Consider the following 112235-nt stretch of genomic DNA (forward strand, 5'->3'; position numbering starts at 1 on the left):
GGACCCGGCATCACGCCGGGTCCACCCCTCCGCCGTGGAGCCACCGATCAGAGCGACGTCATGACGTGCTTGATCCGGGTGTAGTCCTCGAAGCCGTACGCGGACAGGTCCTTGCCGTAGCCGGACTGCTTGAACCCGCCGTGCGGCATCTCGGCGACGAGCGCCATGTGGCTGTTGATCCACACACAGCCGAAGTCGAGCCGCTTCGACATCCGCATCGCCCGCGCGTGGTCCTTGGTCCACACCGAGGAGGCCAGCGCGTAGTCGACGCCGTTGGCGTACGCGACGGCCTGGTCCTCGTCCGTGAACGACTGGACGGTCATGACCGGGCCGAAGACCTCGTTCTGGATGATCTCGTCGTCCTGCTTCAGGCCGGAGACGACGGTCGGGGCGTAGAAGTAGCCCTTGTCCCCGACGCGGTGGCCGCCCGCCTCGACGCGCGCGTGCTCGGGCAGACGCTCGATGAAGCCGCTGACCTGGGCGAGCTGGCCCGCGTTGTTGAGCGGCCCGTACAGCACGTCCTCGTCGTCCGGCTCACCGGTCTTCGTCGCGGCCGCGGCCTCGGCGAGCGCGGAGACGAACGCGTCGTGGACCGACTCGTGGACCAGGACACGGGTCGCGGCCGTGCAGTCCTGACCGGCGTTGAAGAAGCCGCCGACCACCAGGTCCTCGACCGCCTTCGTCAGGTCGGCGTCCTCGAAGACCACGGCCGGAGCCTTGCCGCCCAGCTCCAGGTGGACCCGCTTGACGTCCTTGGCCGCGCTCTGGGCGACCTGGATGCCGGCGCGAACCGAGCCCGTGATGGAGGCCATCGCCGGGGTCGGGTGCTCCACCATCAGCCGGCCGGTCTCGCGGTCGCCGCAGACGACGTTGAAGATCCCCTTGGGCAGACCGAGCTCCTCCAGGACACCGCCGATGATCTCCGCGATCAGCACCGTGGAGGCGGGGGTGGTGTCCGAGGGCTTGAGGACCACCGCGTTGCCCGCCGCGAGCGCCGGGGCGAACTTCCACACCGCCATCAGCAGCGGGTAGTTCCACGGCGCCACCTGGGCGCACACGCCGACCGGCTCACGGCGGATGATCGAGGTCATGCCCTCCATGTACTCGCCGGCCGAGCGGCCCTCCAGCATCCGGGCCGCGCCCGCGAAGAAGCGGACCTGGTCGATCGCGGGGCCGAGTTCCTCGCTGAGGGTGAGGTGCAGCGGCTTGCCGGTGTCGCGGCTCTCCGCGGCGACCAGTTCGTCGGCGCGTGCCTCCATCGCGTCCGCGATCTTCAGCAGCGCGCGCTGCCGTACGGACGGCGTCGCGTCGCGCCAGACCGGGAACGCGGCGGCCGCGGCCGCCATCGCCGCGTCGACGTCGGCCGTCCCCGAGAGCGGGGAGGTCGCGTAGACGTCACCCGTGGTGGGGTCCACCACGTCGAGCGTCCGGCCGTCGACGGCATCCGCGAACGCGCCGTCGATGTAGTTGCGGAACGTGCTGCTCATGGAAACGTCTCTCCTGGTCAGGCGGCGGTACGGGGCGAAAGGTGCTCGTGTACGGCGAGCCAGGCGCCGTCCTCGGAGCGGGCGAAGACGATGGTCTCCCGCTCGAGCACCGTCTCCTCGCCGGTGTGGGTGGCGACCTGGGTCTCCACGTCGTGGCTGAAGACGGCGGTGTCGCCGAAGGGCTGGATCGACTGCGCGGACGAGGTGCAGCCGAGGACGCGGAAACCGTCCTGCTCCACCCACTGCCGCCACAGGGCGCGGTACTCGGCCGTGGAGTTCAGACGCTGCGGCGTGGTGTGGAAGACGAACGTCGCGTCCGGCGCGAAGGCCCCGAAGTAGTCGTCGAGGCGGCCCTCGGCGAAGGCGGCGACGAGCGCGTCCGCGGCGGCCCGGATCTCCTGCACGGTGGTGCTCATGCTCGGCTCCTGATCAGGGGCGCCCGGCGGTCAGGGCCGGGCGCCCAGTCTGTGATGGGTGGCTGTGGTGGGTCAGACGGCCGCGGCGGGCTCGGCCGGCTTCTCCTCGGCGCCACCGGTGATCGGCGTGATCTCGGCGTCGGTCGAGCCGACGAAGCGGGGGCCTTCGGGCCCGTACACGGCGCGCGGCTCGGGGAAGAGGGTGAGTGCGGCGAGGTAGAGCACGACCGCCAGACCGAGGCCGACCGGCAGCGAGATGTCCGCGCCGTCGGCGAGGTTGCCCAGCGGACCGACGAACTGGCCCGGCAGGTTGGTGAAGAGGAGGGCCACGACGGCGCTGACGATCCAGGTGCCCATGCCGCGCCAGTTCCAGCCGTGCGCGAACCAGTAGCGGCCACCGCGCTGACGGCGGTTGAAGACCTGGAGCGCCTCGGCGTCGTACCAGCCGCGCCGGGTGACGTAGCCGAGCGCCATGACGACCATCCACGGCGCGGTGCAGGTGATGATCAGCGTCGCGAAGGTGGAGATGGACTGCGTGAGGTTGAGCGCGAAGCGGCCCAGGAAGATGAAACCGATGGACAGGACGCCGATGAAGAAGGTGGCCTGGACCCGGTTGAAGCGCGGGAAGACGCTGGCGAAGTCCAGCCCTGTTCCGTAGAGGGAGGTCGTGCCGGTCGACAGGCCGCCGATCAGGGCGATCAGGCAGAGCGGCAGGAAGTACCAGCCGGGGGAGACGGCCAGCAGTCCGCCGACGTAGTTCGGGGCGGCCGGGTCGACGTACTTCGCGGCCTTCGTCGCGATGATCGACGCCGTGGCCAGACCGAAGACGAACGGCAGCAGCGTGGCGATCTGGGCGAGGAACGCGGCGCCCATCACCCGGCGGCGCGGGGTGTTCGCGGGGATGTAGCGGGACCAGTCACCGAGGAACGCGCCGAAGGAGACCGGGTTGGAGAGCACGATCAGCGCCGCGCCGATGAACGAGGGCCAGAACAGCGGGTCGGCACTCGAGGCGAAGGCGCCCGCGTATCCGGGGTCGAAGTCACCGGCGAAGGCGAAGGCGCCGAGCACGAAGAGGGCCGAGGCCGCCAGCACCGCGATCTTGTTCACGAGCAGCATGAAGCGGAAGCCGTAGATGCAGACGACGAGCACGAGTCCGCCGAAGATCGCGTACGCGATGCCGTAGGTGACGTCCGTCTCGGGGACGTGGACCAGCCGGTGCGCGCCGCCGACGAGGGCGTCGCCCGAGGACCACACCGAGATCGAGAAGAACGCGATCGCCGTCAGCAGCGAGAGGAACGAGCCGACGACCCGGCCGTGCACGCCCAGGTGCGCGGAGGAGGAGACGGCGTTGTTCGTGCCGTTGGCGGGGCCGAAGAGCGCCATCGGGGCCAGCAGGAGCGCACCCGCGACCAGGCCGAGGACGGTCGCCGCGAGCCCCTGCCAGAAGGAGAGCCCGAAGAGGATCGGGAAGGCGCCCAGCACGCAGGTCGCGAAGGTGTTGGCGCCGCCGAAGGCCAGCCGGAACAGGTCGATCGGCCGGGCCGTGCGGTCCTCGTCCGGGATTCGCTCGACGCCATATGTCTCGATTTCGGTGACCGAGGTCGTCACGGGCCCTCCAATGTCCGTTAGTGCACCGTTCAAACGGTGGCCTCCACAGTGTGAGGCCCCCGGTGACCTGCGACAATGGTGTCCATCACAGATGCGTACGATGTCATTTGTGGCCAGCGACAAACTCACCATCCAGGACCTGCTCTCCTCCCCGGCCCTCCAGCTCACGCTGAAGGCGGGCGGCGGTCTGGACCGGTCCGTCTCCTGGGCCCACGCCAGCGAGCTCGTGGATCCGACGCCCTGGCTCCTGGGAGCCGAGCTGATCATGACCGCGGGTCTGGCGATCCCCCGTACCGCGGCGGAACAGCGCGCCTATCTGGAGCGGCTGGACGACGCCGGGGCGTCCGGACTCGCGCTCTCGGCGCAGCTCCACATGCCCCCGCTGCACGACGCCTTCTTCCGGGCCGCGGAGGAGCGCGGCTTCCCGGTCCTCGAAGTGCCGCTCGCCGTCCCCTTCATCGCCGTCGCCCAGGAGGTCGCCGCCTCGGCCCAGGAGGAGGCGCGGCACCGGCTGGGCGCGCAGCTCCAGGTCTTCGGCGCGCTGCGCTGGCTGGTCACGGAGAACCTCGACACCCCGACACTCCTGCGCCGGCTCGAAGGCCTCTCGGGCTACGACGTCTGCCTCTGCACCCCCCAAGGGCGCCCCCTCCTGCCCGGCGTCCCGGTGCCGGACCCGGCCGTGCTGCCCACGTCCGTCGACGCCCCGCCGACGATCCCCGGCGGGTTCGTCCTCCCGGTGCCGGCACCCGGCGGCCCCGCCGGATTCCTCGTCGCCTACGAGCGAGAGGGCGCCCGTCCCGCGGGACTCGCCGTCGTCCAGCACATCGCCACCGTCGCCGCGCTGAGGCTGGCGATGGTGCGCAACGAACGGGAGACGCTGCGCCGCGAGGGAGCGGAGACGTTCGCCGAACTGCTCCAGGAGGTCCTCGACCCGGAGGCGGCCCGCCGCCGGCTCGCCCGGCACGCCATCGAGGGCGACACCGTGCTCCTCATCGTGCGCCGCACCACCGACGAGGCCCTGCTGCGCTGTCTGGAGGACCGGCCCCATCTGCTGCTCACGCGGGGCGAGGACCGCTATGTCCTCGGGGCGCCGGAACTGGCGGCCGCCGTCGGCGAGCTGTCCGGCGTGGCGGCCGGGGCCAGCCGCCCCTTCCTGCCGGGGGTCGCGCTGAAGGTCGCCCAGCGCGAGGCGCTGTGGGCGGTGTCCAAGGCGGTCGAGTCCGGCCGCGCCGTCGTCCACTACGGCGACGACGGGGCGGGCCGCTGGCTGCCGGACGATCCCGCGGTGCTGACGGCGCTGGTGGAGCACGTGCTCGGCGGAGTCCTGCGGTACGACGAGAGCCATGACTCGCGACTGCTGGTCTCCGCCCGCACCTGGATGGAGCGCGACCGCCGTACCGAGTCGGCGGCCGCCGCGCTGCACATCCACCCCAACACGCTCGCCTACCGGCTGCGCCGCTTCGGCGCGCTCACCGGCCGCGACCTGACGTCGACGGCGGCTCTGGCGGAGGTCTGGCTGGCGATCCAGGCGGCGGGCGCGCTGGGCCTCACCGACTGAGCGCGCCCGGCGCGGCCCACATCCGGTCCGGCCTGCGGGTCCGGGCCATGGGTGCCCTACGTGCCCGGGTCGCGCGCGCTTCGTGTGACCGGGCTACGGATCATTCCTCGCGTCGGGCGACCGCCTCGACCAGGCGGGTGATGTCGGCGAGATCGGCCTCGAACTCGGCGGTGAGGTCGAGGGGCAGATCCAGCCACGGCCCGAGCGTGCTGTGGCCGGGGAGTTCGCTGTCGTCGAGGCGGCCCCGGCTGCCGCGCGGGTCGTCGACGCCGGGAGTGAAGCGGCCCGAGGCCTCGGACGCGGCGAAGCCGATGACGAACGTACTGATCAGGCGCTCCAGCCGGGGCACCTGGGGCTCGGGGACCCCGGCCTCGATGAGCGCGGTGTAGATGATGTCCACCGCCCGCAGGCCGTCCGGGGTGACAGCGGGCCGCGAGAAGAGCAGATGCGCGGCCCACGGGTGCTCCTGCGTCACCTTCCGGGCCGCGCGCGCGAGGGCGCGGAGCCGCGCGTCCCAGGTGACGTGCTCGGCCGGATCCGCCGGCAGCAACGCGGTCAGCAGCCGCCCGACCATGCCGTCCAGCAGCGCCGACTTGTCCTTGACGTGCCGGTACAGCGCCATCGGCGTCACCCCGACGCGATCGGCCAGGGCGCGCATCGAGACGGCGTCGACCCCGTGCTCGTCGGCGATGGCCACGGCGGCGTCCAGGATCTCTTCCCGTCTCCCACTCATGGGTCTACAGTGTAGACGTATACGGTGTAGACGTGTACGGCGTAGACCTCATGAAGGACGGATGATGCTGATCGCAGAGGGACTGGTGAAGCGCTACGGCGCACACCACGCGCTCGACGGGTTCGACCTGACGGTCCCGGCCGGGGAGATCGTCGGCCTGATCGGCCACAACGGCGCGGGCAAGACGACGTTCGTCGAGATCGTCGCCGGGCTCGTACGCCCCGACGCGGGCCGCGTCACCATCGCGGCGCTCGACGCGCTGCGGGACGGCCGGGCCGCGCGGCACCGGCTCGGCCTGGCCCCGCAGGAACTGGCCCTGTACGGCGGCGCCACCGCGCGGGAGAACGTGCGGCTGTTCGCCGGTCTGGCGGGATTCCGTGGACGGCGCGGGGAGGCGGAGATCGCCCGGGTCCTGGACGAGCTGTGCCTGACGGCCGTGGCGGACCACCCCGTGGCCGCCCTCTCCGGAGGCCAGCGCCGCCGGGTCCAGGCGGCCACCGCCATGGTCGGCTCACCACCCCTCCTCCTGCTGGACGAACCGACCGCCGGAGCCGATCCGGAGACCCGTTCGGCCCTGCTGAGTGCGGTCAGGGCTCGGGCCGAAGCGGGCGCGGCCGTCGTCTACACGACCCACTACCTGCCGGAACTCGTCGACCTCGACGCCACGCTGGCCCTGGCGCGGTCCGGACGGATCATCGCGCGCGGCACACAGGAAGAGCTCACCCGCCACCTGCCGGGCGAGCTCAGGGTCACCTTCGCCGACCCCGGCGAACCCGAACTGCGCCGGCCGACCACGGACCCCGGCGCCGATCTGGCGGCCCTGCTCGCGTCCGGTCGTACGCCTGTGTCCGTCGACGTCCGCCGCCCCGGACTGGACGATCTCTACCGGTTCATGGAAGCCGCGCGGACCGCGACGCGGACGGAGGCCCTCGATGCCGCGTGAGTCCGCCGCCCGCCTGGCCGTGCTGGTCCGCCACAACGTGCTGCTGATGGCACGCGAACCCGGTCCGGTCCTGAGCCGGATGATCCTCCCGCTCGTCTTCATCACGCTGCTGCGTCCGCTCTATGTGACCGGGCAGGGCCGCACGGCCGGAACGGAACAAGCGGTCGTCGGCACGATGGTCACCTTCTCGCTGCTCGCCCTCAGCATCTGCGGCGGCGCGATCCTCACCGAACGGCTCGGGCGGACCTGGGACCGCCTGCGCGGAAGCGCCCTGCGTCCCGCCGAACTGCTCGTCGGCAAGGCCGCTCCGGCCTTCGTGGTGCTGCTCGCCCAGCAGTTCCTCGTCGTCGGCTTCGCCGCGTGCTTCCTCGGTCTGCGTGTCCCGCATCCGTTCCTGCTGCTGGGCGTCCTGCTCAGTTGGAGCTGCACGCTCCTGGGACTCGGCACCCTGCTCGGCGTGCTGGTCCGCAGTCTGGGCGCGCTCTCCGCCGCCTTCGACATCGGCGGCATGCTGCTGAGCAGCCTCGGAGGGGCGCTCGTCCCGCTCGCCGCGCTGCCGGCGTGGGTCGCGGACGTGGCTCCCGCCTCACCCGGCTACTGGGCCGCCCGCGGCCTGCGGGCCGCCCTGTCCGGCGACACCTGTGCCGTGGCGGAGTCCTGCGGCACGCTCCTCGCCGTGGCACTGGTCTGCGGCGCCGTGGCATCGGTCCGACTGGTGGGCCGCAGCGGCCGGTTGGTGGCGCTCTAGGCGGGCGGTCACGACTCCGCAGGCTTCGGCAGGCGGAGTCCGGCGACGAGGGTCTCGACCAGTCGTCGCGCGTCGTAGCGGGGGTCGTTGTGGGCGCCGATGCACAGGTTGCCGATGCCGCGCATCAGTTGATAGGCCGTCAGGTCCGCGCGGATCTCGCCGGCTTCGGCGGCGGCGTCGAGAAGCCGGGTGCACACGGGGAGCAGCCGGTCGAGGAAGTACCTGTGCAGCGCGTCGAACGCCGTGTTGTCGGGCTGCAGGACGGCGGCGAGCCCGTGCTTGGTGACGAGGAAGTCGACGAACAGGTCGGTCCACCGTGACAGCGCCGTGTACGGGGACGCGCAGTCGTCCAGCAGGGCCGGACCCGCCTCTGCGCAGGCCTCGACCTGGTGCCGGTAGACGGCGACGATGAGATCGGCCCGTGTCGGGAAGTGGCGGTAGATCGTGGCCGTACCGACGCCGGCCCTGGCCGCGATGTCGCGCACGGGGGCCTCCACGCCCGACGTGGCGAAGATCGCGGCGGCGGCGTCCAGCAGTGTCTCCTGGTTGCGCCGGGCGTCGGCCCGCCTGGGCCGGGTCGCCGCCTGCCCCGTGCTGTCCTCGCTGTCGCTCATCGCGCCCTTCCTCCTGCGGTCCGTCTAAACGGAACGGTGTTCCGTATCGCCTTGCTAAGTGGGACAGTGTTCCGTATCGTCAAACGGGACGGTGTTCCGTTTGTTCATGATGGCAGAACGGGGGCCGGGCGACCAGCCGCGCCGTCACCACGCTTCACCCGTATTCGAAGGCGTCACCCGTATCGAAGGAGTCAGGACATGCAGTACCGCACCTTGGGCCGCACCGGTGTGCAGGTCGGCTCGCTCGCGCTCGGCGCGATGAATTTCGGCAGGATCGGGCGCACCACCCAGGACGAGGCCACCGCCATCGTCGACGCCGCCCTGGAGGGCGGGATCAACCTCATCGACACCGCCGACATGTACGGCGACGGGGAGTCGGAGGAGATGGTCGGCAAGGCCATCGCCGGCCGCCGCGACGACATCGTGCTGGCCACGAAGGCGGGCATGCCGATGGGGGAGGAGCGCAACCACCGTGGCTCCTCGCGCCGTTGGCTGGTCACCGAGCTGGACGCCAGTCTGCGCAGGCTCGGTGTCGACCACGTCGACCTCTACCAGATCCACCGATGGGACCCGGCCACCGGCGACGAGGAGACGCTGTCCGCCCTGACCGACCTGCAACGCGCGGGCAAGATCCGCTACTTCGGTTCCTCGACCTTCCCCGCCCATCGCATCGTGCAGGCCCGCTGGGCCGCCCGCGAGCATCAGCTGAGGCCCTACGTCACCGAACAGCCCAGCTACTCCATCCTGCAGCGGGGCATCGAGGCCCATGTCCTGCCCGTGGCCGAGGAGTACGGGCTCGGAGTCCTGGCCTGGAGCCCGCTGGCCTCGGGCTGGCTGTCCGGCGCGGTCAGGAGGGGACGGGAGATCACCACCAGCCGTTCGGCGTTCCTGCCGCAGCGATTCGACCTCTCCATCCCCTCCAACCAGGCCCGGCTGGAGGCCGTGGAGCGCTTGGCGGTCATCGCTGAGGAGGCCGGGCTGACGCTGATCCAGCTCGCGCTCGGCTTCGTCACCGCGCATCCCGCCGTGACGAGCGCGCTGATCGGCCCCCGGACACCGGAGCACCTGCGCAGCCAGCTCGCCGCCGCGGACACCGTGCTCTCCGCGGACGTGCTCGACGCGATCGACGCCGTCGTGGCCCCGGGGACCGACCTGGCTCCGGACGAGAAGTTCGACACCCCGCCCGCCCTGCTCGACCCGGCACTGCGCCGCCGCTGACGGGCCCGGTGGAACGGGCCTGACGACCCCGCCCGGGTCAGAGTTCCGGAGCGGGGCCGCCAGGAGTCCGCCGGCCGAACGGGCGGTGCCGGCCCGTGTGTTCCCGATCAGTCGATGATCAGGCGGTGATCAGCCGTGGATCAGCCGCGGATCAGCGGTGGATCAGCCGGTGTAGGCCTCGATCTCGGACAACTGCCCTGCGGGCCAGCCGGTGTTGCCCGTGACGAGCACCCGCAGATGCCGGGTCGGGGTGCCCGACAGCGCGATCGTCACGGTGTTTCCGCTCGACGGATCGAAGGTGTACCCCGCCGACGGCTTCAGCGTGGTGAACGTGGTGCCGTCCGTGCTGCCCTGGATGCTCAGCGTCTGGGTGCGCGTGGCCCACGCCGTAGCCGGCGGCAGCTTGAGGACGACGCGCTTGACCGCCTTGGCGGCACCCAAGTCGACGGTGACGGACTGCGGGAAGGCGTTGTTGGCGCTCTCCCAGTAGCTGTTCGCGTTGCCGTCCACGGCGTTGGCGGCGGGATAGACGTCCGTGTGGCTCGACTCGGTGACCGGCCGGTTCTTGGCGAGGTTGACGGTCGGGTCCGTGGGCGGGTCGGTCGGCGGGTCCGTCGGAGGATCGGTGGGCGGGTCGGTCGGGGGCGTGGTGCCTCCGCCGGGTACGCCGCCGTTGGTCCACTGGGGAGCGGGCCAGTTGCCGGTGCAGGCCGGCGGGTCCGCGTACCAGCCGCTGTTGCCGGCGCCACGGGTGATCACGAAGCCGGGACCGACGCAGTTGTGGATCGGGTTGGACTGGGCGATGTGGGTCGCCGTCACGTTGGTGAAGGAGGCCGTGCCGGTCGCCTGGATCTGCAGGGCGTAGGTGCCCGCCCCGTCGATCCGTACGTTCTCGAAGTGCAGCCCCTTCGTCGCGCCCTCGATGTTCATGATGGCGGCGTAGGAGCTGTCGAGGATCTCGCTGTCCGTGATGTTGATCGTCGCGTCCAGGGCTTCGTTGAGGCCGCTGAACCAGACCGCGCCGACCCCGAACTGCCAGTTGTAGTCGTTGTTGCCGGTTCTGATCAGGGTGTTGCGTGCGGCCGTGGTGGTGCCCGAAACGGCCGTTCCCTGACCGGAGTTGACGCCGGGATAGCGGTTCGCGACGTGCAGGCCACCGCCGTTGGTGATGGTGTCCGCCATCACGTTGTCGGAGATGGTGATGTCCTTGCCGCCGTACGTGACGATGTTGTTGGCGAGGATCGGCAGGATCACCGTGTTGAAGGTGAACTTGTTCTTGACGTTCGGGACGCTCTCCGCCCACATCGCCAGACCGTCGTCACCCGTGTTCCGGACGAACGTGTTGGTGACCGTGGAGTTGGTGACGCCCATGTGGAAGTTCACGCCGTCCGCGGTCTGGTCCAGGATGCGGCTGTTCTTGATGGTGAAGTTGTCCATCGGGCCGTCCATCCAGGCCCCGCACTTGGTGTGCTGCATCCACACGTTGTCGACCGTGGAGTTGGACAGCGCGCCGCCGATGGCGTTCACCTGGTCGTCGTCGACGCGCTCGCGGATGTCGCCGATGATCGCGAAGTCCTTGAGGGTGACGTTCTTGCTGCCGCCCTGGTTCGCGTACTTCCCGTACACGCCCACGGCCTTCGACCGGTTCACCGGGTCACGGCCGGTGAGGACGCTGTACCAGGGACCCGCGCCGGCCAGCGTCACCTGGTCGACGACGATGTGGTCGCGCACCTGGAAGGTGCCCTGGGGGATGTAGACGGTCTTGCCCTGGGCCTTGCCCGCGTCCACGGCCGCCTGGATCTTGGCCGTCGAGTCGGCCGCGCCGGTCGGGTCGGCTCCGAAGTCGCCGACGACGTCGAGGGCTCCGGACGGCTTGCCGATGGGCGCGCCCACCTGCTCGAAGTCGGCGAGGTCGATGGTGAAGGACGGGGAGGCGCTCGTGGACGACACCTGGAGGCGCACCTTGGTCCCGGCCGGCAGCGTCGAGCCGAGCAGGGTGCGGGTCTCGTCGTAGAAGTGGTGGGGGTTGGTGTCCCCGGGGTTGTTGTTGAACGGATAACCGCCGTAGTACCAGCCGTACTTGGAGGTCACCGGCACCGACTTGAGCTGGGTGCCGTTGATCTTCAGGTCGAGGTCGGCGTCGCGGCCGGTGCCCGCCGCGTTGTCGGGCAGCGAGTAGCGGAACGACATCGCGTCGGCCGGGGCGGTCAGCGTGAACTCGACGTACTCGCCCGCCGCGTCCAGCGTCACGGCCTGGCGGCCGGACGCCTCGGAGGGGAGATGGCCGTAGAGCCGGTCCGGGCCGATGAGGGTGCCGTTCGTGGCGGCGTACTCGGCCTCCTGTTCCTTGAAGGGGACGGCCGCGCCCCGGCCGGAGATCCCGACGGGGGAAGGGGCGGGTACACCGGCGGCGACGGCGTGGGGGGCCACCGCGACCGCGACGACGGTGCCGGCCGCGGCGAGCGCCAGCGACAGCGACAACGCCGTGCCGCGGCGCGTGAATCTGCCTAGGGGAGAGGGAGTCACAGGCATGCGTCCTCAGGGCTCGTGGGGTGAGCGGACGCAAGAAGGCTAGGAGTGGAGGCAAGAGAAGTCCATGAAGCTGCGCAAGATTGATACAGACTCTCGCAATTATTCGACGGACGCGTCTTTGGAGCGGTCGTCACCGTCGGTCCCGGCCGTCTGCCCGCCCTTCGGCCCGGCTGTGAGTACCTTGGCCGCGGCACCCGCCCGGGGTGTCCCGTCGACCGCGACACAGATACCGAAGACACGGTCGTGCCCGGTCCAGCCGTTGACGTGCCCCCGGTTGTTGCTGATCTGCACCCGCCTCCGCGCGGGTTCGAGCGACGACACCAGATGCAGGTACACGGTGCCGGCGACCCGGGCGAGGACGATGTCACCGACCGTCAGCTTCGAGGCGTCGACGGGAGCGACGGTCACGAGCTGACGGCTGCGGATCAACGGGACCATCGAGGTGCCGCTCGGCCGGAACTCCACGGTCTGCCCACTGGCAACTCTGGCTGCCACACTGTCCAATGCGCCCATGCGAGGAGCGTGACAGCCTCGGCGGGCCCGGCCCACCGATTTTCGACCCGGGGCCGGGGCGGAACCGGGTCAGCCGGCCGCGGGTCGCCGGAGTTCGCGGCGTGTGGTGAGCCAGTGCCCGGTGACGAAGAGCAGACCGATCGTGGCGGCCACGGTGAAGAGGACGAACGAGGGGAACCCGTCGTCGCCGTCCGGGTAGCGGTCACCGCACAGCCGGGTCAGCCGAGGCTGCTCGCGGGCCGCCTCCAGACACACCCGAGTCCCCTTCGGCGGAAGGGGATAGCCGCCGTTCGGCACCTTGCGAACGGTGTAGCGCCGACCCGCCACGGTGTACGCGATCTCGTCGCTCTTCTCTCCCTTGCCGGTCGGGACCACCACGCGGATGACGACACCCGTGACCCGTATCCCGGTGTCGTCGAGCAGCTCGGCCTGTCGCCAGTCGTGCCGCATCACGCCTCCGCCGAGGGCGACGCAGACGGCGAAGACCGCTGCGGCCACCACATGCCTCCTCGCCCTGGGGGTCCGTATCCGCGGAGTCCTCAACGGCCGCTCACTCTCCTTCGCGTGGGCCGACGTCTGCCCCGGCCGCTCCTGTGGGCGGGCGAAGCGGTGCACGACCCCGCCCCTGTCGAACGCTGCGCCGATTCTGGCAGGCCGGCGTCCGACCGTAGGACCCCCGGTAACAGCCGATTCCGAAGGGCGAAGGGCGAAGGGCGAAGGGCGAAGGGCGAAGGGCGGAAAGCGGGAACGCGCATCTGGGCTCGATGTATCGCGGGTGTATCGAAAACTGCATACGCCCCCGCAACCGGCGGCCCCCTTCACTGGCAGCATGAGTCACAACGCATCCTCGCCGGCCTCGTCCCCCCGCACGCTCAGGTTTGTGCTTCTCGGGCTCGTCCTGCTCGCTCTGGCGAGTGGTCTGTTCGCCATCCGGCGGATGCTCCTGATGTCGGCCCCGCGGTGCATGGCCGGGCACTGGCACGGCTGCTACGACACGTTCAACGGTGTGGTGCTGATGACGCTGGTCGCGATACCGGCGGCCGTGCTCGTCACGTGGGCCCTCGCCCGCCGACGGCAGGCCGCAGGCCTCGCTTCGACCTGGGCCTGGCGCAGGTCGCTGGCCGAGGTGGGCATGGTCCACGGCACGGTCCCGTTCGTGTGGCTGACCATGATGCCGGGCCTCGCGCCCGGCGTCGCTCCCCGCCGGGTGAGCCTGGCGCCGCTGCGGGACCTGGTCACCATGGGGGCGGGCGGCATCGTCGGCAATCTGCTGGTCTTCGCGGCGCTGGGGTTCTTCGCCCCGATGCGGTTCGCGGCGCTCGCGTCCCTGCCGCGGATCCTGGCGCTCGGCGCGGGCTGCTCGGTCCTGGTCGAGATCGCCCAGTACGTCCTGTGGCTGGACCGGGTGTCCTCCGTGGACGACGTCCTGGTCAACACCACCGGCGCCCTGCTGGCCGGACTGGCCTCGCGCCGATGGTGGCGCACCACCGAGCGGGCACCGTCGGACCGGTCCCGCCCCGCCCCGGCTCCGGTGGGCTGAACCGTGGTCCGCCGTGCACACCTCATCGGGATACATCGGCGATACGGCGTGCTGTCTAGGCTTCCATCATGCGTGTACTGATCGTGGAGGACGAGCCCTACCTGGCCGAGGCCGTCCGTGACGGTCTGCGGCTGGAGGCGATCGCCGCCGACATCGCCGCCGACGGCGACTCCGCCCTGGAACTGCTCGGCGTCAACTCCTACGACCTCGCGGTCCTCGACCGCGACATCCCCGGCCCCTCGGGCGACGAGGTCGCCCGGCGCATCGTCGCCTCCGGCAGCGGCATCCCGATCCTCATGCTCACCGCCGCCGACCGGATCGAGGACAAGGCCTCCGGGTTCGGGCTCGGCGCCGACGACTACCTCACGAAACCGTTCGAGCTGCGCGAGCTCGTCATGCGGCTGAGGGCGCTCGACCGCAGGCGCGCCTACGCCCGGCCGCCGGTCCGCGAGATCGCGGGCCTGCGGCTGGACCCGTTCCGCCGGGAGGTCTTCCGCGACGGACGTCATGTCGCGCTCACCCGGAAGCAGTTCGCCGTGCTGGACGTCCTCGTCGCCGCCGAGGGCGGGGTCATCAGCTCCGAGGAACTGTTGGAGCGGGCCTGGGACGAGAACGCCAACCCGTTCACCAACGCCGTCCGCATCACCGTCTCCGCGCTGCGCAAGCGGCTCGGCGAACCGTGGATCATCGCCACGGTGCCCGGTGTCGGCTACCGCATCGATACCGGAGCGGACACCGGCGCGGACACGGGAGCGGACACCGGCGGTGACACCGGCGCGGACACCGGCGGGGACGACGCGCACCCCGGCGACGGCCATGGATAGAGCCACAGGGCGCAGCGCCCGGCTGAAGCTCACCCTCAGCTATGCCGGATTCCTCTTCGTCGCCGGCACGCTCCTGCTGGTCGTGATGTGGGTGTTCGTGCTGCGCTGGCTGCCCACGAACGACCCCCGGCTCATCCAGAAGACGTACGGCGCCGTGATCATCGTCGGTCCCAGCCGCGCCGACCTGCTGCGCGGCTTCGCCCCCGCCGCGGCCGTCTCCCTGGGCTTCCTGCTGGTGTTCGGCCTCCTCGGCGGGTGGATCCTCGCCGGGCGGATGCTCTCACCGCTCGCACGGATCACGGACGCGGTACGGACGGCCGGGAGCGGGTCGCTGTCCCACCGGATCCGCATGAAGGGCCGACAGGACGAATTCCGCGAGCTCTCCGACGCGTTCGACTCGATGCTCGAACAGCTCGAGTCCAAGGTCGCCGAGGAGCAGCGGTTCGCCGCGAACGCGTCCCACGAACTGCGCACCCCGCTGGCGATCTCACGCACCCTCCTGGACGTGGCCCGCAAGGACCCCACGCGGGACCGCGACGAACTCATCGACCGCCTGGACGCCGTCAACACGCGGGCGATCGACCTCACGGAGGCGCTCCTGCTCCTCAGCCGCAGCGACCGCGGGAACTTCCCCCGCGAGGACGTCGACCTCTCCCTCGTCGCCGAGGAGGCCGCCGAGACGTTGCTCCCGTTCGCCGAACAGAGCCGGATCACCCTCGACGTCACCGGCGGGACGGCCCGGACCAGCGGCTCGGCGGAGCTCCTGCTGCGGATGGCGACGAACCTCGTCCAGAACGCCGTCGTCCACAATCTCCCCGAGGGCGGCACCGTGACGGTCCACGCCGGCACGGACGGGGTCACGAGCGTGCTGAGGGTCGAGAACACGGGCCGCCCGCTCCCACCGGAACGGGTGTCGACCCTCACCGAACCGTTCCAGCGCGGAACGGAACGCGTACGTACCGACGAGCACGCGGGCGTCGGTCTCGGCCTGGCCATCGTGGCCGGCATCGTCCGTGCCCATGACGGCACCCTCGAACTCGTTCCCCGCTCCGAGGGTGGCCTAGTCGTCACTGTTCGGCTGCCCGGCGCGGGCTGAGCGGTGCGCTCCGGCGGGTTCACCGCAGGGTGACGACCCTTCAGCCGACTCAGCCGATGGTTCCGTAGGCGGCTCAGTCAGTCGTTCCGTACGCGGCCATGAACATGTCCACGAGGCCGTCGACCGCGGCGGCGTCGATGGGGCGGGTCGACAGCAGGCTGCGGTAGTACAGCGCACCGCACAACACCTCGGCCGCGAACTCCAGGTTGGCCTCGGCCTTCAGCTCGCCGGCTCGTTGGGCTCGGGTGATCCGGTCGAGCGTGCTCCGCTCGACGGTGGCCAGGAAGCGTTCGTGCAGTGTCGCCCGCAGCTCGGAGTCGCCTTGTGCCTCGGCGATGACCGCGCGGTAGACCGGGCCGATCGGCGGGCTGGAGAGGGCCGCTCCGGAACGGAAGAACTGCTCGCGCAGATCCTCCCGGACGCTGCCGGTGTCCCGGTAGTCCAGATCGCTGGTCCACACGCGGCTGAGCGCGTCGAGCAGCAGTGCCGCCTTGGAGGGCCAGCGCCGGTAGATCGTGTGTTTTCCGACTCCGGCCCGGCGGCCGACCGCCTCGATGCTCAGACCCGCGTACCCGACCTCCGCGGCCAGGTCGAGCGTCGCCTGGAGCAGCTCCTCGGTGCGTGCCGCGCCTCGACGCCTCGGTGTGGCGGGCGGTTCCGTCATGAGACCACTCTATCGGCACGTGCCGTGCCGTTGACAACGCGGGGATCGCGCGGAATATTCGGAACTCATCGGCACGATGCGTGCCGATGAGTTCCGGTGGCGGATCGTCACCGGCCCGCACAGGATTGCGGACGACGGATCATCGAGGGGGAGTTCTGCCATGAGCAGCACGGAAAGCGGTCGGCACGAGGGATTCACGGCCGAAGAGCGGGCCGCGATGAAGGACCACGCCAAGGAACTGAAGAAGGAGGCCCGCCGCGGTTCGCGCGCGGACAAGGCGGCCGAGGCGGAGCGGGACGTGGTCGCGAAGATCGCCGAGATGAGGGACTCCGACCGGATCATGGCCGAGCGGGTCCACGCCGTCGTCACCGCCGCGGCTCCGGTCCTCGCGCCGAAGCTCTGGTACGGCATGCCCGCCTATGCGCTGGACGGCAAGGTCGTCTGCTTCTTCCAGAGCGCGGAGAAGTTCAAGGCCCGCTACGCGACACTCGGTTTCAGCGATCAGGCGAAGCTGGACGACGGCCCGATGTGGTCCACCGCGTTCGCCCTGACCGAGCTGACCGCCGACGTCGAGGCGAGGATCGGCGCGCTCGTGAAGCAAGCGGTGAGCTGAGGCACCTCACGACGGCGCCCGCCGACAACCGGACGGTGTGTGCCTCGCCCGGCACTCGGGACGGTTGTGCCTCGCCCCCGCGCTTCCCGGACGAGGCACACACCGTCGGCACGGCACGGCGCAGCACAGGCAGCGGCACAGTACCGGCACGGCTCCGGCGCCCGTCCCGGCACAGCTCCGGCACCCGTTCCGGCCGCCTGGACGCCGGCGCCCTCCGAGGCGTGAACCTTTTCGTGGCCGGAGGACAAGTACCGGGTGAACGCTGCCCTTTCCTCCGACGACACGGACCACTCATGACTGATTCGCTGTGCCGCCCCCCAACGGGGGACGGCACGCCCGGCGACGCCGAGCAGCCCGAAGGCGCGCGGAGCGATGCCGCTCTGATCGCGGCCTCGCTCGACGAACCGGAGCAGTTCGCGGCGCTGTTCGACCGGCACGCGCCCACCATCCACCGGTACGTGGCCAGAAGACTCGGCGCCGACGCCGCCGACGACGTCACCGCGGAGACCTTCCTCACCGCCTTTCGGATACGGGGCCGTTACGACAGCGGCCGGGCCGGGGTGCGCCCCTGGTTGCACGGGATCGCGGCCAAGCTGATCAGCCGGCACCGCCGCGAGGAGGTCAGGGCGTTCAAGCTCCTCGCGCGCACCGGGCAGGACCGGATGGCCGAGACCTGGACGGACTCGGTCGACGACCGCGTCACCGCGCAGGCCGCCTCCAGATCCCTGGCGGGCGCGCTGGCCAAGCTCCCGCAGGGCGACCGGCACACCCTTCTGCTGTTCGCCTGGGCCGACTTCACCTATCAGGAGATCGCCGAAGCCCTCGACATCCCCGTGGGCACCGTCCGGTCCCGGCTCAACCGCGCCCGCAGAAAGCTCAGAGCGGCGACCGGCGAACGTGACCCGCTGACCGGCCCCCGCGAAGTGCCCGTACTCGAAGGTGATTCCGCATGAGCGAGCCGAACGAACTGACCGAGTTGCACGACCTGAAAGAGCTGCGGGCCCTGCGCGCCGACGCCCCGCTGCCCGACACCGACCGCCTCGCCCCGCAACGAGCCCTGCTCGCCGAGGAGTTCAGGTCGGGAGCCGAAAGGAGTCGACCCGCCTTCGCACGAGGGGGGCCGCCCCGGCGCAGGATGTTCCTGGCGGCCGCGGGGGCCGTCACGGCGCTGGCCGTGACAGGGGGCGCCGTCGTCCTCCTGTCCGACGACACCCCCGGCACGGACACCGCCGTCCCCTCCGGCCGGCGCCTGCTCTCGGCGCGGGGTTCCGCCGAAGCCCTCGAACTGGCGGCGGCCACGGTGGAGAAGCTCGGAGCGACGGAGCCCGGACCGAAACAGTGGGTCTACGAGAAGTCGACCTCTCTCGGCCAACAGGCGCCCCAGACCACGGAAGTGTGGACCCGCTGGGACGGGACCGGCTGGGCGCGCCTTCCCGGTATCCCTCCGGCCGGGCGCATCGACCACTTCGACCGGAACAAGCTCCAGGTCACCTACGGGCCCAACCAGGAGGAGAAATGGAAGAAGGAGGGTTACGACGACCGCTCGCAGCGGCAGTTCTACCGCTTCCTCGCCACCCTGCCGAGCGATCCCGGCCGGATGATGCGGCGCATCCGTGAGGAGCACGCCATCGGTGACATCAAGGGCGAGACCCCGGCCCAGCGCGACTGGCGGGAGATCCATGTCCTCTACCGCTCGGTGCTGATCCCGCCGAAGGTGCAGGCGGGCATGTTCAGGGCGCTCGCGAGGATTCCCGGAGCCCGTGTGGAGAAGGGGATCAAGGATCCGGTCGGACGTCCGGCGATCGGCGTGACGGTGACCTACGACAAGCCCACGGCCTCGGGCTATCAGGGCAAGCAGGAGATCTTCTTCGACACCGCCACGTACGCGTACCTCGGCGCGTCGGCCGACCTGCCCGGAGAGCAGGGCATTCACGGATCGTCGCCCGACCCCCGGAACGCGAGCCCGGCCGCCCGGAACGCGAGCCCGGCCTTCGGGAACGGGAGCCCGGCGATCATCACCGTCCGCAACGCCTGGGGCGTCGTCGACAAGCCGGGCGCGCGCCCCTGAGCTCACCCCCGAGGGAAATCCTCAGCGGCTCTTGCGTACCCGGGCGGCCGCGCGGGCTTCCGCGGCCTTCCGGGCGTCCGCGGCCTTGCGGGACTCCTTGGCGGGCCGTCCGGGACGCGTGCCCATGCCGCGGAAGGGTGCGTTGCCCGTCGGCTTCGGTCCGGTCGGCGGGCGCTTGGCCCCGGTGATGGCGGTGAGCGCCGCCTCGCCCGAGCGCACCTGGGTGACGGTCGGACGGACACCGGCCTCGGACATCAGACGGTTCACGTCACGCCGCTGGCCTGCGGTGACCAGAGTGACCACCTTGCCTGACTCCCCGGCGCGCGCGGTGCGCCCGCCGCGGTGCAGGTAGTCCTTGGCGTCGGCGGGCGGATCGACGTTGACGACGAGGTCGAGCGCGTCGATGTGGATGCCTCGGGCGGCGACGTTGGTGGCCACCAGCACGTTGATCTCCCCGTTCTTGAACTGGGCGAGCGTGTGCGTGCGCTGCGGCTGCGACTTCCCGCTGTGCAGGGCGGAGGCACGGATCCCGGCGGCCCGCAGATGACGGGTGAACTGGTCCACGCCCGCCTTGGTGTCCAGGAACATCAGCACCCGGCCGTCCCGCGCGGCGATCTCGGTCGCCGTCGCGTACTTGTCGGCGCCGTGGATGTTCAGCACGTGGTGTTCCATCGTGGTGACCGAGCCGGCCACCTGGTCGACGGAGGCGAGAACCGGGTCGTGGAGGTAGTTCCGTACGAGTTGGTCGACGTTGCGGTCGAGCGTGGCCGAGAACAGCAGCCGCTGACCGTCGGCGCCGACTTGGTCCATGAGGTCCGAGACCTGCGGCAGGAAGCCCAGGTCGCACATCTGGTCGGCCTCGTCCAGCACCGTGATCCGCACCTGGTTCAGGAGGCAGTCCCGGCGTGACACCAGGTCGGTCAGCCGGCCCGGCGTCGCGACGAGCACCTCGACGCCGGTCCGCAGCAGCGCCTGCTGCCGGTTGATGGACAGACCGCCGACCACCGTCCCGAGCCGTACGTTCAGGGTCCGCGCGTACGGTTCCAGCGCGTCGCTCACCTGCTGCGCGAGCTCCCGGGTCGGCACCAGGACCAGCGCCAGCGGCCGCTTCGCCTCGGCACGCTGGCCCGCGATCCGGGTGAGCAGGGCCAGCCCGAAGGCCAGCGTCTTGCCGGAGCCGGTCTTCGCCCGGCCGAGGACGTCGTGCCCGGCCAGCGCGTTCGGCAGGGTCGCGGCCTGGATCGGGAAGGGTTCCGTCACCCCGAGCCCGGTCATCTCGGCCACCAGTTCCGCGGGCAGGCCGAGGGCGGCGAAGGACGTGGCGGGAGGCAGGTCCGCCGAGCGGGACGAGGGTGCCGCGCCGTCGCCTCGCGGCGCCGGCCGGTCGGCGCCGGCGTCGGAGAGTCCAGGGGCCGGCGGCTTCGCGTTCATGGGGAACCTTCCTCAGTCTGACGCCCGGAACGCCCCGGGGCCCGTACCACTCGGCACGGGCCCCGGCGACTTCGAAGCGTGCTCCCCATTTTACCAGCGGGGACATGACCGCCGGGCCGGGCCGCCGGGCGGGCCAGCGGTCAGGCGCCGGGCCGGACCAGCGGGTGGGGCCGGCGGGTCCGGAAGCCGCCGCCCGATGCCTCGGGGTCCCCCGATGTGACCTTGTTCCTTGCCATCGACGGCCCGGTGTGGGAAGCATCTCCGCAACGAGTCTCCGAAGAACTGTTATCCGAGGTTCCGCGGGCGGTCTCCCAGGCAACGGCAGCATCGTTCGGAGTCGAGGACAGGGAAGTTTTCATGAGGAGACAGCACGCGGTGGAGCCGGCGGCACTGGTGACTGCCGCCCGGGCGGGCGACTCGGCGGCTCAGGACGCCCTGGTGAGCGCCTATCTCCCCTTGGTCTACAACATCGTCGGACGCGCGCTGAACGGCTCGGTCGACGTCGACGACGTCGTGCAGAACACCATGCTCCGCGCCCTGGACGGCCTGGACGGGCTGCGTGAGCCGGAGAACTTCCGCTCCTGGCTCGTGGCCATCGCGATGAACCAGGTCCGGGCGCACTGGCGGGACCGTCAGCTCGCCCCGGGCGGGGTGGAGGAGGCGGAGGATCTCGCCGACCCCGGCTCCGACTTCGTGGACCTGACCATGATGCGGCTCCAGCTCTCCGGCCAGCGCCGCGAGACCGCGCTGGCGACACGCTGGCTCGAACCGGACGACCGGGGCGTGCTCTCACTGTGGTGGCTGGAGTGCGCCGGTGAGGTGACCCGGACCGAGGTCGCCGAGGCCCTGGAGCTGTCGCCGCAGCACGCGGCGGTTCGGGTGCAGCGGATGAAGGCCCAGTTGGAGACGGCTCGTGTGGTGGTACGGGCGCTCGCCGCCCGCCCGCCGTGCGAGGAACTGCGGGGTGTTCTCGCCTCCTGGGACGGCCGGCCCTCGGCGCTGTGGCGCAAGCGGATCGCCCGGCACGCCCGCGACTGCGTGCGCTGCTCGGGTCTATGGAGCGGCCTGATGCCCGCGGAGGGACTGCTGGCCGGTCTGGCGCTGGTCGCCGTGTCGCCGGGGCTGGCCGCCGCGCTGAGCGACGCGTCCGGAGGGATGGCCGCCACGGGCTCGGCGTCCCGGAAGCCGGCCACCGACCACGGGGACGCGGGCGCTCCGGGAGCCGGGCATCGGGCGACGGGCACGAGGTCGACCGCGCGCGGCGAGGCCCGCCGGCGCCGACGCGTACGGCGCCGGGCACTGGGCGGCGCACTCGTGGCGGTCTGCGTGGCGGGCGGCGGCCTCTGGTACCTGGACACGGGACCCGGAACGAGCACCGACGGGGCGGCTCCCTCCCGTACCGCGGGCGACCCCGTCATGGACCTCTCGGCACCGGACGCCTCCCGCACCTCGCCCTCGGCGTCCGCCGGTGCCACGGCCTCGCCGTCGGCGTCCGCGTCGAAGAAGGCGAAGGCGTCCAAGTCGGCGCGTGCCGCCGAGCCGAGCAAGTCGGCCGGCGCCTCCTCGGCCGCGCCGACCCGGCGGGCGTCGAGCCTGGCCCGGGCGCAGTCGGCCCCGACGACGACCGTGGCGCAGGTGGTCGCGCTGGTGAACAAGGAGCGGGCGGCCGCCGGCTGCGGACCGCTCACGGAGGACCCGCAACTGGAGAACGCGGCCCAGGCCCACTCCGACGACATGGCCGCGCGCGGCTTCTTCGAGCACACCAACCCCGACGGCGTCGACCCCGGCAAGCGCATCACCGCCGCGGGCTACCAGTGGTCCACGTACGGCGAGAACATAGCCATGGGTCAGCAGACCCCCGAGTCGGTGATGGAGTCCTGGATGAACAGCCCGGGGCACCGCGCGAACATCCTCAACTGTTCGTTCAAGAACATCGGGGTGGGCGTGCACAAGGGGTCGGGTGGTCCGTGGTGGACCCAGGACTTCGGCGCGAAGCTGTGAGGCCCGGTACGGGGGCTGCTTCCCGGGCGTGAGGTTCACCGGTCGCGGACGTGCCGGACCCGGCATGGGGGGCGAGCCGGACAGGCCAAGGGGACGAGCCGGACCGGCATGGGGACGTGCCGGACCCGGCATGGACGGCGAACGTGCCTCAGGTGACGTGCCAGCCGGGTTCGAGACGGTCGAGGAGCGCGCGGAAGGCCGCGCCCGCCCGCTCCCGGCCGTCCTCGGTGAGGGAGGCGACGACCAGGCCGAAGGTCGCGTCGACCAGGAGGGCGGCCTCCGTCCGGGCGCGGACCTGCGTCATGCCGAGGCCCCGGAAGACGGACGTGAGCAGGTCCGTCCACTCGGTGAGCACGTCACGCAGCAGGGGCCCGTAGCGGTCCGGGTCGATCAGTCCCGCAGCCATGACCTCGAGGTAGAGGGGGAGGGCGGTACGCAGGTCGGGGGCGTTGAACCGCCGCCAGGTCTCCTCCATGAAGCTGCGGAGTCCCGCCGGGTCACGCGGGGCCTCCGCCGAGCCGAGCGTGTCCCGGGCGTGCAGGAGCGGTCTGCGCTCGTCCAGGGCGAGCGCCTCGGCGACCATGGCGTCCTTCGTCCCGAAGTAGTACAGGAGCATGCGGTCGCTGGTGCCCAGGGCTCGGGCGAGGGGGCGCAGGGACAGTCCGGCGAGGCCGTTGCGCACCAGGTACGCGCGGACCCGGTCGGCCAGCTCGCGTCGTTTGGCCTGGTCGGACGGTCGTGGCATGGGCGCTCCGGAGGTCGCGGCGCCGCCGTGACCGGGGTGGTGTGACACCGAACACGTTCCATATGTCCGGATCGGTACTCTTGGAAAGAATTTTTACCGTAGCAACCGCTACATGCATATTTGTTATCGTGACGGGCGTTACGTGAACGCGTGACCTGACACTTGTCCGGACCGGTCGACGACGGGTCCGTGCCGCTCCGGCGGTCTGGTTGCCAGCAGTGCGGAAGGGACTGATTTCCATGGCCCCGGGGGCCATCGACCTCAGCGCGGCACCACGCCGAGGGCGCTTCACCCGGCTCTACCGCAGGCCCGAGGAATCCGGGCGCGAGGGGGGCACGAGACGCGATCAGCAGAACGGGGCATCCGTGGAAGCAGCACCCACGTCGTGGCTCGCCAGGAACATGGCTCTCTGGGCGCGTGCGCTGCAACCCATACGCCCGTTCGACGCGCCCCGCGCCCGTGTCACCCCCTGGGAAGCCTCCTGGCCCCTGTCGCGGGAGCTGACCTCGGCCCGTCGGGCCCGCCGTCTGGTGACGGCCCAACTGGCCGAGTGGAACCTGGAGGAGCTGGCCGACACCGCGGAACTCCTGGTCAGCGAGCTCGTCACCAACGCCCTGTGTCACACGCGCGGCCCGCTGCGGCTCAACCTGTGTCTGCGCGACGACCGCCTCCTGTGCGAGGTCGAGGACACGGAGCCGCTGTGCCCCGTACGACGTGAGGCCGACCCCGACGCCGAGGGCGGCCGCGGCACCGAACTGCTCGACCTGCTCGCCGAGAGCTGGGGCAGCACCTGCACGCCCACCGGCAAGACCATGTGGTTCGAGGTGCCGACCCGGGACCCGTCGTAGGACCGGCCGGGAAGGACTCCGGCGAAGAGCCCTCGGCCCGGCGAGGCCCCGCTTTCAGGCGCGGGTGGCCACCTGGGTCGCCAGGAAGTCGAGGAGCGCGGCGTTGAAGCGGGCGGGCTGTTCCGCCCCGGGCAGGTGGCCGGCACCCTCGATGACGGTCAGGACCGCGTGCGGGACGAGCTCGCGGATCGCCTCGGCGTCGGCGACCGGGGTGTAGACGTCGTCGGCGCCGACCACGATCAGCACCGGGGACTGCACGGCGGCGAGCGTGTCCCGGTAGTCGAGGCGCTCGGCCCGGCCGCGCAGGGCCGCCGCGGCACCGCGGGGATCGGTGGCACGCATCATGCCCAGCACGTGTTCGGCGACGCGGGGCAGCGCTGTGACGTTGTAGTCGGCGAGCATCTTGCCGATGACCTCGTCGGCGTAGCCGTCCATCCCCTCCGCGAGGAGCCGGTCGGCCATGCGGTTGCGTACGGCCTTGCCCTCGTCCGTCTCGGCCGGCGCGGAGGTGTCCGAGAGGACGAGCGCGCGGACGCGGCGCGGGTGGGTGCGCTGCACCTCCATGGCGATCTGCCCGCCCATCGAGACGCCGCCCACCACGGCCCGGTCGATGTCCAGGTGGTCCAGGAGCGCGACGAGGTCGTCGGCGAAGTCGGAGAGATACACCGGGCCGGCGTCCACTCCGCTGGCCCCGTAGCCACGCAGGTCCGGGGTGATGACCCGGTGTCCGGCCGCGACGAGCGCTTCCGTCTGAGGGGCCCACAGCGTCCGGTTGAAGGGATGCCCGTGGATCAGCAGGACGGGCAGCCCGTCCGGGGAGCCGCTGTCGTCGTAGTGGAGCGTCGTCCCACGCAAGCCTATGGAGGTCATGCGAGGCACCCTAGCCTGAAGATCATCATCCTCAGGCTCCATCCGGCGGGCCGGAAAAACCAACCCGCCGGAAGCGAAGACCCAGCCCGTCTGCCGGCAGCGAAGACCCGGCCCGTCCGCCGGAAACGATGACCAAGCTCGTCCGCCGGATACGAAGCCGAGAACCGATACCGATACCGAGGCCGAGGCTGCGGGCGAAGCCGGACACCGCCGGCCGGCCGGCCACGGAGCCGGACGCCGGACACGGCCCGGCACGAGCGCGATGTGGATCGCGTCGGCCGGGCCGTCGACGGGGCAGGGGAGGAGTTACTCCGCCTCGTACCGGGCACCGTAGGGATCACCGGCGCCCGTCTCGCGGTACTGGGCTCGCTCGTCGGCGCCGGGCCGCTGAGGCGCCGCCGACGGCCAGTGGTCGGCCTGCGGGACGCTGTGGACCACCGGTGCCGGAGAGTCCTGGATGCCCGCCACCCGCACCGGCATGACGTTTCCGCGTGCGACGACCTTGGAGCGCTCCTTGACCCGCTTGTCCCGGCCGGAGTCGCCGAGGATCAGGACCGGGTCGAACATGACGACGGCCGCGGCGAGGATGAGGAAGATGATCGGGCCGAGCAGCATCGGCAGCAGGAGCGAGGAGCCCTCCTGGCCGGTGATGGTCGGGGCCGTGTCGATGCTGTTGTGGAGGTGGACGCTCAGGGCGGCCATGCCCGTGTAGTGCATGCCGGTGACGGCGAGACCCATGACGAGGCTGGCGCCGAGCGTGCGGATGAAGCCCTGCACGGAGACGGCGGCCCACAGGGCGGCGGTCGCCGCCACGAGGGCGATGATCACGGACAGGCTCACGGTGAACGCGTTGTAGCGCAGCTCTCCGTTGAGCTGCATCGCGAACATGCCCAGGTAGTGCATGGTCGCGACGCCGAGGCCGGTGATGGCGCCGCCCACGGTGAGGGCCGCTCGCGTGGCACCGCGGTGCCCCACGATGAAGACGCCCGCGGAGACCACCACGATCGCCACGGCGAGACTGAGCACGGTGAGAGGGACGTCGTAGGTGATGGGTGTCTCCGCCACGGAGAAGCCCGTCATCGCGATGAAGTGCATCGTCCAGATGCCGCAGCCCAGGGCGCTGGCCCCCAGGGCGAGCCAGCCGAGCCGCCACCCGGGTTCGTGGTGCACCGTGCGCACCACGCAACGCAGCCCCAGCGCCGAGCCCACACAGGCCATGACGTAGGCGGCCACCGGTGTGACCAGCCCGTAGCTGAAGCCGTCGATCGTGCCGTTCATCCGCTCCCTATCTCTTTACCGCTGACATACGAAGGACATTGAGCCCGTTTCCTGGTAGCGATAGCAAATCCTCGAGGGGAAGTTGGTTGAAACTTGCGCGATCGTTATCGATCTCGTAGGGGCGCGGGAATTTCGACCGGCCCTTTCGGCCTTGTGCAGTGCGGTGCCGCGTCCTCGCGAGGGCGGGGCGGACGGACCGCCGACGGCGCGCGGGAGCGCGCCTGTGCGAGTCTGACGAGGACTAGGAAGAAGGGGTGCGTGCGATGAGCCGGAACGAGGAGAAGGCGCTGCTGGCCGGTGGCTGCTTCTGGGGCATGCAGGATCTGATCAGGACGTTCCCGGGTGTTCTGGACACGCGGGTGGGATACAGCGGCGGCGACGTGGCCAATGCGACGTATCGCAACCACGGCACGCATGCCGAGGCGATCGAGATCACCTTCGATCCCACGAAGACCGACTACCGGACGATCCTGGAGTACTTCTTCCAGATCCACGACCCGTCGACGAAGAACCGCCAGGGCAACGACATCGGCCTCAGCTACCGGTCCGCCATCTTCTACGTCGACGACGAGCAGAAGCGGATCGCCGAGGAGACCATCGCGGACGTCGACGCCTCCGGACTGTGGCCCGGCAAGGTCGTGACCGAGGTCGCGCCCGCCGGTCCGTTCTGGCAGGCGGAGCCGGAGCACCAGGACTACCTGCAGCGCTACCCCGACGGTTACACCTGCCACTTCGTCCGCCCGAACTGGCGGCTGCCGAGGCGCGCGGAAGCCTGAGCGGGGAACTGAAGGCCCGCGGCCCTACGGGGTCGCGGGCCTTCAGCGCGCACGGCCTCGGCCCCGGGCCTCCGGGCCTCCGTGTCTTCGTGCTTCCGGGCCTCCGTGTCTCCGGGCCCCAGGTCGGCGGCGGGTCGGCGGCGGCCGGTCGTCAGGGGGCCGCGCGGCGCGTGGTCATGAATGCGGCCGCCACCGCCGTGGCGGCCAGGACCACCGACGTGGCCCCCAGCGCGTGCTGCGCCGCGGTGCGGGCGTCGCCGGCCGCGTCCAGGTAGATGCCGCCGACGACCGCGACACCGAGAGTGCCGCCGAGCTGCTGGACGGCGTTGAGCAGACCGGCCGCAGACCCCGTCTCCTGCGGTCCGACACCGCTCAGTGCCGAGCTGAAGAACGGCGGGGTGAACAGGCCCGTCCCCAGTCCGGCCACGGCAAGCGCGGCGGGCAGCAGGGCCGGATACGAGTCGGGGGCCGCGCCGCGATACGCGAGGACGGCGGCCGCCAGACCGACCGCGAGGACGGCCAGCCCGGTGTGCATGACGCGCGTGCCGTACCGCGTGACCAGATGCGTACCGGCGGCCCAGGACCCGGCCGCGAGTCCAGCGGACCACGGCAGCAGGGTGAGCCCCGCCCTGAGCGGGCCGTCGTGGAGGCCGAGTTCGAGGTGCAGCACGACGGTGATCATGACGCCGTTCATGACCGCGAAGAACAGGGTCGACGTGGCCAGGGCTGCGGGGAACGCGCGGCCCCGCAGCAGGGCCGGTTCGATCAGCGGCGCCCGGCCGCGGCGCCCGGCGCGGCGCTGGTGGACGACGAACACGCCCAGAACCACGGCCCCCACGGCGGCGACGGCCCACCCGGTGGGTCCGGTGCTCCCGGCCGCCAAGGGGCAGACGACGAGCGCGGTGCCGGCCATGGCGAGGACCGTGCCCGCCGGGTCGAGGCGGGGCCGCGTAGGCGCACGGTCCTCGGCCAGGAACACCGAGGCGGCCAGGACCGCGGCGGCGAGCGGCACATTGACGAGGAAGACCGCGCGCCAAGAGGAGCCGAACAGATCGGCGTGGGTCAGGACGCCGCCGAGAACCGGCCCGAGGACCGCGGACAGACCCATGACCGGGCCGATCATGCCGAGCGCCCGGGTCAGTTCACCGCCCTCGTACAGGGCGCGGATCAGCCCGAAGGTCTGCGGGACGATCGCGGCCGCCGCCGCACCCTGCACGGCACGCAGCGCGATCAGGATCCCGGCGCCCGGTGCGAGGGCGCAGGCCAGGGACGTGGCCGCGAACACGACGACGCCGACGCGGAAGACGCGCCTGCGGCCCGCGATGTCGCCGAGCCGCGCGCCGGTCAGCAGGCCGAGGGCGAACGCGAGGGTGTAGGCGGCGCTGAACCACGGGATCGTCGCCCGCGCACCGCCGAGGTCGGTGTGGATGACGGGGCCCGCGACCTGGACGATCGTCGCGTCGAGGAGGTTCATCGCCTCCGCGGTGAGCACCGCCGCCAGGGCGAGCCCGCGATGGCCCGGGTCGGGAGGGGCGACGGTGTCGGTCCGGCCGTGAGCGGCGGTGCGGATGGTGATGCGGGACATGGGTCTCCCCCCGGTGCCGTGCGGGTGTGTCGGGTCGGTGGTGGCCGGGCCCCGTGCGGAGCGGTCGCCGCCGCCCGGCCCGCGACCCGGGAACCACCGTGCCGCCCGGTCTCCCACCGCTTCCATCTCGTCGGCCGTATTCGGTGATTTCTTCCACGAGGGTCGGCTAATTTGGCGGACATGGTCGTACTGGACGAGCTGGACCGGGGTCTGATCCACGCCCTGCACGTGGACGCGCGGGCGCCGTTCACCCTCGTCGCCGAAGTCCTCGGCACCTCGACGCAGACGGTGGTCCGCCGCTATCGGCGGCTGTACGCGCGGGCGGGACTGCGCGTCGTCGCTCTGCCCACACCGCGAAGCTCCGGCACGCACCAGTGGTTCGTACGTCTGACCGCGGCGACCCGCACCGCGCACGACATCGCGGTGGCGCTCGCCCGGCGTCCCGACACCTCCTGGGTGCGCCTGACCTCCGGAGGAACGGAGATCGTCGCGATCATCCACACCGCGCCCGCCGGTCCCGACGCGCACACGCTGCTGCTGCGGGACATCCCCCGCACCGCCGGGATCACCGCGGTGTCGGCGCACTACCTCCTGCACACCTACCTGGGCGGCCCGACGGCGTGGCGCGGCCGGATCAACGCCCTGGACGCCGACCAGGAGGCCCGGCTGCGCGCGCAGTCGCCCCGCCCGCAGGCGTCGGGCGGGCCGGACGCCCCCGACGCGGCCCGTCTCCTCACGGACGCGGACCGCCTGCTGCTGTCCGCGCTGCGCGAGGACGCGCGCCTCAGCTACGCGGACCTGGCCGCTGCCACCGGCACCTCGGCGTCCACCGCGGCCCGCCGGCTGGCCGAACTGCGGGCGCGCGACGCGCTGTTCTTCGACCTCGACATCGATCCCGCGGTGCTGGGCGTGACGGCGTCCGCGCTCCTGTGGATGCAGGTGGCGCCCGCGCATCTGGACACGGTGGCGACGGCGCTGGCGGGCCACGACGAACTCGCGGTCGTCGCGGCGACGACCGGCCCGACGAACCTCTTCGCCCACGCGCTGTGCCGCGACGCGGAGGCCCTGCACCACTACCTGACGCGGCGGGTGGCCTGGGACGCCGTCACGCGGATCGAGACGGCCCCCGTGCTGCGTACGTACAAGGCGGCCACGACCCTCCGCCCGGGCTGACCCCGAACCGCCCGGCCGCTCAGACGTATTCGTTCCGCTTGAGCTCGATCACCCACGCCCGGCGCTCGCAGATCTTCCCGTCGCGCATACGGAAGACCTCGGCCATCGACATGCGCATCGGCTCTCCCGTCTCACGCGCCACCGTTCCGGTGAGTTCGGCCATGATCACGTCGTCCTCCTCGACCATGCGGACGACCTCCAGCCGGGGAGGCGGGACGAAGCCGGGGCCCTCGATCGCGGCGTCGTACGCCTCCTTGCCGGTCAGATGGAAACCGCCGAAAACCGTCCACTCGATGTCATCGGTGAGGCAACTGAGAATCTGGGCGTGATCGTTCTTCCGGAAGCCGTCCAAATAGGTCTCGACGGTCTGTTTGTTCCGCGACATGGCTCCTGCTTTCCATCGGAAGGTTGGCTGAAAGACGGCCGCGCCGTGTAGCGATGGCGCTGATCGGGACCGTGAACCGTCGAGGCACCTCCATAGCGCCGCCGCGCGCGGGAGGCAAGCCGGACTCACTCGAAGGTGTGGTGCTGTACGGCAGATAGAGTGGCGGTCCTCGAAAGGCGTAGTGTCATATGCCGGTTGCCCGGGGCAGGTGGGCAACTCGCAGGCGGGGGCCAGGGGAGAGGACGGCATCACGAGATGACGAGCACCGACTGGAGCGACCGAGGATTGTGCCGTACGGCCGATCCTGACGATCTGTTCGTCGAAGGCGCGGCGCAGAACCGGGCCAAAATGCTGTGCGTCGGCTGCCCGGTGCTCACGGAATGCCTCGCTTATGCGCTGGACCAGCGCATCGAGCACGGCGTCTGGGGAGGCATGACCGAGCGCGAGCGCCGGGCCCTGCTGCGCCGTCGGCCCACGGTGACCTCCTGGCTGAATCTCCTGGAAACGGCCCGAGTGGAGCACGAACGCTCGCAGGACACCGCTGCCGTCGCGCCCAGGGCGAGCTGACCTCCCGGCCCGTGCGTCGGTTCCGCGGGCGCGACCGCCGCCCGGCTCGTCGCGGGCGGGCGGGGCCCGCGGGGCGCCCGGTCGGCTCCGTGCGCCTGACGGGCGCCGATGTCGTGCTCGTCGGCTATTTCTCCGCCAAGGAGAAGAACTTCGTCGCGCTCATGGACGCGGCGGCGGAGGAACTGACGGCACGCGGTGCTCGGATCGTCGGACGGATCACGCAACGGCGTGGTGTCTCGGACGGCGGGGCCCGGAAGATGACCGTGCCCTATTCCTCACGCACGCTGCTGAGTTCCGGAAAGGTCCTCGAGGTGGCCGCCCGCTGCGAAGAGACCGAAGCCGACCTGGTGGTCTTCGCCACGGCTCTGACACACCGACAGCAACACGTACTGACAGAGATATTCGATCGACCCACAGTAAGTCTCGCCGCGATCACCGCCGACGGCTGAGCCGGAATTGCGTGTGCCCCGCAATTCACCGTTCGTGTGCCAGGTGGCGGCGGACGGTGAGCGAACTCGCCCTGCGGGGAACGACCGTGCTCTTGTCGCCCTCGGTGCGTCGGGCTTCCTCCGGAAGGGCGTCAGACCGGGGCTGCCTGTCTTGCCCGGGGCTGCCTGTCTCCGTCGTGGCCGACGCCATGACCTCGCGGTGTTCTCGCCGCCGCGCCCCGAATGGGAAGCATCGAAGCATCCATCGGCTTGGGACGCCCGACCGGACCAAACGAGGCCGGAGGCGACGCAATGAGACAGACAGCCGAAAAGGACTGAATACACAAAGGCTGTCATGTGTGCGTTCTTATCGGCCGCCGGTATCGATTAAATCGAGCCAGTTGTGTGGTCCGACATTGTGTACCGAGGAGTGAACTGTCACCGTCGTGCGCGGAACGGCAGCCCGATCATGACTTTCGAAAGCCGCAACTCCACTGCAGGGTAGGGGAGTTGACCGACAGATGTGTCGACCTGGCGAAAAGGCCAATTTCTCCTCCCTTTACCGGCTTCAAGGCGGAGGCGAGCGTCTGCCGGGCGGGCGAAACCTTCCATGAACGACCCACCACGGCAGTGTGCGGATTCGGCCCGGACGATCTCCGACGGCGGTCCGCGGACCCAGCGAAGGAGACGTTTCGCGGTCATGAAGACGAGTCCATTTCGTGTGCACGACGACAAAAGACCCAGCGAGCATCGAGGCGCCACGAGCGCGCTACCGGGACGGAGAGTCAGAGCCGGGGTGTTCGCCGCCACGACGGCGCTCCTCACGGTCGGCACCCTGATCGGTGCCGTGCCCGCGGCGGCGGCACCCACGGCGATCAGGCTGACCTCCTCCTCCTGTCCCGGCGTGATCCAGCAGGGCCAGACGAACGGCTGCGTCACGGAGTTGCAGAACCTGCTCAACGCCCATGGCGCCGGACTGCTCGTGGACGGCGTCTTCGGGGCGAACACCCTCTACGCGGTACGCGAGTACCAGGCCTCCACCGCGATCGCCGTGGACGGACTGGTCGGCCCCCAGACCAAGGCCAAGCTGTACGCGACCGGCGGCTCGGCCCCGTCGCCGATCAACCTCACGTCCTCCTCGTGCCCGGCGAACGTCGTCCAGGGCGACAAGGGCGGCTGCGTCACCGAACTCCAGCGGCTGCTCCGCCACTTCGGCCACTCGATCGACGTGGACGGCGATTTCGGGCCGGCGACATACAGTGCCGTCCGCAGCTTCCAGTCCGCGCACGGCCTGTCGGTCGACGGCCAGGTCGGCCCGAACACCAAGCGCGAGCTGTACGACACCGACGAGTCGGCGTCCACCGCCCTGGACCTGCGATCGGCCTCCTGTCCCTCGAACATCGTGGAGGGGCAGAGCGGCGGGTGTGTCGCCACGCTCCAGGCCCTGCTCAACGGCAAAGGGCGACACCTCGACGTGGACGGCGAGTTCGGGCCGCTGACCGTGGCCGCCGTGAGATCGTTCCAGTCCTCGGCGGGGCTCTCCGTCGACGGGCAGGTCGGTCCGAACACCAAGGCCGCCCTGTACGCGAACATCAGCACGGGCGGCGGCAGCGGCGCACCGGCCCCGATCAACCTGAACTCCGCCTCGTGCCCGGGCACCATCGTGAAGGGCGGGCGCAGCGGCTGCGTCACCGAACTGCAGAGCCTGCTCAACCACCACGGAGCGGATCTCGCCGTCGACGGCGAGTTCGGGCCGTTGACCGACAGCGCGGTGCGGGACTTCCAGGCGGAGAAGGGTCTGTCCGTCGACGGCCAGGTCGGCCCGAACACCAAGGCCGCTCTGTACGGCGCGGTCACGCCGCCCGCCTCGACCCCGCCCGGCGGCGGGTACGGCAAGATCCTCGCCGTGGCCGCGGCCGAGGTCGGCACCGTCGAGGGCAGCGCCCGGGCGAACAGCTACGGATCGGCCGTGGGCCTGTCGCTGTCCACCCGCAACTACGCCTGGTGCGCGACCTTCGTGAGCTGGGTGGCCAAGCAGACCGGGGCCAGCTCCTACCGCAACACCTATGTCTCGGGCTGGGTCAAGCAGGCCCGGGCCGGCAACTACCACCTCTCCGTGACGACGAACCCGCAGCCGGGCGACATCGTGGCCTTCGACTGGAACGGGGGCGACAACTACACCGGCGGGCAGGAACACATAGGCATCGTGCGAACGGTGAGCGGCGGCTCGGCCTTCACCACGGTGGAGGGCAACACCGGCAATCCCAACGGGGGTTCGGACGGGGTCTACATCAAGACCCGCAGCACGAACAGCGGCTACGACGTGACGTTCATCCGCGTCCGCTGACCGGCCGGCCGGCTCGCGGGCTGACCGGAACCCTCACCATGGCCGGGGCTTCCCGCTAGGCTCCGCCGAGCATGAGCCCGACGCGCCCCGTCACGCCGGAACATCGGCGACCGGCACCCTTGGCGGGTGCCGGTGGGGCGCCGACCCCTCACGTTCGTGTACCGACACCCCTCACAGAGGTCCGATGCCTACCCTCAGATTTGGCAAGTACCTGACATTAGCGGCAAGCGCCCTCCTGCTGCTGGCCACCGCTCCGGGGGCGGTCGCCGCCACCACGGATCCGGCGCACAGTGCGCGGGGAGCCACCACCGCCGCGGCGGCCGAGACATGGAAGGCGCCGCTCTCCACCCGCGGACGGTACATCGTGGACGCCGACGGCAACCGTTTCCGGCTGAAGTCGGCCAACTGGGACGGCGCACAAGGCTCCTGGACCGGCAGCGGCAGCAAGGACGACCCGGCCAACCAGCACGCCGGCCAGAACTCCTACGGCATCCCCCTCGGCCTGGACCGCGCGTCGCTGCCCCAACTGCTCGACGACTTCCACCGGCTGGGCATCAACAGCATCCGGCTGCCCTTCTCCAACGAGATGATCCATGCGACGGCCCCCGTGCCGGACGTGGCCGTCACGGCCAACCCGGGGCTGCGCGGCAGAACACCGCTCCAGGTCTACGACGCCGTGGTCGCCGCCCTGACCCAGAGCGGCTTCGCCGTCATCCTCAACAACCACACCAACACCTCGCGTTGGTGCTGCGGCGTCGACGGCAACGAGCGCTGGAACAGCAGTCAGTCCACCCAGCAGTGGGCGGACGACTGGGTCTTCATGGCCCGCCGCTACGCCGGTGACCCGCGCGTCGTGGGCGCCGACCTCTACAACGAGGTACGCCGCGACGTACTCGACGACCCCAACTGGGGCCTGGGCGACGCACACGACTGGTACGCGGCGGCCCAGCTCGCCGGGGACCGCATCCTCGCGGAGGCCAACCGCAACCTCCTCATCGTCATCGAGGGGATCAACTGGACCGGCATCCCGGTCGACGGCTTCGCGCACGGCCGTCCCACCCTCACCCCCGCGCGCAACCTCTCGCACACCCTCGTCGCGGCCCACAAGCTGGTGTACTCCGCGCACTTCTACGGATACACCGGTCCCAGCCACAGCGGGGCGACCGGCATCGGCGAGACCCACGACGCCCGCTACCAGGACCTCGGCCGTGACCAGCTCTACCAAGTCCTGAACGACCAGGCCTTCTTCGTCTCCTCCGAGGCGAACCAGCACTTCACCGCTCCCGTGTGGATCAGCGAGTTCGGCATCGGCGCCGGCGAGACGGGCGCGGCGGCCCGGACCTGGTTCGGCAACATCACCGACTACTTCGCCGACCACGACGTCGACTTCGCCTACTGGCCGCTCGTCGGCTGGGAGGGTCACGACGACTGGTCCCTGCTGCGCTACGACACCTCCGGCAACCGGTATGGAATCCTCGACCAGTCCGACTGGCGCGGCACCGCGTGGAACCGGCTCACGACCGCACCGACCCGCACCGGACCGGTGGACGCCGTCCCGAGTTGGCACATGCTCGCCACCGATCACGGCGACTATGTGCAGTCGCTGCGGGTGCGCGCGGGCGGCGACTGGAACTCCGGTGCGTCCAAGGCCGTCTGCCCCGACGGCGAACGGCTGATCGGACTCGGCCACAGCGGTGTCCGCGCGCTGTGCACCGACGTCTCCACCGGTGACCTCCGCTCCCCGGCCGACACCCAGACGGTCGTCACGGACGAGCGCCATGTGCCCTCGGGCGGCGACTGGGCCTCGGGGTACACCAAGTTGCAGTGCCCGTCGGGGAACTACCTCATCGGATACAGCCGCCGGGGCGGCCGTACCTCCGCCGCGCTCTGCGTGCCGGCTGCCGGCTCGTTGGCGGGCGCGGGGCGGACGGTGTGGTTCGACCGCTCCGACAACCGGCCCGCGGGCGCGGCCGGAGGCGACTTCGCCAACGGCGACTACAAGGGACAGTGCGCCGATGACGAATACGCCGCCGGAATCGCCTTCACGACCCGGTTCGGAGCCAGTCAGGGCCCGGCCGCACTGCTCTGCCGCAAGCTGAGCTGATCAGGACGCGCCCGTCTCGACGAGCGGCGCGCACCCGGGCGCACGGTGCCCGGGTGCGCGCCGCGCCGCGACCGTTGTACGAGGCTTTGGCGTCCGGTGACGGGAGCGGCCTCAGAACCGCCGCGCCGATTCCTCCGCGTGGGCCATGCGCCGCAGGCTCAGCAGCACCGGCTCGTACAGCACCGTGAGCGCGACGGCCGCCTCGATCTGCTCGCTCGGGGTCGGCTGCTCCTCGACCAGGTCCAGGTCGGTGACCGCCAGTTGCGCCGCCAGCCGCCCGTACGGGAGCAACGCCTCGGTGTCGCAGGGGTAGCCGAGCCGGACCAGCGCGGCGACCGAGTCGATGAGCCGCCGGTGAGCGGGGCTGAACAGGTGCCCGCCCGGTTCGCAGGACCAGCCGAGCCGCTCCAGCAGCGCCTCCACCGAGCGGGAGGCCGTGGCCACCGCCGGATCGTCCTCGTCGGGCTTCTCGGCGGTGGGCAGCGCCCGGGTCGCCGCGCCCAGCCGCAGATGGTGGTCCAGCGACTCGTCCTCGGCAGCGGCGATCACCTCGCGCGCGTCGGCCACCGAGACCCCGCCGATCTGGATCAGCGCCCGCACCAGACGCAGCCGCCGCAGGTGGTTCTCCCCGTACTCGGCCTGGGTGGCGGAGACGCGGCGGCCCGGCTGGAGCAGTCCCTCGCGCAGGTAGTACTTGATCGTCGCGGTCGACACTCCGCTGCGCTCGCTCAGTTCCGCCAGCCGCATCCTGTTGCACCTTTCATTGGACAGTGGCACTATCCAAACATGGATCGTGCCACTATCCAATACGGGAACGGGGAGTCTCATGGGTAATGCACCGACATCCGGGCGACGGGTCACAGCGGCGGCCGAGGGCGACGTCGTCGTCTTTCTCATCGGCATGCGGATCAACCGCTGGCTGGCCGTCCGCCACTGGCTGCCGACGCTGACCGCGATGCCGCGCATGCTGAAGGAACTCTCTCGGGACAGCGAGAGTGGGCTGCTGGGCCACCGGTTGCTGAGCGGAGGACCGCGCGTGTTCACCGTCGCGCAGTACTGGGAGTCGCGCGAGAAGCTGCTCGCGTACGCCTCCGATCAGACCCGGGAGCACCGCCCCGCGTGGGCGGCGTTCAACCGAGGGCTGCGGAACAGCAACGGGGCCGTGGGCATCTGGCACGAGACGTACATCGTGCCGGCCGGTTCGTACGAGTCGATCTACGTCGACATGCCGCCGAGCGGTCTGGGCGCGGCCTGGGGAGTCGAGCCCGTCGAACGACGTGGGGAGCGCGCGGCGCAGCGGCTGGCGGGCAAGGCCCCCTCGTAGCGCCGGACCGACGGCCCGAGCCGCTACCGCGCGCGCCGGTCCCGCCCCGGGTGGGTCCAGATCCGCAGCGGGCCGATCGCTTCGAAGCCGTGCCGCAGGGCGGCGGCCAGGTCGTCGCCCTGCTCGTAGCCGACCACGGGCAGGGCGGGGAACAGCGCGTGGACGGCGTTCAGTACGCCCGGCCAGGCCGCTTCGGGGCCGCCGTCGCGGGCGAACACGTTGGACACACCGACCAGGTGGTCGCTCCGGCTCGCCACCGCTCCGGCGGCCACGCGGCCGTCGGCCGCGCGTCCGGCGAGCACGAAGGTGGCCGGGTCGTCGAGCAGTTCGGGGCGGAACAGATCGGCGTCGCCGTTCCCGTCGTCCCAGGCGGACGCCCAGTCGAGCAACGCCCCGGGATCGTCCACCACGTTCCACGCGAGCTCCGTGGGTCCGGTGGGCGGGGTCGCGGGACGGTGGATCCACTGCGCCTCGAAGAGGACCCGGAAGCCGGCCGCCGTCAGATCGAGGTCGGCGAAGCTGTCCTTGACGGAGGCACCCGGTGCGGAGGTGTCGATGCGGGCCGCGAGTGCGGCCGGGTCGGCGCCGGGCTCCAGCGTCACCGCGTCCGGGTAGTACGGCGGAGTACGGGCCGGGGCGGCCCACACCTGCCGCGTGAACGCGCCCTCCACACCGTGTGATCGGCTCATCGCGGCGCACCACTCGGCGTTGTTGCGGGCGGCGGCACGGACCATGGGAGGGTTCGGCGTCTTCATGAGTGCGGATCATGGCACGCCAGTCGTGGCGGCTCCTCGCCCTTTCTCGCCGGCAGCCTCCTCGCCCCGCTCGCCAGGACTCTCTTCGCGGGGTCTGACCGGGCCGCTCTTCGCCCTGTCCCTCCGGGTGGACACGATCGCCCGGAGGGACAGGACTGGAGGGGGTGAGGGCCCGAGACCGGGCAGGGATTCGGGCCCTCACGTGTCGCGCATCCGTCGGGGGCGTTTGCGCGCTGACCACTTCAACGAGCTTCGTGTCCGGGGGATACGTTTTCGTCGCGGGGCCCGGCCGCCCTGGCCCCGGCGGGTCCGAGGACCACGCGGATCGGCCGCTCAGGGCAGCCGCTCGACCAGCCTGTCGACGAGCGGAGACGGGTGGGAGAGCGCCGCCAGGTGTCCGCCGGGAATGGTCTCGGCCTCGATCCCCAGGCGGTCGCGCGCCACCCTGCGCTGGAAGCCGACGGGGAAGAACCGGTCCCCGGTCGCGGACAGTACCCGTGTGGTGGTGTCCGGCCATCGCTCGATGTCACAGGGCTGGCCGAAGGCGATGTCGGCCTCCGGCCGCTCATGACCCTCACCGGCCGCGACGATCTCGGCCGGGACGTCGTGCAGGAAGTAGGTGTCCAGGTCGAACTCGGTGCCGTAGCCGCCCGCTTCGGCGGCGGCGAGGCGGGCCGGCTCCGATCCGGTGTTGCCCCACCACTGTCCGGGCGTCTCGCCCGGCAGCGGGACCATCGCGTTGACGAGCACCAGCAGCCCGACCGGAACACGGTCGCAGACCATCGGTGCCGTGAAGCCGCCCATGGACTGCGCGACCAGCACGGTGTCGGTGCGTTCGCCGATCGCCGCGACCACGGCGTCGGTGTACTCGGGCAGCCCCGCGGACTCGTCGGCGCCGGGCAGGTCGACCGCGATCGCCTCGTGCCCTCTCGCCCGCAGTTCGGACACCACGGGATGCCAGTACCAGGCCGAACCCCCGGCCCCGGGAATCAAGACAAACACCCTCGTCCTCGCCTCCGTCCGTTTTCACCCTCACGATGCAGACCGCCGGGAGCGACGAAAGTCATCGGTGGCGGTGACGACCTGGCAGCCCTCGTGATCGATGGTCCGGCCGGACGGCGCCGCCGCGGCGCAGAACACGCGGACGAAGTCGCGCTCCCGTACGACCGTGGCCTCCTGGCACTCCACGCAACGGCGGAACGCCGTCCGATGGGTGAGCCCGCCGCCAGGCCTGCCCGTCAGCCGGCCGCGGCCGCCGGTGTCTCGGGCGCGAGGACCGGTGGGGGTCCGAACAGGGAGCTGAGTACGGCGAGTTGGGTGTCGATCGCCTCGAGCGCGGTCAGGGCGGTGGGGACGGAACGGTCGGCGGGAGAGCGCGGCCCGGATGGGGCGAGCCGCTCCCGCGGGGGCGCTTCCGGCGTGGACGGCGGGGTCGGGCGGCGACCGATCGCACGGCGTACGGTCAGTGCGTGCGCCGCGATACCAGCCCGCCGCCGGGTCACGGCGGGGTCGGTGGCCAGCGCGTCGGGGGCTCGTCCGAGGGCGTCGGTGAGCTCGTCGACGGGATCGGCGCAGCGCCGCAGGGCCGTCACGGACCCGAGCGTGACCTGGTCCGGGCGCCGGTGGGCGGACAGGGCGCGGGGGACGGGTACGGCGGCCAGGATCCGCATCGGGGCCGTCACCGTCGCCAACTGCTCGACGCGGTAGGTGAATCGGGCCTGTGCCAGGCGGACGGCCGGGCCGTTCCGCCAGTCCGCCTCCATCAGCTCGCCCAGTCCCGACAGCGCCGCCGCGGTCCGGGCCCGTACCACCGCCTCGGTGCGGATCGGCAGCACGAGCCAGGAAGCCGCCACGCCGAGCACCGCGCCGGCCGCGATCCCGGCCAGCCGGGTGTGCAGCAGATCTCCGGGGTTCTGTCCGAACCAGTCGTAGAGCAACGAGAGTACGGCGGTGACGCAGGCCGCCCAGTACGCGTAACTGAGTTCACGCAGCCACGTGGCCACGGCCAGCACGACGAAGATGACGACCACCGCGGTGTCCGACCGTGGCCCGAACCCTCCCGAGACGGCGGTCGCCACCACCGTGCCGGCCGCAGCGCCCAGCGTGCGCCAGGCCCCCTTGACGAGCACGTCGCCGCGGCTGCGCGCACCGCTGCACACCAGGAAGGCCGTGAGGACCACCCACGCCCAGTGGTCCGGCCACAGATCCCGGCCGATGGCGAACGCCGCGGTGAGTGCCGCCGCCATCTGCAGCGCCATCCGGGTGCTCACGCTCGGCCGCCGCCCTGGGGGGCGGGGTGCCGCGGTCACCCTGGCCGAAGGGGGCCGCCTGACGAGACCGGTGCGCTGGGCGGTCCACGTCACGACGGTTCCCCAGACGACCGCCGCCAGCGCCGTCACCGCCGCCCAGGCGGTGCCCTCGTGTCCGCCGGCGGGAACCATGCCCGCGGGCACCACCAGGACCGCGATCAGCGGCAGAACGACCAGCGTGCCCGCCCGCGTCGCACGGGCGCCGAACCGGCGTACCCAGATCGCCCCGGCGACCCCCACGACGAACGCGGCGTCACCCGCGAGGGGGTGTTCCTGGATCAACGTGCTCAGTTCCGTGCCCGCCGCGGCCGCGCACGGCAGCACGGCGCAGGCCACCAGCCGGTCCGTCCGGTCGAAGAGGCGCTGCACGCGGCCGAGCGCCGAGGCGATCACCACCGCCTGCACGACACTGTCCACGCGCAGCCCTGCCTCGTGCTCGACGAGCAGCGCCCAGCCGTACGTGCCGAGCACCGTGGCCATGGCCACGGCCGTCGTCCGCAGGTGCGTCCCTCGTGGATCGAAGCGCAGCGCACGACGCGTCGACCTCGGAAAACTACGCACCACGTAGGATCACCGCCAAGAGAACCGCTGGAACAAGCCATCTGGAGTCGAGCACTCCAACAGGATCGTAAGTGATACCTTAGCAATGTGATGGGAGAGCGAACAGAACACGAGGACGCCGGACGATCCCGGTCCGAGGCGCGGGACGGCCGCGCCTCCGCCGAGATCCGCCAGGGCGTCATCCGGCTCGCCCGCAGGCTGAGCGCGGAGCGCCCCGCGGACGGGCTCAGCCTCAACAAGAGCAGCGTGCTCGGCCACCTGCGCCGCAACGGCCCGATGTCGGCCGGCGCGCTGGCCGCCGCGGACCATCAGCAGCCGCAGTCCCTGACCCGGGTCTTCGCGGACCTCGAACAAGAAGGCCTGATCAGCCGCACGCGCGACACGCAGGACGGGCGGCAGCGCGTGGTGGAGCTGACGGAGGCGGGCCGTGCGGCCCTCGCCCGTGACATGGCGCAACGCGACGCCTGGCTCGACATCGCCCTCGTCGAGCTCACCGAGACGGAGCGTCAGGTCCTCCTGCTCGCGGCCCGCCTGATGAACCACCTCGCCGATTCCCCGGCCGCCGTGTCCGGCTCCACGACCCGACCCCACTGACGGAGGCTCCCGTGTCCTGGCCCGACCACGCCATCTGGTGGCACGTCCATCCTCTGAGCTTCCTCGGCGCGGAGCCGGACGCCCTGCCCGCGGACGCGCCCGTGCGGCACCGGCTGCCGGTCCTCGTCGACTGGCTCGACCATCTGATCGGGCTCGGCTGCAACGGCCTCGCCCTGGGCCCGGTCTTCGCCGCCGAGAGCCACGGCTACGACACGACCGACCCCTTCCGGATCGATCCGCGCCTGGGTACCGAGGCGGACCTGGTCGAACTGATCGACCGCGCCGCGTCGCGCGGGGTCCGCGTCCAGCTCGACGGCGTCTTCAACCACGTCGGCAGGTCCTTCGCGCCCTTCGCCGACGTGGCCCGGCGCGGTGCCGCCTCCCCGTACGCGGACTGGTTCGTCCCCGAGGGCGACGACTTCCGGACCTTCGAGGGGCACCGTCATCTCGTCGCGCTGAACCACGCGGCCCCCGCGGTCGCCGACCATGTCGTCGACGTCCTCGGCCACTGGCTCGACCGGGGCGTCGCCGGCTGGCGGCTGGACGCGGCCTACGCGGTGCCCCGGCCTTTCTGGCGGACCGTCACGGACCGGGTCAGGTCACGTCACCCCGGCGTGTGGTTCAGCGGCGAGGTCATCCACGGCGACTACGCCTCGTACGTCGTCGAGGGCGGACTGGACACCGTGACGCAGTACGAACTGTGGAAGGCGATCTGGAGCTCGCTCAACGACCGCAATCCGCACGAACTGGCCTGGTCGCTCAAGCGTCACAACGCCCTGCTCGACACCTTCGCCCCGCAGACGTTCGTCGGCAATCACGACGTCACCCGCGTCGCCAGCCGGCTGGAGGAACCCCGTCACCTGGCGCACGCGCTCGCCGTGCTCTTCACCGTCGGGGGGACACCCTCCGTCTACGCGGGCGACGAGCGGGCCCGCGAGGGCGTCAAGGAGGACCGGGTGGGCGGGGACGACGCCATCCGCCCCGCGTTCCCCGCCACCCCGGCGGATCTCAGCGCCGAAGGGATCGCCGTGCAGCGGCTTCACCAGACCCTGGTGGGTGTGCGTCGACGCCACCCCTGGCTCGTACGTGCCCAGACCCGGGTCCACACCCTGGACAACACCGTCCTCAGCTACACCCTGGCCGCGCCCGACGCCGGTTCCACTCTGGCCGTCGCCCTGAACTTCGGAGCCGGTCCGGCCACCGCGGGCATTCCGGCCGCCGCGTGGACGTCCGTCGCCGGTGACGCCTCCGTCGATTCCGGAACGGGTACCGTCTCGCTTCCCCCGGCGGGCTGGTTCATCGCCACGACACCGGGAAGCCACAACTGATTCCGGGCCCGGCCGGACTTGATTCCGGGCCGATCCACCCTGATTCCGGGCCGATCGACCCTGATTCGGGGACGGCCGACCCTCGTTTCCCGGAATCGACCATGGCGAGGAATCGAGGGTCGTGCGCCCGTCATGGCAACCGGGCGCACAAAAATCGTCGACGCGTCAAATCCACCCTCTCGGGAAACGCTTCCTCAGTGTCGGTCGTCCCGTGATTTCACCTTGTTGAAATGTTCCCGGTAGTGGATTTCGGACAGATGAATCACGCGGCGTCCGCGCCGAATGCGCGAGCCCACGCATTGCGCCAGAGCGTGAGCCGGCGCCCCTGTTGTCCGCATGCCTGTACATAGGCGACGAGGAGTTCCTCGGACGGCATACGAAAACCGGCCAGAATGTCCGCGACCGTGCTGCGCGGCAAAGGGCCGGCCCCGAGATCGCGGGCCTTCTTCTCCATTTCGCGCAGGGACGGCTGGCCGGCGGCGAGCCGGGCCTGGTGCATCGCTTCGAGGAGGTGGGCCGGGTGGTACACGAGTTCCAGCCTGCGTCCGGCACGTGGCGCGGACTGCACCTCGCGGCCGTCGGGAGTGTGGCCGGATTGCCGCGCCGCCTGCTCCCAGCGCAGCCGGGCTTCACGTCGCGTCGCCCCGCAGACCTGCGCATACGCCTCCACGACATGGCGGCGGGGCAGGAAGGTGCCACGGTCGGCGCGGGAGAGGGTGACGGCGGAACACGCGGGGTCCGCGATCCGTAGTCCCTCGGTGAGCTCGGCCATCTGTCGGTAGGTGAGTCCGGATCGTTGGCGCAGCGAGCGCAGCCATTGCGCCAGTTCATAACACTGCGCGGATTGCGGGATCGGTGTTCGGCTCCGCCCCACCATTGCCCCCTGGATGTCGAGACTGCCGGACGCGTGACGCGTCCGAGGGTATGTCGATCGACGAAGCCCACTGATTCGGCCGATGCCGGGGCCCGGGCATTGCGTACCACGAGGGGGCCCGTTTTGGTCTTTACTTGGGCTCACATAGATCGACGCTATGGATGGCCTCGACGAAGAGTCAAGATGGCTTTACTTTACTTTACTCTGCATGGGGATCCCTTTCCTTTCGGTGGATTTTTGGTTCATTTTGTCCGAGAAGCGGAGTGATGGGGTCCGTGCGTCGACATGGGGTTTTACGCGAGCGACTCCCGAGCGGCCCAGTGGGTGTCCCGAATCCCGCTGCATAACGGCCTTGCTGGCTCATTCACCGCTCTGGTGACATGGATTTGCCCGACCGGAGGTGCCGGCCGGCCCTGCTCCTGTCACATCTACGGAGGAATGCGATGACCACCGTGTCGAATGCCGCCCAGGTCGAAATCATCGAGCTGCTCAAGGAGGTCAAGCCGGGCATAGCCGACCAGACGATCGAGCCCGGACAGTCCGTCGTCGAGGACCTGGGCCTCGACTCGCTCGACCTGCTCCAGCTCGCCCGTCGCATCAACCGGCACTTCGGCGTCGAGTTCGACCTCGACCAGTGGAACGCCGAAGCCGACGAGCACCACCGCAGCATCGCCTCGATCGTGGCCGTCGTGGCCGCTGGCAGTCGTGCCTGAGCCGGCCGCGGCCCCCCGCGTCGCGCTCGTCACGGGCGGATCCCGGGGCATCGGCGCCGCTGTCTCCTACCGCCTGGCCGCCGACGGACTCACCGTGCACCTCGTCTGCCGCAGCGCCCTGGACGCCGGACGCCGTGTGGTCAAGGAGATCGAGGCCAGCGGCGGCCGGGCGGTCCTGCACCAGGCCGACATCGGCGACGAGTCCGACGTCGAGACCCTGGTCGAGCGGGTGACCGCACAGGAGGGCGCCCTGCACGTCCTGGTCAACAACGCGGCCGTGATCGACGACCAGCTCCTCGCCGTGACCCGCACCGACCGCTGGGAGAACGTCCTGCGGACCAATCTCACCGGCCCCTTCCTCACCAGCAGGGCGGTCCTGCCCACGATGCTGGACCAGGGCTGGGGCCGCATCATCAACATCTCCTCCAACTCGGCCCGTACCCCGGGACCGGGACAGAGCGCCTACGCGGCGTCCAAGGGCGGCGTCGAGGCCCTCACCCGCGCCCTGGCCGTCGAGGTCGGACGCAAAGGCATCCGGGTCAACTGCGTGGCGCCCGGCAAGGTCCGCACCGAGATGACCGCGGCCGTCGCCGACCAGCTCGGCTCCGACAGCGACGGCACCCGCTGGGGACTGCCCGAGGACATCAGCGGACTCGTCGCCTTCCTCGCCCGTGACGAGGCGGACTACATCCAGGGCCAGACGTTCACGGTGGACGGCGGCCGCATGGTCATGCGCAGCCCGGGCCGGCGATCCCGGTGAAGCAGGGACGAACGGAGGAACAGCCGTGGGGGCCGTGAAGTACTGGGAGGACCTGGCACAGGCACCGGTGCGCCGGTTCGGACCCGTGGTGTTCGGCGGCGCGCTGCTCGACCAGCTCCTCGACCTGATGGGGGAGAAGCACCCGGTGCACGACAGCGACGACTTCGCCCGGGGCACCGACCGCCGGCAGCGCATCGTGCCCGGAGGCTTCATCCACTCCATCACCTCGGGCTGGGTGGTCCAGCACGGCTCCCCGGCCGCCATCGTCGGCCTGCGCAGGCTCAGCTGGGACTTCGTCAGGCCGCTGTACCCCGACACTCCGTTCTGGTTCACCACCGCCACCGACCGGGCCGAGGAGATCGACGATCGGATCGGCCTCGTCGAGACCACACGGCGGGTGTTCGACGAGAACGACCGGACGTACGCCATCGGACGCATGAGCGTCGTCGTGCTGCGGCACGCCGCGCAGCGGACCGCAACCGTGGAAAGGGTTCAGTGATGGACAGTCAGTACCAGCCCCTCAAGGGGCGGGTGGCCCTGGTGACCGGCGGATCGCGCGGCATCGGCGCGGGCATCACCCGTAAACTCGCGGCCTGGGGAGCCACCCTGGCCGTCAACTACGTCGACCGCGAGGGCCCGGCCAAGGAACTCGCCGAAGAACTCGGCGAGCAGGGTACGGAAGTGACCCTGCACCGCGCCGACCTCAGCGAGCCCGCCGAGATCGAGAACCTGATCGCGGAGATCGGCGAGATCCACCAGGACCTGCACATCCTCGTCCAGAACGCGGCCGCCACCAAGTTCGCCCGGCTCGCCGAAGCCTCCCTAGGAGACTGGCAGTTCGTGCAGGACACCAACTCCCGGGCCACCTGGCTGCTCGCCAAGCACGCCCTCCCGCTGATGCGTGAGCGCGAGGGCGCCCGTTTCATCACGATCACCAACTCCACGACCACGCGCATCATCCCGCGCGCCGGACTCTTCGCCGCCGCCAAGGCGGGACTCGAGGCGCTGACCGACTACCTCTCCTACGAGCTGGCGCCGTACGGGATCGTGGCCAACTGCGTACGTCCCGGACTCGTCCAGACCGGCGTCTTCAAGGTCCGCCCCGACTTCGCCCACGGCGTCACCAAGGAACTGTCCGTCTCCCCGTGGCCCGGGGACCGGATGACCACACCCGAGAACAGCGCCGACGTGGTCGCCCTGCTCTGCCTGGAGGAGGCGTCCTGGATCGCCGGGCAGACCATCACCGTGGACGGCGGCTACCGCCTGTGGGGCGGCATCAGCGGCGGAGGCCGGCGTGCCGAGTGAGCGATCCGCGGCGGAGAGCGTCGGCGTGCCGAGTGAAGGCTCCGCGGCCCAGGCCGTCGGCGTGACGGGAGAGCACGCCGGCGGGCGGGAACGTCCCGACATCGTGGTCACCGGCATCGGCGTGATCTCCCCGGCGGGCCTCGGCGCGGCCCGGCTGTGGGAGGCCATGGCGGCGGGCAAGACCTTCTTCGACACCGGCGGCCACGACGGGCCCGCCCCCGCGCTGCCGTGGCCGTCGGCCTCCGTGGACACCACCGAGATCACCTGGCCCGCCGGCCGAGACTGGGCCAACGCCGGCAAGTACGCCAACCAGTCGGCCCGTTGGGCCGTCGCAGTGGCCCGCCAGGCGCTGGAGCAGGCCGGGATCACCGGCGACACCGAGGACGTACGCGGCGGCACCGTCATGGCCGTGGGCAGCAGCAGCGACGAACTCAGCGACGTCATCCCGCAACTCGCCTCCCGCTTCCGCGGCGACCCCAGGCCCCTCGCGAAGTTCCTCCACGACGAGGTCCCCGACTACTCCTACATCCGCGGCATCCCCTCCCAGCTCGGCCAGTTCGTCTCCATGGCCAGCGGATTCCGGGGCTCCAACGTCGCCGTCTACGGCGAGGCCGCGGCCGGCGGCACGGGCGCACTGGCCCTGGCCGTACGGCTGTTGGAGAGCGGCGAACTCGACCGGATGCTCGTCGTGGGCGTCGGGGCACCCCTCACGACCACCGCGATGGCCGCCTTCGACCAGGACGAGCCCCTCGGCACACGCGCCACGGCCGGCGCCGGACCCTTCGACGCCGACAGGTCGGGCACCCTGCTCGGCCAGGGGGCCGCCGCCGTCCTCCTGGAGCGCGCCGACACCGCGCGCGGCACGGCCCGCGCCCGGCTCGCCGGCTGCGAGGTCCTGGTCGCCGCCGACATCACGGCCTCCGCGGAACTCGTCGTCGACACCGTTCTCGCCGACGCGGACACCACACCCACCCTCTGGTGGGCACACGGCGCGAGCTCCGACCGCCTCGACCGCGTGGAGACCGGGGCGGTACTGCCCCGCGCGGGCAGCCTGCCCGTCACCGGCTCGAAGGGCACCATCGGCAACGCCTTCGAATGCTCGGCGCTCATCGACACCGCCCTGGTCGTGGAGAGCCTCGGACGCGGCGCGCTTCCCCCCGTGGGCCTGCTGCGCCGCCCCGATCCCGCACTCGGCGGCCTCGACCCGGTGATGGGGGAGACCCGCCCCCTGGGACCGGCGCCGACCGCGCTGATCACCGCGTTCACCCAGGGACACCACGCGACGGCGGCCGGAGCCCTCGTCATCGCATCGACGCACGGGACGGCCGACGACGGGAAGGCACGGACATGAGCGACGACATCGTCATCACCGGCATGGGGGTGATCACCCCCATCGGCGGGGACGTCGAGACGTTCTGGTCGGCCAACCTCGAAGGCCGCTCCGGGGTCGTCCGCGAAGAGCGGATGGACACCACCGGACTGCCCTGCGGCTGGACGGCCGGGCTGATCCCGGAGGACGTCAAGGCGAAGGTCGCCGCCGACTACGGCGCACCCGACCGGTCCTGGGGCGACTCCCTCATGCTCGCCTCGGTGGACCAGGCGCTCGCCGACGCCCGCCTCGGCGAACTGCCCGCCCAGGAGGGGCCGGCCGCACTGGTCTACGCACGCGTCTGGCCCGGTCCCACCGGCTCCTTCCCGCAGGACTACATCACCCACATGGAAGACCTCGCCGAACGCTACGACCGGATCGGCAACGAACCCTCGGCCGTCCTCGAATCCCTGCGCGGCAGGCATCTCCCGCCCGAGACACGGGACTTGTCCGCCTACCCCACCGAGATCGCCGACCGCCTCGGCACGGCCGTCGTCCCCGTACGCCTGGAAGCCACCTGCTCAGGCGGCCTGCGCGCCATCGCCGAAGCCGCCCGGCTGCTGCGTTCGGGACGCGCGCGGTACGCGGTGGTCTCGGCGGCCGTCTCGCGCAACACACCGTACGTGCTCTCCCAGTACGGCCAGCTCATGGCGCTCTCCCGCTGGAAGGGCGACCCCGCGCTGGCTTCCATGCCCTTCGACAGACGCCGTACGGGCATGGTCATCAACGAGTCGGCCGGCGCGCTCGTCCTGGAGACCGCCGAGCACGCGGCCCGGCGCGGGATGACACAGTCGTACGCCGTCATCGGCGGCTGGGGCCTCGCCGTGGACACCCGCCACATGACCGCTCCCAGCGTGGACATGATCGAACGCGTCATGCGGACCGCCCTCGAACAGGCCGGAGCGCACCCGGACGACGTCGACACCGTCAACGCCCACGGCACCTCCACCCGCCTCAACGACGTCACCGAGGCCCGCGCGTTGCACCGGCTCTTCGGCGAACGGATGGCCGAACTCGACGTCAGCGCCGTCAAATCCCTGACGGGGCACGGCTCCGCGGCCTCCGGCGTGGTGGAGACGGCGGCGGCCGCCCTCACGATGTGCCGGGGGATCATCCCGCCCGTCACGACCTCCACCGAGCCCGATCCCGCCTGCGCCGTGCGCACCTCCCTCACCCCGGTCCGGCGACCGGTCGACACCGTGCTGAAGAACTCCTTCGGTTTCGGCGGCCAGTACGCCTCGATGCTCTTCCGGCGACCGGCCGCGCCACGGCCGGCACCCCAGCCCGCATGAGCACGGTCCACCGGCTGCAGTACGAGACGGAGGAACCCACCCGGCCGCACCGTGCCACCGTCGTGTGGCTGCACGGCATCGGCCAGGCTCCGGGCGATCTGATGGCCGTGACCCAGCGGTTCCGGCTCGCCGAGGCGGGCGTGCGCGGGGTGTTCCCGCGCGCACCCGTCACGGCTCCCAGCCTGCTGAGCGGGCTGGCGGTGCCGTGCTGGTTCCCGCAGAACCTCCTCGCGATCGACCGGATCGACGTCGAGGGCCTGCTGGCGGCGCACCTGCCGCTCACGACGCTCCTGGACGCGGAGGCCGACCGGATCGGCGCCGGGCGGATCGTGCTCGCCGGCTTCTCCCAGGGGGCCACGGTCGCCCTGACCATGGCCCTCACCTACGCCCGACGGCTGGCGGGCGTGGCCCTGTACGCGCCCTTCATGCCGCCCGACCTGCCCGCGCTGCTCCCGACCGGCCGGCCCGAGCCCGCCAACAGCGGCCTGCCCGTGTGGATCGGACACGGGGCCAGGGACTGGGTCGTCCCCGAACGCAGCGGTGCCGTGCTCAGGGACCTGCTCTCCTCCTGGGGACATCCGGTGACCTGGCAGCGCTATCCCGGCGGGCACGAACCGTTCGCCGGGGTACGGGCCTCGCTGCCCGTCTATCTGAGTCACGTCCTGGACGTCCACGTACCGCAGGCCCCCGGGACGGGCCCGGCGGCACGGGCCCGCTGACCGGGGCTCGGGGACCGGACCGGCGGTGGTTCCCGCAGCCCGGGATTCACGGGCGCAGCGGCGGCAGGCGCCCGCAGCCCGGGGCTCCCGGGCGCAGCGGCGGCGCGCGCCCGCTGGCCGGGGCTCCCGGGCGCACCGGCGGCACGCGCCGCTGACCGGGGCCCCGGCACGCGCCTCGCACCGCCCGGGCTTCCGGAACCGACCTCCCCCTTCCGGTTCCGGAAGTCCGGGCCACCCGCACGTCGACCGGAAAGGCGTCCTCACCGATGGCACAGGAGTCACCCCCGAGCACGGCTCACCGTCCGGAGACCGTGCCGTTCGGCGTCGGTCTGCTCTTCCCCGGGCAGGGAGCCCAGCGCCCCGGCATGGGGGAGCCCTGGCGCGACACCCCGCACTGGAAGGTCGTCACGCGCCTCTCAGAGATCTGCGGACAGGACCTCGGCCGGCTGCTTCTCGACGCCGGAGCCGAGCAGCTGACCCGCACCGACAGCGCCCAGCTCGCCACCTTCACCCTGGAGATGGTGGTGCTCGACGCGCTGCGTACGGCGGTCGGTGACCTGCTGCCCGCGGTATGCGCTGGACACAGCCTCGGCGAGTACGCGGCCCTGACCGCCGCCGGGGTGCTCGCCCCCGAGGACGGCGTCCGCCTGGTCGCCGAACGCGGGGCGGCCATGGAGGAGGCCAACCGGATCACGCCCGGCACCATGGCGGTCCTCGTCGGTCCGGGCATCGTGCCCAGGACGCAGAGGCTCGCCGCCCGGATGCGGTCCCTGCGCCGGGCCCAGGTGTGGGTCGCCAACATCAACGGCGCCGAACAGGTCGTGATCTCCGGCACCGCCGAGGCGGTGGCCGCGCTGGCCGACGAGGCCACGCGCGACGGCGCACGCGCGATCCGCATCCCGGTCGGCGGCGCGTTCCACACCCCCTTGATGGCTCCGGCCGCTCAGCGCCTGTCCGAAGCCGTCGACCGCGCGCCTCTTCACCCGGCGCGCTGCTCGGTGATCGCGAACGTCGACGCCCGCGCCCACCTCCACGATCAGGAGCGATGGCGAGCGAGGATGCTCCGCCAGCTCGTCACGCCCGTGCGCTGGGCCGGCTCCATGCGCACGCTCGCGGCCACGGCCCGCGGCCGTCTCCGCCTCGTCGAGGTCGGCCCCGGCTCCACACTGGCCAACCTCGCCCGCAGGGCCCTGCCCGACGCCGTCCCGGTCCGCTCCGTCGCGACTCCGGCACAGGTGGAGGCCCTCGCCGCCGACTGGTGGCCGTGACCGGGGCATTCGACGCGGAGGCGGACGCCTGCCACGACCACGTCCGTGCTGTGAACTCGTAAAACCGAAAGGGTAGTTCGGGGCGAGGTGAGGTGGCGCGGGGATCACCAAACCTGTCCTTGAGGGGGAAGGTCATGGCAGACTGCTCGGCGTCCAGGGGGTCGATGAGGCGTGAGACGTGAGGGCACCGCGGTCTGCTCCGACCGTGCGCGATGCGGTGCCGGACGTGCCGCCGCGTCAGCGGTGACGCATGAACCGCCGAACCCCCGCGTCTTACAGGTGAGTTGTCGTCGGCGCCGCTCCGCCCGCCCCCGGAGGGGCTCGGCTCCCTTTCCCGCTTCCCGCCCCACATGTCCCGGACACCGTCGGCATCCCGCCCGCCTCGACCCCGCCGGTGCGGCGAGGTACGCGACCAAGTCCCCTGTGTTGCACGGGGTTTCGCCGCACCGCGACGAACTCCGCCCGAAGCGCGTGATGTCCGGCGGACGAGTGCCCAAGCCCAGCCCACACGACGTACCGGGGAGTCCCTGGTCACGTCCGCAAGGAGACAAGACCATGAAGCACGCCGTGAACGCCGCCGCAGAACTGGGAACCCAGGGGTGGAGCAAGCCTTGGAGCGCCGGCGACGACGGTTGCGTCGAGATCAAGGAACTCGGCGGCGGCGTCGTGGCGGTCAGGCAGGCGACCGACCCGGACGGCCCTGCCCTCATCTGTGCCTCCTCGGTCATCGCCGAGTTCGTCGGCGGTGCCAAGGAGGGACGGGCGGACTTCCTCGTCGCCTGACGCGCGTCCGCCGGACAGCGGTGCCCGGCACCGACCCCACCACCTTCCCCACGATCACGCCCGTAGCGGCGGAGGACCGAAGTGACAGACACCGGAACAGGCCCGGACGAGATCGACACCAGCAAGCCCCAGTCGGCGCGCATGTACGACTACTTCCTGGGCGGAAAGGACAACTACCCCGTCGACTGGGAGGCCGCCGAGCAGGTCATCTCCTTCTTCCCCGCGGTCAAGGAAATGGCCCGCACCAACCGGGACTTCATGCACCGGGCCGCCCGGCTGCTGGCGCGCCGGGGAATCCACCAGTTCCTCGACATCGGCACCGGCATCCCGACGGAGCCGAACCTCCACCAGATCGTCCAGGCGATCACCCCCTCCGCGCGCGTGGTGTACGCCGACAACGACCCGATCGTCCTCCGGCACGCCGAGGCCCTGCTGCACAGCGATCCGCAGGGACGCACCGCGTACATCCAGGCCGACGCGCAGGAGCCGGCGAAGATCCTGGCGGCGGCGCGGCAGACCCTCGACCTCGACCAGCCGGTCGCCCTGTCGATGGTGGCCCTGCTGCACCTGGTGGGGGACGAGGACGACCCGTACGGCATCGTCGCGGAACTCGTCGACTCCCTCGCTCCCGGAAGCTACTTGGCGCTCTCGCACGCGACGGGGGACTTCGACCCCGAGGCGTGGGAGCGGGTCGTCGAGGTCTACCGCAAGGGCGGGACGACGGCCCAGGTCCGCTCGCGCGAGGAGTTCGCCGGATTCTTCACCGGACTCGAACTGCTCGACCCCGGCATCGAACTCGCCGCCGGGTGGGATCCCGAGGGCCGGCGGGCGCGCACGGGGGGCGAACAGATCCCGTTGTACGTGGGCGTCGCGCGCAAGCCGTAATGCGTCCGGTCCCGGCTTCCGGGGCCGGACGGCCTCTCCCGAAAGGCTCCGGAATCGGGCATGATGGGGCATCCGTACCGGTCAAGCGACCCTACGCCGTTGTCGGACTGAACCGCTCACCGCTCCCGTACGTCGAGTGAACGTCGCCCCGCCCGTCCGTCGCACGCTGCCCGGCCGTGCCCGCCGAGCCGTGTGCGCGGGGGCGCCGCGACAGCAGCAATGTCGTCAACCTGGGGAGGAAATCCAGTGGCGCCGGTGCTTGTTGGACGCGAAGGACTACTGGCCGGAGAACGAATACCGGTGATCGGCACCCGGGTCACGTTCGGACGCAACCCGGAGAACACCGTCGCCCTCTCCAGCCTGAGCGTGTCGCGCTTCCACGCGGAACTCGTCCTGGACGACACCCAGGGCTACGTCCTGCGCGACTGCGGCAGCAGCAACGGCACGCTGGTCAACGGCGAGGAGATCGACTCCCGGCTCCTCCAGCCCGGGGACGACATCACCATCGGCGACCAGGAGTTCCGGTTCGAGGTCGCGGACGCCATGGAGACGATCATGGCGCTCTCCCTGCCCAGGTCGCTGACCCATGGTGACGAGGAGCTGGCACGCGGGCCGGTGCTGCGGGTCACCATCGCGGGCGGAGGCCCCGTCGGCCTGTCCCTCGCCCTGCTCCTGGAGCACTTCCTCGGCGCCCAGGTGGACATCACCGTCTACGACAGCCGGTGGCGCAAGCAGGGCCGCAGGATCGTCTGGAAGGACGCGAGCCAGGGCAACGTACGGCGCCAGCAGGTGGTCACCGTACAGAGCCGCCAGTACCTCAGCCTGCCCGCGGAGGTGCAGGCCCGGCTCTTCGACCCGGACAGCTATACCGAGATGTGGCCGTCGGGCCCCGACTCGATCGGCGACCACCACCCGCGCAACATGCGCATCGCCTACATCGAGGACCGGCTCCTGGAGGCGGCGAACGAGAAGCGGAGCCGCATCCAGCTCGTTCCCGCCCGGTTCAGCGTCGAGGAACAGCGCGACGCGCTGGCCGGGCAGCACGTACTGGCGATCTGCGACGGCGGACGGTCGCACACGCGCGAGCACTTCGCCGCCAAGTTCGGCAAGGCGGACGAATCCATCTACTCGCTGAACGACCGCCATCTCCAGGACGTCGTCCTCGGCCTGCGGGTGAAATCGGCTCTGGCCGACCCCATGGCCGTCCTGCTCACCGTCGGGCAGAACCGGTTCCTGCTCAACTCCCTGCGCGGCGAGGGCTTCCTCAACATGCGCCTGACGGACGCGGAGGCCGCGGAAGTCGTCGGCATCGACCCGGTCCGCCGCGTCTTCGAGGAGTGCATCGCCTCGCGTCCCTGTCTGATGGGGCGCGACGAGCACGGCGACTTCCGGTGCTCCACGCACAGCACCCTGTTCCTGCCGGCCCTGATCAGGGGCTCCGCCCTCTGGAAGCGGGTGGGTGAGGGGCTGCGCCTGTTCGGAGTCGAGCCCGGGGAGCTCAGGGCCGTCACGTCGTTCCGGCTGAGCATGGTGCAACGCCCGCGCTTCACCGCCGAGTTGCTGCCACCTACGGCCAACTCGCCGGGTACGTACGGATTCCTGCTGGGCGACGCGGCCAACGCCATCCACTTCTGGCCGGGCCGGGGCCTCAACAGCGGCCTGGCCTCGGCGATCTCGCTCGCCCGCTCCCTCAACAGCGCCTGGAACGGCAAGCCCTTCCGGGACGCGGACTTCCTGCGCCACGAGGCGGCCATGTCGATGCTCCAGTACCGCCACAAGAGCCGCGCCTGGAAGGCGATGGTGACCACCGACGACAAGGGCGCCACCTGGGCGATCAAGGACATCATCGCGCACGGCATCGACGGGATCACCGAGGCCCCGGACCGAGAGGCCGACACCGCGACGCTCCTGGAGCGGCTGCGCGGGATCCGTTCCCGCCTGGCGACCCGCATGTCCGGCATGCCGGACGACGAGGCGATCCTGGAACGGCTGGGAACCCTGGAGGACAGGACGCTCCGCATGCTGGTGCTCAGCGGCGCGTGGGACACCCTCACCATGGGCGGCGAGGAGGTCGACATCGACATCTTCTACGGCCCGGACTCGGCCGCTGCTGCGGCGGCCGTGGAGGCCCTGGATCCGGCTGCTCCCGCCGACCCGGGCGCTCCCGCAGATCCGGCGGCTCCCTCGGATTCGGCAGGTCCCGCAGATCCGGCGGCTCCCGCGGATCCGAGGGCTCCGTCGGACCCGGCGGTGGCCGCGGGCTGAGGCTCCTGTGCGGGCCGGCCGGTGGGCGTCGGCCCGCTTGCCGTTCGCCGGCCGGCGGACGGCGAAGGTAACGTGGGCGAACAGTCCCATGCCGCCACAGCCCATCAAGGCAAGACCATGCGGGAGTGAACGAGCGTGCCCAGCGAGCGAGAGCGGGGCGTCCCGGTGGTCGGTCGAGCCGCCCAGGCCGCGGCGACGAGACACCAGATCGTCCGGACGGCCCAGCGGTTGTTCGCCGGCCGTGGTTATCAAGCGACCTCCTTGCAGGCGATCGCCGACGAGATGGGCCTGACCAAAGCCGCGGTCTACTACCACTTCCGGACCAAGGCGCAGATCCTCCAGGCCGCGCTCGATCCGACGGTGGAGGAAATGACCGTACTCCTGGACGAGTTGGCGGGAATGCCGTCACGCCGGGAGAGGCTGGACGCGTTCGCGGTCGGCTGGGTCGACTTCCTGGTGCGCAACCGCGAACTCGGGACCATGCTCCTGCACGATCCCGAGGTCAGGGCCGCCAGCGTCTACGCCGAGAACGACACGCGCAGGCGGCGGGTCCTGCGGGTGCTGTTCGGCGGCTCGCCCACGCCCGCCGAGCGCATGGCGTACGTGATGTGTCTGTGGATGCTGGAAGGTCTCGGGGAACTGTCCGACCTCGCGGACGACGATCTGAGGGCCACCTTGCTGCTGACCGCTCGAGCTCTCCTCGCCGTCCCGGCGGCCCCGGAGATCGCGGGTCCTCAGAGGGCGTAGAGGCCCGCGGGCGCTGCGCCGCGAGGCGGCGTCTCGCCGGGCCGTCCCATTTGGCTAGCCGCTGGCTAGTGAGTGGCTGTTCATTGGTAAAGTGAAGGTCCCGCGGGCGGTGTCACACCCGGCGGCCCCCCGAGCTGTCCCCTGGAGACCTGACCGCGATGACGACGACCGCCTCGACCCCTGCCGCCACGCCCGAACCCGAGGAGCCGCACGAGGTCTGGCGTGTGCTCACCGAGCGCGCGCGAACCGGCAGCCAACCCGGCGCGCGCACCGACGGGCACCGGGTCGCCCTGGCCATCGAGGGCGGCGGGATGCGCGGCATCATCGCCGGCGGGATGGCCCTGGCCCTCCACGAGCTGGGATTGACCGACAGCTTCGACGCCGTCTACGGCGCCTCCGCCGGTGCCGCCTCCGCCGCGTGGCTGCTGAGCACGAGCCCGCAGTCGCTGCGCTTCTGGGCGGTTCCCAAGTACGCCAGGACGCTGATCCGGCGCTCCAACCCGCTGCGCGGCAAACCGCTCGTGGACCTGCACGCCTTCTACGAGGTGCTCTACCGCTACGGCGACGAGGACTGCGCGCCGATGGACTTCGACTCCATTCTCGCGAGCGGCATCGAGTACCACCCGCTGGCCACCGACGCCGAGACCGGGGAGTCGACCGACCTGCGGCCCTTCATAGCCGACGCCGCGGAACTGCGCCTCGCGCTGCGGGCCAGTGCCTCCCTGCCCCTCCTGGCGGGCGAGCCGGTGACGCTGCGCGGCCGCCGGTTCTACGACGCCGGCGTCTCCGAGTCCATTCCCTACCGGACGGCGCTGGCCCAGGGGGCGACCCACGTCATGGTGCTGCGTTCGCGTCGCGCGACCGACGTCGCGCGGCCGTCGCGCTCCGCCCCGCTCATCGCGAAGACAGTGCTGCGGCGTGAGCCCGCGGCCCTGCGGCAGGTGTTCCTCGACCGCGAGACGCGGCTGGCCGAGGACGACGCCCGTCTGATCGACCACGCGGCCGTCGTCTCGATCCGCCCCGCCCCGGATTCACCTACCGTCAGTCGTCTGGCGCGCGAGGGCGAGCTCCTCGAAACCGCACTGGAAGCGGGCCGCACCGCCGTGCACGACGCCTACGGTCGTCTGTACGGCAGTTAGGCGCCGGTCCTGGAACTCCTTGACCAGGGTCAGTTCGGGGACGGGCGAGTACGACTCGCTCATACGATTACGACCTCCTGGGCAGCGGGCAGTGGGCAGGGGGGCGGCAGCTCAGGGGCGGCGAGGTGGCCGTGGTGGTCTGATAGCATTGATCTTGAGCCGATCGGGGGAAGTCACTCCGGTTCGCGATGCGTTGGTGGTCCAAGGAAAGACGCCCCGCTTCCTGCGGGGAAATGCAGGTGCAAGGCCTGCCCGGCGCTCCATGAAGACCCTGTTCCGTTTCTTACGGGACAGGGTCTTCTTCTTGCGCCGGACGCGCTGGTGGAGGCGGCGGCACCGGCCCCGCTCGGCAAGGTCACCAGTTCCCCGGGAGCGGTCCCCGTGTGGGCGACTTCTTCGCATACTGAGGGGCATGGCCATTTATGACACGCTCGGCGCGACGTACGGCCGGACCCGGCAGCCGGATCCGCGGATCGCCAGACAGGTGCACACCGCGCTCGGGGACGCCAGATCGGTGATCAACATAGGGGCGGGGACCGGTTCCTACGAACCGGAGCAGACGGTGCTCGCCGTCGAGCCCAGCCAGATCATGATCGCCCAGCGACCGCACGGCTCCGCGCCCGCGGTGTGCGCGGTCGCCGAACAGCTTCCGTTGCGCGACGACGCCGCCGACGCCGTCATGGCACTGCTGACCGTCCACCACTGGACCGACCTCGCGGCCGGCATCGCCGAGCTCCGCCGGGTCGCGCGCCGCCGCATCGTCATCCTGACCTGGGACCAGGAGATCTTCCGCGAGAGGTTCTGGCTCGTACGCGAATACCTCCCGCAGGCGGCCGTGTTCGACGACAACCGAGCCGTACCGATCGAGCGGTTGGAGGCGCTGCTCGGCGGGGCGCGTCTGGAGCACGTTCACGTCCCGCACGACTGCACGGACGGTTTCGGCGCCGCGTTCTGGCGCCGCCCCCACGCCTATCTCGACCCCCAAGTGCGCGCCGGAATCTCCATGTTCGCCCAGACCGGCGAGGACGCCCTGGCTCCGGGCCTGGCAGCCCTCACCGACGATCTCGCGACAGGCCACTGGCACCGGCGCCAAGCCGATCTCCTCGCGCTCGACACCTTCGACGTCGGCTATCGACTCCTGGTGGCGGACGTCTGATCCTCGCGACACACCCCGGCCGAGCGCTGCGACGAAACGTCACTGCCCGATGCGCCGCCGCCGCGGATCCGCTCCACCTCCTGCTCTATGCATCCCACGTGCCCATGGCCCCGCACCCATCCGGGCCACCGGGCGCGCGGACCCGGCGGGCGGGCGGCAGGGTGATGGTGTCGATGCCGGGGAGCAGCGACGAAGTCGCCGTCCGGACCGTCGCGTCGGTGGCCGAGCTCGCCGTCCCGGACTTGAGGCTGGCCTTTGAGTGCGTTCATCAGGAGGTTTCGTGCACGACATGCCGCTCCTCAAGAGCGTCGGCGAACTGCTGCGCCGACGACACGGTTCCGCGAGCCGCGAGTCCCGGCCGGCGTTGCCCGACGGGTTCACCCTGGACAGCGCGCAGGTCAGTGCGTTCGCCGCGGGGACGCTCGACGCCGAGGGCGAGGCCGCTCTGGCCGACGACATCGCCCGGATGCTCCCTCACCACTGGGATCTCCCCACCAAGTCGGTGGAGGCGCTGACCCCGGTCGTCGACCACCTCGGGGGCCAGCAGCAGTTGATGGCCTGGCTGGACCGGCACCCCGGGCGCCCGCGGCTGATCGCGCGGATCTACGTCCTTCTCGGCCATCTCGACCAGTACAGCGAGGACCCCGCGGTGCTCGAGGCCGTGCGGCACGCCCGAGCCCAGGACCCCTTCCCCGTCGCTCTGCGCGGCTATCTGACACCGGATACGAACGCCGAAACCCTGGGCAGCCTTGCCTTCAGGGTCGAGGAGCTCCTCGGCGACGACCGCGTGGACGATGCCGTGGCACTCGCTCTGGCGATCGCCGACTGGCTGCACGGCGCGGCGGAGAAGGCCGAGTCTCCTAGTGCCGATGTCCGCGAGATGGGTGAACTCATGGGCCATCTGCACCGGGACATCGGCGAGGCCGCCGCGCGGTCCTGAGGGGGAGGGCGCACGAGGGGCGCGTCGCCACCCGACTCGATCCGGTGCCGTACCACCGTTTGGCCACCTGTCCGCGGCGTTCCCGTGTCAAGATCCTCCACAGCGTCGGGCCCGAGCCGGACGGTGCGGTGCACCCGTTGCGCCGCAGCGCCACGGTCGGGGCGCCCGGTGCCGGTGGCCGTCCCCCGCCCGCGGGGGTGGGGCGAGGCCGGGGAGAAGGGCATCGGATGAGCGCGCGTTTCGAGGAGATCGACTGGCAGCCGACGGCCATGGGCGACATCAGCCTGCGCCGACGGCGGGACCCGCTCTCGGGCGACGACGTGTACGAGGTGAAGCTCGGCGACGAGTACCTGATGTCCAGTCTCTTCACCACGGGGGAGATCGAGCTGGCCCGGCTCGGTCTGGCGGAACTCTCCGAGGGCCCGCTCGACGTCGTCGTGGGCGGACTCGGACTCGGGTACACGGCCAGGACGGCGCTGGACGATCCGCGCGTGCGCTCGCTCATCGTCGTCGACACCCTGGCCGAAGTGATCGACTGGCACCGGCGCGGCCTCGTGCCTCTCGGCACCGGCCTGGCGTCCGACCCCCGGTGCCGGCTCCTGCGGGGAGACTTCTTCGCGATGACGACCGGCACCCCCCGAGGCCTCGACCCCGACACCCCCGGCCGCCGGTTCCACGCGATCCTTCTGGACGTCGACCACTCGCCGCGCCATGTGCTGCACCCCGACCACGCCGAGCTCTACACACGAGCCGGTCTGACGGCTCTGACCGAACTGCTCCATCCCGGCGGTGTGTTCGCGCTGTGGTCGAACGACCCGCCGGACGACGCCTTCGGCTCCCTGCTCGCGGAGGTCTTCACCGACACCGCGGCCCACGTCGTGGACTTCGACAACCCGCTCCAGGGCGGGACCGCCGCCAACACCGTCTACGTCGCCCGACGCCGCGACGCCTGACACCACCCGGACAGGACGGCCGCCCCCGCGCGCCCGGCACTCAGACCGAGCCGGCCGCGGGGACCACGGGAAGCAGCGCGCGGCCCGGGTCCGGCGGCATCCGCGGGACGCGTTCCAGGACGCCGCCCGCGAAGACGTCGTACAGCGGCAGCGTCTCCAGATGTACGTAGCCGATGTGGCAGTCGCACAGGGTCAGGGGGCAGGGGCGCGGGGCGAGCGCGGCCCGGTAGGAGCCGTCGTACAGCCGGCCCAGTTCGGTGCGGACGAAGTGGCACCGGCTCACCCTCCCCTCGCCGTCCACCGAGATGACCGACTCTCCGGTGCGGCAGGGCAGTCCCGCCGACCGGTGCGGATGGCGGCTGAAGGGGAACAGCGGATCGAGCGCGGTCCACTCGGCCGCCTGCTCGTCCGTGTAGGTGTGTCCTTCGGCGGCGTTCACCCACAGATACACATGCTCCGGGAGTTCCGCGCGCAGTCGGCGCGCGGGTTCCCGGTGCTCGGGCAGGCCGACGACGCCGACACTGAAGCGGACGCCCAGCTCGCCGAGCTGCCGCGTCTTGGCGACGAACCGCTCGTGCGGTGTCTGCCCCGGGTGGTACGTGCACCACAAGGCAACCGTGTCCCGGTCCGCCGCCTCCAGCCAGTCGGTGCGGCAACTGAGGTTCGTCTGGATGGCCACCCGCTTGACGTGGGACTGGTGCGACAGGTCCACGAGGGCGCGGCGGTACCAGGAGCGCACCAGCCCCTCGCCCCACGGGGTGAAGAGCACCGACAGCCGGTCCTCGCGCTGCTCGCCCGCCCACGCGGTGAACCGCTCCAGGGCCGCGCGGTCGGCGCGTAGCTGCGCGGTGCTGTCGCGGCGCTTCGCGAACGGACAGTACGGACAGTCGTAGTCGCAGGAGGCGAGCGGGCCTCGGTACAGGATCGTCAGGTCCACCGGAGCCTCACTTCGTCTCGTAGGCGGCCATGGCGTCCCGAACGGCCGGGGAGAAGAACTCGGGGCCTATCGCGTCGGAGTGGGCGAGCCCTTCCGCGGAGAGACGGAGCCGGTCCTCGTCCTGGCGCGCGAGCCAACCCCGCGCGGCGAGGGTGCCGATCTCGGACGGGAAGTCGTCGTACGGCTCCGATCCGAAGCGCAGCCGGTAGTCCGCCACGGGCAGGCCCTCCGCCTGGAGGAGGGACTGGAGAAGGTGCCGGCGCCGTGCCTCGCCCTCGTCGACACGGCGGCCGCGCAGGGCGTGCGAGAAGTCCTCGGTGGCGGTGTAGTCGTCGATGATGCCGCGGATCTCCCGCATCGACACGGCGTAGTCGAAGGAGTAGTGCAGCGTGGAGGTGTACGAGCGGGCACCGCAGCCCAGGCCGATCATGCCGTCGGTCTGGCAGGCGTAGTCGTCGGGTCCCTGCGGAGGGGCGTCCGCCCGCCGGAACATGCGCATCGACACCTGCTCGTAGCCGTGGGCCAGCAGGTGGTCGCGGCCCTCCCGGTACCGGCGCAGTCGCTGCTCGTCCCATTCCAGGTCGGCCGTCCGCGCGTCGGAGTGCCGGCCGAGGCCGGTGAGGGGCCGGATGTACAGGGGGTAGAGGTAGATCTCCTCGGGCCGCCAGGCCAGGGCCGCGTCCAGCGAGTGGCGCCAACTGGCCGCGGTCTGGCCGTCGATGCCGTAGATCAGGTCGATGTTGAGGACGGGCACGGCCGCCTCGCGGATCCGCGCGAGCGCCGACTCCACGTCGGCGCTGCGCTGCGGTCGTACGGCCGCCCGGGACTCCTCCTCGACGAAGCTCTGCACCCCGAGGCTGAGCCGGGTGGTGCCCCGCTCGACCAGGACCGCCAGCCGGTCGGCCGTGGCGGTGGCGGGCGAGGCCTCCACGGACAGCGGGATCGCCCGGAGATCGGCGCCCATCTCCTGCTCGGCGATGTCGCACAGCCGCTCCAGTTCGGCGGCCTCCAGGAACGTCGGTGTGCCGCCCCCGAACGCGGCGTTGGCGAACCGAGGGGTCTCCTCGTCGCCCAGCGCCTCGCGCATCGCGGCGGCCTGGCGCCGCACCGCGTCCAGATAGCGTCCCGTCAGGTCGCCGGGAGCCCCGATCCGCGTGAACAGGTTGCAGAAGCCGCACCGGACCTCGCAGAACGGGATGTGCAGATACAGCGAGAGCGACCGCCGGGACTCGCCGGCCCACAACTCCCTGAGCGCGGGGCGCGGGGTGAGCGGCCGGTAGGCGGTCTTGTGGGGATAGGCGTACGTGTAGCTCTGGTACGGGCGCGGCAGACCGGCCGGGGCGGCCACGGGGGCGAGCGTCATACGGTCGGCTCCAGGAAGAAGTGGCGGTAGGGCACGGTCCACACGCTGTCGTGGCCGAGACGATGGCCCGTGTAGCCGTCGTCTCCGTACGCGGTGCCGTGGTCGGAGCAGACGATGGCGAAGCAGCGGCGGCGCGAGCTCATCGCGCGGAACAGCCGGCCGACATGGGCGTCGACGTACTCGAGGGCGGCCGCGTGGGTGACCCGGCTGTCGCCGGCCTCACGGGTGGCACCGGGCAGGTGGAACCAGTTCGGCTGGTGGAGCGCCGAGGCGTTCAGGAACAGGAAGAGCCGCTGCTCGGCCGGGAGTTCGGCCGCGACCTTCTCGGCCCGCGTCACCTGGTCCTCGAACGAGGTGGGCGACGCCACCCCGAACTCCGGCTCCCAGTGGCTCTCCTGAAAGAGCCCGGGCAGTACGCCGCCGAGGGCGCCCTGCTTGTTGAAGAAGCCCACGCCCCCGACGCACACCGTGCGATAGCCGTGCGCGGCGAGGCCGGACACCAGGTCCGGGGTGTCGAAGACGAACGTGCGGTCCGCCGTCGTCTCGCTGCCCGCGAACCGGGCCGCGAACAGCCGGGGGTGCGGGCCCGGAGCGGCCGGGGTGGGCAGGAAACCCGCGAACATGGCCTGGTGGGAGGCGTATGTGAAGTTCCCCGGCGCGTGCCGTCGCTCCCAGGTGCCGCCGGGCAGATGGGCGGTCAGGTTCGGCAGGCGGCCGGCCGCGGCGAGTTCGACGGCCACGTCGTGGCGCAGCGTGTCAAGGGTGAGCAGGAGCAGGTCGTCGCGTCCCACCACCTCGTTCATGTCCGGCGTCCCGTCGGGCGCGGGGGCGGAGGGCGTCATGGCCGGTGTGCGGTCGGGATCAGGCTGAGGCATGTGCTGTCCTGGCGGGAGTGTCGAGCGGAAGTGCGGGTCGTACGGGGAAGTGGTCGGGGGAGCGGGAACGGACCGCCGCGACCTGAGCCGCGTAGGTGTCCAGGCCTTCCGCGCCGCTGCCCGGCAGACCCGTCAGACGGGGGAGCAGGTCTCCGAAGGCGTTGACCTCCCCCACGGCGAACCGGCGCCAGCCCACCGCGGGCAGCAGATCGACGCCCACGCACAGGGTGCCGGGGAAGCATGCGGCGGCCCGTTCGCTGACGGAGAGGGCCTCCGCCCACCGGTCGCCGGCCAGGGCGCGCACGGCCGCGAGATCGCCGCGGGCGCCGCCCAGATGCAGATTGGTCAGGGGAGAGCGGCTCGTGCGGACCACGGCGTGGGTCGCGCGGCCGGCCACGACCACGATCCGCAGGTCGGCCGACCTGCCGCCGAGCGACGCCTTCGGCAGCCAGCGCTCGATGTGCAGTCCGTCGGGCGCCAGCGCGTCCACGATCGCCGCGATCCGCGCCTCTTCGGTGTAGCGGCGGATCCGCAGCGAGTTGTGGAGATCGCCGTCAGCCGTGCGCTCGACCGAGGTGGTGGCCCGGATCCGGCCGCCCGCGGTCGTCTCCACGGCCAGCACACCCGACGCCGACGAGCCGTGCGCGAGCTTGACGAACACCCGCCTCAACGAGGCCTCCGCCATGAGGTCCCGGACGGCGGTCCAGTCCTCCACGGTCCGACGAGCCCCCGAGGTCGGGGACTGAGGCACCGGAACACCCGCCGCGTCGAGCCGGGCGTGGCACAGCCTCTTGTCGAAGAGCACGGCCAGATCCGCCGGGTCGTCGAGCCGACGGCCCCCGCGCAGCGAAGCCACACCCGCCAGGAATCCCGCGTACCAGCGCGCGGAACCCTCCACCCTGGTCGGCTCGTCCACGCCGCGCAACAACCGGTCCACCTCGGCGTTCTCGCCGGGGGAGTCCAGCCGGACGACCTCGTCGTCCGCGAAGTCGTGCCCGCCGTCGCGCAGGACGTCCCGCCACTCGACCACGCGAAAAGAGCCGTGGCCCGCCTTCCCGGCCGCCGCCCTGAACAGGTCGACCCGGCGGTTCTCCCCGTTCGCGACCACCGCCCACCTCACCGGCGCGCCCCACCGCCCCAACCCGCCCATCCCGCCTCCTCGTTCTCGCTGCCGGACCGGTCGGCGCTACTCGCCCACCGCGACGAAACGCCAGACCGTGCCGTCCTCCTCCTCGTCGGACTCCGCGTCGTCCTGGTCGGCGCGCACCTCGACACCGGCCGGCTCCAGCGTCTCCAGCAGGCGCGTCCGCACCGCCGCGCTGAGGTAGTTGTGGTGGAGGTCGAGCACCTTGAGGTGGGTCAGCGGCTGGCCCGAGAGCAGGGCCGTCGCGCCGTCGTCGGTGAGGACGCCCATGGAGACGTCCAGGTGCTCCAGGCGTGCGACGACCGGCGCCGAGGCCAGCGCCGTGCAGATGGCGTCCTGGATCTCGCTGTTGCGCAGGGCCAGCCGGACCAGGCCGGGCAGACGGCTGCCCGCGAAGAACGGTTCCAGGTCGGCGACATCGGCGTCACCGCCGTACTCGGAGGTGCCGAGCCACAGGTCCAGCGCGGTCAGCGAGGGCAGGTCGCTGGCGGCGATGCCGCGCACGGCTTCGGCGGGCAGGCCACCGCTCTCGACGGTCAGGGTGCGCAGCCGCTCGTGCTTCACGGCCGGGAACACCAGGCCGTTGCCACCGCGGACGCCGAACTCGACCAGGGAGGGGAAGGCCTCCAGAAGCGGCGACACGTCACCCTGGACGATCCAGGAGATCTCGCACTCCTCCATCACGATGTCGGCGAGGAACAGCGCCCGCAGCGCGGGCAGCCGGTCCCGCGCGGCCACCAGGGCCTCGATCACCGCGTGCGGAGAGGTGTCGTAGACATCGCTCCACGCTCCGACGATCAGCGCCCGCACCTGCTCCGTGTCCACGGCGGCCAGGAAACGCGCGAACGCGCCCTCCCACTCCTCCTCGCTGTCGTAGGCGTCCACGGCGATGCGCCAGGCGACGCTCTCGGGCGCGGGAAGCGAGGTGGCCCGGGGCGACTTGTCGCCGGCGTCGGGGAAGGTGAAGGCCGGCAGGCCGTGGAATTCCTCGAGATGGCTGTTGATGGTCATGCGCGCCCGCTCCTTCGTGCTGATTCCGCTGGACCGACGGTCGTGGTGCCGAGTCCGGAGCGCGCGGTCCGCACCCAGACAGACGAGTTGTACCAAGCCTCACTGACAGCACGGCGAACAGGGTCGGCACCTGTGGACAAGACGCGGAAGAGACGCAGGAGAGCGGTCGGCGGGCGCACCGCCGCGACCTGTCCCGATCGAGTGCCACGTACGGCTCCGCGGGGAATGACGCCTGGTCACCGGGGGTGCGCGGCAGGCCCGGAGGTCGATTGTCAGTGGTCGCCCCTACGGTTTTTCCCAGGGCACACGCCGTGCCGTGCGGGGAGGGAGACCCATGTTCCGCCAAGGAGATGTGCTGATCGTGCCGTTGGACGAGAAGGCGGTGCCGGACCACGCCCTCGACGCGGCGTCCGAGCCCCGCGACGGCCGCGGACGACTCGTGCTGGCCCTCGGTGAGGTCACCGGGCACGCCCACGCCGTGGTCGGTCCGGGCCGGCTGATCCGGGACGGCGGGGTGTTCGGCCCGATGCTCCTGCACGTTCCGGACGGGGCGCGGGTCGTGCACGAGGAGCACGCGGCGATCTCTCTGCACAAGGGCTGGTATCGAGTGATCCGCCAGCGTGAGTACGTGCCGGGTTCGGTGCGGATCGTCGCCGACTGACGCGTCCGCCGACGGTCCAGGACATTCGGAGAGGAACGGTGTGATGGAACAGGGCAGTTGGCGTGTCACCGCGACCCGGACGGGGGAGGGCGACCGGGCCGCGGCCGAGGCGGGCGTCCGGCTCGCCTATCGCAAGGCCGGGCTGGACGAGCCCGAGCGCGTCGTCTGGGCGCGGTCACCGCACGAGGCCGTACGCATGCTCATGGGCACGGCGCCCGTCGAGGGCGGGGCGCTGGGGGACACCGGCCCCAGCGTGCGGAGTGCCGTCGTCGCGGGACCCTGGGCGGCGGAGCGGGCGCTGACGCACGAACGGCTGGGACCGGAGGGATGGAGCGGACACTGGCGGGCCACGGGCGCGGCGCTGTGGGAGTCCGCCCGCACACTGGCCGAGCGGGTGCGTGCGGGCATCGTCGAGGACCTCGGCACCGACCGGCACCAGGAGAGCCGGGTGCGCCTGCTGCTCCTGGACGCGACCCTCGGCCAGCACGACGCGGCCTGGCTCTGCGCCTTCGACCCGGACGAGACCAGCGCCCTGGCCGGGGTCGCCGCGGTGGCGCGCGAGGCCGGCTGGTGGTGGCCGTACGAGAAGGTGGCGGTCGTCAGCGAGCGGCCGCTGAGCCTGCACCGCGACGAGGCGGGGCGTCTGGACCGGGGGGACGGTCCGGCGCTGCGTTACGCGGACGGCTTCGAGTTGTACGCCTGGCGTGGGATGCCGGTCCCCGGCACGTTCCTCGACGAGCTCACCGCGCTGACGCCCGAGCGGATACGCGACGAGGAGAACGCAGAGCTGCGCCGGGTGATGCTGGAGTACTACGGCTACGACCGGTACTTGGAGGAGTCGGGGGCGGTTCCCGTGCACCGTGACGAGGCGGGTGTGCTGTGGCGGGTCGAGCTGGTCGGGGACGAGGACGTGGTCATGGTCGAGGTCGTGAACTCGACCCCCGAGCCGGACGGTACGCACCGTACGTACTGGCTGCGCGTCCCGCCCACGACCCGTACGGCCCGTGAGGGAGTGGCGTGGACGTTCGGCCTCGCCGCCGAGGCGTACGAGCCGTCCCAGCAGACGTGAGGACGACCGACGCCCGGGCGGGGGCACGCAGGGCTCAGGGGCACCGGCCCCAGGCGAGCATCATGCCGGGTCCGAGTTCCGCGAGCCGGGGTGAGGCCAGGTAGGCCACCGCCTCGTCGATGACGGCGGAGTCGACGCGTCCCGTTTCCTCGAGGGCGGGGCGCATCCGGTTCCAGGTCTCCGACCAGAAGCGGGCCAGCGAGCCGTCCGCGACCAGCGGCGGGCAGATCAGTTCGGCGCCCACGTCCTGGAGTCCTTCCTCTCTCAGGACGTGGGGATACGCCGGGATGTCGGAGGTGTCGGTGCCGATCGTCGTCCGCAGGGCCTGCCACATGGCGTCCATGGTCCGCCGGTAGGCCGACGAGGAGTCGAGTGGATTCGGCACTTCCACGGCATCTCCGAGTACCAGCCAGCCGCCCGGGTTCAGCCATCGGGCGAGACGGGAGACGAGTTGACGGCGTTCAGGCAGGTGCATGAGGACGAACCGGGCGTGGATCAGGTCGAAGCCGCCCAGGTCCAGGTTCTCGTCCCGGAGGTCGGCAGTGACCAATCGCACGCGCGGGCCCGCGAGGGCTTCCAGGGCGCCCGTGTCCCGGTCCAGCGCGACCACCTCGGCGGCTCCCGCCTCCTCCAGCAGCCAGCGGACCACGGTTCCGGTCCCGGCCCCCACCTCCAGACAGCGACCGCCCGGTCCGGAGCCCAGCGCGCGCAGACGGCCTGTCGTGACAGGGTCGTAGACCAGCGCCGCATCGTCGATGCGCTCGGTTTCCAGGGGGTGTTCGGGCTCGAACAGATCTTCTCCGTAGTGGCCGCCGGAGCCGGTGGAGCCGGTCACGGCCGGCTCCACGGCCTCGGTCCCGTGGCGGGTCTCGTGTCTGTCCGCGCCATGAAAGCCCCTGAGCGTCGAAGAGCGGTTTACAGACAGGGTGGCAGCTTTCGGTCGCCTCGGCAGATCGTCGGGCACAGGATCCGCCGACCTTTGCACCTGCTGTGACCCTTGAAACCCACCTGTAACGCTCATAGCATGATCGAACTCACGACGATTGCCCTGATCGTCCGTCCTTCACTAGAAGAACACGCTGTCTAGCGCGAAGGGTGAGCCGGATGACCAACACCTAAACAAATCGGCCGAACAGTTGATATCTATAGCATCCCGAGTAATTTCACGAATAAACAACATAATTGAATTGGACGAGCGGCGTCGGCCACGGGTGATTCTGTGGGCCGTCGCAGGTGTGGTGACCTTCGGCTTCCTCGTCGCGATGGAGATCGTCGCGCGTCACTACGGCATGCCGGGGCCGATGACCAACCAGGCCCGAGAGGTGATATTCACTCCCACCTCGGGCCCCCTGCTGTACGCCGGCCTGGCCTTGATGATGGTCGTCCTCCCGTGGCGGCAACGGTTCATCTCGCTGGGAATCGCCGCCGGTATCGACGTCGTCTTCTTCCTGGTGCGCTGGGTGGTCGACGCCAAGATGATGTTCGGCAACGGCGCATTGTGGGTCATTCTGGGCTATGCGTTCATCGCCGTCACCCGTCGCACGGGCAAGGAACGCGTCCTGCTCCTGAAAGGCGTCGGCCTCGGCCTGCTCCTGGTGGCGGGTCACAAGACGGGCGACACCTGGCTGATGATCACGTCGGAGACGCGTCCGTCCGTGCTCGACGCGTACGTGGCCACGGCCGACCACGCGCTGGGGAACCCGTCCTGGGTGATGGGACGCTTCGTCGAGGCCACCGGCCCGATCGGCTACCACGCCCTGCATCTCGTCTACGGCCAGCTCCCGCTCGCGGCGGCCGTCTTCGCGCTCTACCAACTGCGCAACGTGGCCCGGGACCACCGCTTCCCGGCGCATCACCTGGTGCGCACGTTCCTCGCCATCGGCCTGGTCGGACCCATCGTCTACATGATCTTCCCGGTGGTCGGACCGGTGTTCGCCTACGGCGCCGAAGGCGGGCAGTGGGCGGCGGCCAACCTGTGGCCGCAGACCCCGCTGTCCACCGGCAGCCCGCAGCCCTTTCCGTTCGACGAGATAACCCCGCGCAACTGCATGCCCAGCCTTCACACGGCCTGGGCCACCACGCTCTTCATCCACACCCGCGAGGGCTCCCGGCTCCTGCGCAACGCCGGCACCTTCTGGCTGGTCGGCACGCTCACGGCGACGCTCGGATTCGGGTATCACTACGGCGCGGATCTCATCGCCGGTGTGGTGTTCGCGCTCACGGTCGAGGCGACCATGCGGGCGTTCGCCCGAGGATGGGACCGGGCGGGCGTCATGCTCGTCTCCTACGGCTCCGTGGTCTTCACCGTGCTCGTGGCGTCGTACCGCTATCTGCCGGTGGAGATGGCCCGGTATCCCTGGGTATTCGGACCGGCTCTCCTCCTGGCGATGGCGTCCGTGATCTACGGATATCTGCGGACCACCAGACTGTGGAATCCGCAGACCGCGCCCGTGCCGCAGCCGGAACCGCAACTCGTACAGGTGTGACGGCTCCGGCCCCCACCGGAGCGGCGGCCGGAGCCGGTGGGGGCCGCGCCCGGGGCGGGCCGGATTTGCGCTGGAGCGCACTCGAAGGTGTTGGGTGGCAGGAGTGGCGCCGCGGTGACGTGGTGACCGAGCGGAAGACACGTTCCACGAGGAGCACTCCATGACACAGAAGATCTGGTTCATCACCGGCGCCTCCCGCGGCTTCGGGCGGGAGTGGGCGATCGCCGCGCTGGAGCGCGGCGACTCGGTGGCCGCGACGGCCCGCGACCTGTCCACGCTGGGCGATCTTCGAGAGACCTACGGAGAGCGGCTGCTGCCCCTGCAGCTCGACGTCACCGACCGCGACGCCGACTTCGCCGCCGTGCGGCAGGCGCACGAGCGGTTCGGACGGCTCGACGTGGTGGTCAACAACGCCGGCTACGGCCACTTCGGCATGATCGAGGAGATCACCGAAGACGAGGCCCGCGCGCAGTTGGAGACCAATCTCTTCGGGGCCCTGTGGGTCACCCAGGCGGCGCTGCCCTTCCTGCGGGAGCAGGGCAGCGGCCACATCCTGCAGGTCTCCTCCATCGGCGGGATCAGTGCCTTCCCGCTGGTCGGCATCTACCACGCCTCGAAATGGGCGCTCGAGGGGATGAGCCAGGCGCTGGCGCAGGAAGTGGCGCCGTTCGGCATCAAGGTCACCCTGATCGAGCCCGGCGGGTTCGCGACCGACTGGGCCGGTTCCTCGTCGAGCACGTCCGAGCAGCTTCCGGCGTACGCCGAGTTCCACAAGGAAGTACAGGAGCAGCGGCGCAAGCGCGTCGGCACCCCGGGCGATCCGCGCGCGTCCGCCGCGGCCGTGCTGGAGATCGTGGACGCCGAGGAGCCGCCGCTGCGCTGCTTCTTCGGTTCGGCGCCGCTGGGCATCGCGAAGGCGGACTACGAGAACCGCCTGGCGTCCTGGGAGAAGTGGCAGTCGGTGGCGGAGCTGGCCCAGGGCTGAGCGCCGGTGGCGGAGCCGGTTCGCGGCTGAAGGCCGACGGGACCTCGCTGCGAGGTGAGCGTCGGCGGTCCGCGAGGGATTCGGTGACTGGCCCGCCGGCGCGACGGTGGGTCAGGCGGGATGGTGGGTCAGGCACGACGGCGGGTCAGGCGCGATGGCTCAGGTAATAGCCGCCGACCTGTTCGTGGTAGTCGGCATCGCCGACGTGCCTGGCCCGGTCGAACTCGGGGGATTCCCTGATCTGCTCCTGGGTGAGCGCGACGTAGATCTTCCGCTCGTCCCGGTCGACCCGCTGCACCGTGCCCGCGGGCAGCAGCACATGCCTGCCGAAGATCCATACGCCGATGTCGACGACGAGATACGACGAGCCGACGTCGTCCGCGTGCTTGTCGACCTTGCCGATGGCGCCGTCGACGGCCTCGACCTTGAACCCGACCAGATCCGTGCCCGTGACGTGCCCGGCGGCCGGGTCGTAGCCCCAGATGCTGTCAGTCATGAACGGCTCCCTCATCGAGAATCCGCGCTCGTCCGCGGCGGAACCAGGGAGTCGCGCAGGCCTCATCCACGTTAGACGAAGCCCGCGCGCGCTGCCGGATGCCGCCTCCCCCGATGCTCCCGGGGGCCTCCCGGACGTCCCGTGCCGGCCGAGGCCGGTACGGTTCGCGCCGTGGACAGGAACGGGTGGGAGCGGCGGCACCGAATCGCCTACGGCTGCGGGGCGTGGGAGCGTGCCGCTCACCAGGCGCGCCTACTGGTGGTCTGGTACGACGAGCGCGACGGCGGCCTCGGACCAGGGGTGGCCCCACGGTTCTCCGCGGGCCCCGGCGCGCGGGTGAAATGGCCGTGGGGGAGCGCCCGGCACAACACGCTCGGGCTGCTGTTCTGGCGGGCGGCCCACGACGCGGGGATTCCGGTCGACCAAGTCCTCCTGTCCGACGCCGTGAGCTACTGCGCCCAGGGAGCGGAGCCGTTGGACGCGGGGCCGGTGCCCGACGCGGCGCTCAAGACGGGGATCGGCGTCGGCAGCGCGGAGTCGGTGGCCGCGATCAGGCACGTACTGCAGGCGCATGCCGAGGCGGACCTCCCGCGGCCGCGTCCCGCCGGGGTGCGGCTGACGCTCGGCTACCGCGTCCGGGAGTTGCGCGCGACGCCGGACTGGGATCTCGGTGACTGGCCCGCCGCCCTCGCGGAGGCTCGCCGGGCGATGGGGCAGGCGGACGACCTGCGGGAGCGGGGGACTTGGCGGCCCACCGACCGGGAACGGTCCGTCGGCGGACGTCTCGGCCAGGACCTGGAACGATCGCTCCGCACACCGGCCGCTTCCGGTCACCCCGCACCGCGTTGGCTGGAGCGGGCATCGCGCCTGGCCGCCACGGGCACCGCACTGTCCGCCGCTGCGGGCGCACTGCTCGGGGACGCGCGGGAGGATACGAGGCCGGACGCTACGAGGCGGGACGACGCCGGCTCGGACTCTGCGGGGTGGGACAACGCGGCCCCCCTGGTGAAGGTCCTCGGCACCGCGGCCGACGCGTGCGCCCGACTGGCAGCGAGCACCGAGGAGATCGGGCGCCTGTGGGAGGCGGAGGAGCCGCCCGAACCCCCGGACCTGGCCTCCTGGGAGCTGTCCCACGTACCGAGCGCGCTCCTGGAGCAGACCGGGGAGACGGAGGACCTGATACGGGCGCTGGCCGCCTTCTTGTGGGTCCTTGCCGTCCACTGACCGGGAACGTCAGTAGAAGTCGCTCCGCCGCTGCGTGGGGTTGACGATGTCACGCCGCTGCTGCGCCAGGCGGGCCGCCCTCAGGGCCCCTATCTCCCGCAGGTGCGCCTGGCACTGAAGCGTCATCATCGACCCCAGGGCGTGGCGCGCGGTCATCGGGTTGTCCACACAGGACTGGTACATCACCGCGGCGCGTTCGTTGTCCTGATAGAGGGTGCGGTAGATCTCCGCGGCGCGGTACTGGCCGTAGGGGTGGTTGCGCGTGGCGGCCGCGAGGAACTGCTCGAGGGCGTGTTCCGCCGGGGTCCGGCTGACCGGGATCAGTCGTTCCAGGTACAGCTCACCCAGGACGAGCATCGCCTCGGGCTCGCCCAGGTCGGCCGACCTGCCGTACCACCGGGCCGCCTCGTCCAGCGACTCGACGATGCCCGCTTGCGGACAGCCGTGGTGGTACAGCGAGGCGAGATAAAAGGCCGCGCGCGGTGAACCGCTGCTGTGCCGCAGCCGTGGCACCGCGCTCGCGTACCGCCCCTGTATGTAGTCGATGTGCCCCAGCAGTTCGATCGCGGCGCTGTGGCCGGTGGACGCCGCGCTTTCGAGGAAGTGGACTTCCGCACCCGGGTGCTGCCCGCTGTTCCAGCAGTGCAGGCCGATCCGGTAGTACTCCTCGGCACTGGTCGGCTCGTGGCCGTCCACGGTGAAGTTGGTCCCCTGCCACTGCACCATGTCGCTGCCTTTCGCGTCGTGGCCTCAACAGATGGTAAGGCTCGTCGACCGGCACAAGGGGCGCGTACGGCCAGGGCTCCGCTCCCGAACGGGATTCTGGCAACGGTGGAGTCACCGGTCGACCCGTTCGACAGGCCCGTCCACCGTGGGGCCTTCGGGCGGAGGGTCCCGCCTTCGCAGACGGCGATGAAGGAGTTTCCGCCCGCTGGCGGGAGCAGTTGCCGTACGCCCGGAAGTGAAGCCGGCAGCCATGCCAAGTACGGCGATCACGATGGGCTCCACACGGTGAACCTGTCTCAGTCGGTGCCTGGCTGGAGGAGTTTGAAGATCAGACGGGCGGCGGTGCGCTGGGCCGCCTGACGTAGACGGACCGGGGCCGGGGGGCGATGGGGCGACCGTGGCGCAGCGGTGGCGAGGCGGGGGAACAGCGCTTCGGCGTTGGTGTGGTTGATGGCTGTGCGTGTGTCCGTGTCGACGGTGTCTTCAAGGCCGCTGGCGAAGTACTGCCCGGCGGGGGTTGGGGCGAAGGGCCAGTCGCTGCCGAACAGAACATGCCCCGGGCGCGCGAACGCGAGCAGAGTGGGCAGGGCAGCGGGGCTCGAGGACAGGGCGGTGTCGAAGGAGAAGGAGCGGAAGTCGTCCAGCACGTCCAGCGGGCTTCGTCCGGTGTCGTTGGCGATGGTGACGGCCATGCGGTGGGAGGAATAGGGGACGAAGCCGCCTGCGTGGCTGAGGATGAACCGGATGCGGGGGTACCGGCGGACGATGCCGTTGCGGACCAGGAGGTAGGCGGCCCGCGTGGTGTCGAGGAGGAAGTCGGCGGCGAAGGGCGGGATGCCTTCGACGGGGGGTGCCGGCAGTTCGGCGGGGTGGACGAACACGACGGCGTCGCGTTCGTCCAGGGCACGCCACAGGGGTTCTTGGCCGTTGGCGCCGAGGTAGGTGCCGCGGTTGTTGGCGAGCAGGGTGACGCCGTCGGCTCCGAGGGTGTCCAGTGCCCGTGCGGCTTCGGTCGCCGAGGCGGCGGTGTCGGGCATGGGAAGGGTGGCGAAGAAGCCGAAGCGCCCTGGATGGTCGGCGCTCACGGTCGCGCAGTGATCGTTCAGTCGTTGCGCCAGGGCGGTGGCCTCTGCCGGGTCGGTGAGGAAGCCGGTTCCGGGGGTGGAGACGGACAGGATGGCCGCCCGGGTGTCCAGTACGTCCATCAGTTCCAGCGCTGAGGCGGCGCTCCAGTCGGGCAGGGCCCGGCCGCCGGCCTCGGCGATGCCCGCTTTGGTGAGCGCGTCGCGGTAGAACGTGGGCACGATGTGCTGGTGGACGTCGATGCGCTGTGCCGATGGGGTCATGAAGCGGCCTTTCATGAGCGTGCAGGAGCGGCGTGGGAGAAAGCCTGGTAGTGGTCACTCCCTTGTGAGGTGACCACGTTCCTGTGTCAGTTGTCGGGGATGCCTGCTCCGCTCAGTGCCGGCACGGTGTCCTCGGGGCGGGCCAGGGAGCGGGCGCCCGCGCGGAACTGGGCGAGTTTGTCGACGATGGTCTGGCCGACGGGGAGGTGGCCCCAGATGCTGATGCCCTGGTGGGTGGTGGGTTCCCAGGTGCTCTCGTCGATGACGAGGGGGTTCCAGCCGACTTCCCACTCGAAGCCGGACGGAGTCCGCGCGTAGTACGAGAGTTCACGGTCGTTGGTGTGCTGGCCGACGGACAGGGCCATGTCGAAGCCGAGTTCGTGGACGCGCTGGTAGCTCTGGGCGACGTCGTCGAGTGTGGCGGCCTGGATGTTGAGGTGCTGTACCCGGGTGGGGACGGGGTCGATCGGCAGTCCCCGGGTGGCGGCCACGGCGATCGAGTGGTGGCGTTCGTCGACGCGCAGGAAGCGGATCTTGAGTTTGACGCCGCTGATGGTCTCGTCGATGTAGTCCGTCAGGCGTGCGTCGAAGACGGTGTTGAAGTACCCACGGACCTGGGCCGGTTTGGTGGAGGTCAGTGCGATGTGGCCCATGCCGGAGTCGCCGGTGACGAAGGCGGAGGCGAGCATGCGCAGCGGCGCGGTGGACTTCACCGGGTTGGTGTAGATCTCCTGCGTGATTCCTTTGGGGCCCGGGAAGCGCAGCAGGCGTTCGACGCCGCGCAGGGCGGCTTCCTCGTCGGTGCCCGCGGCGAGGGGGACGCCGTGGGCGCGGATGCGGGCTTCTATCTGTTCGAAGGCGGCGTGGTCGTCGATGTGCCAGCCGGTGGTGACGACGTCTTCGGCGGGGCCACGGCGAAGCAGGAAGCGGCATTCCTGGTCGTCGAGCCGGAAGCGCATCAGGTCGCGGGAGAGAGGGTCATGGTGCATGCCGATGGCGTCGGTCCCGAAGCGCTGCCAGTCGGCGAAGCGGTTGGTCTCGATGATGATGTAGCCGAGGTGGACGGCTCCGAAGACGGACGGGGCGTGGGGTGTGGTCATCGTCGGCCTGCCAGGAAGTCGGCGCTGAGGCGGTTGAAGAGTTCGGCGCGCTCGAACTGCACCCAGTGCCCGGTGTTGGCGACCATGTACAGGTCGCAGTTGGGCATGCGGTCGGCGAGCATGGGGCCGCCGGAGGGCCGGTTGACCTTGTCCTCGGCGCCCCAGAGCACGAGGGTGGGCACAGGGAGTCGGTTCAGGCGGCGGTCGCGGGTGAAGTCCATCTTCACGAGTGTGCGCAGCGCCTGCGGCCCGGAGGGGCGGCGCAGCGGGGGCGCGGCGATCACTTCGGGGTCGATGCTGGCCCGGTAGCGCTCGTCGATGGCTGTGTCGGGCACGTCTGCGGCGTTGAAGACGAGATAGTTGCGGATGAACTTCTCCAGCTTCAGCCGGGAGGGCCCGTCACCGGTGTAGTAGTTGAGCAGGCTGTTGAGGCCGGGTGTGGGCAGGGCGCGCGTGGTGCCGACGCCGCCGGGCCCCATCAGCACCATGCGGTCGACCCGCTCAGGGGTGTCCAGGGCGAGGCGCAGGGCGCAGGCGCCTCCGTAGGAGTTGCCGACCAGGTGGGCCTTGTCCAGGTCGAGTGCGTTCATCAGGCCGCGGATGCCGTCGGCGAGGTGGCCGAAGGGATCGGTGCTGTCGATGCCTTTGGTGCTGCGGCCGTAGCCGGGCAGGTCCGGGACGACGACGCGGTACTCCTTGGCGAGTTCGGTGATGTTCCGGGCGTAGTTGGAGACGCCCGAGGCGCCGGGGCCGCCTCCATGCAGAAGCAGAACCGGCGGGCCGTCGCCCGTCTCGGCGGCGAAGATCTTCCTGTTGCCGCCGATGTCGTACGTCGTCTCCCGCATCGCGGGCGGAGTGGTCGGTGTGTGCATGCTGTTCCTCACTGGGTGGTGGCCGGGGCCGGGCGAGGGATGGTGGCGGTGAGGCCCGGGGGTGGTGACGGGAGCAGCGCGCCGTCGGGAGCTGCGGCGTAGACGTAGGCGTCCGGGCGCAGGGCGAGAGCGGTCACGCGGCGGGCGGTCATCCAGGGCAGGAGGACGTTGTCGCAGTCGACGAGGGTGCCTTCGGCCGGCGGTGAGCCCGCAGGGGTGACGGCCAGGGAGACCGATCCCGTCCGCTCCCAGACTGGCTGGGGGGTCGTCTTTCGCGCGTGAAGCAACAGCCACCGGCCCGCGAGGGCGTCGTCCAGGCGAACCCGGGCGCCATCGGCATCGGTCACCCAGGGTTGAGGGATCTGGTGGCCGGACGCTCTGGTCCGGGGGCGCGCCTGGAGGCCGGCGTCGTAGCGGGCGACCGGTATCCAGTTGGAGTCCTGCATCCAGTTGCTGAAGCCGGGCACCCGATCCAGCAGGCGCAGCGTGCGGTCGCGGACGCGAGTCACCGGCAGGCGCCGTTCGGTGATCATCCGGCCGACGAACACCGCCCGCTTGGTGACCTCCTTCACGTGCGGTTTGCGTTCGCTCTCGTAGGTGTCGAGGACCGCTTCGGGAAGTTCTCCTCGCAGCACGGCATGGAGTTTCCAGGAGAGGTTGGCTACGTCGCGCACCCCTGCGGCCATGCCTTGGCCGATCCACGGCGGCATGGCGTGTGCGGCGTCGCCGGCCAGGAAGATGCGGCCGGAGCGGAAGCGGGAAGCGAAGCGGACGTGGTGGCTGTAGACGGTGGCTCGTAGGACCTTGACGCTGTCGCGGCTGATTCCGTACCGGGCGACGAGCCGGTATACGGCGTCTTCGGTGGTGAGCTCCTTCTCGTCGTCGCCGGGGAGGATCGGGAACTCCCACCGGTGGTGCCCGAGCGGGGTCGGGCAGTCCACGGCCGGGCGGGCCGGGTCGCAGTGGAAGCGCAACTTGTCGTGATCCGGCCACGGCTTGAGCATCTTCGTGTCGATGACCACCCAGCGGTCCTCGTACGTGCTGCCTTCGTATCCGATGTTGAGCTGGGCGCGTGTGAGGCTGGAACCGCCGTCGGCCGCGATCACGTAGGAGGCGCGCAGCCGGCGGACGGAATCGTCGGCCGTGCCGACGAGTGTCAGGTCCACCCCCTCGGCGTCCTGGCTGACCCGCAGGCATTCGTGTCCCAGCAGCACCCGTACGTTCGGAAAGCGGTCGACGCCTTCGCGGAGCACCTGCTCCAGGGCCGGCTGGTAGATGAACATCTGCGGCGGATGGCCGTGGCCGCGGGGTGTGGGCCGCGCACTGATGAACGGGCGGCCGTGGGCGTCGACGAAGTCGACGGGCCGCTCGGCCAGCATGTCCTGCTTGAGCCGCTCGGCCAGCCCGGCGCGCTGCCAGATCCGCAGAACCTCCTCGTCGGTGGAGATGGCCCGGGCGCGCGCGAAGACCTCGGCGTCCCGGTCCAGGACCACGACCTTCAGGCCCATCCCGCCCAGCAAGTTCGCGGCCGTCACCCCCGTGGGCCCGTAACCGATCACGGCCACGTCGTACGCGTCGTTCCCGGCCCCCAGGTCTCGAGCACTGATCGCTGCCACCGGGCCACCTCTCTCTCGCTCACCGCACGCCTTGATGTAGCGCTCACTCCAATTGGAGTGAACGCTACGGTAAGCTCGGTACGAGATACGGTCAAGGGTCGGCGCAACACGAGGGGAGACCTCATTGACCAGGACCCAGGCGGCACGCAAGAAGCGGGCGAACGGGGTGGAGTCGCGGCAGCGCATCCTTGACGCCGCTGCGGAGATCGCCGGCGAACGCGGGTACGAGGGCACGTCCATCGCGGCCGTCAGTGCCAAGTGCGGACTGCCCGCCAGCTCGATCTACTGGCACTTCAAGGACAAGGACGACCTGATCGCCGCCGTCATCGAGCGCAGCTTCGAGACGTGGCTGGCGGCCGTCGAACTGCCGGACGAACAGGCGGGAAGTCCGCTGGAGCGGGTCACCGTGATGGCCGCGAACGTCGCGAAGTCGCTGCTCGAGGCACCCGACTTCCTGCGCTTGGGCCTGATGCTCGCACTGGAGCGCCGTCCCGACGCCCCCCAGGGACGCACGGTGTTCCTCCAGGTGAGGGAGACCGCCACTCAGAAGATCGTCGAGATGGGCCGAATCCTCTTCCCCGACTTGGACGAGAACGGGATCCGCACGCTGACGACCTACGCCATGGCTGGTGCGGACGGCCTGTTCGTGCAACGGGAACTCAACGGGGAGGCGGTCGACCTGGTGGCGATGTTCGAGTTGCACGCCCAACTGGTCCACGACGCGGCCCGTCGCCTGGCCGCCGGGCCCTCAAACTGACCGCAGTCGCCGGAGAGTGGCCTGTCTCCCGCAAGAACGGCGGGTTCTGCTACCGGTCCACGCCGGAACGAAGTGCGCGTGACAGGCCCAGGGCCGCCGTGCGCACGGCGGGAGCGAGCTGGGCGGGGCTGAACCGGGCCCGGGGGACGGCCACCGACAAGGCTGCCACCGCTGTCGGTCCGTCGAAGACGGGCGAGGCGATGCAACTGATGCCGGGGGCCGCCTCCTGCTCCTCGTAGGCGAGCCCGGACACCTGGATCTGTTCGATGGCGGTGCGCAGCCGTGCCGGGTCCGTGATCGAGTGCGGGGTCAGTCGGCGTAGCGGCTCGGCCAGGATCTCCTCGGTCAGGTCGGTGCCGGAGAACGCCAGCAAGGCCTTGCCGACGCCGGTGCAGGTCAGGGGGAGCCGGCCGCCGATCCGGGAGGGAAGCGTCACCGCGTGGTGGCCGTGGATGCGCTCGAGGTAGACCACGTCGCGGCCCTCCCGGATTCCGAGGTGCACGGTCTCGTGAGTGGCTTCGAAGAGGTCCTGCAGAAACGGAAGCGCCGTCTCGCGCAGATCGTGGCGGCGCGGGACCAGCGACCCCAGTTCGAAGAGTTTGCCCCCGAGCCGGTAGGTATCGGCTTCGCGTTCCAGCAGACCCAGGCGTACGAGGTCGGCGCAGAGCCGGAACGCGGTCGCCTTGGGCAGTCCGGTCTTCGCAGAGATTTCTGTCAGACGGAACGCTCCTCCGTCCGGCCGGTAGCAATCCAGGATGGCTGACGCCTTGTCGAGCATGTTTCCCAGCACGCTGTTCCGTGTCATGGAACAGATTTTGCCTGGTCGCGGTCGCCGCTTCTATATCTGTTCCCTGTCGGCGCCACCGCCGTCATCGCCGTCCGTTCCATCAGCCGATTCGCTTCGGAGGTATTCCGCATGCCTGTGCCGCACCATCCTTTCGCCGGCTCCGGGAGCCAGGCATGAGCGCCCACGGTTCCGCCGGCGCCGTGGCCGAGGCAGCGGCCGTCCTGGCCGAGGCCACCCGCACGGGAAAGCCCTGTCCGCCGGTTCGCTCGATCCTGCCGGACCAGGACGTCGAGGCCGCCTATGCCGTACAGCGCTTGCACGTCGAGCGCGGCATTGCCGAGGGGCGGCGGCTGGTGGGACGGAAGATCGGCCTGACCTCGCCCGCCGTTCAGCGGCAGCTCGGCGTCGGCGAGCCCGACTTCGGCGCCCTGTTCGCCGACATGGCGGTCCCGGAGGGACAGCCGATCGCGCCGGGCCGCCTGATCCAGCCGAAAGTCGAGGCCGAGGTCGCTCTGGTCCTCGCGGCAGACCTGGCGCACCCGGATCCGACGGTCGCCGACCTGCTGCGTGCCACGGCCTTCGCCCTGCCTGCCCTGGAGATCGTCGACAGCCGCGTCGCCGACTGGGACATCACCATCGTCGACACCGTCGCGGACAACGCCTCCTGCGGGCTGTTCGTCCTCGGCGGCACCCCCGTGCCGCTCGACCGGGTCGACCTGCGCACCGTGACCATGACCCTCACCAAGAACGGCGAGACCGTCTCCGAGGGCACCGGCGCCGACTGCCTGGGCAGCCCGCTCACCGCCGCCCTCTGGCTCGCCTCTACCCTGGCCGGCCTGGGGGATCCGCTGAAGGCCGGGGACATCGTCCTGACCGGTGCGCTGGGCCCCATGGCCGTTGCCGCCGAGGGCGACACGTTCACTGCCCGCATCGACGGCCTCGGCGCCGTCGGCACCGTGTTCGCCTCTTCCGCCGCTCAAGGAGCCCCCGCATGACCACGAAGGTCGCCGTCATCGGATCGGGCAACATCGGCACCGACTTGATGATCAAGGTGCTGCGGCTCTCCGAGTCGTTGGAGATCGCCGCCATGGCGGGCATCGACCCCACCTCCGACGGCCTGGCACGGGCCCGCCGCCTGAAGGTCGCCACCACACACAAGGGCGTGGACGGGCTCGTGAGCCTGAACGAATTCGCCGACGTGTCGATCGTCTTCGACGCCACCTCCGCAGGCGCCCACCGTCGCCATGACCAGGTGCTGCGCGGTCTCGGACGCACTGTCGTCGACCTGACCCCGGCCGCCCTCGGTCCCTACGTGGTGCCACCGGTCAACGGCGACGCCCACCTGGACGCGCCCAACGTCAACATGGTCACCTGCGGCGGCCAGGCCACCATTCCGATCGTCGCTGCCGTCGCCGGCGTGACACCCGTCCACTACGGCGAGATCGTCGCCTCCATCTCCTCCCGCTCGGCCGGCCCGGGCACCCGCGCCAACATCGACGAATTCACCGAGACCACCTCGTCGGCCATCGAGAAGGTGGGCGGCGCGGCACGCGGCAAGGCGATCATCGTCCTCAACCCCGCCGAACCGCCGCTGATCATGCGGGACACCGTGCACTGCCTGGTCGGCGACTGCGACGACGCGGCCGTCACCGCCTCCGTCGAGGAGATGGCCGCTCGCGTACAGACCTACGTCCCCGGCTACCGACTCAAGCAGAAGGTGCAGTTCGAGCGGGTGGACGCCGACGACCCATCGCGCTCGCTGTTGCCCGCGGCCTCGCGGACCGGAGATGCCGCGAAGGTATCGGTCTTCCTGGAGGTGGAAGGCGCCGCCCACTACCTGCCCGCCTACGCCGGGAACCTCGACATCATGACCTCGGCCGCCCTGCGCACCGCCGAGCGCATGGCCGCCCGCTCCATCACCACGGAGGTGCTGTCCCGATGACCTCGCTCTACGTCCAGGACGTGACCCTGCGGGACGGCATGCACGCCGTTCGCCACCGCTACACCGTCGAGCAGGCCCGCAGCATCGCCGGCGCCCTCGACGCCGCCGGAGTCGGCGCGATCGAAATCGCGCACGGCGACGGCCTGTCCGGGTCCAGCATCACCTACGGCGTCGGCGCCCACACCGACTGGGAGTGGATCGAAGCCGTCTGCGACGTCGTCACCCACGCGGTCCCCACCACACTCCTCCTGCCGGGCATCGGCACCCTGCACGACCTGCGCCAGGCCCATGCCCTGGGTATCCGCTCGGTCCGGGTAGCCACCCACTGCACCGAGGCCGACATCTCCGCCCAGCACATCGCCGCAGCCCGGAACCTGGGCATGGACGTCGCCGGGTTCCTGATGATGTCCCACATGGCCGCCCCGGCCGAACTCGCCCGACAGGCCCAGCTCATGGAGTCCTACGGCGCGCAGTGCGTATACGTCACCGACTCCGGGGGGCGCCTGACCATGGACGGCGTCCGTGACCGCGTCCGGGCCTACCGCCACACCCTGGACCCGTCGACCGGCATCGGCATCCACGCCCACCACAACCTCGGACTCGGGGTCGCGAACTCGGTCATCGCCGTCGAGAACGGCGTCACCCGCGTCGACGCCTCCCTCGCAGGGCAGGGCGCCGGGGCCGGCAACTGCCCGCTGGAAGCATTCGTCGCGGTCGCCGACCTGCTGGGCTGGGAGCACGGCTGCGACCTGTTCCCCCTGATGGACGCCGCCGACGACATCGTGCGCCCGCTCCAGGACCGCGACGTGCGCGTCGACCGCGAAACCCTCACCCTCGGCTACGCCGGCGTGTACTCCAGCTTCCTGCGCCACGCCGAGACGGCGTCCCGCCGATACAGCGTCGACACGCGGGCCATCCTCGTCGAAGTCGGCCGACGCGGCCTCGTCGGCGGCCAAGAAGACATGATCACCGACATCGCCCTCGACCTCGCAGCAGATACCGCCAGCTGAAAGAGAACCCAACGGCCCCGACACGGCCCCGACTCTTCCCTGCGCCAAGGGCCCAGCATCCAAGATTCCCGGAACCCGCACGCTTTCCTGTACTGGGCGAGGACCAGTTACCCGGCCGTGCCCCGGGCGGAGGCGCGGATCATGGGCCGGCGAACTCAAGTCCCGTCGTCACACGGACTCTCCATCACCCTGATCCGATGCTCGGACAGCGACCTCCACCGCGGCCGGGGCGGGCTCGTGCTGTGGTTCGCGTGCCGGAGGGACGCGTGCGGCCACGGCGTCGAAGAACCGCCAGCCGTCGACCTGGCCGGCGCGTCCGAAGCGCTCACCGGACGCAAGAGCCTCCTCGATCAACTCCCGTACGGCCGCGGGCCGGTGGAGGTTGAGATAGCCACCGCCCACCCGGCTGACGCCACCCTCGTGAGCCCCCCAGCCCCCGCCGCCCACCACGCGGCCCGGGCCCGAGTCGAAGACGATACGGATCACGCCGGGCGAGCCCTCGCGCGTCAGTACAAGGGCCTCCTGGCAGGAGCGGCCGGTCGCGTCGTCGGTGTCAGGGTCCGGCACATGGCGATGGCCGACCCACCACCGGAATCGCTCGGAGCCGATGACCAAGTGCCGAAGCCGACGACGTCCCATGCCGTCACGTTACCAACGCGCGCCGGTCCGACACGGCTTTCCTCAGCCGCTCGCTGAGCTGCCAGACCACGCATATGGACAGCGCCGCGGCGCACAGGTACAGCCCATCGCTCACCATCACCCTCTCCACCACCCGGCCGGACTGAGCCGCGGTGTCCGCCTTCTTCATGGTGGACAGGGCCCTGTCGCCCGCCGCGCCCGCGGCGAGGAACGAGAGCCACCAGACGGCGAGCAGTGGATGGCCGCGCCGGCGCAGGGGGCCGGGTTCGGCGGCCGCCCACAGGTCGTTGACGATCATCTTGGGGACGAACAGGTCGGCCACCGGAAGCACCCAGCCGAAGAACAGCCACGCGCGGCGGCGGCGCTGTCCCTCGGGCCAGAGCCGCTCCGCGAGGTCCCGCATCCCGCTCATCCATACCGTGAGGACGACCAGGGCTGCGAGGGTCGTGGCCTGCCACCAGCCCAGCAGGTTCCCGAACCATATGTCGGCGTCGATCAGAGGCAGGGCCTCACTGCCGTCGGGCGTGGGCGGCAGCGGTGGTGCCAGCAGGACCTGGTGTTTGTGCCAGGCGGCCAGGCCGGTCGCGACGGTCAGCAGGGCGTGCGCGCCGAGCACGGCGCAGGTCCACAGGGCCAGACCGCCCAGCGACTTCACTGTCCTCTTCACGACGCACCTCCGCGAGCCCCTGTTCGGACTTTCCGCAGGTCGGCGGGCGATCCTAACCCACGCGCGAGCGCGCCGGGCCTCCCATCGACGCCCCCACCAGTGGCCGGACTCGGTGGTGCTGTCGTGCATTCCGGCAACACGTGTGTTCTCAGGGGCGATGGGGAAGGTCTGGGACGAGATGTCAGTCGATGGTTCAACAATCCGGGGGGATTTGTGACGCTCATTCGTCGTGCCGTCGCGGCCGCTGCCGCCGCCTCTGTCGTGATCGTCGTGTCGTCGGCGGACTTCGCGCTGGCCAGGGACGCGCAGCGTTCGTACATAGCCGAGGACGGCACGATCCAAGGATGCGTGAACGCGAAGGGCCGGCTTCGTCTCGTCGAGCCGGACTCCGCCTGCCGCGCCGGCGAGGACTCCGTCACCTGGAACCGCACCGGCCCCCAGGGGCCCGCCGGCCCCAAGGGCGATCAGGGGGACCAGGGGGCCGAGGGCGCTGCCGGGGAGCAAGGGGTCCAGGGAGAGAAGGGGGAGAAGGGAGACCCGGGGGCTCAGGGAGAGAAGGGGGACAGCGGGCCTCAAGGGGTCAAGGGGGAGCCCGGCGACAAGGGCGACAAGGGGGACGCCGGGGCTCAAGGGCCCGCGGGGGCGGACGGGGTCGCCGGGGCGCACGTGGTCACCGCCACGAAGGCCGTCGCCGAGCTGGACATGGTCGATGTCGAGGCGCGGTGCCCGGCCGGTGAGATCGCCACCGGTGGCGGCTGGTACATGCCCGGCGGCACCGCCATGTCGAACGGGCCTGCACTGCACTCCAACCCGATCGTCTCCGGAACCACACCCGTCGGCTGGACCGCCGGCTTCCTGAACGGTGGCGGCAACACGTACACCGCCGCCGTGTACGCGATCTGCGCCAAGTCCGGCTGACCCTGGCCTCGGCCGGGAATCGGCGAGGGGCCGGGTGGCGTACCGGTGCACCGGAGCTCCTCGCCCCTCGCCCTCTGGTCCGCGACGGCGGGGCCCATGGGCCGGCGGACCAGTTCTCGTACGTCCTCGGAACGACATCCGGTACGAGGTGTTCGGCCCGGATCTCCGGCAGCCGGGCCTCGACCGGCGTAGGCGTCCGGGACGCGCGCGGCCATGAGCGTCGCCCGACAACTGCCTTGAGTGGAAAGGCTGTTAGCTTCCACCCTGTGACGGATCACCAGGATGAGACCAGGATCGCCTACGACGGGGTCGTCGAGCTCTACGCGTCGATGTTCGCCGACCGGATGGAGTCGCGGCCGTTCGCGCGGGCCATGCTCGGCGCCTTCGCCGAGCTGGTGCGCGAGACGGGAAATCTGCGCACCGCCGACGTCGGATGCGGACCCGGCCATCTGACCTCCATGCTGCACGAATCGGGCCTGGACGCCTCCGGGTTCGACCTCTCCCCGGCCATGGTCGAGCACGCCCGGCGGGCCCATCCGGAGCTGCGGTTCGACGAGGCGCGCATGGAGGCCCTGCCCGTCGAGGACGGCGCGCTCGGCGGGGTGCTGGCCCACTACTCGATGATCCACACCCCGCCCGGGGAGCTGCCCCCGCTGCTCGCCGAGCAGGTGCGTGTCCTGGCGCCAGGGGGCCTGCTCCTGGTCTCGTTCTTCGGCACCGAGGGTTCGGAGCCGATCCGCTTCGACCACAAGGTGACTCCCGCCTATAGCTGGCCTGTTGACCGGTTCGCCGAGCTGCTGACCGAAGCCGGGCTCGTCGTGGTCGCCGAGCTGCGCCACGATCCGGCCTCCGAACGGGGCTTCCTCGACGCCCACTTGCTGGCCCGCCGCCCCTAGGACGTGTCCTCCGGGCCTCGATGCCCCGTCCTCCATGCCGCCTTGTGGGCCGGGCCGGCGCGGCTGTCCGGTGCCTGTGAGTTGCCTCACCCGTCGTCATCGTCGCCCGCATGCGAAGTGCCTGGCCAGCAGCCCGTAACTCCTCTCGGAGCACGGTCTGTTGGCCGGATGCGTCAGTTATCTGTCATTGCAGTCAGTCGGAGATCCGATACAGGCTGTGACCGTGGCAGAGCGACGTGTGGTTGTAGTGGTGTACGCGGGTGCCATGGCGCTGGACATCACCGGACCGATCGAGGTGTTCGACATCGCCAACCGGCTCCTGGACCCGGGGGGCGACCCGTACCGGATCGACCTGGTCTCCGCCGACGCGCCACTGGTGCGCACGAGTTCGGGTGTCAGCTTGGCGGCGATGCCCCTTGAGGCGGGGCGGGGCTCCATCGACACGCTTCTCGTGCCAGGGGGATGGAGTGTGGGCGAGGCGCTGCGCGACCAGGCGCTGATCTCGTGGATCGGCACGGCGGCGGCCCGGTCGCGCAGGGTCGCCTCCGTATGCGGCGGATCCTTTCTGCTCGCCGAGGCGGGCCTGCTGGACGGCAGACGCGCCACCACGCACTGGGCGTACAGCGAGACGATGGCCTGCCGCTATCCGGCGGTGACGGTGGACGCCGAGCCGATCTTCGTCTGGGACGGACCCTTCGTCACCTCGGCGGGCGTGTCGACCGGGATCGACATGGCGCTCGCCCTGGTCGAGGCCGATCACGGAGCGGCCCTCGCCCTGGAGACGGCACGGTTCCTGGTGCTGTTCCTCAAACGGCACGGCGGGCAGTCCCAGTTCAGCGCGCTGCTGGACGCCCAGTTGGCGGACCATCCGCCGATCCGGACGGCGCAGGAGTGGATCCTGGAGAACCTCCACAACCCGTTACCCGTGGCCGAGATGGCCGAGCGCGCCAACATGAGCCCGCGCAACTTCGCCCGGGTCTTCCGGCGCGAAGTGGGCACGACTCCCGGGCAGTACGTCCAGCGCACCCGGATCGCCCGCGCCCGCGAGCTGCTGGAGACGACCGATCTGCCGATCAGTCAGATAGCGGGCCGCTGCGGATTCGGTGCCCCCGAGACCTTCTTCCGGTCCTTCGGGCGAACGCTGGGCGTCACCCCGAAGGAGTACCGGCACCGCTTCCAGGTCATCACGTCGTCCGGTCTCGTCGACCGGCCCCACGAGAGGGACGGGAGCCCCGTATGACACCCGCGGCAGACGTGCCCGAGGCCGGGACGGTACGCATGGTCGACCACTTGGCGGGCGAGCTCGCCCGGGCCGGGGTCACCCACATGTTCGGAGTCGGCGGCGCGAACATCGAGGACCTGTACGACGCCGTGCACCGCGGCGGAGTCGTGCGGGGCGTGGTCGCCAAGCACGAGTTCTCCGCCGTCACGATGGCCGACGGTTACGCCCGAACCACCCAACGCCTGGGGGTGGTTGCCGCCACCTCGGGAGGCGGCGCGATGAACCTGGTGCCGGGCCTCGCGGAGGCGTACGCGTCCAGGGTGCCGCTGCTCGCCCTGGTCGGCCAGCCGCCGACGGTCCAGGAGGGCGAGGGCGCCTTCCAGGACACCAGTGGCAAGGGCGGCTCATTCGACGCGGCCGACGTCTTCAGCCCGATCTCCCGCTTCTGCGCCCGGGTCGAGGACCCGGACTCGATCGGGGAGCTGTTGGCACGGGCGATGGCGGCGGCGCGGACGGAGCCGCGCGGCCCTGCGGTGCTGCTGCTGCCCAAGGACGTACAACAGGCACGGATCGCCTTGCCGGGCCAGGATGATCCGGTGCCGGCAGAGGCGGAGGCACCGGTACCGGCGGAGGCCACGTCGACAGGAGCCGCACCGGCCGAGGCTGTACCGACAGCGGCCGCACCGGCAGAGGCCGCGCCCCCACCGCCCGCGCCCTCGCCGGCCGCTGTCGCCGAGGTGACGGACATCCTTCGCGGCGCGAGCACCGTCCTTGTCATCGCCGGAGAGGGCGTCGCCGCGGCGGACGCCCGTGCGGAACTGTCCCGGCTGGCCCGGCACCTCGGTGCGTGGGTGGCCGTCACCCCGGACGCCAAGGACGTCTTCGACAACCGTGACCCGCGGTTCGCGGGTGTGGCGGGGGTGATGGGCCACGCCAACGTAGAACACTGTCTGCGGCGGGCCGATGTGTGCCTGCTGGTCGGCACCCGGCTGCCCCTCCTGGCACGCGGCGGCCTGGAGCGGGCCCTCGCCACCACCGACGTCGTGTGCCTGGACTCCGAAGCGCCGTTCGTGCCGGGTACCGCGCTGGTCGGGGACCTGCGGGACGCACTGCGCGCGGTGACCGAAGGGCTCGCGTCGAGCCCGCGCCCCTGCCCCCGGCACCCGGGCCCCCTCCCCGCACCCGCCGCGGGCCTTGACTTCCCGGCCGTCCACGGGCGGATCGTCCCCTTCTCCCAGGCCCTCGCCGCCGTTGAGGCGGCCCTGCCCGAGGACGCGCACGTCTTCGTCGACGCCGGCAACACCGGTGCCAGCGCGGTCCACCTCCTTCCGGCGCCGCGCCACGGCCGTTTCGTCGTGGCGCTCGGGATGGGAGGCATGGGCTACACCTTCGGCGCGGGCATCGGTGCCGCGCTCGCCACCGGGCGGCGCACCTACGTACTCGCCGGCGACGGGGCCTTCTTCATGCACGGGGCGGAAGTGCACACCGCCGTGGAGCACTCCGCGCCCGTCACCTTCGTCGTCTTCAACAACAACGCCCACGCCATGTGCGCGCTGCGCGAGGAGTTCCTTCAGGGCGCAGTCCGCGACGACGACGTGTTCGGCGAAACCGACATCGCGGCCGGGGTGGCCGCCGCGTTCCCGTCCCTCGACGTCACCGGCGCCGGGAGCGCGGCGCACCTGCGCGAGGCGCTGCTGCGGGGGAACACGGGCGCCGGGCCCGCCTTCGTGGCGCTGGACTGCGACCCGAAGGAGATCCCCCCGTTCCTGCCATTCCAGCCCTTCGCGCGAGCCACCGGCCATGCCGACCGTGCCGAACACGCCGACACCAAGGAGCAAGCAGATGAGCGACGTATCGTCCGCGCCGGCTGACATCCCGGGCCTGATGCGGATCGAGAACCCGGGCAGGGACGAACTGACCGCGCACTGCGTGGACTTGACCCACTCCGTCTACCCCCATCACCAGGTCTACGGGCAGTACTGCACCATCCACGAGTACGTCGACTGTCCGCCCGAACTGACCTACGACTACCTCCGCCAGGGCCACCACCTGGAGGAATGGACCTGCAGCCTGCGGGACTTCGAGCCCTCCGGCACCCCCGGACTGTGGGTCGGACGCGACCGGCTGGAGGAGGACACCCGGATCTACTGCAGGATCGCCGCCAACCCCGAGGCCATGACCGTGGATTACCACTGTTCCTGGGACCAGGGCGACAAGCTGTGGATGATCTACCTGATGCGGGTCGTGCCGGCCCGACTCGTCCTCGACAGGCCGGGATCGGTGATCACCTGGACCAACTGCCGTCATCCTTACTACGACACGAACCCGCACCCCGAACTCGCCGCCCGCCCCGACCGGCCCTGGGTGGGAGACTACTGGGACCTCTTCTACGCGGGCCACACCGTGGAGATGAACAACCTCAAGGCGATCCTGGAGCATCGCCACCGGAACGGCCAACCGGTGAGCGTGGCTCCCGCGAGGGCGGTGGCATCGTGACCACGGTCAGCCTCACCGACGTCGCCGCCTACCTCCCGGGCGATCCGGTCCCCGCCGAGTACTACACCGAGTACCCGGGCGCGGAGGACAAGCTGCGCGGCCATCCCATGTTCAAGGTCCCGAGCTCACGGCACCACGTCGCCGCGGACGAGACCAACACGGACATGATCGAACGCGCCGTCCAGCCCCTGATCGAACGCCACGGCAGGGACGAGATTCGAGGCGTGGACGTACTCCTGGTGCACAGCCAGCTCCCGGACCTTCCGTTCGTCGGCGCGGGCACCGAAGTGGCGCGCCGGCTGGGGCTGAACCCGGAATGGCTCGTCGACGTGGCCAACGCGGGCTGCGCCTCCTTCGTGTACATGCTGAAGCTGGCCCGGCAGATCCTCACCACCACCGACGCGAGGACCGCGCTGATCTGCAACGCGCAGAGTGTCGCCGGGCAGTGTTTCACCCAGTCCGAGGTGCGTCGGCTCGCGCAGGCCGCGATCCCGGGCGACGGCTGCGGCGTGGGATGGGTGACCACGTCGGCCGGCGCCCCGGTCCTCGACGTGGAGACCCGGCACATCGGCGAGTACGCCGGGGACATGACCCTCGCGGTCGACGACGGACGCAAGTACTGGGAGCCGGGGGAGTCCCAGCTCCGGATCGGGTTCACCGACGCGAGCGTCGCCAAGGTGCTGGCACGCGGCAACCGGCTCGTCCCGGAGGTGATCACGGACCTGTGCCGACGGCTCGGCGTGGCGACCGCCGACATCGACGTCCTGGTCACCAACCAGCCGAACCGCACCTTCCTGCGCAACTGGGCGGAGGCGCTGGAACTGCCCGCCGAGCGGCACCTGAACACCTTCGACCGGTGCGGCAATCTGTTCGGTGCGGCGATCCCGGTCACCCTGGACCACGCGATCGCCTCGGGCCGGGTGAAGGACGGTGACCTCGTGGTGCTGGGCGGATTCGCCCACGCCGGCGACTTCGCCGGAGCCGCCGCCGTGCGCTGGTCCGGCGGGCGCCGGTGACCCGGTGGCCGCCGGCCGCGCGGGATGCGTTCATGGCCGGTGGCCGCGGGTGGCGGTGAGCTCGTAGCCGGTGGCCGCGCGGCCGGTGACGGTGACCTCGTAGCCGGTGTCCGCGCAGGTGGGGGGACTTCGCGGTCGGTGGTCGCGCGGGGTTTCGTGGCAGCGGCGGCCATCGTCCCGTCGTACGAGGTGATCACCCGCCGATGACGCCGTCAGCGTGATGTTCGGCCGTGAACGCAACCGGAGGGGCCCTCGCGGAGATCTCGACAGGTGGTTCACAACCCATCGGTGAGGAGACAGAGATGACCCCCTGGAACAGTGAGACCCTCGGTTCCCGCGCCTTCGTCGACCCCTATGCCGTACAGACCCGTGACACCGCCGTGCCGGCTCAGGCGCGGTCCCGCGACGACGGCGACTTCCTGCTGGCGCCGCCCAACCCCGCCCACCGCCTCAGCTACACCCTCGACCCCCAGGACCAGCGGCGTCTGGCCCTGCACGCGACCCTGACGGCCGCCGGCATTCCTCCGATGCCCGAGGACCGTGCCGTCATCGAGCAGATCAGCTCCCTCCCGGCTGACGTCAACGAAGTCCTGCAGCGCTGGCTGCACCACACCCTGTGACGGACAAGGCGAAGCCCGGCGATGTCCGGCTCTCAGGGCTCGACGTACTGGACGGCCTGCATCATGCCGAGGTCCTCGTGGTGGAGTTGGTGGCAGTGGGCGATGGTGTGCCCGGTGAAGTCCTCGTATCTGACGAGGAAGGTGACCCGGTCGCCGGGGGTGCCGCCGTTCAGGCCGATGGTGTCGTGCCAGACGGGTGGATCGAGCCGTTCGCCGTTGCGGTGGGTCAGCAGGAACTGGTTGGTGTGCAGGTGGAAGGGGTGGCTGTGCGCGGGCACGGTCTCGTCGGTGCGGACGGTCCAGCGTTCGACGGTGCCCAGGGTCAGGGTGTGGTTGGTGTAGCCGGGGTCGAACAGGCCGTAGGCCGGGTCGCGTGTGAGGTCGCCGCCGGGGTGCGCGGCCGGGGTCGCATGGCTGCCCAGGATGCGGAAGGCGTTGGGGAAGGCTCCGGTGAACGCGCCCGCGTCCGTGTGGAACACGATCTCCCGGTCGGCGCCGGGGTCGGTGATGTCCCGCTCGTCGAGGAAGGGGCGGCCCGGCGGCAGCGAGACCGGCAGCGCCATAGGCGGTTCCACGGGTTCTCCGGCGACCTCGATCGTCATCAGGGGCTCGGGCACCGCACGGTCGCGCAGCTCGTACCTGCCGGGCGCGCCGCCGCGGACCAGGACGTCGGCGCGGTTGCCCATGGACAGGTCCAGCAGGTCCCGGGCGACGGGTCCGGCGAACGTGACCCCGTCCTGCGCGATCTGGTGCATCGTCAGGGTCCCGCGGACCCCGGTGACCTGGAGCCGCAGGGCGGTGAACGCGGTCGCGGCGACCAGCCGCCACCGCTGGACCTCGCCGGGGCGCAGGTGGAGCGTGGGGTTGACCGTGCCGTTGACGGTGAAGGTGGAGGGGACGCCGGTCATCCAGCCGCCCGAGGTGAAGGCGGGGACCTCGCCGTCCTTGAACTTGAGTTCGTTGACGCAGACGACGATGTCGGCGGCCGCCTTGATCTGGGGGATCTCGTCGACGTCGCCTTCGACGACGATCACTCCCGCCATGCCTCCGAGGATCTGCTCGGCGGTGGATCCGTGCAGGTGCGGGTGGTACCAGTAGGTTCCGGCCGGGTGGTCGGCCGGGACGTGGACGGTGGTCACATACCGCGGCTCCGGGGCTCCGGCGGCGGCCTCCTCGGCGGTGCGCGGCGCGAACTCGCGCAGCACGTTGTCGGCGTGGCCGGACGGGCGGACGTGCATTCCGTGGGTGTGCAGATTGAAGCTGTTGGCGTGGTGCGGCACGTTGTGACGGCCGCTGTGAGGCGTGTTGGGCGGCAGACCGTTGATGTGCGTCAGCCGTAGGACGTCCCCGCCGTGCACGCGCAGGGTCGGCCCCGGGATCGTCCCGTTGTAGGTCCGCGTGGTCACCGGTCCGTACCCGGGGATGGTGACGTCCGCGAACCGGACGTCGAGGGTCTGCTCCACGGCCGACGGCGACGCCGAGCCGGGCACCGGCCGCGAGGAACAGACGGCCGGCTGCGGAAAGGCCGCTGTCACCCCCGTCACCGAGGTCGTGCGCGGCCCTGCCGACGCCTCGTCCGTCGCTGCCGCGAGACCGGCGGCGGGGATGGCCTTGAGCACCGATCGACGGCTGATTCCACCATTTCGCCCCATGACCGGCCAATTTAGATCAACTCGACCAGATGCTCGGGCGGCACACACCGCGGTGACTTCTCCGGCCCTGGACGCGGGAGCTATGCCGCGGGGCTCTCCGACGTGTCGCGCTGGAAGTCGTACACGGCCCAGTCGGTGAGTTCGCGGTAACCGAGGCGCTGGTAGAGGGCGTTGCTCGTGGGGTTGGCCAGGTCCGCGAACAGCACCACGTCCTTCGCGCCCGCGGCGAGCGCGGCACGGCTCACCTCGGACGTCACGGCGCCCGCGTATCCGTGGCCTCGCTGGTCGGCCGGCGTGTAGACGATGTCCACCTGGATCTGGCCGCCGATCAGAGGGTTCATGCCCGCGACGGAGGCCGGAGTGCCGTCCGGGGTCTCCCAGAGCGTGTACCGCTTGTCGGCGAAGCGGGTGTCGGCCCAGGTGTCGGCGCTGATGGACACCTTTTCCCCGACAGCCCGCGCGAATTCGCCGCACCAGAACATGGCCTGGTCGAGGTCCCGCTCGCCCAGGACGCGGCCGCGGCCCGCCGGCATCGGCTCCGGTGGGGTGAGGGTTCCGAGGCGGTAGAGGCGCAGCCGCGTCTCGCGCGCCATCGGGATCGCGCCGGTGTGCCGCTGCCAGGCCTTGGCGAAAAGGGCCGCCGTACGCTGGTCCGCGCTGACGTGGGGAACCGGGTCCCCCAAGGTGGCGAGGCGGCCGGCGAGCGCGTCCGCCTGCTCGGGCGTGAGCGGCGAAAGGCCGAAACCCCTGGGCGGAAGGCGATAGAACGTGGCGTGCACCTTGCCCCCTCGCTCCAGCACTCCGAACAGGGGCGCTCCGGCACCGAACGCGTCCGCGCCCCGCTTGCGGATTCTCTCGGCCCAGGTGAGCTGCATGATGTGCAGACCGGGCCGGGAACGCAGGAAGTGTCCGGCGCGGTCGAGAAAGCCGTCGACGTCGTGGGTGAGGTGCCAGTCATCCGGTCGCATGGCTCATGATCCCAGGGCGGTGAGGATGCCCGTCGGCTTTCCGCCAGGAGGAGGTGTTCCGCGTCCCGGTTATCCTGACTCGTTCCGAACAGGCCAGGGAGGTCCCGCACCATGAGCAGCACCACGTCGTCGTTTCCCGAGCGGATCGAGCTCTCGGGGGAGGGGCTCGTCCTTCGTGACTGGACGGAGGCGGACCTGACGGCGATGCCGGAGCTGTTCGACCACCCCGACATCGCGTACTGGACGCCGATCGTCTCCCCCTTCGACGAGGCCGCCGCCTGGGCCCGCCTGGACCGGGACCGGGAGATGCGCGCGCAGGGCACGGCCGTCCTGCTCGCCATCACGGTCGACGGCGGGGCGCCGCTCGGCGAGGTGATGCTGCGGCGCGCCCCCGAGGGCATGGAGATCGGCTACGCGGTGGGTCCGGCGCACCGCGGCCAGGGCCTGGCGGTCCGGGCGGTGCGGGTGATGGCCGCGTACGCCTTCGAGCGGCAGGGTGCGGAGCAGGTGATCCTGGAACTGGAGGCCGAGAACGCCGCCAGCGTCGCCGTGGCCACGAAGGCGGGCTTCGAACTCCTCGACGTGCCGCTGATCACCGGCGAGGAGAAGGGCCGCCCCTTCTCCCTCCAGACGTGGGGCCTGAACCGCCCCTGACCGGACCGACGGGCCGCCTCACCGAGCGGTCGCCGGACATCCCGTCAGGCCCGCCGAGCAGCCCCTGGTGATGTTCCGTGGGGACCACCGAGGCTGATGTTCCGCGGTGCCTGCCGAGCGGTCGCCGGATATTCCGTGGTGCCCGGGGCGACCGGACGGGATCATGAACGACCGCCGTCCCGTACAAGGGGCGGCGGTCGTCCCGTACGAGGGGCGGCGGTCGTCCCGTACGAGGGGCGGCGGTCGTCCCGTACGAGGGGCGGCGGTCGTCCCGTACGAGGGGCGGCGGTCGTCCCGCATGAGGGGGGCGGTCGTTCACATCCGTCCCTTGGAGGCTTCCTGCATGACTGTTCCCCCGCTGATCCGACGTGTGCTGGGCGACGGGCCCTTCGCCGAGATGGGACTGCCGGGTCCGGCCGTCCTCGACGACCGTTCGCGCAGGGTCGCCGTGGCGGGTGACGTCGGGGCGCTTCAGTGGAGCGGCGCCGGGACGGCGGACCAACGCTGGACCGGGCACCGGATCGGCGTCTACGACCGTGACACCCTGCGGTGCGAACACCTGGTGCGATCCGCCTACCCCGTTCACTCGCTCGCCTTCCACCCCGCGCTTCCGCTGCTGGCCGTCGGCACGGGCAGCTACGACGGGGGTTACGCGTTCGAAGGGGAACTCCTCCTGCTCCACCTGGAGTCCGGCACCGTGGTGTCCGCGCTCCCGTTCGCGCGGGAGGTGCTGGAGGTCGCCTGGCGCGGCGAGCGGGAACTGTGTCTGGTCCTGGCTCCCCTCCACGACGACGACAACCCGGACGCCCACGAGCAGGGACACACGGTCGTGGTCTCCCGCGACGACTGGAGCGCGGTGGGGCGGAGGACCGTCGAACGGGAGGAACTCGTGGCGCCCGCGCGACCGGTCGCGCGGGCGGATCACCGGGCGGAGACGCGCCGCCTCCTGGCGGACCTCGCCGCGGCGGGCGGCCGGGAGTGGTCGCCCCGGCGACGGGTCTGGGCCGTGGAGAGCGGGAAGGACGGCCGTGTGCTGGCCGCCCTGGACGGGGTCCTGGCGGAGTCGTGGCCCCCGACGGGCGAACGGGACTGGGCGGTCGAGGACGAGGAGGGCGGCCGCCAGTTGGTGCCCGCTTCCGACGGGGCGTCGGTGTGGACCAACGCCGAACGCCGCCTGGCCTGGAGGGACGGACGCTGGGGGCGGGACGCGCCCCGGATCGCCCGCGTGGCGGTCGGCACCGGCGAGGTGCTGGAGACGCTGGGCCTGGACGGATCCGGGGTCCTCGTCGCCGGTGGCGGCAGGATGGTCGTGCGCCCGACGGACCGCGGGCGCAAGGATCCGGAACGGCTGACGCTGCTGGACCTCGACGCTCGGGCGGAGGGCCCGGAGGTCGGCGGCTTCGATCTGATCAACCACGCGTTCCCGGTCAGGCACGCGAGCGGCCCGTACGTCCTGGTGGGCACGCGACCGGACGCGTCGTACAAGGACAAGTGGGTCGTGGCGGTGGGCGCGGACGGGACGGCGCGGCGGCTCTTCCCGCACTCCTGGGACCCTCGCGAGCACCACTTCGGCGGTCCGGCGGCCGAGATCGGGCGGTCCCTGGTGTACGCGGGCGCCGTCCACGACTGGGCCGGACCCCAGCCCGGTGGTGCCTATGTCGTACGACGGTCGCTCGACGGCGCGGTGAGGTGGCAGCACCGTATGGATCATCCGGCCACCGCGCTCGACGTCGACGAGGACACCGTCTACGTCGCCTGCAACTCGGGTGCTCTGACCGCACTGGACGCCGAGGGCGGCACGGTCCGATGGCGCACCGAACTCGAGATCGAGGACACCCCGACCACGGCACTCTCGCTCGCCGTGACCCCGGACGGGCACCTGCTGATCGGCACCGTGGACGGCCGGATCCTGGAGTGCTCGGTCCGGCGGTGACGGTGTGGGAGACGCATCTCCTGCAAGAAATCGACTTTGACTTGCAGGATCCGTACTGAATCGCGGAAAGACATGTTCGACGTCTTGTCCGGGTGTCCCGTCGCGCCCTAATGTCCCGGTACGCAGCGGCACGGCTGATTCCCGCCGTGCCGCCGCGCACCGAGCGGCCCTCGGTGTCCTCCGCCCCGAGAGAAACGAGAAGCCGATGGCGCCGTACACCCACCACGAGGCCGCGGAGCGGGCCGGACGCCCCACGCGAAGACCGGTCCGGACGATCGCCGCGGTGGCCGCTGCCGCCGCCGGACTCGTGCTCGTGCTCGGTGCCCCCGCCCCGGCGGCCTCCGGGCACGGCGGCGGGGGCGGCCCGGTGGCCGGTGAGGGTGCTCCCGCGGTGACACGCGCCGGGCTCGATCCCGGCCTGGTCGCCGGGCGCGGTGCCGCGGTGGACTTCGCCGAACAGGAGGCGGAGGGCGCGGCGACGAACGGCACCGTCATCGGCCCCGACCGCAGCGCCTACACCCTGCCCTCCGAGGCGTCCGGGCGTACGGCGGTACGCCTGAAGCCGGGCCAGTACGTCGAGTTCGCCCTGCCCCGGGCCGCCAACGCCCTCACCGTGCGCTACAGCATCCCCGACGCCCCCGGCGGTGGCGGCATCACCGCGCCCCTCGACGTCTCCGTCGACGGCCGGCACCGCGACACGATGACCCTCACCTCGCGGTACTCCTGGCTCTACAACCAGTACCCGTTCAGCAACGACCCCCAGGCCGACCTGCTGCACCCCGACTGGTGGATCACCGAATGCGGCTGCGTCCCGGCCGCCACCACCCCGACCCCCACCGTCGACAAGCCGTTCCGGCCCAGCCACTTCTACGACGAACAGCGACTCCTGCTCGGCAAGCGGTACGCGGCCGGCGACACCGTCCGCCTCACCGCTCCCCGGAACAGCGGCGCCGCCTGGACCGTGATCGACCTGCTCGACACACAACTCGTCGGCGCGCCGCACGTCGAGAAGCAGGCCGCGAACGTCCTCGCGTTCGGCGCCGACCCCACCGGCCGACGTGACGCGGGCGACGCCTTCGACCGCGCCATCGCCTACGCGAAGAAGCGGCACCTCAAGGTGTACCTGCCGCCGGGTACTTACCAGGTGAACCGCCACATCGCCGTGGACGACGTGACGATCGTCGGCGCCGGGAGCTGGTACACGATCGTCAAGGGCCACCAGGTCACCCTCGACACCCCCGCCCCCGACGGCTCGGTCCACACCGGCGTCGGCTTCTACGGCAAGGACGCGGCGGACGGCGGCAGTCACGACGTCCATCTGTCGGGCTTCGCCGTCGAGGGCGACGTGCGCGAACGCGTCGACACCGACCAGGTCAACGCCGTCGGCGGGGCACTGAGTGACTCGACGATCGACGGCCTCTACCTCCACCACACCAAGGTCGGCATGTGGTTCGACGGCCCGATGACGGGACTGCGGGTCACCCGCACCGTGATCGCCGACCAGATCGCCGACGGGCTCAACTTCCACACCGGCGTCACCGATTCGAGCGTCTCGGACACCTTCGTCCGCAACACCGGCGACGACGGTCTGGCCATGTGGTCGGAGAAGACCGGCGACGCGCGCAACGTCTTCGCCCACAACACCGTGCAGAGCCCCGTCCTCGCCAACGGCATCGCGCTCTACGGCGGCACCGACAACACCGTCACCGGCAACCTCATCGCCGACCCCGTCAGAGAGGGCAGCGCCATCCAGGTCGGATCCCGGTTCGGGGCCGAGCCCTTCAGCGGCCGACTGCGGATCACGGACAACACCACGGTCCGCTCGGGCCCGTTCGAGCTCAACTGGAAGATCGGCCTCGGCGCCATCTGGTTCTACGCCCTGGAACGGGACATCGACGCCGACATCGAGGTCACCGGCGACCACTTCCTCGACAACACCTACAACGCGATCATGCTCGTCTCCGACTTCCCCGTGAAGGACAAGTACGCGATCCGAGGGGTCCGCTTCAAGGACATCCGCGTGGACGGCACCGGCACCTCCGTGCTCAGCGCCCGCTCCGCCGGCTCGGCCTCCTTCGAGAACGTGGACGCCCGCAACGTCGGCGCGGTCGGCGTCAACAACTGCGGATCCTTCAACTTCCCCGCCTCCGGCTCCGAGTTCGCGGTGAACGACCTCGGCGGCAACGACGGAGGCGGCACGACCGGCCCGTGGATGGCGTCCTGGGAACTGCCCAACACCATCACCTGCGACGACCGGCCGCCGGTGGTCCAGCCACCGGCCCCGGCGCCCTGGTGAGGGACGCCCGCACCTGACACGCACCGCCTTGGCGGCGGCCGGTCCCCATCGGCCGCCGCCCTCGCGCGTGGCGGCGCGTGCCGATGCGCCTGCCGCGCGGAAGCATGCGGAATGCGCATTGATCATGCCAATAGGGTCACCACCATCGGCTTCGCCGCGTGACACCGCGCCTCGGCCGAGCGGCCTTGGCGCCCCCTGCTCGTCCGGCGTCGTGACCGCAGCGGCTATCCTTGCTCACTTGCCCGGGCCGACCGTCGCGGAAGCCAGGGGGAACGGGCCAGGCCCGATGCCGCAAACCGCGGGGCGATCTTGGAATGGATGCCCTCGCGTCGTTGCTGCACTCCCATGGGCTCACCCTCTTCCCGGGGTGCTCCGGGTCACGAGGCCCGGTGCGACGGGACGTGGAAACCGTGGGCGAGCTCACGTCACCCCGCCCACCGGTCCCGGCCCGTTGTCTTCGAAAGGTTCTCCTGCACCATGCCCTTGGCTCTGCTGGCCCTGGCCGTCGTCGCGTTCGGTATCGGCACGACCGAGTTCGCCACGATGGGGCTCCTGCCCCAGATCGCCGACGGAATCGGTGTGTCCGTACCGCACGCCGGCAACGTCGTGTCGGCGTACGCGCTCGGTGTCGTCGTCGGCGCGCCGCTCCTCACGGGCATATGCGCGCGTGTCCCGCACAAGCGGCTGCTCCTCCTGCTGACCGGGCTGTTCGTGATCGGCAACATGGCGTCCGCCGTCGCCCCGACCTTCGGCACGCTCTTCGCCGCACGCTTCCTCGCCGGTCTGCCGCACGGCGCGCTCTTCGGTGTCGGGGCCGTCGTCGCCTCGCGCCTGGTCGCCCCGGACCGGGCTGCACGCGCCGTCTCGAAGATGTTCCTCGGACTGACCATCGCCAACATCGTCGGCGTCCCGGCCGCCACCGCGCTCGGCCAGCACCTGGGCTGGCGCGCCGCCTACGGCGCGGTCGCCGTCATCGGTCTGATCGCCCTCGCCGCACTGGCGGCGTTCGTCCCGCACCAGCCCCGCGAGGGGCAGTCCGGCATCCGGCACGAGCTGCGCGCCATGGGCAACAAGCAGGTCGCCATCGGCCTGGCCACGGCCGTCGTGGGCTTCGGCGGATTCTTCGCCGTCTACAGCTACCTCGTCCCGATGCTCACGCACCTGACCGGGCTCTCCGGCACGTCGACGACCTGGGTGCTCGCGCTGTACGGCGTCGGCATGACCCTGGGCACCCTGATCGCCGGACCGCTCACCGACCGCGCGCTGCGCCCGACGATGTACTGGGGGCTCGTCCTGCTGGCCGCGGCCCTGGTGACGTTCTACTTCGCGGTCCACAGCACCGTGCCCGCGCTGGTGACGATCACCTTCATCGGCGCCATGGGCTCGCTCATCACCACGCCGATCCAGATGCTGCTCATGGCCAAGGCGAAGGACGCCCCGACGATGGCGGCCGCCTCCAACCACTCGGCGTTCAACCTGGCCAACGCGGGCGGAGCCTGGCTCGGCGGCCTGGTCATCTCGGCGGGCTGGGGCTGGGCCTCGCCCAACCTGGTCGGCGCGGCCCTCGCCGTGGCCGGTCTGGGCCTCGCCTTCACCGGCGGTGTCATGGACCGGGGCCGGCGGCGCTCCGAAGTGATCACGCAGGCTTCCCCCGTCGCCGAACGGGAGACGCCGGTCACCACCGCCGACTGACCGGGGGAGCGGGACATCGGCGTGACGGGCCTCGATGAGCGCCCGGCACGCCTACTCGTTCCGGCCCGCGCCCTCGACGGCCGGACCCGCACCGTCCACGGCCGGCGCGCCGCCCTTCACCGCCGGGCCGGCTGCCTGTGCCCCTCCGGCATGACCCGTGGCCCCGGCGGCCCCCACGGTTGCGGCCGCGTGGTGCCCCGGGGCGGCCATCCCGCACGGCGCGCAGCCGGACGCCCGCTCCGGACGCAGCGGCACACCGTTGTCGCGCAGCACGTCCCGGAGGTCGAGGATGAGCGGGAACACCTCGTGGTTGTGGTCCTCGCCCTGTTCGTCCCAGGCACGCTGCTCGGCCTCGACCGCCGTCCGGTCCTGCGCGAAGACCCGCTCGGTGAAACGGCGGATGAGCGGCCAGGCGAGATGCAGCGCCCCGGGCACCGACGGCTTCGCGATCGTGAGCAGGCCGTAGGCGTGATTGATCCGCTGTTCCGCGTCCTCGGGTACGTACGCCGCCCAGAGCGAGAACACCGGCAGGTCGCTGCCCTCGGGGACGTCCCGCAGGGTCTGGTACGGATACTCGGTGCGGATCGTGATGGTGTCGGGCCGGTCCTTCCCTCCGATCCCCTCGGCGGACAGCAGCCCCGCGCCCCGGTCCTTGCGCCCGCCGGCGGGGACGAAGAGATAGCGCGCCTCGACGTGCCGCGGCCCGGCGTCGTACCCCAGCAGTTCCGGCTGGATGCGGCCGAGCACACTGCGGTGCAGGAACTGGTGGTTCATGTCGAGCAGGTTCTCGTGCATGAACGAGTAATGGCAGCGCACGGTGCGGGAGAACGTCATGGTGCGGTGCGTGGCGGAGTGGTACTCGGGAAGGAACGGGAACGGCGCGTCCTCGGCGAGCGCCGGGTCACCGGGGAACACGAACACCAGCCCGTAGGCCTCGCGCACCGGATACGAGCGCACTCCGCGCGGCGGCCGCTCGCAGCCCTTGGGCAGATAGGGGATCTGTGAGATGCGGCCGTCGCCCCGATAGGCCCACGCGTGATAGCAGCAGCGCAGGATGTCACCCTCGACCACGCCCATGCTCAGCGGCACCTGCCGGTGCGCGCACCGGTCCTCCAGCGCGTGCACGGCACCGCTGCGCCCCCGGTACAGCACGATGCGCTCACCGGCGAAGACGGCCGCGAACGTCCGGTTGCGCCGTACCTTGCGCGAGGTGGCCACCGGATACCAGTGGTCGGGGGAGATGCCGACCCGGCGCAGGTCGGCGATCCTTCCGGGCCGGTCGGCGGGGCGGCTGTCCGAGTGGTGCGCCGTCGAGGGCTCAGGGCGCGAGGGGGTGTGAGGGTCCGATGCGGGGCGGTCGGGCCGGGCCTCGGTCATGTGCGGTGCTCCCTTGCATCGGGGCGCGAGGCCGCGTCGTGCGGCGGCGGGGAGACCGCGCGGCAGGTGCGCGGTCCGCGTCCCGCCGCGTCGCCGGCCCCGTCGGGGGAACCCACCCCGCGGCAGTGGGCGGTTCAGCCCCGCCGCTGCGGGGCTCCACCTTCCAACCGTCACCGCGTGCGCCACGGCCGTCAACCGCGGGAGTGCGTTGGTGTTACGACAGCCGGTCCCGTCGGCCGGTCGCGTCAGGGCGCGGGTCCCGGCCCTGACGGCGCTCGGACCGCCCCGTTCCGTCACGGCGGCGCGTCCCCGAGTCCGCGGTCCCGGCTCAGCAGTTCGTCCAGGTCGGCGAGCCGGTCCAGCCCCCGGACAGCCTGTGCCGTGCGGTGGTTGCCGGCCAGCCGTCGGCGGTGACGGTGCAGGAACGCCCAGTATCCGGTGGTGTAAGGGCAGGCCGTTTCCCCCGAGCGTTCCGTAGGCCGGTAGGCGCAGCCCTTGCACAGGTCGCTCATACGGTTCACGTAGGAGCCGCCCGAGGTGTACGGCTTCGTGGTCATCCGCCCGCCGTCGGCGTACTGGGACATCCCGACGACGTTGGGCAGCATGACCCAGTCGTAGCCGTCCACGAAGCAGCGGTGGAACCAGTCCGTCACCGCCCTCGGGTCCCAGCCGCGTTGCAGCGCGTAGCTGCCGAGCAGCATCAGCCGGGGGATGTGATGCGTCCAGCCGGTGTCGCGGACCTGTGCCAGCGCCGTGGCCAGACAGTTCGCGTTCACGGCGTCCGCGTCCAGTTCCAGGAACCAGTCCGGAAGGGGCCCCTCGTGCCCGAGGACGTTGCTGTCCCGGTAGTCGTCGCCGAAGTGCCAGTAGAGCTGCCAGACGTACTCGCGCCATCCGGCGATCTGGCGGACGAACCCCTCCACGCTGTTCAGCGGTGCCCGTCCGGCTCTCCAGGCCCGTTCGGCGCGCTCGACGCATTCGAGCGGGTGCAGCAGGCCGAGGTTCAGCGACGACGACAGCAGGCTGTGGCTCATCACCGGATCGGCCTCCAGCATGGCGTCCTCGTGCGGGCCGAAGCCGGCCAGCCGGTACTCGGTGAACCGTCGCAGCGCGGCCAGCGCCTCACGCCGCGACGCCGGGAACCGGCGCGGGCCGTCCCGGCCGACGAAGCGCACCGCGCCCTCGCGTTCCCACCGGTCCAGGTCGTGGCGTACCCGCTCGTCGATGTCGTCCTCGCGGGGCCGGTACGGTGCCGGCGCGCCCAGGGTGTGCTCACCCCGGGGCGGGGGTTCACGGTTGTCGTGATCGAGGTTCCAGTTCCCGCCCGCCGGGGCGTCGGCGTCCATGAGTAGATCGTGCTCGCGCCGCACCCAGCGGTAGAAGTCCTCCTGGCGCAGCGGCCTGCTTCCGCGCTCGTCGGCCCAGGCACGGAAGTCCGGCTGTGGCACCAGGAACCCGCGGGCGGGCAGCACGGTGACATGGCCGAGTGACCGGACCAGACGCAGGGCCGCGTGGGAGGTGGGGTGGTGCACCGTCACCGGGTCGTCGCCGACCGCTTCGCGCAGCCCCTCGCGGTAGGTCTCGCTGCGGACGTACCGCACGCGTCCGCCGAGCTCGGCCGCACGGTGCCGCATGGCCGACAGGACGAGATGCGCCTTCGCCCGGTGGAAACGCCGACGGCGGAACACGGAACGGGCCTCGATGACGACCACCGGTGCGTCACGGTCCGGACCGCCCTCGCCGGGAGCAAGGAAGTGGGGTCCGAGCTGGTCCCCGAAGAGCCAGTGGGCTGTGGGCATGAGGATCTCTCCACGGTCGTCGGCCGTGCGGGACGGGTCTCCCGGCAGCACCGGCTTCGTGCGATCACGCCGTCCGGGTCGAGAGCCCCGGCTCAGGCGCTCACGAAGGACGCTACGGGGACGGTGGTCCCGCCGCACGCCGCGGACGTACGGGCGGCGGCCCTCGTCGCACACCGGACCGGTGGATAGGGTCGACCGCGTCCACAAGATCGCCGAGGCCCCGTCCTGGGCACCGAGGAGTCGTCGATGCACACCCCGGAACCGAGCCACGCCGTACGGCTCGCCACGTACGGGAGGGTGGCCACGCGTCTGTCCCTGCTGAGCGACCGCCGGCTCGGCGAGGTCCTGGCCGACGCCGCCCCGCTGGGGTCCGGCATCGGCGGCAGGTCCGCGGAACTGGACGTCGACGGCACGCGCGTGTTCGTCAAGAAGGTCCCTCTGACGGACACCGAGACACGGCCGGAGCACGCGCGGTCAACGGCGAACCTCTTCGGGCTGCCGACGTTCTACCAATACGGGGTCGGCTCGGCCGGGTTCGGCGCCTGGCGCGAACTGGCCGCGCACGTCATGACGACCAACTGGGTCCTCGGGGACGCGTACGACGGCTTCCCCCTGATGTACCACTGGCGCGTGCTGCCCGACACGCCCCCCGAAGGGTTCACCGACGTGTTCGGGGGCATCGACGCGGCGGTCGAACACTGGGACGGCTCACCCGCCGTACGGGAGCGTCTGGAAGCCATCGGGCGGTCCTCGGCCAGCCTGGTCCTCTTCCTGGAACACATCCCGCGGACCCTCGCCGACTGGCTGCACGACCACCGGACCGCCGCGGCGGAGGGCGGGGACGGGGCGCCGTACCGGTGGGCGGAGGAAGAGCTGGCACGCGGCACCGCCTTCATGGCTGCGCAGGGATTCGTCCATTTCGACGCCCACTTCGCCAACGTCCTGACCGACGGCCGGAGGCTGTACTTCGCGGACTTCGGCCTCTCGCTGAGCTCCGGCTTCGAACTGACGGCGGCCGAGGCGGAGTTCCTGGCCGCCCACCGCCTCTACGACCGCTGCCATGTCGCGCGCCATCTGCTGCGCCACCATCTGCCCGCGGGTCCGGACGACGACACGGAGTACGAGGCGTTCCTGCGCGCGTGGATCGCCGGACGGCGTCCCGAAGGCGTACCGCGCGAGATCGCCGGGATCATCGACCGGAACGCCCGGGCCGCGGTGACGATGGGGGACTTCGCCCGGCGTCTGCTCACCGAGAGCAAGCGGACGCCGTTCCCGGTCGCCGCGTTCGAGCAGGCCTGGGGCGACGAGCGGTAGCGCGCAGCCGGCCTCACCGTCACCCTCCCCGACCAGCCGCTCACACAGGGCCACTTTGTCCCTATATATGTTTATCGGTCCTAGGTTCGGGCAGGTGGAAAGGAGTGCTTCGGATAGTAGGCACGTCCGTGAGAGCGTCGCTTGAACGCGCGGGTGTGTCCGGAAGTCATGTGCCGCTCCCATGGTGTTTCTGTCCAGTCAGCAACCCGTGAGGGAGCTGTCAGCACATGACCTGCACTGCTGCCACGCAACGCCGCCGCCACGACGACGCCCCCGACACCGACGCCGCCTTCTCGCACCTCGCGGGACTTCCCGACGGGCCCGAGCGGCAGGCGCTGCGCGAGGAGATCGTCGAGGCCTGGATGCCGATGGCGGAGCGGATCGCCGGCAAGTACCGCGGCAGGGGCGAATCCGTCGAGGACCTGACCCAGGTCGCGGCCCTGGGTCTGGTGAAGTCCGTGGACCGCTACGACCCGGGTCGGGGCAACGCCTTCGAGAGCTACGCGGTCCCGACCATCGTCGGTGAGATCAAGCGTCACTTCCGCGACCACATGTGGGCCGTGCACGTACCCCGCCGGGTCCAGGAGGCCCGCAACCGGGTCCGCGTCGCCGTGAAGGACCTCGCGCCCGCCAACTCGGACCGGCAGCCCAGCGTCGCCGAGATAGCCGAGTACGCCCAGCTCAGCGAGGACGACGTACGCGTCGGACTGGAAGCCCTGGACAGCTTCGCGACCCTGTCCCTGGACGCCCGGCTCACCGACGACGACGGCTATTCCCTGGCCGACGCGCTGGGGGAGTCCGACACGGGCTTCGAGCTCGTCGTGAACCGTGAAGCCCTCAAGCCCGCCCTGGCCAGGCTGCCCGAGCGCGAGCAGACGATCCTCTACCTGCGGTTCTTCCGCGACATGACGCAGAGCCGTATCGCGGAGCGGCTGGGCGTCTCGCAGATGCACGTCTCACGCCTGCTCAGCAGTTGCTGCGCCGCGTTGCGCGAGGAGATCCTCGCGGAGACGTCCGGGGCCGGGGAATCCTCCGGTCCCTGAGCCGCGCTCGCCGGGGTCCCCGGCGAGATGACCTGTCGGCCCGGGTGCTCACGGACCCGCGTCGCTAGTCCGCGGGCCACGCCCCCACCGCCTGTCGGTACGCCACATGTCCGCCCAGCGCGCCGGTGACGCCGACCGCCACCAGCCCGCCCAGCGACCACAGCCTCGCCTTCGCCGGGCGGTGGCGCAGACGGGCCGACAACGAGGCGGCGAAGAGCGCCACCGCGGTCACGTTCGCGACGGCGTGGGCCAGCCCGACGCGCGCCTGCTCGGGCGGCAGGTCCGCCCAGTCGACCCATCCCGTGATCGCCGCCGGGGCGATCCCGGCCAGTCCGACGGCCGTCAGCGTCGTCGCGGCGCGCCGCCCCGCCGGCATGACGTCCATGACGGCGGCCGACAGCCAGCAGCCGATCGGGACCTGCACCAGGACCGGATGCACGGGATGGCCCAGCGGCCGGCCGTGCAGCAGATCACGGGCCGCGCCCAGCGGCAGCGAGCGGATCCCCCGCTGCAGCTTCTGGATCACGGGGTCCGCCGCCTCCGACCGCTCGATGCGGGCCAGCCCGGCCAGCCAGCGCGCCGAGACGCCGTCCGACGCCAAGATCGTCCGAGTATCCAGAGAGTTCTCCGGATCGTATGCGTTCATATCGGACGACTACCCGGCGCGAGGGCACTCTCGCACCCGCCGCTCGTGTGGCGTGGAGGTGTATCCGCGTCGTGTCGCGGCCGAGGAAGGGCTCGGCGGGCCCAAGGCGCGCCGCGTGCCGTGACGGCGACGCGACGCGCCTTCAGGCCCGAGGGCTCGTACCTCGGCCCGTCAGCAGTAGAGGTTGGCTCCCGGCGTGACGCCGAGGATCGACGTGAAGCGCTGGTAGGCGTCGACGCGGCTCTGGACCTGCGCGGGGTTCTTGCCGTCGCACTCCAGCGAGCCGTTGATGCTGCGGATGGTCTGGCCGAAGCCGGCGCTGTTCACCATCGCGTTGTGCGGCGTCATCGTGCCGGGGCCGGACTGTGTGTTCCAGTACCAGAGGCCGGTCTTCCAGGCGACGGCCGCGTCGGTCTGGACGAGGTTCGGGTTGCCCAGCAGGTCGATGCCGAGCGCGTCACCGGCGGCCTTGTAGTTGAAGTTCCAACTGAGCTGGATCGGTCCGCGTCCGTAGTACGCCGACTGGCCGGCCGGGCAGCCGTAGGGCTGGCTCCAGTCGCAGTAGTGCGAGTAGTTGGCGGTGTTCTGCTCCACCACGTAGACCAGACCGCCCGTCTCGTGGTTCACGTTGGCGAGGAACGCCGCCGCCTCCTGCTTCTTGACCGTGTCGCTGCCGCTGTTGGCGAAGCCGGGGAACGAACTCAGGGCGGCCTTGAGGCCGTTGTAGGTGTAGAAGGAATTCCGGCTCGGGAACATCTGGTTGAACTGCGTCTCGCTCACGACGAAGCCGTCCGAGGGGTTGGTCGAGCCGCCGTCACAGGCGTACGGCTCCCAGAACCAGGTGCTGATGGTGGGGTCGTAGCCCGGGTTGTCGTGCTCCGCTATGTAGGCCTTGCCGTCGGTGTACCGGACGATGTTCCCGGTGACGTAGGACCTGCCGGGGACCCAGTCCGGGTAGCTCGCGCAGGACCCGCCGGACGGGTTCGTCGGGCCGCTGTCGCAGGCGTAGGGGTCCCAGTACCAGGTGCTGATGGTCGGGTCGTAGCCCGGGTTGTCGTGTTCGGCGATGTAGGTCTTGCCGTCGGTGTACCGGACGATGCTGCCGGTGGCGTACGACGTGCCCGCGACCCAACTCGGGTAGCTCGCACAGGAAGCGGCGGACGCGCTCGTGGCCGGGAGCAGCACCGGCGCGGTGGTTCCGATCAGGACCGCGGCGAGGAGGGAAGCGGCGCGACGTTGTGACACGGGATCAGTCCTTTGCGGAGCGGGGCCGCTCCGGAGGCGGGGGGAGCCGTGTGCGTACGCCGACGCAACGCCGGTGCAGCGGAGTCCGGGCGACCGTGGTGGGGGGTGTGGAGCCACACTCAACCGCTTTGGTCTGTACCAGTCAAGGTGTAGACCAATCGGAGTCCGGGTCTTTGGCGAAAAGACGCCGGTGTGTCGGTCGACACCCAACCGCTGCGCGTGCCGGGGGAGTTGGGTCGGACGTGGTGGGTGTGATCTCTGGTCTGCGGCGGTTCTCGACCAGTCGGACCACTCGATCGAGCCCGTGGCCGACCGGATCAGGAGGCGCCGAGGTTCCCGAACCGGGCGATGCAGTGCCAGACCTTCTTCAGATCCTGCGGCTCGTACCGGCCGGTGCGGGCGGCGTCTCCGACGATCCGGGGGGTGAGTCGCCCGCCGACGGCGATCTCGGCTCCCAGGTCCACGTACTCCCGGCCCCGGTAGTGCGGATGGCGCCGCAGTTCGGCCACGCCGAGCCGGAAGCCGGGATGCCATTCGACGGTACAGGGCAGGCGCCGCGCCGCCTCGTGGACCTCGGTGCCGCGATAACTGGGGTCCAGCACCAGGGCTTCCACGTCACGGTCGAATCCGACGGGCCCGTGGATCTGCGCCTCGATGTGGCCGTCCAGGGCGTCCGTGTCCGCCGCCTCGGCGAGCTCGACCAGTGAACACCGGTCGGCGACCCCGAACGAGGAGGGCTCGGCGGAACTGTCCGGATAGCAGAACGTGGTGCGCGCAAGGGTCTCGGGGCTGAGCCTGAAGAACGAGGAACCGAAACGCGGAGCGCCACCCGTCGGGGCGCGGCGGTAGTTCAACGCGCCGTAGACGGGGCGCAGTTCGGGTGCGGCGTCGTCGTAGGCGCCGGCGAAGATCCGACTCTCCCAGCACCACCGGTCCCCGCCCCGGTGAGCGGTCAGTCCACCGTTGCTCGTACCCGTCGTGAACTGGGACCGGTAGACACCGTCGTCGGCCATCTGGACGAGCAGGGGGCGATCGCCCGCGGTTCGATCCGGGTGGAAATGCATCGTCACCCGTAAGTCGGAGGGGAGCGGCGGTCCCGTGGACGAATTGGCGACGTGTCGCATCGCCCTGTCCTGAAGTGCAACAGCGTTGTCGGCGGCGGCCATGGCGTGAAGTCTGCACGGGCCGCGCTCGCGGTCGCACTCAGTTTTCGTCCGTCGGCGCGCTCCGATCGCCGATCGGCATGTCGTCGGCCCTCGGGAACGGCGCTTCCGCCGGGCCCCTCGCCGACCGGTGCCGGGGAGCAGGCCGGCTCACCCCTGGGGCAGGGACACGGCGGGGACGACGGCACGGATCGCGTCGGTCTGCAGCGTGGTGATGCGTTCGACGACAAGCCCCAGCAGCACGCCGGCCGCGATCATGAGTGCTTCGGTCGCCACGAGCAGCGCCATCGACTCCGGGGCCACCTGCATCGCCGTCACGAACACGAGCCCGTGGGCGATCCAGGCGCCCCACCACAGATTCACCAACGTGACGTCCCGCTTCTCGTCCCACGACCGGGAGCTCGCGCGCCCGATGTCGAGGACCCTCTCGCGAGGGCCGAAGAGGTTGCTCACCGGGATGAACCAGGCGCCGATCGTCTCGGCGGCGGTCGGGACGGGACTCTGGGGGGACAGCAGTTCGGCGTTGCGCCGGGACCGGGCCAGCCATACGAGGAACAGCACGATCGCGAGCAGCATCAGGTTGACGAACACCCTGGAGACCGAGCCCGACTCCATGGATGCGTCCGAGGGGTGCAGCCTGTGGTTCCTGAGGGCCACCGCCCGGAACACGTCCGCGACCGTGGCCGCCCCTATCGCCGTCTGCGCACAGCGGGCAAGGATCCGGGGGGCCTTGGGTGCGGTACGCGTCCTGTCCGCGTGGCCCGTCCGGGAAGTGCTCGCGCGGGCGCGCGGCTGGTGCCGGGGTGGAGTGATCATAGTGCCGGATCATCGCACGTGCGTGCGATGATCCGGCAGCTCGACGCTGTCCCGGAATCGGGCGTCCTCAGGCTCCGGGGCGAAGCGTGGCGGGCTCCGGGGTGAAGGCGCGTTGCAGGAGGGTGTAGAGCGTGTCCCGCTCCTCCTCGCTGAGTCTGGCCAGCCCCGCGCGCGTGGTGTCCATCTTGGCGCGGATCACGTCGATGACGCGGCGGCCCTCGTCGGTGAGGACGACGTTCTTGACGCGGCGGTCCGTGGGGCTGGGCTCGCGCCGCACCAGATCGCGCTTCTCCAGCCGGTCGACGATCCCCGTCATGTTGGAGGCGTCACAGGTCAGGATCGTGGCGAGGGCCCGCATCGCGGCAGGTCCCCGGCGCAGGACGTTCAGCGTCTTGCCCTGGCTCGCCGTGAGGTTCTCGCTCGCCGCGGCCACCGTGAAGTCGCCGTAGTAGGCCCCGAGCGACACCGACAGGAGCTCCATGAGCTGGTCCGTGTCCACACCGCTGGTTCCTGTCATGTGACTCACCCTACGCCAGGAAGTTTGACCATCTCAAATATTCACGGCTACGGTCAGCTATTGCTTGAAGTTCTCAAGCATCGAGGTTGTTAACTAGTTAGGGCAGACTTTCCGTGTCTCACACACAGCAAGCGGCGTCGCCGAGGTCCTCCGGGCAGACCGGGATCGTCCTGGTGCTCGGGCTCGCCGCCATGGTCGTCTCGATGATGCAGACCCTGGTCGTCCCGATCCTGGGCATGATCCAGAGCGACCTGAAGGCCAGCACGGCGAACGTGAGCTGGGTGACCACCGCGACCCTGCTGTCCGCCGCCGTCTTCACCCCGCTGCTCGGCCGCTTCGGTGACCAGCACGGCAAGAAGCCCACGCTCGTCGGCGTGCTCGTCGTGATGATCGCCGGATCGGTGCTCGCCGCCACCACGACCTCGCTGACCTGGCTGATCGTCGGGCGTGTGATGCAGGGAGCGGCGACCGCCATCTTCCCGCTCGCCCTCTCCGTACTGCGTGAGGAGATCGCTCCCGAGAAGCTGCACGGAGCGATGGCCCTGGTCAGCGGCACGCTCGCGTTCGGCAGCGGCCTCGCCCTCGTCGGCGCCGGCCTCCTCACCCAGGGCTCGCACCCCGACTACCACCGGCCCTTCTGGCTGGCCGTCGTGCTCGCGGTGGTGGCCCTGGTGGGCGTGCTGCTCCTGGTGCCCGCCTCCCGCACGAAGACGGGTGGACGCACCGACTGGCTGGGTGCGCTGACCCTCGGCCTGCTGCTGGTGCTCCTCCTGCTGCCGATCTCGCAGGGACACGAGTGGGGCTGGACGTCCGGCCGGACGCTGGGCACGTTCGCCGGCGCGGTCGTCATGGCGGGCGTGTGGGTGTTCACCGAGAACCGGGTCAAGGAACCGATGGTGGACATGAAGATGTTCGTCCACCGGCCCGTCCTCTTCACCAACCTGGCGGGGCTGCTGCTGGGCTTCGCGATGTTCACCCAGTTCATCGGCGTCTCCTACCTCGTGCAGATGCCCGACGAGCTCGTCGGTTACGGCTTCGGCGCCTCGGTGCTCGCCGCCTCCGTCGTCTACCTGCTGCCGACCACGCTCGTCTCCCTGGTCGGCGCCCAGTTCGGTGGCGTCCTCGTGCGCAGGCTCGGCGCACGCTTCACGCTGGCCGCCGGTGCCTGCTTCGGCGTCCTCGGTTTCGCCTGGCTGACCGCCGCCCACGACACCAGCGCCTCCGTCATCAGCGCGGGCATGCTCATCGGCCTGGCGATCAGCTTCGGCTACGCCTCCATGCCCGCCCTCATCGTCGCCGGCGTCCCGGCCCACCAGACCGGTATCGCCAACGGCATCAACTCCATCTCCCGCTCCGTCGGCAGCGCCGTCGCCAGCGCGGTGATCACCTCGCTGCTCGCCTCGAAGTCCGTGCCGCTGCCGGCCGGCATGCCCGCCCTCCCGCAGGAGAGCCAGTTCACGTTGAGCTTCGCCATCGCCGGCGGCGCGTTCATCCTGGTCGTCGTCGTCGCCCTGCTCGGGCTCAAGGCGGCCCACGCGCCGCGTACTCCCGTGGTGCGCAAGGGCGCCGAACCCGAGACCGCGGAACTCGCCGGGGCCGAGGCCGAGCCCGAGACCGCGTCCGTCTGACCGGGGCCACCCCCGCTCGACACACCGACTGCACCGGCCTGTTCGGCACCGCCGGACCGGCAGCACACGTACGAGGCGGCCGGTCCGGTGCCACCGCCGGACCGGCCGCTCGGCGGAACCGTCCGTACCCTTCCTAGAAAGGCACCCCGACGATGATGTCCTCGGACCGTCACCGAAGCGGAGCGACCCCGCTCGACCACCGGGCGGCGATCGCGGTGGAGACCGCCCGATTCGTCGCGGCGATCGAGAACGCCGATCCGGCCACCCCGGTACCGAATTGCCCCGGCTGGACGCTGGCGGACCTGGTCCGGCACACCGGCAGCGTCCAGCGCTGGTTCTCGGCCCTCCTGCACGCCCGCGTCCAGGAACCCCCGCGAACTCGCGACGTGGACCTGCGACTTCCGGAGACGTGGGACGGCTACGCGGACTGGCTGGCTGAGAGCGCGACGGTGGCCGCGGAAGCCTTCGCGGCCACCGGCCCGGACCTGCCCATGTGGGCCTGGGGCGTCGACCAGCACGCCCGTTTCTGGGCGCGCCGGATGCTCTTCGAGACCCTCGTGCACCGGGTCGACGCCGAGTCGGCACTCGGCCTGCCGGCCACGATCGACCCCGCGGTGGCGGCCGACGGCATCGACGAGTTCCTCGTCAATCTGCCCTTCGCCGCCTCCTTCGCCCCCGATGTCGCCCACCTGCGCGCTCCCGACCGGACCATCCGCTTTCGGGCGACCGACGGTGACGGCGACTGGCTGGTGCGCCTTCGGCCCGACGGCTTCGGACTCGACACGACCGGAGCGGCGACCGGACCGGCCGACGCGACCGTCAGGGCAACGGCGGCCGACCTGTTGCTCCTCGTCTACGG

105 protein-coding genes (1 of these 105 running past the window's edge) are annotated in these 112235 nt (G+C 71.1%); 61 read left to right on the plus strand and 44 right to left on the minus strand.

The window, feature by feature from the left end; genetic code table 11:
* Positions 1-47 precede the first annotated feature (47 nt).
* The 3 genes from ACFRIC_RS14040 to ACFRIC_RS14050 all read right to left on the minus strand — a co-directional run bounded on the left by ACFRIC_RS14040 (position 48) and on the right by ACFRIC_RS14050 (position 3511).
* Complete coding sequence (locus ACFRIC_RS14040; RefSeq protein ID WP_382784292.1) at positions 48-1487, minus strand: gamma-aminobutyraldehyde dehydrogenase; 1440 nt, start codon at positions 1485-1487, stop codon at positions 48-50.
* Between the two features lie 17 nt (positions 1488-1504).
* Positions 1505-1903 carry a YybH family protein gene (locus ACFRIC_RS14045; RefSeq protein WP_382784295.1) on the minus strand — a complete coding sequence of 133 codons (399 nt, stop codon included), beginning with the start codon at positions 1901-1903 and terminating at the stop codon, positions 1505-1507.
* A 72-nt stretch (positions 1904-1975) separates the two neighbouring features.
* Entirely contained in the window at positions 1976-3511 is a 1536-nt protein-coding gene (locus tag ACFRIC_RS14050; protein WP_382784297.1) for a purine-cytosine permease family protein, read from the minus strand.
* A gap of 100 nt (positions 3512-3611) precedes the next feature.
* On the opposite strand from ACFRIC_RS14050, the gene ACFRIC_RS14055 reads away from it, so the two are divergent.
* Positions 3612-5069 (plus strand): PucR family transcriptional regulator, encoded by a 1458-nt coding sequence (locus ACFRIC_RS14055; protein WP_382785882.1) that lies wholly within the window; start codon positions 3612-3614, stop codon positions 5067-5069.
* A 100-nt stretch (positions 5070-5169) separates the two neighbouring features.
* Here the strand turns inward: ACFRIC_RS14055 and ACFRIC_RS14060 are convergent, their stop codons facing one another.
* Positions 5170-5802: a TetR/AcrR family transcriptional regulator gene (locus ACFRIC_RS14060; RefSeq protein WP_382784300.1), complete on the minus strand. Its 633-nt coding sequence runs from the start codon at positions 5800-5802 to the stop codon at positions 5170-5172.
* Positions 5803-5863: 61 nt separating this feature from the next.
* Here ACFRIC_RS14060 and ACFRIC_RS14065 point away from each other — a divergent pair, with 61 nt between their 5' ends.
* Both ACFRIC_RS14065 and ACFRIC_RS14070 read left to right on the plus strand, forming a co-directional pair.
* The gene (locus ACFRIC_RS14065) at positions 5864-6745 is read left to right on the plus strand and encodes an ABC transporter ATP-binding protein (protein ID WP_382784302.1); all 882 of its coding nucleotides are present in this window, start codon (positions 5864-5866) and stop codon (positions 6743-6745) included.
* A complete protein-coding gene (locus ACFRIC_RS14070) occupies positions 6735-7493 on the plus strand; it encodes an ABC transporter permease (protein WP_382784305.1) in 759 nt (252 codons plus the stop codon). Before ACFRIC_RS14065 ends, ACFRIC_RS14070 begins: the two co-directional genes overlap by 11 nt.
* Before the next feature lie 8 nt (positions 7494-7501).
* Here the strand turns inward: ACFRIC_RS14070 and ACFRIC_RS14075 are convergent, their stop codons facing one another.
* Positions 7502-8107 carry a TetR/AcrR family transcriptional regulator gene (locus ACFRIC_RS14075; protein ID WP_382784308.1) on the minus strand — a complete coding sequence of 202 codons (606 nt, stop codon included), beginning with the start codon at positions 8105-8107 and terminating at the stop codon, positions 7502-7504.
* Positions 8108-8305: 198 nt separating this feature from the next.
* On the opposite strand from ACFRIC_RS14075, the gene ACFRIC_RS14080 reads away from it, so the two are divergent.
* On the plus strand, positions 8306-9325 hold the full coding sequence (locus ACFRIC_RS14080; RefSeq protein WP_382784311.1) for an aldo/keto reductase: 1020 nt from the start codon (positions 8306-8308) through the stop codon (positions 9323-9325).
* Between the two features lie 162 nt (positions 9326-9487).
* Here the strand turns inward: ACFRIC_RS14080 and ACFRIC_RS14085 are convergent, their stop codons facing one another.
* The 3 genes from ACFRIC_RS14085 to ACFRIC_RS14095 all read right to left on the minus strand — a co-directional run bounded on the left by ACFRIC_RS14085 (position 9488) and on the right by ACFRIC_RS14095 (position 12868).
* The gene (locus tag ACFRIC_RS14085) at positions 9488-11857 is read right to left on the minus strand and encodes a discoidin domain-containing protein (protein ID WP_382784313.1); all 2370 of its coding nucleotides are present in this window, start codon (positions 11855-11857) and stop codon (positions 9488-9490) included.
* 99 nt (positions 11858-11956) lie between these two features.
* The gene (locus tag ACFRIC_RS14090; RefSeq protein WP_382784316.1) at positions 11957-12370 is read right to left on the minus strand and encodes a S26 family signal peptidase; all 414 of its coding nucleotides are present in this window, start codon (positions 12368-12370) and stop codon (positions 11957-11959) included.
* A gap of 69 nt (positions 12371-12439) precedes the next feature.
* A complete protein-coding gene (locus tag ACFRIC_RS14095; RefSeq protein ID WP_382784319.1) occupies positions 12440-12868 on the minus strand; it encodes a hypothetical protein in 429 nt (142 codons plus the stop codon).
* A gap of 331 nt (positions 12869-13199) precedes the next feature.
* Between ACFRIC_RS14095 and ACFRIC_RS14100 the strand changes: the two genes are divergently transcribed.
* From ACFRIC_RS14100 to ACFRIC_RS14110, 3 genes are all read left to right on the plus strand, one after another.
* Positions 13200-13910, plus strand: a complete 711-nt coding sequence (locus ACFRIC_RS14100; RefSeq protein WP_382784321.1) for a VanZ family protein — start codon at positions 13200-13202, stop codon at positions 13908-13910.
* Positions 13911-13978: 68 nt separating this feature from the next.
* On the plus strand, positions 13979-14734 hold the full coding sequence (locus ACFRIC_RS14105) for a response regulator transcription factor (protein ID WP_382784324.1): 756 nt from the start codon (positions 13979-13981) through the stop codon (positions 14732-14734).
* Positions 14727-15830 (plus strand): sensor histidine kinase, encoded by a 1104-nt coding sequence (locus ACFRIC_RS14110; RefSeq protein ID WP_382784327.1) that lies wholly within the window; start codon positions 14727-14729, stop codon positions 15828-15830. The genes ACFRIC_RS14105 and ACFRIC_RS14110 overlap by 8 nt, the downstream gene beginning before the upstream one ends.
* Before the next feature lie 73 nt (positions 15831-15903).
* Here ACFRIC_RS14110 and ACFRIC_RS14115 read toward each other — a convergent pair whose 3' ends face one another.
* Complete coding sequence (locus ACFRIC_RS14115; RefSeq protein ID WP_382784330.1) at positions 15904-16494, minus strand: TetR/AcrR family transcriptional regulator; 591 nt, start codon at positions 16492-16494, stop codon at positions 15904-15906.
* 160 nt (positions 16495-16654) lie between these two features.
* Between ACFRIC_RS14115 and ACFRIC_RS14120 the strand changes: the two genes are divergently transcribed.
* The 3 genes from ACFRIC_RS14120 to ACFRIC_RS14130 all read left to right on the plus strand — a co-directional run bounded on the left by ACFRIC_RS14120 (position 16655) and on the right by ACFRIC_RS14130 (position 19175).
* A complete protein-coding gene (locus tag ACFRIC_RS14120; protein WP_382784333.1) occupies positions 16655-17107 on the plus strand; it encodes an iron chaperone in 453 nt (150 codons plus the stop codon).
* 293 nt (positions 17108-17400) lie between these two features.
* Positions 17401-18060, plus strand: a complete 660-nt coding sequence (locus ACFRIC_RS14125) for an RNA polymerase sigma factor (RefSeq protein ID WP_382784336.1) — start codon at positions 17401-17403, stop codon at positions 18058-18060.
* Entirely contained in the window at positions 18057-19175 is a 1119-nt protein-coding gene (locus tag ACFRIC_RS14130) for a CU044_5270 family protein (protein ID WP_382784339.1), read from the plus strand. The genes ACFRIC_RS14125 and ACFRIC_RS14130 overlap by 4 nt, the downstream gene beginning before the upstream one ends.
* A gap of 21 nt (positions 19176-19196) precedes the next feature.
* On the opposite strand, the gene ACFRIC_RS14135 is transcribed toward ACFRIC_RS14130, so the two are convergent.
* Positions 19197-20606 (minus strand): DEAD/DEAH box helicase, encoded by a 1410-nt coding sequence (locus tag ACFRIC_RS14135; protein WP_382784342.1) that lies wholly within the window; start codon positions 20604-20606, stop codon positions 19197-19199.
* A 357-nt stretch (positions 20607-20963) separates the two neighbouring features.
* Between ACFRIC_RS14135 and ACFRIC_RS14140 the strand changes: the two genes are divergently transcribed.
* Entirely contained in the window at positions 20964-22607 is a 1644-nt protein-coding gene (locus ACFRIC_RS14140; protein WP_382784344.1) for a sigma-70 family RNA polymerase sigma factor, read from the plus strand.
* Positions 22608-22755: 148 nt separating this feature from the next.
* On the opposite strand, the gene ACFRIC_RS14145 is transcribed toward ACFRIC_RS14140, so the two are convergent.
* Complete coding sequence (locus ACFRIC_RS14145; protein WP_382784347.1) at positions 22756-23352, minus strand: TetR/AcrR family transcriptional regulator; 597 nt, start codon at positions 23350-23352, stop codon at positions 22756-22758.
* 239 nt (positions 23353-23591) lie between these two features.
* On the opposite strand from ACFRIC_RS14145, the gene ACFRIC_RS14150 reads away from it, so the two are divergent.
* Entirely contained in the window at positions 23592-24200 is a 609-nt protein-coding gene (locus tag ACFRIC_RS14150) for an ATP-binding protein (RefSeq protein ID WP_382784350.1), read from the plus strand.
* Positions 24201-24254: 54 nt separating this feature from the next.
* Here ACFRIC_RS14150 and ACFRIC_RS14155 read toward each other — a convergent pair whose 3' ends face one another.
* On the minus strand, positions 24255-25070 hold the full coding sequence (locus ACFRIC_RS14155; RefSeq protein ID WP_382784353.1) for an alpha/beta fold hydrolase: 816 nt from the start codon (positions 25068-25070) through the stop codon (positions 24255-24257).
* A gap of 306 nt (positions 25071-25376) precedes the next feature.
* Entirely contained in the window at positions 25377-26348 is a 972-nt protein-coding gene (locus ACFRIC_RS14160; RefSeq protein WP_382784355.1) for an MHYT domain-containing protein, read from the minus strand.
* A gap of 263 nt (positions 26349-26611) precedes the next feature.
* Between ACFRIC_RS14160 and msrA the strand changes: the two genes are divergently transcribed.
* On the plus strand, positions 26612-27124 hold the full coding sequence (msrA, locus tag ACFRIC_RS14165; RefSeq protein WP_382784358.1) for a peptide-methionine (S)-S-oxide reductase MsrA: 513 nt from the start codon (positions 26612-26614) through the stop codon (positions 27122-27124).
* 151 nt (positions 27125-27275) lie between these two features.
* Here msrA and ACFRIC_RS14170 read toward each other — a convergent pair whose 3' ends face one another.
* On the minus strand, positions 27276-28709 hold the full coding sequence (locus ACFRIC_RS14170; protein WP_382784362.1) for an MFS transporter: 1434 nt from the start codon (positions 28707-28709) through the stop codon (positions 27276-27278).
* 180 nt (positions 28710-28889) lie between these two features.
* Between ACFRIC_RS14170 and ACFRIC_RS14175 the strand changes: the two genes are divergently transcribed.
* Positions 28890-29882 (plus strand): Lrp/AsnC family transcriptional regulator, encoded by a 993-nt coding sequence (locus ACFRIC_RS14175; RefSeq protein ID WP_382784365.1) that lies wholly within the window; start codon positions 28890-28892, stop codon positions 29880-29882.
* 19 nt (positions 29883-29901) lie between these two features.
* On the opposite strand, the gene ACFRIC_RS14180 is transcribed toward ACFRIC_RS14175, so the two are convergent.
* Positions 29902-30267 carry a nuclear transport factor 2 family protein gene (locus ACFRIC_RS14180; RefSeq protein WP_382784368.1) on the minus strand — a complete coding sequence of 122 codons (366 nt, stop codon included), beginning with the start codon at positions 30265-30267 and terminating at the stop codon, positions 29902-29904.
* Between the two features lie 255 nt (positions 30268-30522).
* Here ACFRIC_RS14180 and ACFRIC_RS14185 point away from each other — a divergent pair, with 255 nt between their 5' ends.
* From ACFRIC_RS14185 to ACFRIC_RS14200, 4 genes are all read left to right on the plus strand, one after another.
* Positions 30523-30834, plus strand: a complete 312-nt coding sequence (locus tag ACFRIC_RS14185) for a WhiB family transcriptional regulator (RefSeq protein ID WP_382784371.1) — start codon at positions 30523-30525, stop codon at positions 30832-30834.
* A gap of 89 nt (positions 30835-30923) precedes the next feature.
* On the plus strand, positions 30924-31283 hold the full coding sequence (locus ACFRIC_RS14190) for a hypothetical protein (RefSeq protein ID WP_382784374.1): 360 nt from the start codon (positions 30924-30926) through the stop codon (positions 31281-31283).
* 775 nt (positions 31284-32058) lie between these two features.
* A complete protein-coding gene (locus tag ACFRIC_RS14195; RefSeq protein WP_382784376.1) occupies positions 32059-33609 on the plus strand; it encodes a peptidoglycan-binding protein in 1551 nt (516 codons plus the stop codon).
* A 184-nt stretch (positions 33610-33793) separates the two neighbouring features.
* A complete protein-coding gene (locus tag ACFRIC_RS14200) occupies positions 33794-35713 on the plus strand; it encodes a glycoside hydrolase family 5 protein (RefSeq protein WP_382784379.1) in 1920 nt (639 codons plus the stop codon).
* Positions 35714-35824: 111 nt separating this feature from the next.
* On the opposite strand, the gene ACFRIC_RS14205 is transcribed toward ACFRIC_RS14200, so the two are convergent.
* Positions 35825-36460: a MerR family transcriptional regulator gene (locus tag ACFRIC_RS14205; protein WP_382784382.1), complete on the minus strand. Its 636-nt coding sequence runs from the start codon at positions 36458-36460 to the stop codon at positions 35825-35827.
* 79 nt (positions 36461-36539) lie between these two features.
* Between ACFRIC_RS14205 and ACFRIC_RS14210 the strand changes: the two genes are divergently transcribed.
* Entirely contained in the window at positions 36540-37037 is a 498-nt protein-coding gene (locus ACFRIC_RS14210; RefSeq protein WP_382784384.1) for a DUF4188 domain-containing protein, read from the plus strand.
* Between the two features lie 23 nt (positions 37038-37060).
* On the opposite strand, the gene ACFRIC_RS14215 is transcribed toward ACFRIC_RS14210, so the two are convergent.
* From ACFRIC_RS14215 to ACFRIC_RS14225, 3 genes are all read right to left on the minus strand, one after another.
* Positions 37061-37792 (minus strand): hypothetical protein, encoded by a 732-nt coding sequence (locus ACFRIC_RS14215; protein WP_382784387.1) that lies wholly within the window; start codon positions 37790-37792, stop codon positions 37061-37063.
* Between the two features lie 333 nt (positions 37793-38125).
* Positions 38126-38794, minus strand: coding sequence for an alpha/beta fold hydrolase (locus ACFRIC_RS14220; RefSeq protein WP_382784390.1), 669 nt, complete (start codon positions 38792-38794; stop codon positions 38126-38128).
* 236 nt (positions 38795-39030) lie between these two features.
* Positions 39031-40581 (minus strand): FUSC family protein, encoded by a 1551-nt coding sequence (locus ACFRIC_RS14225; protein WP_382785885.1) that lies wholly within the window; start codon positions 40579-40581, stop codon positions 39031-39033.
* A gap of 171 nt (positions 40582-40752) precedes the next feature.
* Between ACFRIC_RS14225 and ACFRIC_RS14230 the strand changes: the two genes are divergently transcribed.
* Both ACFRIC_RS14230 and ACFRIC_RS14235 read left to right on the plus strand, forming a co-directional pair.
* Positions 40753-41256 (plus strand): MarR family winged helix-turn-helix transcriptional regulator, encoded by a 504-nt coding sequence (locus ACFRIC_RS14230; RefSeq protein WP_382784393.1) that lies wholly within the window; start codon positions 40753-40755, stop codon positions 41254-41256.
* An 11-nt stretch (positions 41257-41267) separates the two neighbouring features.
* Positions 41268-42584 (plus strand): alpha-amylase family glycosyl hydrolase, encoded by a 1317-nt coding sequence (locus tag ACFRIC_RS14235; protein WP_382784396.1) that lies wholly within the window; start codon positions 41268-41270, stop codon positions 42582-42584.
* A 262-nt stretch (positions 42585-42846) separates the two neighbouring features.
* On the opposite strand, the gene ACFRIC_RS14240 is transcribed toward ACFRIC_RS14235, so the two are convergent.
* The gene (locus ACFRIC_RS14240) at positions 42847-43461 is read right to left on the minus strand and encodes a helix-turn-helix domain-containing protein (protein ID WP_382784398.1); all 615 of its coding nucleotides are present in this window, start codon (positions 43459-43461) and stop codon (positions 42847-42849) included.
* A gap of 440 nt (positions 43462-43901) precedes the next feature.
* Between ACFRIC_RS14240 and ACFRIC_RS14245 the strand changes: the two genes are divergently transcribed.
* The 16 genes from ACFRIC_RS14245 to ACFRIC_RS14320 all read left to right on the plus strand — a co-directional run bounded on the left by ACFRIC_RS14245 (position 43902) and on the right by ACFRIC_RS14320 (position 59752).
* The gene (locus tag ACFRIC_RS14245; protein ID WP_382784399.1) at positions 43902-44171 is read left to right on the plus strand and encodes a phosphopantetheine-binding protein; all 270 of its coding nucleotides are present in this window, start codon (positions 43902-43904) and stop codon (positions 44169-44171) included.
* Positions 44164-44931 (plus strand): SDR family NAD(P)-dependent oxidoreductase, encoded by a 768-nt coding sequence (locus tag ACFRIC_RS14250; RefSeq protein WP_382784402.1) that lies wholly within the window; start codon positions 44164-44166, stop codon positions 44929-44931. Before ACFRIC_RS14245 ends, ACFRIC_RS14250 begins: the two co-directional genes overlap by 8 nt.
* Positions 44932-44956: 25 nt before the next feature.
* Complete coding sequence (locus tag ACFRIC_RS14255; RefSeq protein WP_382784404.1) at positions 44957-45430, plus strand: MaoC family dehydratase; 474 nt, start codon at positions 44957-44959, stop codon at positions 45428-45430.
* Positions 45430-46236 (plus strand): SDR family NAD(P)-dependent oxidoreductase, encoded by an 807-nt coding sequence (locus ACFRIC_RS14260; RefSeq protein WP_328444547.1) that lies wholly within the window; start codon positions 45430-45432, stop codon positions 46234-46236. The genes ACFRIC_RS14255 and ACFRIC_RS14260 overlap by 1 nt, the downstream gene beginning before the upstream one ends.
* Positions 46226-47587 (plus strand): beta-ketoacyl synthase N-terminal-like domain-containing protein, encoded by a 1362-nt coding sequence (locus ACFRIC_RS14265; RefSeq protein WP_382784408.1) that lies wholly within the window; start codon positions 46226-46228, stop codon positions 47585-47587. The genes ACFRIC_RS14260 and ACFRIC_RS14265 overlap by 11 nt, the downstream gene beginning before the upstream one ends.
* Positions 47584-48897, plus strand: coding sequence for a beta-ketoacyl-[acyl-carrier-protein] synthase family protein (locus ACFRIC_RS14270; RefSeq protein ID WP_382784410.1), 1314 nt, complete (start codon positions 47584-47586; stop codon positions 48895-48897). The genes ACFRIC_RS14265 and ACFRIC_RS14270 overlap by 4 nt, the downstream gene beginning before the upstream one ends.
* Positions 48894-49616: an alpha/beta hydrolase gene (locus tag ACFRIC_RS14275; protein WP_382784413.1), complete on the plus strand. Its 723-nt coding sequence runs from the start codon at positions 48894-48896 to the stop codon at positions 49614-49616. Before ACFRIC_RS14270 ends, ACFRIC_RS14275 begins: the two co-directional genes overlap by 4 nt.
* A gap of 266 nt (positions 49617-49882) precedes the next feature.
* Complete coding sequence (locus tag ACFRIC_RS14280; RefSeq protein WP_382784415.1) at positions 49883-50884, plus strand: ACP S-malonyltransferase; 1002 nt, start codon at positions 49883-49885, stop codon at positions 50882-50884.
* Positions 50885-51439: 555 nt separating this feature from the next.
* Complete coding sequence (locus ACFRIC_RS14285; protein WP_382784418.1) at positions 51440-51667, plus strand: DUF397 domain-containing protein; 228 nt, start codon at positions 51440-51442, stop codon at positions 51665-51667.
* A gap of 81 nt (positions 51668-51748) precedes the next feature.
* Positions 51749-52552 (plus strand): SAM-dependent methyltransferase, encoded by an 804-nt coding sequence (locus ACFRIC_RS14290; protein WP_382784421.1) that lies wholly within the window; start codon positions 51749-51751, stop codon positions 52550-52552.
* 219 nt (positions 52553-52771) lie between these two features.
* Complete coding sequence (locus tag ACFRIC_RS14295; RefSeq protein WP_382784424.1) at positions 52772-54817, plus strand: FHA domain-containing protein; 2046 nt, start codon at positions 52772-52774, stop codon at positions 54815-54817.
* A gap of 135 nt (positions 54818-54952) precedes the next feature.
* Positions 54953-55564 carry a TetR/AcrR family transcriptional regulator gene (locus ACFRIC_RS14300; RefSeq protein ID WP_382784427.1) on the plus strand — a complete coding sequence of 204 codons (612 nt, stop codon included), beginning with the start codon at positions 54953-54955 and terminating at the stop codon, positions 55562-55564.
* A gap of 158 nt (positions 55565-55722) precedes the next feature.
* Complete coding sequence (locus tag ACFRIC_RS14305; protein WP_382784429.1) at positions 55723-56703, plus strand: patatin-like phospholipase family protein; 981 nt, start codon at positions 55723-55725, stop codon at positions 56701-56703.
* Positions 56704-57115: 412 nt separating this feature from the next.
* Positions 57116-57859, plus strand: a complete 744-nt coding sequence (locus ACFRIC_RS14310; RefSeq protein ID WP_382784431.1) for a class I SAM-dependent methyltransferase — start codon at positions 57116-57118, stop codon at positions 57857-57859.
* Between the two features lie 289 nt (positions 57860-58148).
* Positions 58149-58799, plus strand: coding sequence for a hypothetical protein (locus ACFRIC_RS14315; RefSeq protein ID WP_382785888.1), 651 nt, complete (start codon positions 58149-58151; stop codon positions 58797-58799).
* A 227-nt stretch (positions 58800-59026) separates the two neighbouring features.
* Entirely contained in the window at positions 59027-59752 is a 726-nt protein-coding gene (locus ACFRIC_RS14320; RefSeq protein WP_382784433.1) for a spermidine synthase, read from the plus strand.
* Between the two features lie 40 nt (positions 59753-59792).
* On the opposite strand, the gene ACFRIC_RS14325 is transcribed toward ACFRIC_RS14320, so the two are convergent.
* The 5 genes from ACFRIC_RS14325 to ACFRIC_RS14345 are packed head-to-tail and all read right to left on the minus strand — an operon-like array spanning position 59793 to position 65082.
* Positions 59793-60689, minus strand: coding sequence for an STM4011 family radical SAM protein (locus tag ACFRIC_RS14325; protein ID WP_382784435.1), 897 nt, complete (start codon positions 60687-60689; stop codon positions 59793-59795).
* Positions 60690-60696: 7 nt separating this feature from the next.
* A complete protein-coding gene (locus tag ACFRIC_RS14330) occupies positions 60697-62052 on the minus strand; it encodes an STM4012 family radical SAM protein (RefSeq protein WP_382784438.1) in 1356 nt (451 codons plus the stop codon).
* On the minus strand, positions 62049-62855 hold the full coding sequence (locus ACFRIC_RS14335; protein ID WP_382785891.1) for an STM4013/SEN3800 family hydrolase: 807 nt from the start codon (positions 62853-62855) through the stop codon (positions 62049-62051). Before ACFRIC_RS14335 ends, ACFRIC_RS14330 begins: the two co-directional genes overlap by 4 nt.
* Before the next feature lie 58 nt (positions 62856-62913).
* On the minus strand, positions 62914-64077 hold the full coding sequence (locus ACFRIC_RS14340) for an STM4014 family protein (RefSeq protein WP_382784440.1): 1164 nt from the start codon (positions 64075-64077) through the stop codon (positions 62914-62916).
* 36 nt (positions 64078-64113) lie between these two features.
* Complete coding sequence (locus ACFRIC_RS14345; RefSeq protein ID WP_382784443.1) at positions 64114-65082, minus strand: STM4015 family protein; 969 nt, start codon at positions 65080-65082, stop codon at positions 64114-64116.
* A gap of 334 nt (positions 65083-65416) precedes the next feature.
* Here ACFRIC_RS14345 and ACFRIC_RS14350 point away from each other — a divergent pair, with 334 nt between their 5' ends.
* The gene (locus tag ACFRIC_RS14350) at positions 65417-65743 is read left to right on the plus strand and encodes a hypothetical protein (RefSeq protein WP_382784445.1); all 327 of its coding nucleotides are present in this window, start codon (positions 65417-65419) and stop codon (positions 65741-65743) included.
* A gap of 40 nt (positions 65744-65783) precedes the next feature.
* Positions 65784-66812, plus strand: coding sequence for a DUF6745 domain-containing protein (locus ACFRIC_RS14355; protein ID WP_382784448.1), 1029 nt, complete (start codon positions 65784-65786; stop codon positions 66810-66812).
* A 34-nt stretch (positions 66813-66846) separates the two neighbouring features.
* Here ACFRIC_RS14355 and ACFRIC_RS14360 read toward each other — a convergent pair whose 3' ends face one another.
* A complete protein-coding gene (locus ACFRIC_RS14360) occupies positions 66847-67647 on the minus strand; it encodes a class I SAM-dependent methyltransferase (protein WP_382784451.1) in 801 nt (266 codons plus the stop codon).
* Positions 67648-67999: 352 nt separating this feature from the next.
* Between ACFRIC_RS14360 and ACFRIC_RS14365 the strand changes: the two genes are divergently transcribed.
* Positions 68000-69298, plus strand: coding sequence for a phosphatase PAP2 family protein (locus ACFRIC_RS14365; protein ID WP_382784454.1), 1299 nt, complete (start codon positions 68000-68002; stop codon positions 69296-69298).
* Between the two features lie 160 nt (positions 69299-69458).
* The gene (locus ACFRIC_RS14370; protein WP_382784456.1) at positions 69459-70283 is read left to right on the plus strand and encodes an SDR family oxidoreductase; all 825 of its coding nucleotides are present in this window, start codon (positions 69459-69461) and stop codon (positions 70281-70283) included.
* A gap of 145 nt (positions 70284-70428) precedes the next feature.
* On the opposite strand, the gene ACFRIC_RS14375 is transcribed toward ACFRIC_RS14370, so the two are convergent.
* On the minus strand, positions 70429-70779 hold the full coding sequence (locus ACFRIC_RS14375; RefSeq protein WP_382784459.1) for a PRC-barrel domain-containing protein: 351 nt from the start codon (positions 70777-70779) through the stop codon (positions 70429-70431).
* A gap of 171 nt (positions 70780-70950) precedes the next feature.
* On the opposite strand from ACFRIC_RS14375, the gene ACFRIC_RS14380 reads away from it, so the two are divergent.
* Positions 70951-72003, plus strand: coding sequence for a hypothetical protein (locus tag ACFRIC_RS14380; protein WP_382784462.1), 1053 nt, complete (start codon positions 70951-70953; stop codon positions 72001-72003).
* A gap of 9 nt (positions 72004-72012) precedes the next feature.
* Here ACFRIC_RS14380 and ACFRIC_RS14385 read toward each other — a convergent pair whose 3' ends face one another.
* From ACFRIC_RS14385 to ACFRIC_RS14405, 5 genes are all read right to left on the minus strand, one after another.
* Entirely contained in the window at positions 72013-72729 is a 717-nt protein-coding gene (locus ACFRIC_RS14385) for a tetratricopeptide repeat protein (protein WP_382784465.1), read from the minus strand.
* 296 nt (positions 72730-73025) lie between these two features.
* A complete protein-coding gene (locus ACFRIC_RS14390; protein ID WP_382784468.1) occupies positions 73026-74075 on the minus strand; it encodes an amidohydrolase family protein in 1050 nt (349 codons plus the stop codon).
* A gap of 86 nt (positions 74076-74161) precedes the next feature.
* On the minus strand, positions 74162-75175 hold the full coding sequence (locus ACFRIC_RS14395) for a VOC family protein (protein WP_382784471.1): 1014 nt from the start codon (positions 75173-75175) through the stop codon (positions 74162-74164).
* Entirely contained in the window at positions 75172-76047 is an 876-nt protein-coding gene (locus tag ACFRIC_RS14400) for an alpha/beta fold hydrolase (protein ID WP_382784474.1), read from the minus strand. Before ACFRIC_RS14400 ends, ACFRIC_RS14395 begins: the two co-directional genes overlap by 4 nt.
* Positions 76048-76055: 8 nt before the next feature.
* On the minus strand, positions 76056-77663 hold the full coding sequence (locus ACFRIC_RS14405; RefSeq protein WP_382784477.1) for a bifunctional 3-(3-hydroxy-phenyl)propionate/3-hydroxycinnamic acid hydroxylase: 1608 nt from the start codon (positions 77661-77663) through the stop codon (positions 76056-76058).
* Between the two features lie 124 nt (positions 77664-77787).
* Between ACFRIC_RS14405 and ACFRIC_RS14410 the strand changes: the two genes are divergently transcribed.
* Positions 77788-78420 (plus strand): TetR family transcriptional regulator, encoded by a 633-nt coding sequence (locus ACFRIC_RS14410; protein WP_382784480.1) that lies wholly within the window; start codon positions 77788-77790, stop codon positions 78418-78420.
* A 49-nt stretch (positions 78421-78469) separates the two neighbouring features.
* Here ACFRIC_RS14410 and ACFRIC_RS14415 read toward each other — a convergent pair whose 3' ends face one another.
* Entirely contained in the window at positions 78470-79198 is a 729-nt protein-coding gene (locus tag ACFRIC_RS14415) for an IclR family transcriptional regulator (RefSeq protein ID WP_382785894.1), read from the minus strand.
* A gap of 182 nt (positions 79199-79380) precedes the next feature.
* Here ACFRIC_RS14415 and ACFRIC_RS14420 point away from each other — a divergent pair, with 182 nt between their 5' ends.
* Genes ACFRIC_RS14420 through dmpG form a run of 3 tightly spaced genes read left to right on the plus strand, consistent with a single transcriptional unit; the run spans position 79381 to position 82159 of the window.
* Positions 79381-80202, plus strand: coding sequence for a 2-keto-4-pentenoate hydratase (locus ACFRIC_RS14420; RefSeq protein WP_382784483.1), 822 nt, complete (start codon positions 79381-79383; stop codon positions 80200-80202).
* A complete protein-coding gene (locus tag ACFRIC_RS14425; protein WP_382784486.1) occupies positions 80199-81149 on the plus strand; it encodes an acetaldehyde dehydrogenase (acetylating) in 951 nt (316 codons plus the stop codon). The genes ACFRIC_RS14420 and ACFRIC_RS14425 overlap by 4 nt, the downstream gene beginning before the upstream one ends.
* A complete protein-coding gene (dmpG, locus tag ACFRIC_RS14430; protein WP_382784488.1) occupies positions 81146-82159 on the plus strand; it encodes a 4-hydroxy-2-oxovalerate aldolase in 1014 nt (337 codons plus the stop codon). The genes ACFRIC_RS14425 and dmpG overlap by 4 nt, the downstream gene beginning before the upstream one ends.
* Before the next feature lie 168 nt (positions 82160-82327).
* On the opposite strand, the gene ACFRIC_RS14435 is transcribed toward dmpG, so the two are convergent.
* Together ACFRIC_RS14435 and ACFRIC_RS14440 are read right to left on the minus strand one after the other, a co-directional pair.
* Positions 82328-82798: a hypothetical protein gene (locus ACFRIC_RS14435; RefSeq protein WP_382784491.1), complete on the minus strand. Its 471-nt coding sequence runs from the start codon at positions 82796-82798 to the stop codon at positions 82328-82330.
* A 4-nt stretch (positions 82799-82802) separates the two neighbouring features.
* The gene (locus ACFRIC_RS14440; RefSeq protein WP_382784494.1) at positions 82803-83465 is read right to left on the minus strand and encodes a DUF4328 domain-containing protein; all 663 of its coding nucleotides are present in this window, start codon (positions 83463-83465) and stop codon (positions 82803-82805) included.
* Positions 83466-83678: 213 nt separating this feature from the next.
* On the opposite strand from ACFRIC_RS14440, the gene ACFRIC_RS14445 reads away from it, so the two are divergent.
* From ACFRIC_RS14445 to ACFRIC_RS14475, 7 genes are all read left to right on the plus strand, one after another.
* The gene (locus ACFRIC_RS14445) at positions 83679-84383 is read left to right on the plus strand and encodes a hypothetical protein (RefSeq protein WP_382784496.1); all 705 of its coding nucleotides are present in this window, start codon (positions 83679-83681) and stop codon (positions 84381-84383) included.
* A 266-nt stretch (positions 84384-84649) separates the two neighbouring features.
* On the plus strand, positions 84650-85279 hold the full coding sequence (locus tag ACFRIC_RS14450; protein WP_382784499.1) for a class I SAM-dependent methyltransferase: 630 nt from the start codon (positions 84650-84652) through the stop codon (positions 85277-85279).
* Positions 85280-85502: 223 nt separating this feature from the next.
* Positions 85503-86519 carry a GlxA family transcriptional regulator gene (locus ACFRIC_RS14455; protein WP_382784502.1) on the plus strand — a complete coding sequence of 339 codons (1017 nt, stop codon included), beginning with the start codon at positions 85503-85505 and terminating at the stop codon, positions 86517-86519.
* On the plus strand, positions 86516-88372 hold the full coding sequence (locus tag ACFRIC_RS14460; RefSeq protein ID WP_382784505.1) for a thiamine pyrophosphate-binding protein: 1857 nt from the start codon (positions 86516-86518) through the stop codon (positions 88370-88372). Before ACFRIC_RS14455 ends, ACFRIC_RS14460 begins: the two co-directional genes overlap by 4 nt.
* Positions 88344-88997, plus strand: a complete 654-nt coding sequence (locus ACFRIC_RS14465; protein ID WP_382784507.1) for an SRPBCC family protein — start codon at positions 88344-88346, stop codon at positions 88995-88997. Before ACFRIC_RS14460 ends, ACFRIC_RS14465 begins: the two co-directional genes overlap by 29 nt.
* Positions 88994-90013 (plus strand): 3-oxoacyl-ACP synthase III family protein, encoded by a 1020-nt coding sequence (locus ACFRIC_RS14470; RefSeq protein ID WP_382784509.1) that lies wholly within the window; start codon positions 88994-88996, stop codon positions 90011-90013. The genes ACFRIC_RS14465 and ACFRIC_RS14470 overlap by 4 nt, the downstream gene beginning before the upstream one ends.
* 302 nt (positions 90014-90315) lie before the next feature.
* On the plus strand, positions 90316-90633 hold the full coding sequence (locus tag ACFRIC_RS14475) for a hypothetical protein (RefSeq protein WP_382784512.1): 318 nt from the start codon (positions 90316-90318) through the stop codon (positions 90631-90633).
* Positions 90634-90665: 32 nt separating this feature from the next.
* Here the strand turns inward: ACFRIC_RS14475 and ACFRIC_RS14480 are convergent, their stop codons facing one another.
* Positions 90666-92285: a multicopper oxidase family protein gene (locus ACFRIC_RS14480; protein ID WP_382784515.1), complete on the minus strand. Its 1620-nt coding sequence runs from the start codon at positions 92283-92285 to the stop codon at positions 90666-90668.
* An 80-nt stretch (positions 92286-92365) separates the two neighbouring features.
* Positions 92366-93253: a GNAT family N-acetyltransferase gene (locus ACFRIC_RS14485; protein ID WP_382784518.1), complete on the minus strand. Its 888-nt coding sequence runs from the start codon at positions 93251-93253 to the stop codon at positions 92366-92368.
* A gap of 111 nt (positions 93254-93364) precedes the next feature.
* Here ACFRIC_RS14485 and ACFRIC_RS14490 point away from each other — a divergent pair, with 111 nt between their 5' ends.
* From ACFRIC_RS14490 to ACFRIC_RS14505, 4 genes are all read left to right on the plus strand, one after another.
* Positions 93365-93907: a GNAT family N-acetyltransferase gene (locus tag ACFRIC_RS14490; protein ID WP_382784521.1), complete on the plus strand. Its 543-nt coding sequence runs from the start codon at positions 93365-93367 to the stop codon at positions 93905-93907.
* A 343-nt stretch (positions 93908-94250) separates the two neighbouring features.
* Entirely contained in the window at positions 94251-95840 is a 1590-nt protein-coding gene (locus ACFRIC_RS14495; RefSeq protein ID WP_382784524.1) for a PQQ-binding-like beta-propeller repeat protein, read from the plus strand.
* 205 nt (positions 95841-96045) lie between these two features.
* Entirely contained in the window at positions 96046-98136 is a 2091-nt protein-coding gene (locus tag ACFRIC_RS14500; RefSeq protein WP_382784527.1) for a glycosyl hydrolase family 28-related protein, read from the plus strand.
* Between the two features lie 477 nt (positions 98137-98613).
* Positions 98614-99828: an MFS transporter gene (locus ACFRIC_RS14505; RefSeq protein WP_382784530.1), complete on the plus strand. Its 1215-nt coding sequence runs from the start codon at positions 98614-98616 to the stop codon at positions 99826-99828.
* Between the two features lie 51 nt (positions 99829-99879).
* Here the strand turns inward: ACFRIC_RS14505 and ACFRIC_RS14510 are convergent, their stop codons facing one another.
* Both ACFRIC_RS14510 and ACFRIC_RS14515 read right to left on the minus strand, forming a co-directional pair.
* Positions 99880-101205, minus strand: a complete 1326-nt coding sequence (locus ACFRIC_RS14510; protein WP_382784533.1) for a Rieske 2Fe-2S domain-containing protein — start codon at positions 101203-101205, stop codon at positions 99880-99882.
* A 293-nt stretch (positions 101206-101498) separates the two neighbouring features.
* Positions 101499-103004 carry a cryptochrome/photolyase family protein gene (locus ACFRIC_RS14515; protein WP_382784536.1) on the minus strand — a complete coding sequence of 502 codons (1506 nt, stop codon included), beginning with the start codon at positions 103002-103004 and terminating at the stop codon, positions 101499-101501.
* Between the two features lie 246 nt (positions 103005-103250).
* On the opposite strand from ACFRIC_RS14515, the gene ACFRIC_RS14520 reads away from it, so the two are divergent.
* Positions 103251-104318, plus strand: coding sequence for a protein kinase family protein (locus ACFRIC_RS14520; protein WP_382784538.1), 1068 nt, complete (start codon positions 103251-103253; stop codon positions 104316-104318).
* Between the two features lie 227 nt (positions 104319-104545).
* Positions 104546-105361: an RNA polymerase sigma factor SigF gene (locus tag ACFRIC_RS14525; RefSeq protein ID WP_382784540.1), complete on the plus strand. Its 816-nt coding sequence runs from the start codon at positions 104546-104548 to the stop codon at positions 105359-105361.
* Between the two features lie 64 nt (positions 105362-105425).
* On the opposite strand, the gene ACFRIC_RS14530 is transcribed toward ACFRIC_RS14525, so the two are convergent.
* The 5 genes from ACFRIC_RS14530 to ACFRIC_RS14550 form a co-directional block, all read right to left on the minus strand.
* Positions 105426-106007: a DUF2231 domain-containing protein gene (locus tag ACFRIC_RS14530; RefSeq protein ID WP_382784543.1), complete on the minus strand. Its 582-nt coding sequence runs from the start codon at positions 106005-106007 to the stop codon at positions 105426-105428.
* Between the two features lie 171 nt (positions 106008-106178).
* Positions 106179-107252, minus strand: coding sequence for a glycoside hydrolase family 19 protein (locus tag ACFRIC_RS14535; protein WP_382784546.1), 1074 nt, complete (start codon positions 107250-107252; stop codon positions 106179-106181).
* Positions 107253-107569: 317 nt separating this feature from the next.
* Positions 107570-108376 (minus strand): DUF3626 domain-containing protein, encoded by an 807-nt coding sequence (locus tag ACFRIC_RS14540; RefSeq protein ID WP_382784549.1) that lies wholly within the window; start codon positions 108374-108376, stop codon positions 107570-107572.
* 189 nt (positions 108377-108565) lie between these two features.
* Positions 108566-109231, minus strand: coding sequence for a DUF4328 domain-containing protein (locus ACFRIC_RS14545; RefSeq protein WP_382784551.1), 666 nt, complete (start codon positions 109229-109231; stop codon positions 108566-108568).
* Positions 109232-109298: 67 nt separating this feature from the next.
* A complete protein-coding gene (locus ACFRIC_RS14550) occupies positions 109299-109748 on the minus strand; it encodes a MarR family winged helix-turn-helix transcriptional regulator (RefSeq protein WP_382784554.1) in 450 nt (149 codons plus the stop codon).
* 113 nt (positions 109749-109861) lie between these two features.
* Here ACFRIC_RS14550 and ACFRIC_RS14555 point away from each other — a divergent pair, with 113 nt between their 5' ends.
* Together ACFRIC_RS14555 and ACFRIC_RS14560 are read left to right on the plus strand one after the other, a co-directional pair.
* The gene (locus ACFRIC_RS14555) at positions 109862-111376 is read left to right on the plus strand and encodes an MFS transporter (protein ID WP_382784557.1); all 1515 of its coding nucleotides are present in this window, start codon (positions 109862-109864) and stop codon (positions 111374-111376) included.
* A 152-nt stretch (positions 111377-111528) separates the two neighbouring features.
* Positions 111529-112235: the 5' portion of a maleylpyruvate isomerase family mycothiol-dependent enzyme gene (locus ACFRIC_RS14560; protein ID WP_382784560.1), read on the plus strand. Its footprint extends 85 nt past the window's final position; 707 of the gene's 792 nt are visible here — the first part of the coding sequence; the start codon lies at positions 111529-111531; the stop codon falls past the right edge of the window.

This window comes from Streptomyces sp. NPDC056738 (assembly GCF_042790435.1).
Classification (GTDB): domain Bacteria; phylum Actinomycetota; class Actinomycetes; order Streptomycetales; family Streptomycetaceae; genus Streptomyces.

Excerpts from the sequence above, each read along its gene's own strand:
- ACFRIC_RS14040 (WP_382784292.1), bottom strand. The coding sequence starts at position 1,487 with ATGAGCAGCACGTTCCGCAACTACATCGACGGCGCGTTCGCGGATGCC.
- ACFRIC_RS14045 (WP_382784295.1), bottom strand. The coding sequence starts at position 1,903 with ATGAGCACCACCGTGCAGGAGATCCGGGCCGCCGCGGACGCGCTCGTC.
- ACFRIC_RS14055 (WP_382785882.1), top strand. The coding sequence starts at position 3,612 with ATGTCATTTGTGGCCAGCGACAAACTCACCATCCAGGACCTGCTCTCC.
- ACFRIC_RS14060 (WP_382784300.1), bottom strand. The coding sequence starts at position 5,802 with ATGAGTGGGAGACGGGAAGAGATCCTGGACGCCGCCGTGGCCATCGCC.
- ACFRIC_RS14065 (WP_382784302.1), top strand. The coding sequence starts at position 5,864 with ATGATGCTGATCGCAGAGGGACTGGTGAAGCGCTACGGCGCACACCAC.
- ACFRIC_RS14070 (WP_382784305.1), top strand. The coding sequence starts at position 6,735 with ATGCCGCGTGAGTCCGCCGCCCGCCTGGCCGTGCTGGTCCGCCACAAC.
- ACFRIC_RS14075 (WP_382784308.1), bottom strand. The coding sequence starts at position 8,107 with ATGAGCGACAGCGAGGACAGCACGGGGCAGGCGGCGACCCGGCCCAGG.
- ACFRIC_RS14080 (WP_382784311.1), top strand. The coding sequence starts at position 8,306 with ATGCAGTACCGCACCTTGGGCCGCACCGGTGTGCAGGTCGGCTCGCTC.
- ACFRIC_RS14085 (WP_382784313.1), bottom strand. The coding sequence starts at position 11,857 with ATGCCTGTGACTCCCTCTCCCCTAGGCAGATTCACGCGCCGCGGCACG.
- ACFRIC_RS14090 (WP_382784316.1), bottom strand. The coding sequence starts at position 12,370 with ATGGGCGCATTGGACAGTGTGGCAGCCAGAGTTGCCAGTGGGCAGACC.
- ACFRIC_RS14100 (WP_382784321.1), top strand. The coding sequence starts at position 13,200 with ATGAGTCACAACGCATCCTCGCCGGCCTCGTCCCCCCGCACGCTCAGG.
- ACFRIC_RS14105 (WP_382784324.1), top strand. The coding sequence starts at position 13,979 with ATGCGTGTACTGATCGTGGAGGACGAGCCCTACCTGGCCGAGGCCGTC.
- ACFRIC_RS14110 (WP_382784327.1), top strand. The coding sequence starts at position 14,727 with ATGGATAGAGCCACAGGGCGCAGCGCCCGGCTGAAGCTCACCCTCAGC.
- ACFRIC_RS14115 (WP_382784330.1), bottom strand. The coding sequence starts at position 16,494 with ATGACGGAACCGCCCGCCACACCGAGGCGTCGAGGCGCGGCACGCACC.
- ACFRIC_RS14120 (WP_382784333.1), top strand. The coding sequence starts at position 16,655 with ATGAGCAGCACGGAAAGCGGTCGGCACGAGGGATTCACGGCCGAAGAG.
- ACFRIC_RS14125 (WP_382784336.1), top strand. The coding sequence starts at position 17,401 with ATGACTGATTCGCTGTGCCGCCCCCCAACGGGGGACGGCACGCCCGGC.
- ACFRIC_RS14130 (WP_382784339.1), top strand. The coding sequence starts at position 18,057 with ATGAGCGAGCCGAACGAACTGACCGAGTTGCACGACCTGAAAGAGCTG.
- ACFRIC_RS14135 (WP_382784342.1), bottom strand. The coding sequence starts at position 20,606 with ATGAACGCGAAGCCGCCGGCCCCTGGACTCTCCGACGCCGGCGCCGAC.
- ACFRIC_RS14140 (WP_382784344.1), top strand. The coding sequence starts at position 20,964 with ATGAGGAGACAGCACGCGGTGGAGCCGGCGGCACTGGTGACTGCCGCC.
- ACFRIC_RS14145 (WP_382784347.1), bottom strand. The coding sequence starts at position 23,352 with ATGCCACGACCGTCCGACCAGGCCAAACGACGCGAGCTGGCCGACCGG.
- ACFRIC_RS14150 (WP_382784350.1), top strand. The coding sequence starts at position 23,592 with ATGGCCCCGGGGGCCATCGACCTCAGCGCGGCACCACGCCGAGGGCGC.
- ACFRIC_RS14155 (WP_382784353.1), bottom strand. The coding sequence starts at position 25,070 with ATGACCTCCATAGGCTTGCGTGGGACGACGCTCCACTACGACGACAGC.
- ACFRIC_RS14160 (WP_382784355.1), bottom strand. The coding sequence starts at position 26,348 with ATGAACGGCACGATCGACGGCTTCAGCTACGGGCTGGTCACACCGGTG.
- msrA (WP_382784358.1), top strand. The coding sequence starts at position 26,612 with ATGAGCCGGAACGAGGAGAAGGCGCTGCTGGCCGGTGGCTGCTTCTGG.
- ACFRIC_RS14170 (WP_382784362.1), bottom strand. The coding sequence starts at position 28,709 with ATGTCCCGCATCACCATCCGCACCGCCGCTCACGGCCGGACCGACACC.
- ACFRIC_RS14175 (WP_382784365.1), top strand. The coding sequence starts at position 28,890 with ATGGTCGTACTGGACGAGCTGGACCGGGGTCTGATCCACGCCCTGCAC.
- ACFRIC_RS14180 (WP_382784368.1), bottom strand. The coding sequence starts at position 30,267 with ATGTCGCGGAACAAACAGACCGTCGAGACCTATTTGGACGGCTTCCGG.
- ACFRIC_RS14185 (WP_382784371.1), top strand. The coding sequence starts at position 30,523 with ATGACGAGCACCGACTGGAGCGACCGAGGATTGTGCCGTACGGCCGAT.
- ACFRIC_RS14200 (WP_382784379.1), top strand. The coding sequence starts at position 33,794 with ATGCCTACCCTCAGATTTGGCAAGTACCTGACATTAGCGGCAAGCGCC.
- ACFRIC_RS14205 (WP_382784382.1), bottom strand. The coding sequence starts at position 36,460 with ATGCGGCTGGCGGAACTGAGCGAGCGCAGCGGAGTGTCGACCGCGACG.
- ACFRIC_RS14210 (WP_382784384.1), top strand. The coding sequence starts at position 36,540 with ATGGGTAATGCACCGACATCCGGGCGACGGGTCACAGCGGCGGCCGAG.
- ACFRIC_RS14215 (WP_382784387.1), bottom strand. The coding sequence starts at position 37,792 with ATGAAGACGCCGAACCCTCCCATGGTCCGTGCCGCCGCCCGCAACAAC.
- ACFRIC_RS14225 (WP_382785885.1), bottom strand. The coding sequence starts at position 40,581 with ATGGCCACGGTGCTCGGCACGTACGGCTGGGCGCTGCTCGTCGAGCAC.
- ACFRIC_RS14230 (WP_382784393.1), top strand. The coding sequence starts at position 40,753 with ATGGGAGAGCGAACAGAACACGAGGACGCCGGACGATCCCGGTCCGAG.
- ACFRIC_RS14240 (WP_382784398.1), bottom strand. The coding sequence starts at position 43,461 with ATGGTGGGGCGGAGCCGAACACCGATCCCGCAATCCGCGCAGTGTTAT.
- ACFRIC_RS14245 (WP_382784399.1), top strand. The coding sequence starts at position 43,902 with ATGACCACCGTGTCGAATGCCGCCCAGGTCGAAATCATCGAGCTGCTC.
- ACFRIC_RS14260 (WP_328444547.1), top strand. The coding sequence starts at position 45,430 with ATGGACAGTCAGTACCAGCCCCTCAAGGGGCGGGTGGCCCTGGTGACC.
- ACFRIC_RS14270 (WP_382784410.1), top strand. The coding sequence starts at position 47,584 with ATGAGCGACGACATCGTCATCACCGGCATGGGGGTGATCACCCCCATC.
- ACFRIC_RS14275 (WP_382784413.1), top strand. The coding sequence starts at position 48,894 with ATGAGCACGGTCCACCGGCTGCAGTACGAGACGGAGGAACCCACCCGG.
- ACFRIC_RS14280 (WP_382784415.1), top strand. The coding sequence starts at position 49,883 with ATGGCACAGGAGTCACCCCCGAGCACGGCTCACCGTCCGGAGACCGTG.
- ACFRIC_RS14285 (WP_382784418.1), top strand. The coding sequence starts at position 51,440 with ATGAAGCACGCCGTGAACGCCGCCGCAGAACTGGGAACCCAGGGGTGG.
- ACFRIC_RS14295 (WP_382784424.1), top strand. The coding sequence starts at position 52,772 with ATGTCGTCAACCTGGGGAGGAAATCCAGTGGCGCCGGTGCTTGTTGGA.
- ACFRIC_RS14305 (WP_382784429.1), top strand. The coding sequence starts at position 55,723 with ATGACGACGACCGCCTCGACCCCTGCCGCCACGCCCGAACCCGAGGAG.
- ACFRIC_RS14310 (WP_382784431.1), top strand. The coding sequence starts at position 57,116 with ATGGCCATTTATGACACGCTCGGCGCGACGTACGGCCGGACCCGGCAG.
- ACFRIC_RS14315 (WP_382785888.1), top strand. The coding sequence starts at position 58,149 with ATGCCGCTCCTCAAGAGCGTCGGCGAACTGCTGCGCCGACGACACGGT.
- ACFRIC_RS14320 (WP_382784433.1), top strand. The coding sequence starts at position 59,027 with ATGAGCGCGCGTTTCGAGGAGATCGACTGGCAGCCGACGGCCATGGGC.
- ACFRIC_RS14330 (WP_382784438.1), bottom strand. The coding sequence starts at position 62,052 with ATGACGCTCGCCCCCGTGGCCGCCCCGGCCGGTCTGCCGCGCCCGTAC.
- ACFRIC_RS14335 (WP_382785891.1), bottom strand. The coding sequence starts at position 62,855 with ATGAACGAGGTGGTGGGACGCGACGACCTGCTCCTGCTCACCCTTGAC.
- ACFRIC_RS14340 (WP_382784440.1), bottom strand. The coding sequence starts at position 64,077 with ATGGGCGGGTTGGGGCGGTGGGGCGCGCCGGTGAGGTGGGCGGTGGTC.
- ACFRIC_RS14345 (WP_382784443.1), bottom strand. The coding sequence starts at position 65,082 with ATGACCATCAACAGCCATCTCGAGGAATTCCACGGCCTGCCGGCCTTC.
- ACFRIC_RS14350 (WP_382784445.1), top strand. The coding sequence starts at position 65,417 with ATGTTCCGCCAAGGAGATGTGCTGATCGTGCCGTTGGACGAGAAGGCG.
- ACFRIC_RS14370 (WP_382784456.1), top strand. The coding sequence starts at position 69,459 with ATGACACAGAAGATCTGGTTCATCACCGGCGCCTCCCGCGGCTTCGGG.
- ACFRIC_RS14375 (WP_382784459.1), bottom strand. The coding sequence starts at position 70,779 with ATGACTGACAGCATCTGGGGCTACGACCCGGCCGCCGGGCACGTCACG.
- ACFRIC_RS14385 (WP_382784465.1), bottom strand. The coding sequence starts at position 72,729 with ATGGTGCAGTGGCAGGGGACCAACTTCACCGTGGACGGCCACGAGCCG.
- ACFRIC_RS14390 (WP_382784468.1), bottom strand. The coding sequence starts at position 74,075 with ATGACCCCATCGGCACAGCGCATCGACGTCCACCAGCACATCGTGCCC.
- ACFRIC_RS14395 (WP_382784471.1), bottom strand. The coding sequence starts at position 75,175 with ATGACCACACCCCACGCCCCGTCCGTCTTCGGAGCCGTCCACCTCGGC.
- ACFRIC_RS14400 (WP_382784474.1), bottom strand. The coding sequence starts at position 76,047 with ATGCACACACCGACCACTCCGCCCGCGATGCGGGAGACGACGTACGAC.
- ACFRIC_RS14415 (WP_382785894.1), bottom strand. The coding sequence starts at position 79,198 with ATGCTCGACAAGGCGTCAGCCATCCTGGATTGCTACCGGCCGGACGGA.
- ACFRIC_RS14420 (WP_382784483.1), top strand. The coding sequence starts at position 79,381 with ATGAGCGCCCACGGTTCCGCCGGCGCCGTGGCCGAGGCAGCGGCCGTC.
- ACFRIC_RS14425 (WP_382784486.1), top strand. The coding sequence starts at position 80,199 with ATGACCACGAAGGTCGCCGTCATCGGATCGGGCAACATCGGCACCGAC.
- dmpG (WP_382784488.1), top strand. The coding sequence starts at position 81,146 with ATGACCTCGCTCTACGTCCAGGACGTGACCCTGCGGGACGGCATGCAC.
- ACFRIC_RS14435 (WP_382784491.1), bottom strand. The coding sequence starts at position 82,798 with ATGGGACGTCGTCGGCTTCGGCACTTGGTCATCGGCTCCGAGCGATTC.
- ACFRIC_RS14460 (WP_382784505.1), top strand. The coding sequence starts at position 86,516 with ATGACACCCGCGGCAGACGTGCCCGAGGCCGGGACGGTACGCATGGTC.
- ACFRIC_RS14465 (WP_382784507.1), top strand. The coding sequence starts at position 88,344 with ATGAGCGACGTATCGTCCGCGCCGGCTGACATCCCGGGCCTGATGCGG.
- ACFRIC_RS14475 (WP_382784512.1), top strand. The coding sequence starts at position 90,316 with ATGACCCCCTGGAACAGTGAGACCCTCGGTTCCCGCGCCTTCGTCGAC.
- ACFRIC_RS14480 (WP_382784515.1), bottom strand. The coding sequence starts at position 92,285 with ATGGGGCGAAATGGTGGAATCAGCCGTCGATCGGTGCTCAAGGCCATC.
- ACFRIC_RS14485 (WP_382784518.1), bottom strand. The coding sequence starts at position 93,253 with ATGCGACCGGATGACTGGCACCTCACCCACGACGTCGACGGCTTTCTC.
- ACFRIC_RS14490 (WP_382784521.1), top strand. The coding sequence starts at position 93,365 with ATGAGCAGCACCACGTCGTCGTTTCCCGAGCGGATCGAGCTCTCGGGG.
- ACFRIC_RS14495 (WP_382784524.1), top strand. The coding sequence starts at position 94,251 with ATGACTGTTCCCCCGCTGATCCGACGTGTGCTGGGCGACGGGCCCTTC.
- ACFRIC_RS14500 (WP_382784527.1), top strand. The coding sequence starts at position 96,046 with ATGGCGCCGTACACCCACCACGAGGCCGCGGAGCGGGCCGGACGCCCC.
- ACFRIC_RS14505 (WP_382784530.1), top strand. The coding sequence starts at position 98,614 with ATGCCCTTGGCTCTGCTGGCCCTGGCCGTCGTCGCGTTCGGTATCGGC.
- ACFRIC_RS14510 (WP_382784533.1), bottom strand. The coding sequence starts at position 101,205 with ATGACCGAGGCCCGGCCCGACCGCCCCGCATCGGACCCTCACACCCCC.
- ACFRIC_RS14515 (WP_382784536.1), bottom strand. The coding sequence starts at position 103,004 with ATGCCCACAGCCCACTGGCTCTTCGGGGACCAGCTCGGACCCCACTTC.
- ACFRIC_RS14520 (WP_382784538.1), top strand. The coding sequence starts at position 103,251 with ATGCACACCCCGGAACCGAGCCACGCCGTACGGCTCGCCACGTACGGG.
- ACFRIC_RS14525 (WP_382784540.1), top strand. The coding sequence starts at position 104,546 with ATGACCTGCACTGCTGCCACGCAACGCCGCCGCCACGACGACGCCCCC.
- ACFRIC_RS14530 (WP_382784543.1), bottom strand. The coding sequence starts at position 106,007 with ATGAACGCATACGATCCGGAGAACTCTCTGGATACTCGGACGATCTTG.
- ACFRIC_RS14540 (WP_382784549.1), bottom strand. The coding sequence starts at position 108,376 with ATGCGACACGTCGCCAATTCGTCCACGGGACCGCCGCTCCCCTCCGAC.
- ACFRIC_RS14545 (WP_382784551.1), bottom strand. The coding sequence starts at position 109,231 with ATGATCACTCCACCCCGGCACCAGCCGCGCGCCCGCGCGAGCACTTCC.
- ACFRIC_RS14550 (WP_382784554.1), bottom strand. The coding sequence starts at position 109,748 with ATGACAGGAACCAGCGGTGTGGACACGGACCAGCTCATGGAGCTCCTG.